This window comes from Variovorax sp. WS11, assembly GCF_010499245.1.
Classification (GTDB): domain Bacteria; phylum Pseudomonadota; class Gammaproteobacteria; order Burkholderiales; family Burkholderiaceae_C; genus Variovorax.
This window is the reverse complement of the sequence record NZ_JAAGOW010000004.1, coordinates 620,584-733,451: the sequence shown is the minus strand read 5'-3', so window position 1 is coordinate 733,451 and position 112,868 is coordinate 620,584. Positions and strand designations below refer to the sequence as shown.

109 protein-coding genes and 5 pseudogenes (2 of these 114 only partly in view) are annotated in these 112,868 nt (G+C 63.9%); 38 read left to right on the top strand and 76 right to left on the bottom strand.

Translation table 11 applies throughout. The features are described from left to right. The 8 genes from GXN78_RS32925 to GXN78_RS32890 all read right to left on the bottom strand — a co-directional run. On the bottom strand, positions 1–648 hold the 5' portion of the coding sequence (locus tag GXN78_RS32925; protein WP_106558283.1) for a branched-chain amino acid ABC transporter permease. It extends 414 nt beyond the left edge of the window; 648 of the gene's 1,062 nt are visible here — the first part of the coding sequence; it begins with the start codon at positions 646–648; the stop codon falls past the left edge of the window. After that, positions 648–1,529, bottom strand: coding sequence for a branched-chain amino acid ABC transporter permease (locus tag GXN78_RS32920; RefSeq protein WP_106558284.1), 882 nt, complete (start codon positions 1,527–1,529; stop codon positions 648–650). The genes GXN78_RS32925 and GXN78_RS32920 overlap by 1 nt, the downstream gene beginning before the upstream one ends. 3 nt (positions 1,530–1,532) lie before the next feature. After that, positions 1,533–2,243 (bottom strand): ABC transporter ATP-binding protein, encoded by a 711-nt coding sequence (locus GXN78_RS32915; RefSeq protein WP_106558285.1) that lies wholly within the window; start codon positions 2,241–2,243, stop codon positions 1,533–1,535. Further along, on the bottom strand, positions 2,240–3,019 hold the full coding sequence (locus GXN78_RS32910; protein ID WP_106558286.1) for an ABC transporter ATP-binding protein: 780 nt from the start codon (positions 3,017–3,019) through the stop codon (positions 2,240–2,242). The genes GXN78_RS32915 and GXN78_RS32910 overlap by 4 nt, the downstream gene beginning before the upstream one ends. A gap of 3 nt (positions 3,020–3,022) precedes the next feature. After that, a complete protein-coding gene (locus GXN78_RS32905) occupies positions 3,023–4,465 on the bottom strand; it encodes an aldehyde dehydrogenase family protein (protein ID WP_106558287.1) in 1,443 nt (480 codons plus the stop codon). 13 nt (positions 4,466–4,478) lie between these two features. Then, positions 4,479–5,237, bottom strand: coding sequence for an SDR family oxidoreductase (locus tag GXN78_RS32900; protein WP_106558288.1), 759 nt, complete (start codon positions 5,235–5,237; stop codon positions 4,479–4,481). 16 nt (positions 5,238–5,253) lie between these two features. Further along, positions 5,254–6,489 carry a thiolase family protein gene (locus GXN78_RS32895; RefSeq protein WP_106558289.1) on the bottom strand — a complete coding sequence of 412 codons (1,236 nt, stop codon included), beginning with the start codon at positions 6,487–6,489 and terminating at the stop codon, positions 5,254–5,256. Between the two features lie 135 nt (positions 6,490–6,624). Then, on the bottom strand, positions 6,625–7,311 hold the full coding sequence (locus GXN78_RS32890; RefSeq protein WP_106558290.1) for a TetR/AcrR family transcriptional regulator: 687 nt from the start codon (positions 7,309–7,311) through the stop codon (positions 6,625–6,627). A gap of 153 nt (positions 7,312–7,464) precedes the next feature. Here GXN78_RS32890 and GXN78_RS32885 point away from each other — a divergent pair, with 153 nt between their 5' ends. Further along, a complete protein-coding gene (locus GXN78_RS32885) occupies positions 7,465–9,018 on the top strand; it encodes an AMP-binding protein (RefSeq protein WP_106558291.1) in 1,554 nt (517 codons plus the stop codon). A gap of 1 nt (position 9,019) precedes the next feature. Next, on the top strand, positions 9,020–9,472 hold the full coding sequence (locus GXN78_RS32880; protein WP_106558292.1) for an SRPBCC family protein: 453 nt from the start codon (positions 9,020–9,022) through the stop codon (positions 9,470–9,472). A gap of 54 nt (positions 9,473–9,526) precedes the next feature. Here GXN78_RS32880 and GXN78_RS32875 read toward each other — a convergent pair whose 3' ends face one another. The 10 genes from GXN78_RS32875 to GXN78_RS32830 all read right to left on the bottom strand — a co-directional run bounded on the left by GXN78_RS32875 (position 9,527) and on the right by GXN78_RS32830 (position 19,749). Beyond that, on the bottom strand, positions 9,527–10,645 hold the full coding sequence (locus tag GXN78_RS32875; RefSeq protein ID WP_258187027.1) for a thiolase family protein: 1,119 nt from the start codon (positions 10,643–10,645) through the stop codon (positions 9,527–9,529). Between the two features lie 29 nt (positions 10,646–10,674). Then, positions 10,675–11,106 (bottom strand): OB-fold domain-containing protein, encoded by a 432-nt coding sequence (locus tag GXN78_RS32870; RefSeq protein WP_106558294.1) that lies wholly within the window; start codon positions 11,104–11,106, stop codon positions 10,675–10,677. Positions 11,107–11,158: 52 nt separating this feature from the next. Continuing rightward, positions 11,159–12,136, bottom strand: a complete 978-nt coding sequence (locus GXN78_RS32865) for a tripartite tricarboxylate transporter substrate binding protein (protein WP_164256081.1) — start codon at positions 12,134–12,136, stop codon at positions 11,159–11,161. Positions 12,137–12,274: 138 nt separating this feature from the next. Next, positions 12,275–13,012: an ABC transporter ATP-binding protein gene (locus GXN78_RS32860; protein ID WP_219910088.1), complete on the bottom strand. Its 738-nt coding sequence runs from the start codon at positions 13,010–13,012 to the stop codon at positions 12,275–12,277. Then, positions 13,009–13,710, bottom strand: a complete 702-nt coding sequence (locus GXN78_RS32855; protein WP_239142985.1) for an ABC transporter ATP-binding protein — start codon at positions 13,708–13,710, stop codon at positions 13,009–13,011. Before GXN78_RS32855 ends, GXN78_RS32860 begins: the two co-directional genes overlap by 4 nt. 29 nt (positions 13,711–13,739) lie before the next feature. Beyond that, positions 13,740–14,591 (bottom strand): branched-chain amino acid ABC transporter permease, encoded by an 852-nt coding sequence (locus GXN78_RS32850; protein WP_239142984.1) that lies wholly within the window; start codon positions 14,589–14,591, stop codon positions 13,740–13,742. A gap of 101 nt (positions 14,592–14,692) precedes the next feature. Further along, complete coding sequence (locus GXN78_RS32845) at positions 14,693–15,577, bottom strand: branched-chain amino acid ABC transporter permease (RefSeq protein WP_106558299.1); 885 nt, start codon at positions 15,575–15,577, stop codon at positions 14,693–14,695. 66 nt (positions 15,578–15,643) lie between these two features. Beyond that, positions 15,644–16,903 carry an amino acid ABC transporter substrate-binding protein gene (locus GXN78_RS32840; RefSeq protein WP_106558300.1) on the bottom strand — a complete coding sequence of 420 codons (1,260 nt, stop codon included), beginning with the start codon at positions 16,901–16,903 and terminating at the stop codon, positions 15,644–15,646. A gap of 57 nt (positions 16,904–16,960) precedes the next feature. Next, positions 16,961–18,157 (bottom strand): CoA transferase, encoded by a 1,197-nt coding sequence (locus tag GXN78_RS32835; RefSeq protein ID WP_106558301.1) that lies wholly within the window; start codon positions 18,155–18,157, stop codon positions 16,961–16,963. Between the two features lie 50 nt (positions 18,158–18,207). Next, positions 18,208–19,749, bottom strand: coding sequence for an aldehyde dehydrogenase family protein (locus GXN78_RS32830; RefSeq protein ID WP_106558302.1), 1,542 nt, complete (start codon positions 19,747–19,749; stop codon positions 18,208–18,210). Positions 19,750–19,978: 229 nt separating this feature from the next. On the opposite strand from GXN78_RS32830, the gene GXN78_RS32825 reads away from it, so the two are divergent. The 3 genes from GXN78_RS32825 to GXN78_RS32815 all read left to right on the top strand — a co-directional run bounded on the left by GXN78_RS32825 (position 19,979) and on the right by GXN78_RS32815 (position 22,711). Beyond that, positions 19,979–21,475, top strand: a complete 1,497-nt coding sequence (locus tag GXN78_RS32825) for an aldehyde dehydrogenase (protein ID WP_106558303.1) — start codon at positions 19,979–19,981, stop codon at positions 21,473–21,475. Positions 21,476–21,620: 145 nt separating this feature from the next. After that, on the top strand, positions 21,621–22,364 hold the full coding sequence (locus GXN78_RS32820) for a GntR family transcriptional regulator (RefSeq protein ID WP_106558304.1): 744 nt from the start codon (positions 21,621–21,623) through the stop codon (positions 22,362–22,364). 65 nt (positions 22,365–22,429) lie between these two features. Continuing rightward, positions 22,430–22,711, top strand: a complete 282-nt coding sequence (locus tag GXN78_RS32815) for a hypothetical protein (RefSeq protein WP_106558305.1) — start codon at positions 22,430–22,432, stop codon at positions 22,709–22,711. An 86-nt stretch (positions 22,712–22,797) separates the two neighbouring features. Here the strand turns inward: GXN78_RS32815 and GXN78_RS32810 are convergent, their stop codons facing one another. Further along, positions 22,798–23,757 (bottom strand): AraC family transcriptional regulator, encoded by a 960-nt coding sequence (locus tag GXN78_RS32810; RefSeq protein ID WP_106558306.1) that lies wholly within the window; start codon positions 23,755–23,757, stop codon positions 22,798–22,800. 183 nt (positions 23,758–23,940) lie between these two features. On the opposite strand from GXN78_RS32810, the gene GXN78_RS32805 reads away from it, so the two are divergent. The 8 genes from GXN78_RS32805 to GXN78_RS32770 all read left to right on the top strand — a co-directional run bounded on the left by GXN78_RS32805 (position 23,941) and on the right by GXN78_RS32770 (position 30,575). Continuing rightward, positions 23,941–24,195, top strand: coding sequence for an Atu4866 domain-containing protein (locus GXN78_RS32805; protein WP_239142983.1), 255 nt, complete (start codon positions 23,941–23,943; stop codon positions 24,193–24,195). Positions 24,196–24,250: 55 nt separating this feature from the next. Then, on the top strand, positions 24,251–25,741 hold the full coding sequence (locus GXN78_RS32800; protein WP_239142982.1) for a cation:proton antiporter: 1,491 nt from the start codon (positions 24,251–24,253) through the stop codon (positions 25,739–25,741). 104 nt (positions 25,742–25,845) lie between these two features. Continuing rightward, the gene (locus tag GXN78_RS32795; protein ID WP_106558308.1) at positions 25,846–26,751 is read left to right on the top strand and encodes an AraC family transcriptional regulator; all 906 of its coding nucleotides are present in this window, start codon (positions 25,846–25,848) and stop codon (positions 26,749–26,751) included. 170 nt (positions 26,752–26,921) lie between these two features. After that, positions 26,922–27,668 (top strand): SDR family oxidoreductase, encoded by a 747-nt coding sequence (locus GXN78_RS32790; RefSeq protein WP_106558309.1) that lies wholly within the window; start codon positions 26,922–26,924, stop codon positions 27,666–27,668. A gap of 111 nt (positions 27,669–27,779) precedes the next feature. Beyond that, complete coding sequence (locus GXN78_RS32785) at positions 27,780–28,157, top strand: hypothetical protein (RefSeq protein ID WP_106558310.1); 378 nt, start codon at positions 27,780–27,782, stop codon at positions 28,155–28,157. 57 nt (positions 28,158–28,214) lie between these two features. Next, complete coding sequence (locus GXN78_RS32780; RefSeq protein WP_106558311.1) at positions 28,215–28,952, top strand: SDR family oxidoreductase; 738 nt, start codon at positions 28,215–28,217, stop codon at positions 28,950–28,952. An 82-nt stretch (positions 28,953–29,034) separates the two neighbouring features. Beyond that, entirely contained in the window at positions 29,035–29,589 is a 555-nt protein-coding gene (locus GXN78_RS32775; protein WP_106558312.1) for a flavin reductase family protein, read from the top strand. An 11-nt stretch (positions 29,590–29,600) separates the two neighbouring features. Further along, complete coding sequence (locus GXN78_RS32770; protein ID WP_106558313.1) at positions 29,601–30,575, top strand: MBL fold metallo-hydrolase; 975 nt, start codon at positions 29,601–29,603, stop codon at positions 30,573–30,575. 40 nt (positions 30,576–30,615) lie between these two features. On the opposite strand, the gene GXN78_RS32765 is transcribed toward GXN78_RS32770, so the two are convergent. Beyond that, entirely contained in the window at positions 30,616–31,806 is a 1,191-nt protein-coding gene (locus tag GXN78_RS32765; protein WP_106558314.1) for an acetyl-CoA C-acyltransferase, read from the bottom strand. 198 nt (positions 31,807–32,004) lie between these two features. On the opposite strand from GXN78_RS32765, the gene lipA reads away from it, so the two are divergent. The 3 genes from lipA to GXN78_RS32750 are packed head-to-tail and all read left to right on the top strand — an operon-like array spanning position 32,005 to position 35,307. Then, entirely contained in the window at positions 32,005–32,973 is a 969-nt protein-coding gene (gene lipA, locus GXN78_RS32760) for a lipoyl synthase (protein WP_106558315.1), read from the top strand. Positions 32,974–33,026: 53 nt separating this feature from the next. Continuing rightward, positions 33,027–34,640 carry an AMP-binding protein gene (locus GXN78_RS32755; RefSeq protein WP_106558316.1) on the top strand — a complete coding sequence of 538 codons (1,614 nt, stop codon included), beginning with the start codon at positions 33,027–33,029 and terminating at the stop codon, positions 34,638–34,640. Between the two features lie 34 nt (positions 34,641–34,674). Continuing rightward, positions 34,675–35,307, top strand: a complete 633-nt coding sequence (locus GXN78_RS32750; protein ID WP_106558317.1) for a TetR/AcrR family transcriptional regulator — start codon at positions 34,675–34,677, stop codon at positions 35,305–35,307. 37 nt (positions 35,308–35,344) lie between these two features. On the opposite strand, the gene GXN78_RS32745 is transcribed toward GXN78_RS32750, so the two are convergent. Genes GXN78_RS32745 through GXN78_RS32720 form a run of 6 tightly spaced genes read right to left on the bottom strand, consistent with a single transcriptional unit; the run spans position 35,345 to position 40,574 of the window. Further along, positions 35,345–36,007 carry an EthD family reductase gene (locus tag GXN78_RS32745; RefSeq protein WP_106558318.1) on the bottom strand — a complete coding sequence of 221 codons (663 nt, stop codon included), beginning with the start codon at positions 36,005–36,007 and terminating at the stop codon, positions 35,345–35,347. Between the two features lie 44 nt (positions 36,008–36,051). Next, positions 36,052–37,221 (bottom strand): NADH:flavin oxidoreductase/NADH oxidase, encoded by a 1,170-nt coding sequence (locus tag GXN78_RS32740; protein WP_106558319.1) that lies wholly within the window; start codon positions 37,219–37,221, stop codon positions 36,052–36,054. Positions 37,222–37,267: 46 nt separating this feature from the next. Beyond that, positions 37,268–37,975: an ABC transporter ATP-binding protein gene (locus tag GXN78_RS32735; RefSeq protein ID WP_106558320.1), complete on the bottom strand. Its 708-nt coding sequence runs from the start codon at positions 37,973–37,975 to the stop codon at positions 37,268–37,270. Continuing rightward, positions 37,959–38,705: an ABC transporter ATP-binding protein gene (locus GXN78_RS32730; protein ID WP_106558332.1), complete on the bottom strand. Its 747-nt coding sequence runs from the start codon at positions 38,703–38,705 to the stop codon at positions 37,959–37,961. The genes GXN78_RS32735 and GXN78_RS32730 overlap by 17 nt, the downstream gene beginning before the upstream one ends. Continuing rightward, entirely contained in the window at positions 38,674–39,705 is a 1,032-nt protein-coding gene (locus tag GXN78_RS32725) for a branched-chain amino acid ABC transporter permease (protein ID WP_164256079.1), read from the bottom strand. Before GXN78_RS32725 ends, GXN78_RS32730 begins: the two co-directional genes overlap by 32 nt. A 2-nt stretch (positions 39,706–39,707) precedes the next feature. Further along, complete coding sequence (locus GXN78_RS32720; protein ID WP_106558322.1) at positions 39,708–40,574, bottom strand: branched-chain amino acid ABC transporter permease; 867 nt, start codon at positions 40,572–40,574, stop codon at positions 39,708–39,710. 207 nt (positions 40,575–40,781) lie between these two features. On the opposite strand from GXN78_RS32720, the gene GXN78_RS32715 reads away from it, so the two are divergent. Continuing rightward, complete coding sequence (locus GXN78_RS32715) at positions 40,782–42,179, top strand: amino acid ABC transporter substrate-binding protein (protein ID WP_106558323.1); 1,398 nt, start codon at positions 40,782–40,784, stop codon at positions 42,177–42,179. A 31-nt stretch (positions 42,180–42,210) separates the two neighbouring features. Here GXN78_RS32715 and GXN78_RS32710 read toward each other — a convergent pair. The 7 genes and pseudogenes from GXN78_RS32710 to GXN78_RS32680 form a co-directional block, all read right to left on the bottom strand. Further along, a pseudogene (locus GXN78_RS32710) lies at positions 42,211–43,001 on the bottom strand (electron transfer flavoprotein subunit alpha/FixB family protein); the annotation flags it as partial. 38 nt (positions 43,002–43,039) lie between these two features. Continuing rightward, positions 43,040–43,439, bottom strand: a pseudogene (locus tag GXN78_RS32705) (electron transfer flavoprotein subunit beta/FixA family protein); the annotation flags it as partial. Positions 43,440–43,482: 43 nt separating this feature from the next. Further along, positions 43,483–43,719 carry a lipoyl domain-containing protein gene (locus GXN78_RS32700; RefSeq protein WP_106558324.1) on the bottom strand — a complete coding sequence of 79 codons (237 nt, stop codon included), beginning with the start codon at positions 43,717–43,719 and terminating at the stop codon, positions 43,483–43,485. A gap of 8 nt (positions 43,720–43,727) precedes the next feature. Further along, positions 43,728–44,519, bottom strand: a complete 792-nt coding sequence (locus GXN78_RS32695; protein WP_106558325.1) for an enoyl-CoA hydratase/isomerase family protein — start codon at positions 44,517–44,519, stop codon at positions 43,728–43,730. Beyond that, positions 44,516–45,499, bottom strand: coding sequence for an alpha-ketoacid dehydrogenase subunit beta (locus tag GXN78_RS32690; protein WP_106558326.1), 984 nt, complete (start codon positions 45,497–45,499; stop codon positions 44,516–44,518). The genes GXN78_RS32695 and GXN78_RS32690 overlap by 4 nt, the downstream gene beginning before the upstream one ends. Before the next feature lie 4 nt (positions 45,500–45,503). Beyond that, complete coding sequence (locus GXN78_RS32685) at positions 45,504–46,463, bottom strand: thiamine pyrophosphate-dependent dehydrogenase E1 component subunit alpha (RefSeq protein ID WP_106558327.1); 960 nt, start codon at positions 46,461–46,463, stop codon at positions 45,504–45,506. A 15-nt stretch (positions 46,464–46,478) separates the two neighbouring features. After that, positions 46,479–47,627: an acyl-CoA dehydrogenase family protein gene (locus GXN78_RS32680; RefSeq protein ID WP_106558328.1), complete on the bottom strand. Its 1,149-nt coding sequence runs from the start codon at positions 47,625–47,627 to the stop codon at positions 46,479–46,481. 139 nt (positions 47,628–47,766) lie between these two features. On the opposite strand from GXN78_RS32680, the gene GXN78_RS32675 reads away from it, so the two are divergent. Continuing rightward, complete coding sequence (locus GXN78_RS32675) at positions 47,767–49,023, top strand: CaiB/BaiF CoA-transferase family protein (protein WP_106558329.1); 1,257 nt, start codon at positions 47,767–47,769, stop codon at positions 49,021–49,023. A 115-nt stretch (positions 49,024–49,138) separates the two neighbouring features. Here the strand turns inward: GXN78_RS32675 and GXN78_RS32670 are convergent, their stop codons facing one another. After that, positions 49,139–50,686 (bottom strand): AMP-binding protein, encoded by a 1,548-nt coding sequence (locus GXN78_RS32670; RefSeq protein WP_164256075.1) that lies wholly within the window; start codon positions 50,684–50,686, stop codon positions 49,139–49,141. A 417-nt stretch (positions 50,687–51,103) separates the two neighbouring features. Continuing rightward, positions 51,104–52,612: a group II intron reverse transcriptase/maturase gene (gene ltrA, locus GXN78_RS32665; RefSeq protein ID WP_164255457.1), complete on the bottom strand. Its 1,509-nt coding sequence runs from the start codon at positions 52,610–52,612 to the stop codon at positions 51,104–51,106. 1,249 nt (positions 52,613–53,861) lie between these two features. Here ltrA and GXN78_RS32660 point away from each other — a divergent pair. Beyond that, entirely contained in the window at positions 53,862–55,421 is a 1,560-nt protein-coding gene (locus tag GXN78_RS32660; protein WP_164256072.1) for a carboxymuconolactone decarboxylase family protein, read from the top strand. Continuing rightward, a pseudogene (locus GXN78_RS41615) lies at positions 55,418–56,251 on the top strand (MFS transporter); the annotation flags it as partial. The gene GXN78_RS32660 and the pseudogene GXN78_RS41615, both read left to right, overlap by 4 nt. 112 nt (positions 56,252–56,363) lie before the next feature. Here GXN78_RS41615 and GXN78_RS32650 read toward each other — a convergent pair. After that, positions 56,364–57,398, bottom strand: a complete 1,035-nt coding sequence (locus GXN78_RS32650) for an IS630 family transposase (RefSeq protein WP_106561527.1) — start codon at positions 57,396–57,398, stop codon at positions 56,364–56,366. Between the two features lie 106 nt (positions 57,399–57,504). Between GXN78_RS32650 and GXN78_RS32645 the strand changes: the two genes are divergently transcribed. Continuing rightward, entirely contained in the window at positions 57,505–57,723 is a 219-nt protein-coding gene (locus GXN78_RS32645; RefSeq protein WP_146162964.1) for an MFS transporter, read from the top strand. Positions 57,724–57,797: 74 nt separating this feature from the next. Here GXN78_RS32645 and GXN78_RS41610 read toward each other — a convergent pair. Continuing rightward, positions 57,798–58,064: pseudogene (locus GXN78_RS41610) on the bottom strand (AraC family transcriptional regulator); the annotation flags it as partial. Positions 58,065–58,068: 4 nt separating this feature from the next. On the opposite strand from GXN78_RS41610, the gene GXN78_RS32635 reads away from it, so the two are divergent. Beyond that, complete coding sequence (locus tag GXN78_RS32635) at positions 58,069–58,236, top strand: hypothetical protein (RefSeq protein ID WP_164255856.1); 168 nt, start codon at positions 58,069–58,071, stop codon at positions 58,234–58,236. Between the two features lie 327 nt (positions 58,237–58,563). On the opposite strand, the gene GXN78_RS32630 is transcribed toward GXN78_RS32635, so the two are convergent. The 13 genes from GXN78_RS32630 to GXN78_RS32570 all read right to left on the bottom strand — a co-directional run bounded on the left by GXN78_RS32630 (position 58,564) and on the right by GXN78_RS32570 (position 69,861). Beyond that, a complete protein-coding gene (locus GXN78_RS32630; RefSeq protein ID WP_106554402.1) occupies positions 58,564–60,087 on the bottom strand; it encodes a CoA-acylating methylmalonate-semialdehyde dehydrogenase in 1,524 nt (507 codons plus the stop codon). Positions 60,088–60,176: 89 nt separating this feature from the next. Continuing rightward, positions 60,177–60,731, bottom strand: coding sequence for an antibiotic biosynthesis monooxygenase (locus GXN78_RS32625; protein WP_106554403.1), 555 nt, complete (start codon positions 60,729–60,731; stop codon positions 60,177–60,179). A 14-nt stretch (positions 60,732–60,745) separates the two neighbouring features. Further along, positions 60,746–61,336: a malonic semialdehyde reductase gene (locus GXN78_RS32620; RefSeq protein WP_106554594.1), complete on the bottom strand. Its 591-nt coding sequence runs from the start codon at positions 61,334–61,336 to the stop codon at positions 60,746–60,748. Further along, a complete protein-coding gene (locus GXN78_RS32615; protein WP_106554404.1) occupies positions 61,336–62,055 on the bottom strand; it encodes an NIPSNAP family protein in 720 nt (239 codons plus the stop codon). Before GXN78_RS32615 ends, GXN78_RS32620 begins: the two co-directional genes overlap by 1 nt. Beyond that, positions 62,045–62,530: a nuclear transport factor 2 family protein gene (locus GXN78_RS32610; protein WP_239142981.1), complete on the bottom strand. Its 486-nt coding sequence runs from the start codon at positions 62,528–62,530 to the stop codon at positions 62,045–62,047. The genes GXN78_RS32615 and GXN78_RS32610 overlap by 11 nt, the downstream gene beginning before the upstream one ends. Further along, positions 62,523–63,242 (bottom strand): ABC transporter ATP-binding protein, encoded by a 720-nt coding sequence (locus GXN78_RS32605; RefSeq protein ID WP_106554405.1) that lies wholly within the window; start codon positions 63,240–63,242, stop codon positions 62,523–62,525. Before GXN78_RS32605 ends, GXN78_RS32610 begins: the two co-directional genes overlap by 8 nt. A gap of 5 nt (positions 63,243–63,247) precedes the next feature. Continuing rightward, complete coding sequence (locus GXN78_RS32600; protein WP_106554406.1) at positions 63,248–64,057, bottom strand: ABC transporter ATP-binding protein; 810 nt, start codon at positions 64,055–64,057, stop codon at positions 63,248–63,250. Further along, entirely contained in the window at positions 64,054–64,992 is a 939-nt protein-coding gene (locus GXN78_RS32595; protein ID WP_106554596.1) for a branched-chain amino acid ABC transporter permease, read from the bottom strand. Before GXN78_RS32595 ends, GXN78_RS32600 begins: the two co-directional genes overlap by 4 nt. Positions 64,993–64,996: 4 nt before the next feature. Then, on the bottom strand, positions 64,997–65,884 hold the full coding sequence (locus GXN78_RS32590; protein ID WP_106554407.1) for a branched-chain amino acid ABC transporter permease: 888 nt from the start codon (positions 65,882–65,884) through the stop codon (positions 64,997–64,999). Between the two features lie 34 nt (positions 65,885–65,918). Then, positions 65,919–67,088, bottom strand: coding sequence for an ABC transporter substrate-binding protein (locus GXN78_RS32585; RefSeq protein WP_181360471.1), 1,170 nt, complete (start codon positions 67,086–67,088; stop codon positions 65,919–65,921). A gap of 13 nt (positions 67,089–67,101) precedes the next feature. Continuing rightward, on the bottom strand, positions 67,102–68,016 hold the full coding sequence (locus GXN78_RS32580; protein WP_239142980.1) for an NAD(P)-dependent oxidoreductase: 915 nt from the start codon (positions 68,014–68,016) through the stop codon (positions 67,102–67,104). Beyond that, entirely contained in the window at positions 68,013–68,933 is a 921-nt protein-coding gene (locus GXN78_RS32575; RefSeq protein ID WP_164256066.1) for a VOC family protein, read from the bottom strand. The genes GXN78_RS32580 and GXN78_RS32575 overlap by 4 nt, the downstream gene beginning before the upstream one ends. Before the next feature lie 70 nt (positions 68,934–69,003). Then, entirely contained in the window at positions 69,004–69,861 is an 858-nt protein-coding gene (locus tag GXN78_RS32570; RefSeq protein ID WP_106554409.1) for a fumarylacetoacetate hydrolase family protein, read from the bottom strand. A gap of 150 nt (positions 69,862–70,011) precedes the next feature. On the opposite strand from GXN78_RS32570, the gene GXN78_RS32565 reads away from it, so the two are divergent. Continuing rightward, positions 70,012–70,728: an FCD domain-containing protein gene (locus GXN78_RS32565; RefSeq protein WP_106554410.1), complete on the top strand. Its 717-nt coding sequence runs from the start codon at positions 70,012–70,014 to the stop codon at positions 70,726–70,728. Positions 70,729–70,815: 87 nt separating this feature from the next. Here the strand turns inward: GXN78_RS32565 and GXN78_RS32560 are convergent, their stop codons facing one another. Continuing rightward, positions 70,816–71,457 carry a hydrolase gene (locus GXN78_RS32560; RefSeq protein ID WP_106554411.1) on the bottom strand — a complete coding sequence of 214 codons (642 nt, stop codon included), beginning with the start codon at positions 71,455–71,457 and terminating at the stop codon, positions 70,816–70,818. Positions 71,458–71,642: 185 nt separating this feature from the next. Between GXN78_RS32560 and GXN78_RS32555 the strand changes: the two genes are divergently transcribed. Continuing rightward, positions 71,643–72,620 (top strand): AraC family transcriptional regulator, encoded by a 978-nt coding sequence (locus GXN78_RS32555; protein ID WP_106554412.1) that lies wholly within the window; start codon positions 71,643–71,645, stop codon positions 72,618–72,620. A gap of 60 nt (positions 72,621–72,680) precedes the next feature. On the opposite strand, the gene GXN78_RS32550 is transcribed toward GXN78_RS32555, so the two are convergent. Continuing rightward, positions 72,681–74,177 (bottom strand): phospholipase D family protein, encoded by a 1,497-nt coding sequence (locus tag GXN78_RS32550; protein WP_239142979.1) that lies wholly within the window; start codon positions 74,175–74,177, stop codon positions 72,681–72,683. Between the two features lie 160 nt (positions 74,178–74,337). Then, positions 74,338–75,003, bottom strand: coding sequence for an FCD domain-containing protein (locus GXN78_RS32545; RefSeq protein WP_181360473.1), 666 nt, complete (start codon positions 75,001–75,003; stop codon positions 74,338–74,340). A gap of 178 nt (positions 75,004–75,181) precedes the next feature. Here GXN78_RS32545 and GXN78_RS32540 point away from each other — a divergent pair, with 178 nt between their 5' ends. From GXN78_RS32540 to ugpC, 4 genes and pseudogenes are all read left to right on the top strand, one after another. Then, complete coding sequence (locus tag GXN78_RS32540; RefSeq protein WP_106554415.1) at positions 75,182–76,066, top strand: fumarylacetoacetate hydrolase family protein; 885 nt, start codon at positions 75,182–75,184, stop codon at positions 76,064–76,066. A 16-nt stretch (positions 76,067–76,082) separates the two neighbouring features. Further along, the gene (locus GXN78_RS32535; RefSeq protein ID WP_106554599.1) at positions 76,083–77,843 is read left to right on the top strand and encodes an FAD-dependent monooxygenase; all 1,761 of its coding nucleotides are present in this window, start codon (positions 76,083–76,085) and stop codon (positions 77,841–77,843) included. Between the two features lie 26 nt (positions 77,844–77,869). After that, positions 77,870–78,811 carry a VOC family protein gene (locus GXN78_RS32530; protein WP_106554416.1) on the top strand — a complete coding sequence of 314 codons (942 nt, stop codon included), beginning with the start codon at positions 77,870–77,872 and terminating at the stop codon, positions 78,809–78,811. 538 nt (positions 78,812–79,349) lie between these two features. Then, positions 79,350–80,294, top strand: a pseudogene (gene ugpC / locus GXN78_RS32525) (sn-glycerol-3-phosphate ABC transporter ATP-binding protein UgpC); the annotation flags it as partial. A gap of 267 nt (positions 80,295–80,561) precedes the next feature. Here the strand turns inward: ugpC and GXN78_RS32520 are convergent. Next, complete coding sequence (locus tag GXN78_RS32520) at positions 80,562–81,425, bottom strand: fumarylacetoacetate hydrolase family protein (RefSeq protein ID WP_219910050.1); 864 nt, start codon at positions 81,423–81,425, stop codon at positions 80,562–80,564. Between the two features lie 163 nt (positions 81,426–81,588). Here GXN78_RS32520 and GXN78_RS32515 point away from each other — a divergent pair, with 163 nt between their 5' ends. Continuing rightward, positions 81,589–82,521, top strand: a complete 933-nt coding sequence (locus GXN78_RS32515; protein ID WP_106554417.1) for a LysR family transcriptional regulator — start codon at positions 81,589–81,591, stop codon at positions 82,519–82,521. Positions 82,522–82,541: 20 nt separating this feature from the next. Here GXN78_RS32515 and GXN78_RS32510 read toward each other — a convergent pair whose 3' ends face one another. From GXN78_RS32510 to GXN78_RS32500, 3 genes are read right to left on the bottom strand one after another with little or no spacing between them, the layout of a single operon-like run. After that, positions 82,542–83,735 carry a CoA transferase gene (locus GXN78_RS32510; protein ID WP_239142978.1) on the bottom strand — a complete coding sequence of 398 codons (1,194 nt, stop codon included), beginning with the start codon at positions 83,733–83,735 and terminating at the stop codon, positions 82,542–82,544. 11 nt (positions 83,736–83,746) lie between these two features. Continuing rightward, positions 83,747–84,520 (bottom strand): enoyl-CoA hydratase/isomerase family protein, encoded by a 774-nt coding sequence (locus tag GXN78_RS32505; protein ID WP_106554419.1) that lies wholly within the window; start codon positions 84,518–84,520, stop codon positions 83,747–83,749. 4 nt (positions 84,521–84,524) lie between these two features. Continuing rightward, complete coding sequence (locus GXN78_RS32500) at positions 84,525–85,952, bottom strand: aldehyde dehydrogenase family protein (RefSeq protein WP_343231036.1); 1,428 nt, start codon at positions 85,950–85,952, stop codon at positions 84,525–84,527. A gap of 301 nt (positions 85,953–86,253) precedes the next feature. Between GXN78_RS32500 and GXN78_RS32495 the strand changes: the two genes are divergently transcribed. Then, positions 86,254–86,829: a malonic semialdehyde reductase gene (locus tag GXN78_RS32495; protein WP_106554421.1), complete on the top strand. Its 576-nt coding sequence runs from the start codon at positions 86,254–86,256 to the stop codon at positions 86,827–86,829. Between the two features lie 85 nt (positions 86,830–86,914). After that, a complete protein-coding gene (locus GXN78_RS32490; RefSeq protein ID WP_164256063.1) occupies positions 86,915–87,862 on the top strand; it encodes a VOC family protein in 948 nt (315 codons plus the stop codon). A gap of 2 nt (positions 87,863–87,864) precedes the next feature. Here GXN78_RS32490 and GXN78_RS32485 read toward each other — a convergent pair whose 3' ends face one another. Both GXN78_RS32485 and GXN78_RS32480 read right to left on the bottom strand, forming a co-directional pair. Continuing rightward, complete coding sequence (locus GXN78_RS32485) at positions 87,865–88,293, bottom strand: DoxX family protein (protein ID WP_106554423.1); 429 nt, start codon at positions 88,291–88,293, stop codon at positions 87,865–87,867. A 63-nt stretch (positions 88,294–88,356) separates the two neighbouring features. Beyond that, positions 88,357–89,244 (bottom strand): pirin family protein, encoded by an 888-nt coding sequence (locus GXN78_RS32480; protein WP_106554424.1) that lies wholly within the window; start codon positions 89,242–89,244, stop codon positions 88,357–88,359. 99 nt (positions 89,245–89,343) lie between these two features. Here GXN78_RS32480 and GXN78_RS32475 point away from each other — a divergent pair, with 99 nt between their 5' ends. Continuing rightward, positions 89,344–90,252 carry a LysR family transcriptional regulator gene (locus GXN78_RS32475; RefSeq protein WP_106554425.1) on the top strand — a complete coding sequence of 303 codons (909 nt, stop codon included), beginning with the start codon at positions 89,344–89,346 and terminating at the stop codon, positions 90,250–90,252. Here the strand turns inward: GXN78_RS32475 and GXN78_RS32470 are convergent. From GXN78_RS32470 to GXN78_RS32445, 6 genes are read right to left on the bottom strand one after another with little or no spacing between them, the layout of a single operon-like run. Then, positions 90,216–90,689: a thioesterase family protein gene (locus tag GXN78_RS32470; protein ID WP_106554426.1), complete on the bottom strand. Its 474-nt coding sequence runs from the start codon at positions 90,687–90,689 to the stop codon at positions 90,216–90,218. The genes GXN78_RS32475 and GXN78_RS32470 overlap by 37 nt on opposite strands. After that, positions 90,686–92,221, bottom strand: coding sequence for an AMP-binding protein (locus GXN78_RS32465; RefSeq protein ID WP_164256060.1), 1,536 nt, complete (start codon positions 92,219–92,221; stop codon positions 90,686–90,688). The genes GXN78_RS32470 and GXN78_RS32465 overlap by 4 nt, the downstream gene beginning before the upstream one ends. A 59-nt stretch (positions 92,222–92,280) precedes the next feature. Then, positions 92,281–93,102, bottom strand: coding sequence for a crotonase/enoyl-CoA hydratase family protein (locus GXN78_RS32460; protein ID WP_106554428.1), 822 nt, complete (start codon positions 93,100–93,102; stop codon positions 92,281–92,283). Further along, positions 93,099–94,106, bottom strand: a complete 1,008-nt coding sequence (locus GXN78_RS32455) for a 3-hydroxyacyl-CoA dehydrogenase NAD-binding domain-containing protein (protein ID WP_164256057.1) — start codon at positions 94,104–94,106, stop codon at positions 93,099–93,101. Before GXN78_RS32455 ends, GXN78_RS32460 begins: the two co-directional genes overlap by 4 nt. Positions 94,107–94,116: 10 nt before the next feature. Beyond that, positions 94,117–95,076 carry a tripartite tricarboxylate transporter substrate binding protein gene (locus tag GXN78_RS32450; RefSeq protein WP_164256055.1) on the bottom strand — a complete coding sequence of 320 codons (960 nt, stop codon included), beginning with the start codon at positions 95,074–95,076 and terminating at the stop codon, positions 94,117–94,119. A 37-nt stretch (positions 95,077–95,113) separates the two neighbouring features. Beyond that, a complete protein-coding gene (locus GXN78_RS32445) occupies positions 95,114–96,013 on the bottom strand; it encodes a 3-keto-5-aminohexanoate cleavage protein (protein WP_106554431.1) in 900 nt (299 codons plus the stop codon). Positions 96,014–96,202: 189 nt separating this feature from the next. On the opposite strand from GXN78_RS32445, the gene GXN78_RS32440 reads away from it, so the two are divergent. Then, positions 96,203–97,138, top strand: coding sequence for a LysR family transcriptional regulator (locus GXN78_RS32440; RefSeq protein WP_106554432.1), 936 nt, complete (start codon positions 96,203–96,205; stop codon positions 97,136–97,138). A gap of 27 nt (positions 97,139–97,165) precedes the next feature. Here GXN78_RS32440 and GXN78_RS32435 read toward each other — a convergent pair whose 3' ends face one another. The 9 genes from GXN78_RS32435 to GXN78_RS32395 are packed head-to-tail and all read right to left on the bottom strand — an operon-like array spanning position 97,166 to position 107,533. Beyond that, positions 97,166–97,969: a xanthine dehydrogenase family protein subunit M gene (locus GXN78_RS32435; RefSeq protein WP_106554433.1), complete on the bottom strand. Its 804-nt coding sequence runs from the start codon at positions 97,967–97,969 to the stop codon at positions 97,166–97,168. A gap of 22 nt (positions 97,970–97,991) precedes the next feature. Continuing rightward, positions 97,992–98,459 carry a (2Fe-2S)-binding protein gene (locus tag GXN78_RS32430; RefSeq protein WP_106554602.1) on the bottom strand — a complete coding sequence of 156 codons (468 nt, stop codon included), beginning with the start codon at positions 98,457–98,459 and terminating at the stop codon, positions 97,992–97,994. A gap of 2 nt (positions 98,460–98,461) precedes the next feature. After that, the gene (locus GXN78_RS32425; protein ID WP_106554434.1) at positions 98,462–99,358 is read right to left on the bottom strand and encodes a fumarylacetoacetate hydrolase family protein; all 897 of its coding nucleotides are present in this window, start codon (positions 99,356–99,358) and stop codon (positions 98,462–98,464) included. Then, on the bottom strand, positions 99,355–101,709 hold the full coding sequence (locus tag GXN78_RS32420) for a xanthine dehydrogenase family protein molybdopterin-binding subunit (RefSeq protein ID WP_106554435.1): 2,355 nt from the start codon (positions 101,707–101,709) through the stop codon (positions 99,355–99,357). Before GXN78_RS32420 ends, GXN78_RS32425 begins: the two co-directional genes overlap by 4 nt. 12 nt (positions 101,710–101,721) lie before the next feature. After that, positions 101,722–102,933 (bottom strand): VOC family protein, encoded by a 1,212-nt coding sequence (locus GXN78_RS32415; protein WP_106554436.1) that lies wholly within the window; start codon positions 102,931–102,933, stop codon positions 101,722–101,724. Continuing rightward, a complete protein-coding gene (locus GXN78_RS32410) occupies positions 102,930–103,670 on the bottom strand; it encodes an ABC transporter ATP-binding protein (RefSeq protein WP_106554603.1) in 741 nt (246 codons plus the stop codon). Before GXN78_RS32410 ends, GXN78_RS32415 begins: the two co-directional genes overlap by 4 nt. Beyond that, positions 103,657–105,447, bottom strand: coding sequence for a branched-chain amino acid ABC transporter ATP-binding protein/permease (locus tag GXN78_RS32405; RefSeq protein ID WP_106554437.1), 1,791 nt, complete (start codon positions 105,445–105,447; stop codon positions 103,657–103,659). The genes GXN78_RS32410 and GXN78_RS32405 overlap by 14 nt, the downstream gene beginning before the upstream one ends. Continuing rightward, positions 105,438–106,289, bottom strand: coding sequence for a branched-chain amino acid ABC transporter permease (locus GXN78_RS32400; RefSeq protein ID WP_106554438.1), 852 nt, complete (start codon positions 106,287–106,289; stop codon positions 105,438–105,440). The genes GXN78_RS32405 and GXN78_RS32400 overlap by 10 nt, the downstream gene beginning before the upstream one ends. Positions 106,290–106,315: 26 nt before the next feature. Next, entirely contained in the window at positions 106,316–107,533 is a 1,218-nt protein-coding gene (locus GXN78_RS32395) for an amino acid ABC transporter substrate-binding protein (RefSeq protein WP_164256051.1), read from the bottom strand. Between the two features lie 167 nt (positions 107,534–107,700). On the opposite strand from GXN78_RS32395, the gene GXN78_RS32390 reads away from it, so the two are divergent. The 5 genes from GXN78_RS32390 (at position 107,701) to GXN78_RS32370 (ending at position 111,855) form a co-directional block, all read left to right on the top strand. Next, positions 107,701–108,396: a GntR family transcriptional regulator gene (locus tag GXN78_RS32390; RefSeq protein WP_106554440.1), complete on the top strand. Its 696-nt coding sequence runs from the start codon at positions 107,701–107,703 to the stop codon at positions 108,394–108,396. Between the two features lie 47 nt (positions 108,397–108,443). After that, positions 108,444–109,223, top strand: coding sequence for an SDR family oxidoreductase (locus GXN78_RS32385; protein WP_106554441.1), 780 nt, complete (start codon positions 108,444–108,446; stop codon positions 109,221–109,223). 21 nt (positions 109,224–109,244) lie between these two features. Next, the gene (locus GXN78_RS32380; protein WP_106554442.1) at positions 109,245–109,820 is read left to right on the top strand and encodes a carbon monoxide dehydrogenase subunit G; all 576 of its coding nucleotides are present in this window, start codon (positions 109,245–109,247) and stop codon (positions 109,818–109,820) included. Between the two features lie 68 nt (positions 109,821–109,888). Further along, positions 109,889–110,743, top strand: a complete 855-nt coding sequence (locus GXN78_RS32375) for a fumarylacetoacetate hydrolase family protein (RefSeq protein ID WP_106554443.1) — start codon at positions 109,889–109,891, stop codon at positions 110,741–110,743. 158 nt (positions 110,744–110,901) lie between these two features. Continuing rightward, the gene (locus GXN78_RS32370; RefSeq protein WP_106554444.1) at positions 110,902–111,855 is read left to right on the top strand and encodes a quinone oxidoreductase; all 954 of its coding nucleotides are present in this window, start codon (positions 110,902–110,904) and stop codon (positions 111,853–111,855) included. 187 nt (positions 111,856–112,042) lie between these two features. Here GXN78_RS32370 and GXN78_RS32365 read toward each other — a convergent pair whose 3' ends face one another. After that, positions 112,043–112,684: a hypothetical protein gene (locus GXN78_RS32365; RefSeq protein ID WP_106554445.1), complete on the bottom strand. Its 642-nt coding sequence runs from the start codon at positions 112,682–112,684 to the stop codon at positions 112,043–112,045. Between the two features lie 26 nt (positions 112,685–112,710). Beyond that, positions 112,711–112,868: the end of an SDR family oxidoreductase gene (locus tag GXN78_RS32360; protein ID WP_106554446.1), read on the bottom strand. 613 nt of this gene lie beyond the right edge of the window; the window shows 158 of its 771 coding nt (coding positions 614–771); its start codon lies off the right edge, out of view; its stop codon occupies positions 112,711–112,713.

The window sequence follows — 112,868 nt, the reverse complement described above, 5'->3', positions numbered from 1 at the left end:
GGTCGCTGCGAGCGGCTGGTCGCGCAGCGCGCGCCACGCACGTCCGGTGCCTCCCTCGAGCAGCCTATGGACAAGCACAAAGGCCACCACGAGATACGAAAGAGTCACCAGGTACAACCAGGCATCATCGCCCAGCGGCACCCCCCGAAAAACCGGAGGCCGCGTGAAGCTGACACCCTGCACGCCGCCGGTCCAGCGGGCGAGAAGGTCGGAACGTAGAAGCTGCGGCATCACGATCGCCAGGCCCAGCGTTGCGAGCGCAAGCGGCATGCCTTCGAGCTTCAGCGCAGCGACGGCGAACAGGCGACCGAACACGAAGCACACCAGTCCGGCAACGAGAGGAACGAGCAGCAGCGGCACGCCCAGGCGCGTGAGTGACAGTGTTGCCGCATAGGCGCCGAGCGCGAAGAGAGCACCGTGTCCCAGCGAGATGATGCCGCAATGGCCGATCAGCACATTCATGCCCAGCAGCGCGATCGCCATTGAGACGATGGAGCAGAGCAGGAAGAGCTCGTAGCCCCCTATGAACACGGGGGCCAGCGCAAGCAGCGCGGCAGCCGCGATCCACCCCCCGTTTCTGCGCAGCGGAGCCGCCCACGAGCGCCCCGCGTCCACCGTGAAGTCGCTGCCAGCCTGTTGGAGCTCCATCACACCCTCCTCACGATTCGGGTTCCAAGCAGCCCCTGCGGCCGAAGAAGCAGCACGGCGACAATGATGCTCAGGGCGCTCGCCATGCGCAGCTCGTTGCCGTGCGGCACGAAGTTGGCGATCAGCACTTCGATGAAGCCGATCACGTAGCCGCCGATGACGGCTCCCAGCGGGCTTGTCATGCCGCCGAGGAGGGCCGCAGCGAAGAAGAAGACGAGGGGTCCCGTCATCATGTGCGGGTCCAGGAAGGTGATCGGAGCCATCATGATCCCGGCCACCGCCCCGACCACACCCGAGATCGCCCACCCCAATCCCAACATGCGGTCCGTGCGGATGCCCAGGAGCCTGCTCGACGCCGGGTTGTCAGCGGCACCACGCATGGAAAGGCCCGTCGCCGTGAAGCGGAAGAACAGGAACATGGCACTGAGCACGCCTGCCGACACCAGCATCGAGCCCAGCAGATGCCACTTCACGCGCAAGCCCCCTGCCAGTTCGACCGCGCCGTCGGGAAACGCCGAAGGAAACGGTCTCGCGGTGTAGCCCCACACGCCGCCGGAAACCGAGTTCAGGAGCACGAACAGCCCGACGAACACGGTGACGACGATGGCCTCGGGCTGGGCCTTGAAAGGCCGGACGACGAGTCTTTCGAGTCCGGCGCCGAAAACGGCAGCAATCACGAGGGTCAGCCCAAAGGCCGGCCAGATGGGCACGCCCGCCTGCAGCAGTGACCAGGCCACGAACGTGGAGATGGTCGCCATCTCGCCCTGGGCCAGGTTCACGTGGCCGGTGGACTTGTAGATCATCACCAACGCGAGCGCCAGGCTCGCGTAGATGCCACCCAGCGAGATGGCGGGCAGCAGTTGTTCCAAGGTATGCAGCATGCTTCAGGCTCCCAGGTATGCGGCGCGCACCGACGGGTGGCTCGCGACTTCCGCGGCGGGTCCGGCGAGCACGACGCGCCCGGTCTCCAGTACATAGGCGTCGTCGGCCAGGTCCAGCGCGCGCGCGGCGTTCTGGTCCACCAGGAGCATGCTGACGCCACGCTCCTTTCGGATCGCCCTCATGATCGAGAAGATCTCCTTGACGAGGATGGGCGCGAGGCCGACCGAGGGCTCGTCGAACATCATCAGCCGCGGGCATGACATGAGAGCGCGGCCTATCGCCAGCATCTGCTGCTCGCCGCCGGAAAGCGTGCCAGCCTGCTGGCGCCGGCGTTGCTTGAGCTTCGGGAAGAAGCCGTAGACCATCTCCAGTTGCTCCTCCATTTCCGCTCGCCGCAGCCGGTGTGCGCCCAGGCGCAGGTTGTCTTCCGCCGTCAATCCGGTGAACGTTCCGCGCCCATCGGGCACGTGGGCCACGCCAAGGCGAGCGACGTCTTCCGTCTTCAGCCCGACGACGGAACGGCCATCGAGCTCGATGTCACCCTCCGTCGGCAGCGCTCGCGAGATGGCGCGCAGCAGCGTCGTCTTGCCGGCACCGTTCGCACCGAGAATGGCGGTCACGCAGCCGCGGCGCACCGTGATGTCGAGGCCATGCAGCACCCTGGCGGAGCCATAGCGCGCAGTCAGGCCGCGCGTGCGCAGATGGGTGGTCATGCGTCCACCCCCATATAGGCGGCAAGCACGGCTTCATGGCGCTGCACTTGCTGCGGGGTGCCTTCCGCGATCTTCTGACCGAAATCCATGGCAACCACCTTGTCGGAAACCTGCATCACCAGGTTCATGTGATGCTCGACCAGCAAGACGGCCGCTCCGTGTCGATCGCGCACGCATTGGATGAAGCCGGCGAGATCCTCCACCTCCTCATGGCTGAGGCCGCCTGCAGGCTCGTCGAGCATCAGCAGCTGCGGCGACGAAGCCAGGGCCCTGGCGATCTCCACCTTCTTTCGTGTGGCGAAGTTCAGTTTGCCGGCGCTCTGCTGCGCGACCGCGCCGAGTTGCAGCACCTCCAGAAGTTCCATGGCTTGCCGACGCGCATTCGCCTCAGCGGTGGTAGCCCTGCCGAAACCCAACGCCTCCTGCAGCATCCCGGCGTAGGCGGTGGCATGCTGGCCGACCATGGCGTTCTCCAGCACCGTCATCGAGTCGAACAGCGCGACGTTCTGGAACGTGCGCCCGAGTCCCAGCGCCACCATCTCATGCGGTTGCGAGCGGAGGATAGACCGCCCTCGGATACGTATGTCGCCTTCTCGCGGTCGATACAAAAGGCTCAGGCAATTGAACAAGGTGCTCTTGCCCGCACCATTGGGCCCGATCAGTCCGACGATCTCGCCTTCCGAGATGGTGAAGCTCACCCCCTGCAGCGCGCGGATGCCGCCAAAGTCGATGGAGACGTTCTCGATCTCCACGAGAGGAGGAGTGGCGGCCTGCATGGACTACGCCGATGGGTTTGGGGCCGACGGCTTCAACTGCACCGCCTTGGTTTCGAGAAACTCCTCGAAGCCTTGCAGCCCCAGCTCGCGGCCGATGCCGGATTGCTTGTAGCCTCCAAAGGGCGCCGCCGGGTTGAACGGGGCACCGTTGACGTCGACCTGGCCGGCGCGGAGCCGGCGAGCGAAGGACAGGGCCCGGTCTTCGTCGGCACTCCACACGGCGGCGCTGAGCCCGTAGACAGTGCCGTTCGCAATCGCAACAGCCTCTTCCTCGTCCTCGTAGGGAATGACTGCAAGAACGGGACCGAAGACTTCCTGCTGTGCCAACTCGCTCTGCGGAGCCACGGGACCGAACACGGTGGGCCGAACGAAGAACCCACGGGACAATCCTTCCGGCGACTCCGCGCCACCCGTCAGCAGCGGCGATTCGGCTTCGGCGCGACGGATGTAGCCGAGCACCCGTTCGCGCTGTGCCGCGCTCGCCAATGGGCCGAGCCGGGTCTTGTCGTCGAACGGATCACCCAGGACGAACGACTGAGCTGTTTGCACTGCAAGGCGTGCCACCTCGTCGAAACGGCGCTTCGGAACGAGCAGGCGAGTCAGGGCTGCGCAGGTCTGTCCGGAATTGAGATAGCAGAAGTTCACCGCGTTTTTCACTGCCACCGGGAAGTCGGCGTCGTCCAGCAGGACTGCCGCGGACTTTCCGCCCAGCTCGAGGGAGACCCGCTTCACCGTGTCAGCTGCCACCTTGGCGACCGCCTTGCCAGCAGCAGTGGATCCCGTGAAGGAAACCATGTCTACATCCGGATGCGCCACCAGTCGCTCGCCGGCAGTCGCACCGCGGCCGGTCACCATGTTGAACACACCCGGTGGAAATCCGCACGCCGCAATCTCTTCTGCCAGCGCGATCGCGACCGAAGGGACCAGCTCCGATGGTTTGAGGACGACCGTGCAGCCCGCGCCCAGCGCCGGTGCCACCTTCGTCATGATCTGGTGCAGCGGATAGTTCCAGGGCGTGATGCAGGCAACAACGCCGATGGGCTCCCGCAACACCAGCGAGTGGCCGATTCTTCCGTTGAACTCGAATTCCCGCACCATCCGGATGACCTGGTCGAGGTCTCCGAGAGGCAGCGGAACCTGCATCCGCTGCGCCATGCGAAACGGCATTCCAAGCTCGCTGCTGACCATTCGCGCCAGTTCATCCGCCCGCTCTTCGAGCCGGCTCCTGAGCTTCGAGAGCAGATCGGCACGTTCCGCCGGCGGCGCGACGCTCCAGGATGCAAACGCAACGCGGGCAGCCTGCACCGCGACTTCCACATCTGCCTCGCTGCAATCCGGCACCGAGCCGACCAACTGCTCGGTCGCCGGATTGACTACGTCGATGCGCGTCGAAGACGTGCTCTTGCACCATTCGCCGTTTGCGAAGAAATGTTCGTAATGCTTCATGGCCGGTCCTGGTTCAATGCATGACCGTGCCGCCATCGACGGACAAGGTTTGGCCGGTGACGAATGCGCTGTCGGCGCTCAGCAGGTAGATCACGGTGCCCGCGAGGTCCGCGGGAACCAGGTTGCGGGGAATGGCCTGGCTGTTCTTGATCGCGTCCAGTGCCTTTTCCATCTTGCCGGCGAAGAACTCTTGCGTCCCTTCCGTGAGGACTGCGGCGGGCGCGACCGCATTGACGCGGATTCCGTCGCGCCCCAGTTCGCGCGCCAGGCCGCGCGTGAGCCCGATCACCGCGGCTTTCGACGTGGTGTAGTGCAAGCGGAACGGCATGCCGAAGGTCGCTGCGAGCGACGTGATGTTCACCACGCTGCCCGCGGCCTGCTCCTTCATGAATGGGACGGCTGCCTTGCAGCAGTTCCAGATCCCCTTCACGTTGACCGCCATCGCGGCATCCCACTCCTGCTCGTCGATGCCGGTGAAGGCGCCTCCCTTGAGCTGTCCGTAGAGCGCTGCGTTGTTCACCAAGCCGTCGATGCGTCCAAACGCCGACATCGCGTGCCGCGCCATGTCGGCGGCGGACGTTGCGCTGGCGACATCCACCTTCACCGCAATGACACGACCGGCGGCGGCCTCGACCAGCGATGCGGTCTGACCGCAGTCGCTCATGTCGGCCGCGACCACTGCAGCGCCTTCCCGGGCCGCCGCGACTGCGTATTCCTGCCCGATGCCACGGGCGGCGCCAGTGACAATGACAACTTTGCCGTTGAGTCTCATGGTGTCTCCTTGTGATCTAGCGGCCGAGGATGTGGATCACCGCCACGGCTTCCTCGCAACGATGAAATCCACCGCCGTTCTCGGCGATCGCCAGGCGTGCGCCATCAACCTGGCGCTTGCCGGCTTCATGGCGCAGTTGGGTGACGAGTTCGTAGATCTGGGCCAGTCCCGTCGCACCGATCGGGTGTCCCTTGCATTCGAGCCCACCTGAAGGGTTGATGGGGATCCGGCCGCCGAGGCGGGTTTCACCTCGCTCGGCGATCCAACCGCCCTGTCCGTAATCGCAGAAACCCAGGTTTTCGGACTGCTGAACTTCGGCGAATGCGCTGGCGTCGTGCACCTCGGCCAGGCTCATATCGTGAGGTCCGAAGCCGGCCTTTTCATAGGCCTTGGTCGCAGCGATGCGGCCGATCTGCTGCTGCAGATCGCGCGGGTCGCGGTTCGTACCACCAGAGACGATCGAGGCATGGACCTTGATCGCACGACTGCGATCGAGACGCTCGAGCCCCTGTCGATTGCACACGATCGCGGCTGCGGCGCCGTCGCTGATCGGCGAACACATCGGCAGCGTCAGCGGCCAGCAGATCATGCGCGCGGCAAGCACCTCGTCGATGCTCATGTCGTTGGTGTACTGCGCCAGCGGATTCATCGTCGAGTGGAAGTGATTCTTGGCTGCCACCGCAGCCAACTGCCGCTCGGTCGTGCCGTAGGTCTTCATGTGGTACTTGGCCAGGTAGGAGTACACGTCCATGAACAGACTGCGTTGATCGGCATTGGCCGGACGGCCTGCCGGGGCGTGCACACCCTCGCCCAACGCGGCCAGGGTTGCAGCCGTCTCGGTGGCCCTTGTCACGTCCCACGCACCGTCGAACACGGCGAAGCCGCGCGACTTGTCCTGGTGGAACATCTTGTCGACGCCAACGGCCAAGGCGATGTCGCTCTGGCCCGCCAGCACGTGCGTGCAAGCCAGGTGCAAGGCGGTGCTGGAGCTGGCGCAGGCGTTCTCCACGTTCGTGACTGCCAGCTCTTCGAAGCCCATGTCGCGCAGCGCGATCTGGCCGGCGACCATGTGCTGGCCCTCGATCGGCGACTGGGTGGCGTTGCCGAAGAACGCCGCTCCGATGTCGTGCTGCGCGATGCTGGCGTCGGCGAGCGCAGCGTTCACCGCTTCGCGGGTCAGTTGCTTGACGCTCTTGTCGAGGAACTTCCCGAATCGGGTCATCCCCACACCCACTACATAGACCTCGCTCATTTACGGGTTCTCCAGATGTTGGTTCACAAAGCTACCGTGTGTTCAGTAGCGTAAACCGTGGTTCACTTCATGTCAAGCGCCGGCCAACAAAAAAGCCGCCCGAGGGCGGCTGAAGCAGTTCAAGAGACGGAGGCGCTAGGGGGCAACAGACTTGCGGCGGCGCGAGGCGCCAGGGACGGCGGCCGACACGGCGATCGCCTGCTGGCTGTCCTGCCGAGGCTGCAGGCCACCGGAGAAGATGTCGGCGATGATCCCCGCGATTTCCTTGGGCCCATGTTGTCCCCCGGGGGAGTACCAACTGGGGATCCAGTTGATGGAGCCCATGATCGTGAAGACGGTCAGCTTCACGTCTCGGCTCACGATACTGCCGTCCTCGACTCCGTGGCTGACGATCGTGCGCAACCCTGCGTCCACCCTATCCCGGCCGGCAATGATCTCGGCACGCTGCTCCGGGAAAAGCGCGCCAATGTCCACCATCGCGCCGCCCGCCGTGTTTTCCTCGATGTACTTCTCGACAAAGAACTCCACGAAGGTTCGCAACTTCTCCAATCCGGTCCCGGAGTGCCACCGAGCCAACTCCAGAGCAGCTTCGCCCAGCTGGTTGGACGACTTGAAGCATTCGAAGAGGATTTCCTGCTTGTTCTCCACATAGCGGTAGAGCGCGCCCTTGGTGACGCCCAATGCCGTGGCGATGTCCTCCATCGACGTCGCATAGAAGCCTTTCGTGCGAAAAGCGTGGGCGGCTTCCCTGATCAGGGCGGACTTCTTTGCGAACCGCTGCTCGCTGCGCGAGGGCAGCTCTGCCTTACTCCATTTGGTCATCTTGTCAACTCTGGTTCATCCGATGTGACCCGCAGTTTACTTCTGCTCCACCCGACACGCGAGCAGCTTGTGCGCCGCACCATGAAAAAGCCCTTGCACACAGAAGTAAACCGTGATTCACTAACGATTCTTTGAGTTCATTTGGAGGTGACAATGTTGCTCATCGACTACTTTGACAAGGGTGCCGAGGTGTTCCCGGGCAGAAGCCTGGTGCATGACGGCGAGCGCGGGTGGTCCTACGCCGAGATGAAACGCCTGACGCACCGCATCGCCAACGGGCTGATCCGCCAGGACTTGCAAGTCGGTGCTCCCGTGGCCACCTACTCGCCCAATCATCCGCTGAGCGTAGCTTGCCAGTACGGAATCATCCGCGCCGGACTGGTGTGGGTGCCGATCAACGCGCGCAACAGCGTGCACGACAACATCGAGGTGATGAAGCTGTTGGGCGTGCAGTGCCTGTTCTTCCACAGCGCCATCAAGGCCGAGATCGACCGGATCAGGGCGGCAGTTCCCACGCTCAGGCACTGCATCTGCATGGACGAAGAGAACCTCCAGGGGCCGGGGCTCGAACAGTGGATGACCGACGGCCCGACCGACGAGCCCTACTTCGCCCGTTCTCCGCAGGACGTCGTCTCGATGCCCACCACCAGTGGCACCACAGGCAAGCCGAAAGGCGTGATGCTGACCAACGAGAACTGGGAAGCGATGGTGGCCACCTACCAGATCGTCATGCGCCACGAGGGTCCGCCGGTGCACATCGTGGCGGCGCCGCTGACACACGCCGCAGGCTACCTGTGCGCGACCCTGCTTTCCGTGGGCGGCACCAACGTCATCCTGCCCCACCCCGACCCCGGCCTGATCCTGGAGGCGATCGACCGCCACAAGGGCTCCGCGCTGTTCCTGCCCCCGACGGTGATCTATTCCATGCTGTCGCATCCCAAGGTGGGCGATTTCGACTATTCCTCGTTGCGATTCTTCCTCTACGGCGGAGCCCCGATGTCGGTCCAGAAACTGCGCGAGGCCATGCAGCGATTCGGGCCGGTCATGGCGCAAACCTACGGCCAAACGGAAGCTCCCATGACCGCGACCCTGTTGACGCCCAGAGACCATGTCGAAGCGCTGGAAAGCCCCGAGCTGAGCAAACGGCTCCAGAGCGCCGGGCGCGAAGGCCCGCTCGTCAGGACCCGCATCATGGACGATGACGGCCGCCTGTTGCCCACGGGCGAACGGGGCGAGGTCGTGTGCCGTGGCAGCGTGGTCATGAAGGGCTACTACAACAACCCGCAGGCGACCGCGGAAGTCTCAACCAATGGCTGGCACCGCACCGGCGACATCGGCATGACAGATAAAGATGGATTCGTCTACATCGTCGACCGGAAGAAGGACATGATCATCAGCGGCGGGTTCAACGTATACCCCACGGAGGTCGAACAGATTCTCTGGACCCACCCGTCCGTGCAGGACTGCGCCGTGATCGGCGCGCCGGATGACAAGTGGGGCGAGGCAGTGACAGCCATCGTGGAACTCAAGGCAGGAGTCACCGCCACGGAGGCAGAACTCATCGCGCTTTGCAAGGAACGCATCGGCAGCGTGAAAGCCCCGAAGCGGGTCGAGTTCTGGGCCGCGCTGCCCCGAAGCGCCGTTGGCAAGGTGCTGAAGCGGGAGATCCGGCGCAAGTTTTGGGAAGGCCGCGAACGCGCGATTTGACATGGAGCTCCAACTGCAGGAAGAGATCGTCTTCGAGGCTTCACCTCGCGCCGTATGGAAAGTCGTCAGCGACTTCGCGGCCCTGGATCGCTGGACGGTCGGGTTGAAGGTGATCTGCGCAACCGGGCACGGCATCGGAGCAGTACGAACCGTGCGGAGCGGGGACCATGAACTGCGTGAACGGCTGGAGAGCCTCGATGACAGCACCATGCATTTGGTGTACTGCCTTCTGAGTGGTCCGCTGCCGGCAGCGAACTACGTCTCTACCCTCTCCGTGCACGCCGCAGGCACGGGACGTTCCAGAGTTTGCTGGTCGGCAAGCTGCACCCCGGCAGGCGTCGAACCGGGAAAGCTCGAGCGCGGATTGCGAAAGGCCTATCGGCGTCATCTTGTCTCCCTAGCGAGCTTGCTCGCCACGCCTGAGGGCACCAGCATCACCGAGGGCTCACGCTGAATCGCGTCATGCAGGCGGTGTCGCGCGGCGCGGTCCCAGCCAGGGGCGCTTGTTTCAAGTCGAAACAACGACGGTAGTCACAGAGCCGCCATCGGTTCCGCTCACGGTGCCACCCTTGCAGTACGCAAGAGCCAGCCGTGCGCCCTCGACCTGGCGCGCGCCGGCCTGGCCCGTCAACTGCCAGTAGACCTCGCAGACCTGCGCCATGCCGGTCGCTCCAACGGGGTGTCCGCGCGAAAGCAAGCCCCCGCTCGGATTGACGGGCAGCGTGCCGCCCACCGACGTGCGACCGCTCGCCGTCCACGCGGCACCTTCGCCGCGCGGAATGAGGCCCAGCCCTTCCATGCGCACGATCTCCGCGATGGTGAAGCAGTCGTGCATCTCCACGAGGTCGATGTCCTGCGGCTCCACACCCGCGAGCTCGAAAGCCTGCTGGCCGGCGCGCCTCGATATGTCCTCTTCGTTGAGATCGTAGAGACCGGTGCGCAGGGTCCCGCTCACGAGGCCGATGCCTCGCACCTCGGGGCGGCTGCCTGCGATGCCCAGGCGCCTGAGGCCCGCCGGACTGCAGACGACAGCTGCCGCAGCACCGTCGCTGATCGGGCTGCAGTCGAGCACGCCGAGCGGGTCGGCCACCGGCCTCGCGGCCAGGACCTCCTCGAGTCCGATCTCGCGCTGATAGTGCGCGTAGGGGTTGTGGACCGAATGGGCATGGTTCTTCACGGCCACCATGGCAATCTGCTCCCGCGTCGCCCCATGGTCTGCCATGTACCTTTGCGCGCTCAGCGCGTGCCCCGCCACCATGACGAAGCCTTGCATCGCGTCGAGGTCGGATGGATCAGGGGCCACGCCGCCCTTGATTCGGTCCGTCATCTTCTCGGCGCCGATCACGAGCACCACGTCGTAGACACCCGCGCGAATGGCCATCCATGCTTCACGCAGCGCGGTGGCGCCACTGGCGCAGTAGTTCTCGTGGTTGCTGACTGGAAGCCCATCGAGACCCAGCTCGGCAGCGACGCGCTGGCCGGCAACCGGACCGCCAAAGACATGCCCGAGGTAGACGGCCTGCACATGCTTGCGCTCAGCGCCTGCGTCCTTCATGGCAGCTCGAGCGGCGCCTGCAGCCAGCTTTTCAAAGCTCACTTCCGGGCCAAACCGCCCAAAACGGACCATGCCGACGCCGGCGACAAAGGTTGAAGCCATCACGAATTCCCTTCTCTGCAATCCTGCGGGACCACCACGTAGCCAACGATCGGCATGCCCTCGTCGGTGCCGACCTGGGTGAACATCAACGAAATGGGCTGACCGATGAAGATGCTCTGAGGCGCTGCGTTCACCTGCGCCATGACACGCACACGATCCTCGAGGTCCACCAACGCGAGCACGTAAGGGGTGGCGCGACCGGCGGGTGCCTGGTGAATGATGGTGAAGGCAAACACCGCCCCCTGGTTGGAAAGAACGCAAGATTCCGGTGCGGTATGGGTATGGCAGTGCGGGCAGAAGTCCCGCGCAGGGAAGACCCTGGTGCTGCAATCCGGACACACGGATCCAAGCAGCGCTGGAGGGTCATGCTGAAAGAGACCGGCTCGTATCGGCCGGTAGGGTGCATCGAAAGCGGTGAAGGCTGAAGTCATGTCAGTGGCCTGCTGTGAGGTGAGCGCAAAACGAAGGAATGCCCGCTGAGGCCTAGTAGCTCTGCAGTTCCACCTTCGAATCCTTCAGGACCTTGGCCCAATAGGCCATCTCGGCGCGGATCTGATCCTTCATGTCCTCGGGTGAGGTCGAGGGAGCCGCCACGATCTTTCTAGCGGACAGCCTCTCCCGGGCCTGGTCGGTCCGAAGCCAGGCATTGGCCTCCGTGTTGAGCGAGTGCACGATCGCAGCCGGCGTTGCAGCCGGCGCCATCAGGCCGACCCAGTAACTGACGTCGTAGTCCTTCAGCTCGGCCAGGCCGGACTCCCCCATGCCGGCAATGCCCGGCGCGAACGGTGAGCGCTGTGCCGAACTCACCGCAAGCCCTTTGAGCCGACCGGCCGCAACCAGCTGAGCCGCTGCTGCAAGGCTGTTGAACATGAGATGGACGTTGCCCGCAAGCAGGTCGCTGTCGGCCTGACTGCCGCCTCGATAGGGAACGTGCTCGATCTCCATTCCCGTGGAATGCTTGAGCAGCTCCATCATGACGTGGGCGTAGCTTCCCAGCCCGTTCGACGCATAGGTCAACTTGCCCGGGTTCTTGCGAACGTAGGCAACGAGTTCGGCAACATTGCGGACGGGGAGCGAAGGCGTCGCAACGAGCAACGCGGGCAGCGACCCGAGCTGGGCGACCGGCGCCAGGTCCCGAGCCACGTCGTAAGGCAGTTTCTTGTACAGCGAAGGATTGATGACCACGGTCGACGACGTGGTGAGCAGCAAGGTGTACCCATCCGCAGGCGCCTTGGCCACGGCATCTGCGCCAATGACTCCACCGGCACCCGACTTGTTCTCCACGACAACGGGCTGCCCGAAGCTCGCATGCAGGCGCTCTGCAAGCAAGCGTGCCACGATGTCCGCGGTCGCCCCGGTCGAGAAGGGAACGATCAGCCGGATCGGGCGGGACGGATAGGCCGCCGCATGGGCCCGGGCACTGCCCAACAGGCCCGCACCCAGCGGAAGAGTCGTCAGCATCCAGCGCGCAAGCAAGCGCCTACGGGATATGAATGGCAGGGGGATGTTGCGCATATCGCGCTCCTTTCTGTATGGCGGTCTCGGCGCTGCCGGTTGCAAGAGGGGATAGATGTGAGCGGGGCCGAGCGGCACTGCGCGTCACTCGGAAAGTCCAAGGTAACGCGCACGGATAAGATCGTTCTGCGTCAGCTCGGCGACATCGCGACCCTCGAAAACAATCTGGCCGTGAACGATGAGGTAGCCGCGATCGGCGATGCGCACCGCTTGCTGGAAGTTCTGTTCGGCCATCAACACGCTGAGCTCGCGTGACTCCTTCAACGCACCGATCGATTGAATGGCCTGACTGACAAGCAATGGGGAGAGACCGACCGACGGCTCGTCGACGAGCAGGATCCTGGGTTCTCCCATCAACGCGCGCGCGATCGCCAGCATCTGCTGCTGCCCGCCCGACATGGTTTCCGCCAGCTGATGCCGCCTATCTTTCAGGACCGGGAACGTTTCGAAGCAGAACTCGAGGCTGCGCGCAATGCAGGGCCGCGCCAGGGGACGGAAGGCACCCAGAAGCAGATTTTCCTCAACGGACATCCTGCCGAACAGGCGGCGCCCTTCGGGCACCATCGCGATGCCGAGGCCGACGATCTCCTGGGTCGGCATGCCGACGAGGTTGTGAACGCAGCCGTCGACTTCCAGCGCGATCTCGCCATGGGTCGGCTTCACCATGCCCATCAGGCATTTCAGAAGCGTGCTCTTGCCGTTGCCGTTAGTGCCCAGCAACGCAACCGTCTCGCCCTGATTCAGGTTCAACGAAACGCCCATCAACGCGCGTACCGCACCGTAGCCGGCATGCAGGTCGCGCACGGTCAACTTGATGCTCACGACGTGCTCCCCAGATAGGCGCGCTGTACGTACGGGTCCTGCATGACCTCGTAGGGCGTGCCCTGGCAGATGATCTGCCCGGCGGCCAGGCATGCCACGCGCTGCGAGAAGCGCATCACCGCCTGCATGATGTGCTCGATCATGATGATCGTGACGCCGCCCTCATTCAACGCCAGGAGGAGGTCGATGATCTCGTCGACCTCCGATCCCGACAACCCGGCCATGGCTTCATCGGAGATGAGCAGCTTCGGCTCCGCGGCCATGGCGCGCGCAAGCTCCATCTTGCGCAGCTCCACCTGCGTCAGCAGTCCGGACACCGTCTGCGCCTTCGAAGCCAGGCCCACCCTTCCCAGCAGGGCGTGCGCGCGCGCCTCCGCTTCGGCCATCCGCTTGCCGCTTCTCTGCGCCACATACTGCAGCGGCACGACGAGGTTCTCCAGCAGCGTCATGCTGCGGAACGGCCGGGGAATCTGGAAAGTGCGCGCGATCCCCAGGTACGAACGACGATGTGCGGGCAGCCTGCAGATCTCCTGGTCGCGCAGTCGAATGGAGCCTGAGTCGTTCCGGAGCGTTCCCGTGATGCAACTCATCAAGGTGGTCTTGCCGGAGCCGTTTGGGCCAATCAGACCGAGGCGCTCGCCCGCCGCCACGCCAAGGGAGACTTCCGACAAGGCCGCGAAGCCGCCGAAGCGTTTCACGACGCCTTCGATGCGCAACAAGGGAACTGTCATGACACCTCCGGTGCAAGCCGGGCGCGGGTCTTGCGCCACAGGCCGAGCAGCCCGTCGGGCGCTGCGACCACGACCACGAGGAGCAGTACGCCGATCGAGAGGACCGCGGCTTCTGCCGACAGTGTCACGGTGACAAGCTGCAGCAGAATGCCAAGCAGGACAGCGCCGATCACCGGTCCGCTCCAGTGCGCCATCCCGCCGACGATGGGCATGGCCATCGCGTAGATCGCGATGTTGAGGCTGAACGCAACGTTGGGCTCGATGAACGAAAGGTACATGCTGAACGGCGCACCGGCCGCACCCATCAGCGCGCCCGACATTGCCGAAGCCAGCAGCTTCAGCTTCATCGACGGAACGCCGGAGCATTCGGCCGCCTCCTCGCTGTCCCTGATCGCGCGCAGGCCGCGCCCGATCCACGAACCCTGTACGTAACGCGCGCAAGCGACCGCGACCACGGCAAGCAAGGCCATCACGAAGAACAGCCACTTCAAGTAGCTGTCGAACAGCAGTGCCGAAGGTGGGCGCTCCAGTGCCAGCCCACGCGCCCCGCCCACATAGCTCCAGTTGATGACGGCCGTCTCGATCACGATCGACATCGCGATGGTGGCAATCGAGAAGTAGATGCCGCGCAGTCGCATTGTCATCAGGCCAACGACCAGCCCCAGAACGCCGGCAGCCATGGCCCCTGCCAGAATCTGAAGCGGCAGCGGCGCGTCCAGCCCCTTGCCGAACGCGACAGCGGTATAGGCACCGACGGCGAAGAACGCGGCCGAGCCGAAGTTCACGTAGCCGACGTAACCGCCCAGGATGTTCCATGCGGTCGCCAACACGACGAACTGCAGCGCCATGTACCCTGCGAAGAAGAGGTATTCGTTCGACACGGTTGCGGTTGCCCCGTACACGGCAGCCAGCAGCAGTCCGGCCCCGGCGGCGAAGCGGAGATTGGCTGTCATGCGCGCGCTCCTCGACCGAACAGACCGGCAGGCCGCAAGGCCAACGCCACGAGGAGAAGCCCGAATGCAACGGCCGGCGTCCACGTGGTGCTGCCGGAACCCAGCACCACCGATTCAGCGATTCCCAGAATCAACCCCGCGACCAAGGTGCCCCACACGCTGCCCATGCCGGCAAGGACGACGACGCAGAACGTGCGGCCGATGTAGAGCCGGCCTAGCTGCGGATCCACCGGGCCGACGACGATCAGCAGCGCACCCGCCATTGCCGCCGCAGCCGTGGCGAGGCCAAAGGCCAGGCGCTTGACCTTGACGGGATCGGCACCTATCAGCTGGAGCGCCACCTCATCCTGGGCAACAGCCTTGATGGCACGGCCAGCGAAACTCCTGGCGAAGAAGACATGCAGTGCACCCACCATGGCCAGCGCGACGACGAGTGCGGCAATCATCCGCCAAGGCAGGCGCAGGTCGTCGCCAATGGCCAGGCTCTTACCGATGTACGGCGCCTGGACGAGGCGCTGATCCACGCCGAACAGCAGGATCAGCAGGACTTCGATGACGAAGGCGAAGCCGAAGAAGAAAGTGATTCCGCGCAGGCCCTGATCGGAACCGCGCCGCTCGAACGTCACATGGTAGAAGCGATAGAGCCCGACGCCCAGGATGAAGAAGAGCGGCATCAGCATCAGCCCGGCCAGCAGGGGATCCATGCCGAACTGGCTGGCCAGATAGGTGCCATAGGCGCCGAGCACGAGGACGGTAGGGTGTGCGACATGCGGCACGTCCAGCATGCCGAACGCGATGGCGAGACCGAGGCTCACCGCTGCATAGAAGCCGCCGAGGAGGATGCCTTGGGCGAAGGCGTCGATCAAGAGTTCAAGCGGCATGGCGTTGGGTCGATTCGCTGTTCATGGTGCAAAGCCGATTCCGATCGCGGCGTTGGTTTCGCCGGGCTACTTGCGCGCATCGGCGAACGGGACCGGGTCGCCCGACCTGAGGCGCCCCGGCGCAAGGATCACCTGACGACCTTCCTGCCGGAACTGATCGATGCTGCGGTCCACCAGCCCTCGAAACTGAATCATCAGCAGTTGCGGATCGGCCCACTCGCCCACCGCGTCGTAACGGAAGTTGCCCACGATCGTCTTCATCTCGTTCGTCCGGATGTAGTCGGCCAGCCTCTTGTGGTCCAGGCTCCTGGTGCTCGTCACGGCTTGTTCGAGCATCTGGCCGATGGCGTAGTTGAACGGTGGTTGATAGAAGCCGAGCGGGTCGACCTTCTCTTCAGCAGCACGCTGGGTGTACCGTTTCAGGAACGCTCGTATATCCGGCGACAGCATCGTCTTCTCGGGTACGAAGGTATGGAAGTTCACAAACCCGTTGAGCTGGGAGCCGAGCGTTTCCATCAGCGGGCCGAACTGCATCCCGCCCATGCCACCGCCGACCAGCTTCGCCTGGCTGCCCAAGCCGACCTCCCTCACCGAGCGCACGATCGCCACCGACTCGGTGGGGTAGGACGAGATGAACACGATGTCGGGCCTGGCGCTGCGGAGCGCGCGCACGACCGAAGAGAAATCGGTCGTGTTGGGGGGATAGCTCTGGTCATAGACCGTCTGCAGCCCCATGGCCTTGGCCAACACACGCGCGCCGTTGACCAGGTTCTGCTGGAACTCGCCATCGGCGGCAACGAAGGCCACCGTCTTGCCGCCCAGCCGGCGTCCCACTTCAAGAAATGGTTGCGCCCAGGCGCGCGCACCCGCGCCCCAGGGCGCGTTGTTGAACCACTTGTCGTGCCGGATCGTGGCGTTTGCGTCGAAGGAGAAGTTGCCCATCACCAGCAGATCGCGTTGCTTCGCGATCGGCATGAGCGGCGCGTTCGGGTTGGTGCCGAGCGGCGCGATGAGCAGATCGACCTTGTCGATATCCAGCAGCTTCGCGTAGATGGCGGGCACGTTCGCTGGACTGGACTGGTCGTCATAGGAAACGATCTCGACCCGGCGCCCCAGCAGGCCGCCGCGTGAGTTGACGTCCTCGGCCCAGATCCGGACCGCCAGCAGTGAGGCCTTGCCCCCGGCACCAAGCCCGCCGGTCTGAGCGATGCTGGTGCCGATCCTGATCGGGGTCTGCTGCGCAAAGGCTGGAACGCCTGCGCCGAGGGCCGCCGCGCCGGTGGCGCCTGCAACGGCGGCGAGCAGCTTGCGTTTGCTCTGGTCCATGGAGTCTCCTTCGTTCTGAACGACCTGCGTGGGTCCTGTCCTTGGTGAGGCGGCGTATCAGCTCGGCAACGTGTCACGCGTCGTGGCGTTGGCGGCCGTGCAGCGAGCCGCCGACAGCAGATCGGCGTTGTGTGCGCCGAGCTGGGGAGCGCTGTGCGCGCCGGGGACCTCGTACTCGTCGATGCGCAGTGGTGTGCGGATCACCCTGTGCCGCCCCGCGATCGGATCATCGACATCGAGAAACATTTCGCGCTGACTCAGGTGCGAGCACGAGAAGACTTCCTCGATCGTCTGGACTTCGCCCACGGGCAGCCCTCTGCTGCTCAAGTGTTCGACGATCTCGCGGCGCGTTTTCTGCCGGGTCCACGCTTCGAGTTCCGGCCTGATGACGGAGCCGAAGTTCACGGACCTCGATCTGACCGTTTCGAGATCCTTTCGCGTCAGGAGATCGAGGCGATCGACGGCACGACAAAGCCGTACCCACATGTCCTGTGTCGGCAGGATGAACGCCACGTGTCCGTCCGAAGCCGCCAAGGTGCCCACGGGCGCATACGCGTCGAGGCCGCGCTCACGGCGGTTGCCGGTGAATTCCCAGAGCATCAACTCGCGCTCCATCAGCGAAGCAACGACGTCGTACATGCTGATGTCGACAAAGGCTCCGTGTCCCGACCGCCCTCTCGCCTGCAAGGCCGTGAGAATGCCGAATCCAGCATGGACGCCGCTGTAGATGTCTGCGAATCCGGTCACGCCAGGAAGCGGCGGACCACTGATCTCGCCGGTCACATCCATCATGCCGCCCATGGCCTGGGCCACGGTGTCGAAGGCGGGCCGATCCGCGTAGGGGCCTTGGCGTACCGGCGAACGGCCATAGCCGCTGATGGCCGCGTAGATGACGCGCGGGTTGACTTCGCGCAGTTCCGCATAGCCGATTCCCAACTTCTCCACGATCCCCGGTCGCAAGTTCTCCACGACCACGTCGGCGCCTGCAACGAGTTCGCGGTAACTCTGCCTCCCCTCCTCGCTGTTCAGATCCAGCGTGACGGATTTCTTGCCTCGGTTGTAGGTGAGGAAGCCCCCGCTGAGACTGCCGATCTCGCTGGTGACCAGGGGGTCGTATTCCCTGCGTGGATCGCCGCGAAATGGCCGTTCCACCTTGATGACTTCGGCGCCCTGATCGGCCAGCATCAGTGCACAGTAGGGCGCGGCAATGTATTGCCCCACCTCGATCACGCGAATGCCTTCAAGTGGCTTCATGAAAGTTTCCAGGTATGCGATGCGTGTGCATCGGGACGAGTCGCACGGCTTCAACCCAGCGGAATGCTGATCGTCTTGGTTTCGAGGTAGTCCTCGAAGCCCTGTCGCCCGCCTTCTCTTCCCAGGCCCGAAGTCTTGTAGCCGCCAAAGGGGGCCGGGGGCGGATAAACGAAGAGGCTGTTGATCCCGACGGTGCCCGTCCTGAGCGCGCGGGCAACGCGAATCGCTCGAGTGGGGTTGCGTGTATAGACCCCGGCAGACAACCCATACTCCGAATCGTTGGCGATGCGGATCGCGTCTTCTTCATCGTCGAATGGAATGACGCTCAGCACTGGTCCGAAAACTTCGGTCCGTGCGATCGTCATGGAGGGACTGACGTCCGCCAGGATTGTCGGAGTGATCCAGTTGCCGCCCGGCAGTTCGGTGACGCGATCGCCACCCGCGACGTGTCGCGCGCCCTCTTGCAGAGCTCCCTGGATCAGCCGTTCGACACGATCGGCTGCTGCGGCGTTGACCAAGGGGGCGGATGTCACGGCAGCATCGAAAGAGTCTCCAATGCGTACATCCGCCAGTTGCTCGGTCGCCGCCGCAATGAATTCGCTGTAGACCGAGCGATGAACGAGCGCCCGAGTCTGGGTCGAGCACAGCTGTCCCGACAGCCCCATTGAAACGAGGCTCATCGCATAGCGCGCTGTCGCCGAAATATCTTCGACGTCATCGAAGACGATGCTCGGACTCTTGCCGCCGAGCTCCAGCTGAACCCGCTTGATCCCCGGCGCTGCAGCGCGAAGGATGATCTCCCCCACCTCGCGACGACCGGTGAAGGCGATTTTGTCGATCAACGGGTGGTTGAACAACGCGGCCGAGGTCGAAGCATCGCCCGGCACCAGGTTGATGACGCCCGGCGGCAGGTCCAGCTGCTCGATCAGCCGCACGAAGAGCGCCGCAACGTTCGAAGCGTACTCCGACGGCTTGAAGACCACCGTGCAGCCGGCCGCGAGCGCCGGCGCCACCTTCTGCGCGAATTGCATGACCGGCGCGTTGAACGGCGTCACCGCGGCCACCACACCCACCGGCTCGCGCAACGTGAGCATCTGGGCATCGGCGTGCGACGAGAAGACCGGCGGCACGCTGCCGTCGAGCTTGTCGATCCAGCCAATGTGGTACTCGAACAGGTCTGCGGCGAAGCTTCCGGAGAAGCGGAAGCCGCTGCCGATCGCGATCGGCAGACCGTTGTCGAGGGACTGGAGTTCTGCCAACTCCTTTTCTGCCGCTCGCACGAGGTCTCCGATAGGCCGCAGGATCAACTTTCTTTCGCGGGCGCGCATTTGCCGCCACGGGCCCTCGTCGAAGGCACGACGCGCCGCCCGCACAGCCCTGTCGACATCCGACGCCGACGATCTCGCGATGGTGAAGTCGGGCTCGCCCGAAGCCGGGTGTCGGTGCTGCCAGACCTCGCCGCCGCCAGGCTCGACCCACTGACCGTCGATATAGGCCTTGTGAACACCGGCGTTCAGTTGCTTGGCCCTTCCCAAGACGGAAAAGCCCTTCTCGGTCGTTGGCGAAACCTGGGTCGTGCGGATGACTGTCATGAAATTTGTCTCCTGCTGCATGCGGCCTGGTCGGCGCCGCTCATTGGCTGTTGTCTGGTATTTTGTACGTACCAATTTGTCGCGTCAACAGAAATTTTCGACAACCCTATCTGACACAATCAGCCCTCAGGCCTAGAGATTCAGCCATTTGCTTGGCAACAGATTCTTGGGAGTTGACATTCATTGGTACGTATCTTTATAGTTTTATATCTTTTCACAAGGAGACAACATGTCCGTTCAATATCGTGAAGTTCCAAAGATCTATCGCATGTGGGTGGACGGGGGACATGCCGACTCGTCGTCGGGTGAGACCTTCGACACGATCAATCCCTACACGGGAAAGGCGTGGGCAAGTGCGCCTTTGGCCAACGAACGCGACGTCGACCTTGCGGTATCGGCCGCACGACGAGCGCTTGATGGGCCGTGGGGCTCCTTGTCGCCTTCAGCCCGGGGCGCACTGCTTCGAAAGCTGGCCGACTCCATTGCCGAGCACGCCGAAGAACTGGCCCGCATCGAGACGATGGACAACGGCAAGGTCATTCGCGAAACGCTGGCGCAGATGAACAGCCTGGCTGCGACCTATCACTACTTTGCCGGCGCCGCCGACAAGATCGAGGGCAGCACACACCAGCCCCCCGGCACCAATTTCTTCGTCTATACCAGGAGGGAGCCCATTGGCGTCGTCGCCGCCATCCTGCCGTGGAACAGCCCGCTCTACCTTCTCGCCAGCAAGCTGGCGCCGGCGCTGGCTGCCGGCTGTACCTTCGTGGCAAAACCAGCCGAGCAGACGCCCATCTCGACGCTGCTCTTTGCCGAACTGGTGCACAAGGCCGGGTTTCCTGCGGGGGTGTTCAATGTCGTGACCGGGGCCGGCGAAACCGGGGCGGCATTGGCGCGCCATCCCGGCGTGGCCAAGATTACCTTCACCGGCTCTACCGCCACCGGCACGGCAGTGATGAAGTCTGCCGCCGACCACATCGCCGACGTGACGCTCGAGCTTGGCGGAAAGTCGCCCAACATCGTGTTCGAAGACGCTGACATTGCCGCGGCAGTCAATGGGGTCATGGCGGGTATCTTTGCTGCGACCGGGCAGACGTGCATTGCGGGCAGTCGCCTTCTGGTGCAGAGATCGGTCAAGGATCGCGTCGTCAGCCTCCTGCGAGATCGCGTCGCCTCGATCAAGCTCGGCGATCCATTGGAAATGGCCACCGAGGTTGGGCCCATCGCGTTCGGCCAGCAGCTCGACAAGGTGATGTCTTACATCGACCTCGGCCTGCAAGAGGGCGCCCAGCTCTTGTGCGGTGGAAACAGGCCCTCCTCCGTCGACCTGAAGGATGGCTTCTTCGTGGAGCCCACCATCCTCGATGGCGTCAACAACCAGATGCGCGTGGCTCGCGAAGAGATCTTCGGGCCGGTTCTTTCCGTCATCACGTTCGACACGGAGCAGGAAGCCGTCGAGATCGCCAACGATACGTCTTACGGTCTTGCTGCCGGCATATGGACCAAGGACGTTCAGCGAGCCCACCGGGTTGCACACCAGGTGAGCGCCGGATCGGTCTGGGTCAACACGTATCGGGTTCTTTCCTACAACGTTCCCTATGGCGGGTTCAAGTCCAGCGGGATCGGCAGGGAGAACGGCATGGAGGGCCTTTCCGCCTACCTGCAAACCAAGGCTGTCTGGTTGGAGTTGACCGGGCAGACGCGTGATCCCTTCAAACTGGGCTAGCGGCGATATGGTCGCCTGCGCCTGCCTCGCCGGTTGGTCAAGACGTCTGTGGTGGAATCGCGTGACGGCGCCGCTGCAACCGCTCTCGTTCGAGCCGCGGCACGCAGAATGGCGACCGTTCACCGGCACACAGAGGATCATTCGTATGGAGCAGACAAGCGCACGGCCGGCCTACCGGCGAGTCGCCGAGGAGATTCGGCAGAAGATCAAGAGCGGGTTCTTTGTGGGCGGATCACGGCTTGCAACCGAAGTCGAACTTGCCGGCCAGTTCAAGGTCAGCCGCCACACCATACGGCTGGCGCTCAAGCAGTTGGTCGATGAGGGACTCATCGACCAGATTCAAGGCAGCGGTACCTATGTCCGAGGACAACCGCAGGTCGAGGGGCGCTACGTCCGCTCCATCGGCTCGCTCGACGACCTGACGATGTGGCCGGGGACCGATATGGAGGTCATCGAGCCCTTCAAGACCCGAATCGATGCCTCGGTGGCTGCTCGTTTGCAACTGGGGTATGTCGAGGTCGACACGGCCGTCGTGCTTAGGAAATTTGAGGGTGAGGCATTCGTCATCACGCGTCACCACGTAGATCCTGCCCTGGGACGGAAATTGAGGGAAAGCGGGATTCCGTCAAATGGGCCGGGTACGGTCATCGGTGCGGCGGAGAAGTTCCTGGTCGATCCGGTTGCCGGCGTCCAACAGAGCATCACGGCGTTCAATGCGGGGGAAGACATCGCTGCGCCGATCGGCGCTTCGGTAGGCGATGCCGTCATTCTCATTGAGCGCCTGTACTACGACACGGCAGGGAAGCTCGTCGAGTTCACGGAGTCCTTCTTCAATCCGAGACGCTACACGTACCGGGTGGACCTGCACCGTCGGGGCAGAGGCGGATAGCAGGCGATCTCGCTGACCCGTCCCCCGGCGATTCAACCAATCTCAATCATGAAAAGGAGTAAAGCATGCAATTCCTGGTACACACTGGCCGGTCCAACGATGCCGGCGCGGACGTCATCGCCAACGGCTTGGCCGCCGAAGTCGCACGCGTGCGTGCGCTGTACGCTTCCGGGGGGATGCGGCAGATATGGCATCGCGGCGATCGACCCGGCGCCGTACTCTTGCTGGAGTGCGACGACATCGACGCGGCAAGCTCGCTCTTGGAAACCTTGCCCCTCGTGGTTGCGGGCGCGGTCATCGTCGAGTCGATTGTCGAATTGAAGCCATACGCCGGCTTCGCCAGTTGAGCGCCCTCCTGGACAGGGCGGCACAAGTGGCAGGATATCGGCGCAGGACACAGGCCAAGCACTGATGGGGCGGACTGTCGATCGGCTCAATAGACGGCAACCGCCCCCGACGTGCGCAGCCGTTGAGCATCCCGAGACGGCGCCAGCCCGAACAGCCTGCTGTACTCGCGGCTGAACTGGGATGGACTCTCGTAGCCCACCCGGTAGCCGGCATCGGCCACGTCCGTCGTCTCGCCCACGAGCAGGCGGCGCGCCTCCTGCAGGCGCAGCAGCTTCTGGTACTGGAGCGGGCTCATCGAGGTCACGTTCCGGAAATGAAAGTGCAAGGACGACGTACTCATGTGCGCCTCGCGCGCCAGCGTCTCGATACTGAGCGGCTTCGCGAAATGCGTCTTCAGCCAGGCGATGGTCCGGGCGATCCTGCAGGCGTGGCTGTCCGCCTGCGCGATGCTCGCGAGCCGCGCGCCCTGTTCGGTGCGCAGCAGGCGATAGTGCAGCTCCTGCACAGCCAGGGGGGCCAGCATGTTCGCGTCATCCGGCGACTCGAGCAGTCTCATCAGGCGAACAGCCGCATCCACCATCGTGTCGGTCACCTGGCTGAGAAAGAGTCCGCGCCCTGAAGGCTGGTGCGCCGCCGCGGCGTATCCGGCCTTCAGCAGCAGCGCGGAGATCGCCGCCGGGTCCAGGTCGAGCCGGAAGCACAGGTACGGCGCATCCGCAGTCGCTTCGGTCACCTGGGCGGAAATCGGCAGGTCGACCGAGAAAACCAGGAAGCGCGAAGCGTCGTAGCTGAAGACCTCATCCCGCAGCATGGCCCGCTTAGCACCCTGGGCGACGATGCAAACCGCCGGCTGATGCAGCGCGTGCGCGATCTCGTCGCTCGGCTTGGAGAACCTGATCACGGAAAGCCCGGGGATCGGCGTGGGCCAGATGCCGTCTTCGCTGGCCCGACGAGCCAGGAGGTCGGCCAGCTCGCCGATGCGACGGCTCGGCGGCGAAGCGGCCAGCGCCTGTTGCCCGGTTGATGCGACTGTTTGCAGCGTCATGGGTGCAAAGCGTACCCAACTTGCCGGCCCGCGTCACGGGGCGAGACGCCGGCGCAGATTCGCGCTCTGGAAGATTGGGCAAACAGCACGGCGAAACGGGCTAACGGCTCCAGCCCTGCCGTTCCTAGACTTCTTGCCACAGCGCCCCCCCCACTTCACCCATCGCCAGAGAAAGGTTTAGCCGTGAGCAAGTCGACCACCCCCTCCCATCCGTACGTCGGCATGTGGGTCACGCGTGACGGGTACATCCGCCACGAACTTCTTCCCCATGACCGCTACGACGAAGCCCGCGGCCAGCGCCACAGCGCCTATCAGGGCCGCTACCGCGTCACCGGCAACCACATCGACTACTGGGACGACACCGGCTTCACGGCCGACGGCGAATTCCGGGACGACGTGCTCTACCACGCCGGAATGATCCTGTATCGCGAGCGCTGATCGCCCTGCCCCCATGACTTTGTTCGAAACGGTACTGCTGCTGAGCGCAGCCGCAGTGATCCTGCTGCAGTTCGCCCGCCACCTTGGAGCGCCCTACCCGACTCTGCTCGCGCTCGCCGGGACGCTGGTCGCGATGCTTCCCGGCGCGCCTGGAGTCGAGATCGAACCGGGGCTGGCGCTCGCGCTGTTCATCGCACCGGCGCTGATGGACGCCGCCTATGACCTTCCGCCGCGCGAGCTCCGTCGCAACTGGCTTCCGGTGTTCTCGTTGGCGGCGCTTGCCGTCATCTTCACGACAGCCGCGGTGGCGGCATTGGCGGTCGGCCTGACGGGGATGCCGCTCTACGCGGGAATCGCCCTCGGCGCGATCGTCGCGCCGCCCGATGCCGCCGCCGCGACCGCGGTGCTCTCGCGCTTCGCGTTGCCTCGCCAGACGCTGAGCGTTCTCAAGGGCGAGAGCCTGCTCAACGATGCGGTTGCGTTGATCATCTTCGGCGCCGCCCTGCAGTTCCATTCCGGACGCAGCGATCTCGCGGTGATTCTTCCCGACCTCGGCCTCGCCATCCCATTGGGGCTTCTGATCGGGTGCGCCTTCGCGAGGCTCTATCTCGCATTCGCGCCCCGCGTCGCTGGAACCCTCGGTGCCACGCTCTTCGAGATCGTCACCACTTTCGGGGCCTGGGTGATGGCTGAGCGCCTCCACGCATCGGCCGTCCTCTCGATGGTGGCCTTCGCCATGATCGTTGCCAGGCAGGCGCCGGACCGGCAGGCCCCGCGCGACCGCGTGCACTCCCACGCTGTCTGGGGCGCCATCGTGTTCATGCTGAACGTGTTCGCCTTCCTGCTGGTGGGCCTGCAGGCACGCACGGTTTTGAGGCAGTTCGAAGGCGACCAGATCGGCTCGGCGCTGCTATTCGCCGCAGCGGTCGTTCTCGTCGTCGTTGGCGTGCGACTCCTCTGGGTGCTTGGGTACAACCGCGCGATCGGGCGCCTCAAGCGCAGGTGCGCGCCCGCACGGGCGCCGACCCTCGCGCAGGGACTGGTCGTCTCATGGAGCGGCATGCGAGGGCTCGTGACGCTGGCTGCAGCGCTCGCCCTTCCCACCTCCTTTCCCGCGCGCGACCTGATTCTTCTGAGTGCGTTCGCCGTCGTGCTCGGCACCCTCGTGATTCAGGGGCTGACGCTGGGCCCACTGATCAGGCGGCTGCAGATCGGCCCGGATGGCTCGTACGACGAAGAGATGCGACTGGCGCGCAGCCAACTGATCGAGGCCGCCGAGATTCACCTGCAGTGCAGCGGCGGTGGTGCCGCCGCGAGACTTCGAGCCGAACTCGACGAGCTTCGGGTAGCGGCGGAGGCGCGGTCGCACGGCAAAGGCGGCGGCGGCGACGCCCTTCGACTGGAGTGCGTGGCCAGACAGCGGGCCGTCCTCAGCGCCATGAGGATGGCGGGCGAGATCGGGGATGACGTGTTCCAGGTGCTCCAGCAGGAACTCGACTGGACCCAGTTGGCGCACTCGCGCCACGAACGGCTCGAGGAAGGCTAACCCGCAGGACCCGCTCATTCGGCGCTCGGAGGTAGGATTCAGCCTATTCCCGGCGCGCCTGGCCGATTCGAAAGGCACCGGAAGCACCCACCCTTCACCGAACGATGCCCCTGGAACGATCCTCCGCCGAAGCGCTCGACGAACGCGTGCCCGGCGAGCTGCTCGCCAGCAGCAAGGGGCGCCCGTGGAAAGACCTGCTGGTGCAGGTCTTCCTTCGCCGTCCCCTCCAGGAGAGCCTGATCATCCCTGCGGTCCCCGAGCCGTTGATCGTGTGGGTGCTGTCGGGAAGCGCGGTCGTCGAAGAGCGCGAACTTGGGGGGCGGTGGATGGCCAGCCGGGTGCGCGCTGGCCACTTCTTCCTGACCCACTCGCCAAGGCCTTGCGAGCTCCGGTGGACGACCGAAGGCCAGGAGCCCTTCCAGGTGATGCACATCTACCTGGGCTTGGACGTCATGAAACGCGCAGTGCGCGACGTCCACGGCGCAGACCCGGTCGAGCTCGTCCTGAGGGAAGTGTCCGGGGCGACTGATCCAGCACTCTCGATGTTTCTCGGCCAGATTCGCAGCGAACTCATGGGCCAGCGTCAGCCGAGCACGCTGATGGTCCAAGGCCTGGCGCAGGGCCTGGCCGTACACCTGGTTCGCGCCTACCCCGACGCCAGCGGGCGCCCGCCTGCCCCGCGCGGCGGGTTGCCCGCATTCAAGCTCCATCGCATCATCGCCATGCTCGAAGAGCGCCTGGACGAGGAATTCCGCCTGCAGCCCCTGGCAAGCGCCGCGGGCCTGAGCGAATTCCACTTCTGCAGAGCGTTCAAGAAGACCACCGGCTTCTCCCCCTCCCGGTACTTCATCCGCCTGCGCATCGACAGGGCGCGCCGCCTGCTGCGCGAGACCGGCAAGCCGGTGATCGAGGTCGGCCTCGACGTGGGCTATGCCAGTCCGAGCCATTTCGCGCAGGTGTTCAAGCGCGAAGTCGGCGTCGCGCCGAGCGAGTACCGCGGGCAAGCCTGAGCGCCGCGGTTCCGGCAGCAAAACCCCGACAGGGTCCGCAAGGCAGCGAGCGCTCGAAAAGCGCATCGCCGCGACCATTCATCCCGTGCCCAGCGAAGTTCAACGCTTCTCAAAAGCTTGATCGTTGAGGCGCGCAAACCTCAACTTTGATGAATGGAAAAGGAACTGTCATGGAACTCAATGGAAAAGTCGCACTCGTGTCCGGCGCCTCGAGCGGCATCGGCGCCGCAACCGCTCGCAAGCTGGCGGCCAATGGCGTGAAGGTCGGCGTCGCCGCCCGCCGCCTGGATCGTCTCGAGCAGCTCGTGAGCGAGATCCGCGCTGCAGGTGGCGAGGCCGTGGCGATCGCCATGGACGTCACCGATCCTGCGGCTGTCGCTGTCGGGGTCAAGAAGCTGGCCGATACCTACGGCGCGATCGACATCGCGTTCAACAACGCCGGCCTGATGCCGATCTCGGACGTCGAGAGCCTGAAGACGGACGAATGGCACCGCATGATGGACGTCAACGTCAAGGGCCTGCTGAACACGACGGCAGAGGTCCTGCCGTACATGAAGAAGCAGGGTGGCGGGCACATCGTCAACACCTCGTCGATCGCCGGACGGAAGGTGTTCCCGGGCCTGGCGGTCTACTGCTCCAGCAAGCACGCGGTGACCGCGTTCTCGGAGGGTCTGCGGCTGGAGGTTGCGCCCAAGCACAACATCCGCGTCACCTGCATCCAGCCGGGCGCGGTCGAGTCCGAGCTGTTCGAGCACATCTCCGACGAGAAGTACCGTGAGCAGATGGAGCAGTTGAAGGACCAGATGACCTTCCTCAAGGCCGAGGACATCGCCGACACGATCCTGTTCGCGCTGAAGGCGCCGAAGCATGTGAACGTGGCGGAGGTCTTCGTGCTGCCCACCACGCAACCCTGGTAAGCCTGCCGGCCAGCCGGCCGCCGCTGGATTCACCGCGGCAGCAGGCAGGCCGACAGCAAGCCACCACTGCGGTGCCCGCCACAGCGGGCATCGCGCCACTGAGGACGAATCGTGAAGATCACCGGCTACATCAACCTCTATCGCAGCGGCTGGTTTCACCGCCAAGGAAAACCAAGCGCATTCGATCTGCATGCGGGAGACGTCTATCCGACGCTCGAATCCGCACAGCGCGACATCGAGCCGCGCACGCACTATCTGGCGACGGTGCCCGTGCGCTGGCAATCCGACCAGGACATGGCCCCCAACCCCGCCGACTCGGTGCCGGTCCCGCTTTCGGTCAGCCGCGCCGCGTTCCAGGGCACGGGGACCACCGCGTCGATGCGCGGCAATGCCGCTGTCACGGGTCTTCGCGGGCGTGACCCGCACTGGCGAGGATTAGGCAAGGATGGGCGGGGATTGGCATACCGCCCTCCCGCCCTCCGTTCCTAGACTTCATGTCATCCCTGCAACAGCGCACGGATTCAACCCACCACCCTAGGAGCACTCATGTCTGGAATCGAAGGAAAAGTCGTCGTCATCACGGGCGCCAGCAGCGGCATCGGCGAGGCCACCGCGCGCTTGCTGTCCGAGCGCGGCGCGCGCGTTGTGATGGGCGCTCGCCGAACCGAGCGGCTGGAATCCATCGCCGCGGCCATCATCCGCGAAGGCGGACAGGCCCGCTTTCGTGCCGTCGACGTGACGAAGCGCGAGGACGTCGCTTCGTTCGTCGATTTCGCCGCGCACGAGTTCGGCCGCGTCGATGTCATCGTGAACAATGCGGGGGTCATGCCGCTCTCGCCCCTGGAAGAGACCAAGGTCAACGAATGGGACCAGATGATCGACGTGAACATCCGCGGGGTTCTGCATGGCATCGCCGCGGGCCTGCCCCGGATGCGAGCGCAAGGCAGCGGGCAGTTCATCAACATGGCTTCGATCGGAGCACACACGGTGTCTCCGACAGCCGCGGTGTACTGCGCGACCAAGTTCGCGGTGCGGGCGATCTCGGAGGGGCTTCGCCAGGAGGTCGGGGGTGACATCCGCGTGACCGTGGTGTCTCCCGGCGTCACCGAGTCCGAGCTCGCCGAAAGTATCTCCGACGCGAGCGCGCGCGAAGTCATGCGTGGCTACAGGCAGATCTCGATCTCGCCCTATGCGATCGCCAGGGCCGTGGCCTTCGCCATCGACCAGCCCGACGACGTCGACACCAGCGAAATCATCATTCGGCCGACGGCAAGTCCCTATTGAACTTGCTCGGCCGCCTGCCAGGCGCGGCGGCGCGATCGCCATAGCGGGATCGCCGGCCGCCTTCAACTTCCGTGAAAGACCCATGCACACACCCAAAGCAGACTATCCACTCTCCGAGATCCGCCGCTTCCTTGAGCCCGGCCCTATCGTCCTGGTAGGGTCCGCGTGGAAGGGACGTCGCAACGTCATGGCGATGGGCTGGCACATGATGCTGGGCTTTTCGCCGGCGCTCTTCGCCTGCTACATATGGGAGGGAAACCACAGCTACGAAATGCTGAGGCGAAGCAGGGAGTGCACCATCAATCTCCCGACTGTGAGCATGATGGATCAGGTCGCCGGAATCGGCAACTGCAGCGGCCGAAGCCTGGACAAGTTCGAGACGTTCGGCTTGTCGACTTCCGCTGGCGGGCATGTCGACGCGCCGCTGATCGACGACTGCCCTGCGAACTTCGAATGCCGCCTCGTCGATGAGCGCCAGATCCCGGAGTACGGCCTGTTCATCTGGGAGGTCGTCAAGGCGCATGTCCGCCCCGATCCCGAGTTGCCCACGACCATGCACTACCTTGGCAGAGGGGAGTTCATGACCTCGGGCGCGATTGTGAGTCGACGCGACGAATTCAGACCCGGCAATCTCTGATTGGACCTCCAATGCTGATCACCAGACATCTCATCGCCCTTGCCTTCGCCGCGCTTGTGGTAGGCACCCTCCCTTATACCGCGCTCGCTGGACCACCACCCTCCGCAACGCAGGCGCCTGCTTTCTATCGAACCGCGCTCGGCTCTTTCGAGATCACGGCCCTGTCGAACGGAACGATCGAGCTGCCCATCGACAAACTGCTTCTCAACGCCACGCCGGCACAAGTACGCAAGGCACTGGACCATCACCATCTCCACACGCCATTGGCGACTTCCGTCAATGGGTACCTGATCAACACGGGCACCAGGCTGATCCTGATTGACGCGGGCGCAGGCTCGCTGTTCGGGCCGACCCTCGGCAGGTTGTCGACCAATCTCAGGGCGGCAGGGTATGAGCCAGAACAGGTCGACGAGATCTACATCACCCATCTGCACCCAGACCACGTCGGGGGCCTGTCCGTTGACGGCCAGCGAGTGTTCACCAATGCCGTTGTGCGTGCGGAGCAGAAGGATGTCGACTACTGGCTGAGTTCGTCGAACAGGGATCGTGCGCCGGCCGACAGCAAGATCTTCTTCGACGGAGCCATGGCGTCGCTGAATCCCTATGTCGACGCCGCGCGACTCAGACCTTTCAGCGGCGACTCGGAGCTTGCGCCGGGCATCCGTGCCAGCGTGACTCGCGGCCATACCATCGGGCACAGCATCTACGAGGTGGAAAGCGACGGGCAGCGCCTGGTGATCTGGGGAGACCTGGTCCACGTGGCCGCGCTCCAGTTCGCGCACCCGGAGATCGCCATCACCTTCGACAGCGACCGCAAGACGGCGGTGCGGCAGAGACGCAGGGCGTTCGAGGCAGCGGCGCGTTCAGGGGACATGGCCGCGGCCGCACACGTCGCCTTCCCCGGTCTGGGTCGCGTCCGCTTCCGCCACGGCGGCTACGAGTGGATACCGGCGAACTACGAGGACATTCAGGCAAGCAAGCGTTAAGGTCAGTGCAGATTGACCCCGTCGGCGTGTCCCCTGCGGGTCAGATCATCTCGAGCGCAATTGCCGTCGCCTCGCCACCGCCGATGCACAGCGAAGCGACTCCGCGCCTTGCCCCGCGCGCACGCAGCGCGCTGATGAGCGTGACGATGATGCGCGCACCAGAGGCGCCAATCGGATGACCCAAAGCGCATGCCCCGCCATTCACGTTGACGCGCTCGTGCGCCAGTTCCAGTTCGCGCATCGCGGCCATCGTCACCACCGCAAATGCCTCGTTGATCTCCCAGAGGTCAACATCCGCGATGCCCCACGCAGCGCGCTCCAAGACCTTGCGCATTGCACCCACCGGTGCCGTCGTGAACCACCGTGGCTGATGGCCATGCGTCGCATGGGCTGCGACCGCGGCGAGCGGTGTCACGCCATGCGCCTCCGCGGTCGAGCGGCGCATCAGGACCAGTGCCGCAGCACCGTCAGATATGGAACTCGAATTGGCTGCTGTCACGGTGCCGTCCTTGCTGAATGCCGGTTTCAGGCCTGCGACTTTTTCCACCTGCGCCTTCACCGGTGGCTCGTCCTGCATGACTGGGACTTCCCCGTGGCGCCCGGCCACCATCACCGACGCAATCTCGAAGTCGAAATGGCCATTCTGCATCGCCCGCCGCGCGCGCGTCGTGGATTCGATGGCGAACGCGTCCTGTTCGTGCCGCGTGAATCCAAAGTGAGCGGCGCAGTCGTCGGCGAAGCCACCCATCAAACGCCCTTTCGTATCTCGGTCATAGCTGTCCTCCAAGCCGTCCTGGAACATGTGGTCAAGAAGCGAGCCATGTCCCAAGCGCAATCCCGCGCGTGCTTTGGGCAGCAGGTAAGGCGCGTTGCTCATCGATTCCATGCCGCCGGCAACGATGACTTCGCTTGATCCCGCCACCAGAAGGTCATGTGCCATCATCACCGCCTTCATCCCGGAGCCGCAGACCTTGCTGATAGTCGTGCACCCCGCCGAGACCGGCAGGCCAGCGCCAAGCGCCGCCTGCCTCGTCGGAGCCTGACCCACGCCCGCAGGCAACACGCAACCCATCAGCACCTCCTGGACAGCATCCGGGCCAATGCCAGCGCGCTGGACTGCGGCGCGAATGGCGAACGCACCGAGTTGCGGCGACGACAGCTCAGCCAGGCAGCCCTGGAAAGCGCCGAGCGGCGTGCGCGCGAGGGATACGATGACGACGGGGTCATTCATGAACAGTCCTTCGGTTCTCAGCTTCGATCACGAAAAAGAAGCCGCGTGCAGTCCCATGGGCCAACAAGATCCGTATCGCTCATCCGAGCGGACATTGATCGCAATGCCTGCCCGGGAGCTATCGCAATCCCTAAGGAGGGCCACTATACATCTGAACGTTTGTTTGGTAAAGTGAGGCTTCATTCGGAGCGTCATCCCATGACTCAGGTCACCTCGACCAACTTGCTGTACGACCCCGCCACAAAGCAGAGATCGCAGGCCAAGATGGCGCGCATCCCCATCAAGGTGGCGCCTGCAGAAGCGCTGGCAAGGCCAGACTGGATTCGCGCCAAGATCGGTTCACCGTCAATTCGCTTCTATCAGATCAAGCGGATCCTGCGCGATCACAGCTTGCACACCGTCTGCGAAGAAGCCTCGTGCCCCAACATCGGCGAATGCTTCGGCAGCGGCACTGCGACCTTCATGATCATGGGCGACAAGTGCACGCGCCGCTGCCCTTTTTGCGATGTCGGCCACGGCCGGCCGGACCCGCTCGATGTGGACGAACCCGCCAACCTCGCCAGGACGATCGCGGCCTTGCGCCTCGCGTATGTCGTGATCACGAGTGTCGACCGCGACGATCTGCGCGACGGCGGGGCCGGCCACTTTGTCGATTGCATCCGTCAAGTGCGCGGGCTGTCGCCAACCACGCGCATCGAAATCCTCACACCTGATTTTCGTGGCCGGTCTGAACGCGCGCTCGAGATCCTGAGGGATGCACCGCCGGACGTGATGAATCACAACCTAGAAACCGCGCCGCGCCTATACAAGCAAGCGCGCCCCGGTTCTGACTACGTTTCCTCGCTGAATCTCCTGAAGCGCTTCAAGGAACTCGCTCCAGGCGTGCCAACCAAGAGCGGCCTGATGGTCGGGCTGGGAGAGACCGACGAAGAGATCGTGCAGGTGATGCGCGACATGCGCGAGCATGGCGTCGACATGCTCACGATTGGCCAGTACCTGGCGCCGAGCAGCCACCACCTGCCGGTGCGCCGCTACGTGAACTCCGACACTTTCAAGATGTTCGAGACCGAGGCGGCCCGGTTGGGCTTCACCCACGCCGCGGTCGGCGCGATGGTGCGCAGCAGCTACCACGCGGACCAGCAGGCGGATGCCGCGGGCATTCTCTAGCAAAGCCGGCTCGACAGCGGCACTTCTCAGTTCTGACATTGCACGAGGCGCGCATGACTCGAAGGCTCCCCAAGCTCCCCCCTGCTCTTCACCGGATGCTCGAGCATCGCGCCGCCGAGGCGCCTGACCGCCGTTTCCTCTTGCACGAGGGTCGCTGGTGGACCCTCGGCGAGTTGGAGCTCTACGCGCGTTCGATCTCCCTTGAGCTTCAAGCGCTGGGCGTCGGCCGGGGCGACCATGTCGTCGTGATGATGCCAAGCTCTGCACGCTACATCGCACTTTGGTTCGCCATCTCGAAAGTCGGTGCCGTCGAGGTTCCGGTGAATGGCGCCTATCGCGGTGAGGTCCTGCGCCACATTCTCCGCACGGCAAAGCCAAAGGTGGCGCTGGTCGGGGCGGAGCACCGCGCGGTCTTTGACGCGGTCTGCGAAGAAGCGATTCCAGTCCGCGACGTGCATGACCCGGCAGATGCTCGCTTCGCGTGGAATCCGTCGCGCGCAGATGAACTCGCCTCGCTGGATCATCCAGGTGTCACGACGCAACCTTCCGATCCTGCCTCGATCATTTTCACTTCCGGAACCACCGGCCTGTCGAAAGGCGTCGTGGTCAGCCACCACCATCAGATCAGCTTCGGTCACTTCTTTGCCGAGATCGTCCACTTCGCCGCGGACGACACTGCGTACAACTTCCTCCCCTTCTTCCATGTCGCCGCCAAGTTCGAGACGATTGGCGCGATGCTCTCCTGCGGCCGCATGATGCTGCGCCCAAGCTTCAGCCTTTCTGGATTCTGGCCCGACGTCCGCGAAGGTGGAGCGACTCTGTGCGTGGCAGTCGGTGGGCTATGCCACATGCTGAACAGTCGTGAGCCGACACCGGACGATGCGAACAACCCGATGCGACTCATCTACGCAGTGCCAATTCCGTGGGAGTTCAAGGACAAGTTCGAGGCACGTTTCGGCTTGAAGCTGGTCGAAGCCTACGGTAGCACCGAGGCTAGCCTGCCTCTCTACACCCGATTGGGAGAGGAGACGCCGCGCGGCTCTTGCGGGCGGGTCAGCGACCATTTCGAGGTTACGGTCCAGGACGACGCCGGCAACGTGCTGGCGGCGGGAGTTCCGGGCGAAATCTGCATACGGCCGAGACATGCCCAGACCATGATGACGGGCTACTTGGGCCTTCCCGAGAAGACTGAGGAAGCCATGAGGGACGGCTGGTTCCATTCGGGTGACCGCGCCACGATGAATTCGGAAGGGTTCGTTTTTTTCCTGGACCGCACCAACGATGCCATCCGCCGGCGTGGCGAGAATATCTCGTCATTCGAGGTCGAGCGGGCGCTTAACGCGCATCCGGAGGTAGCGGAAGTTGCCGTCGTACCGGTGAGGGCGGATGTCGGCGAAGATGAGGTGAAAGCGGTGGTCGTACTGAGGCAAGGCTCCACGCTGACTCCCGAAGCGCTGCTCGAATTCGCGGCTTCGACAATGCCTTATTTCATGGTGCCGCGCTATATCGAATACCGTACGGATTTGCCGCGCACTGAAACAATGAAAGTCAGGAAGATCGACCTGCGGCAAGAGGGCATCACGCCGAACACCTGGGATGCCGAACGTGCCGGCATCCGCATAACGCGCCGTGGCCTCGAACGCATTGTCAAAAGGGCAACCTCATGACTGGTACCATCCATTTGCAACGACGAAGATCCATATGGCAAACGTGAAAAGCAGGGTCCGGGAAAATCCCGCAACCAAGCCAAAGGCCGACGCAAGTGCAAAGCCGCAGGGGCCGATCGGCCGTGAGGCTGTACTCGACGCGGCAATCCACCAGTTCTCCATCGCCGGGTATGACGGCACCACGATGAGAGAAATCGCCTCCGTATCCGGGATGCTGGTAGGCTCCATCTACTACTACTTCAGCTCGAAGGAACAACTGTTCCTTGCGGCGCACGAGCATGCGATCGAGCACATCTGCGCGGCCGTACGCAAGTCGATCGACCCGGCGGCCGACCCGTGGACCCGGCTGACCCAGGCCGCGCAGGGCTACCTGGAAAGCATGCTGAACGACTACGAGTACGCCAGCATCATCATCTCTGAGTTTCCTCGCAGGCGGGCGGACGAGCTTCGCGACGTCCTCATCTCGCACCGGCAGCGATTCGAGGACCTGTTCGCCGACATCATTTCGGAGATCCCGTTGCGCAAGGGCGTGGACCGCAGCTACTTTCGTCTCGCTGTCCTCGGCATGTTGGCGTGGACCTACACCTGGTACAACCCGAAAGGCAGGGATTCGCCGCGAGTGATCGCCAAAAAGATGGTCAGCATGCTGAGGGAGGCGAACAGCTGAGCGCCTTTCCGAGCTCGGCCGCGCCGACCTGCACGCCCTATATCGAGCCGGTGTCGATGACCTCGGTCGTGATGATGATGGGTAAGTGGCCGTCCGGCAGGAAGTTTTTCTCGTCCTCGCGCGTGAGGCGGTAGGGTTCAGTCGCCGCACCCTCTCTCATCTGCCTGGTGGACGCAAACCACGTTATCGCCAGTCCGTCGAAGCGCGGCTCGCCATCGACATACTCGTCGTCGTTGCAGTGGTTCTGTTCGTAGCGCAGGATCGTCGGGATGGTTGAGCCGAGCGGGCCGTGGACCTGGCGCCAGTATTCTCGAAACGGGTTCAGCGCCATCCCCGGGCGACGATTGACGAACTCGATATTCTTGACCGCACCCTCAGGAATCCGCTCGTTCTTCACCACATGGGGGTCGACGATCATAGGCAGCGAAACTTGTGCATCCACGAACGTCAAAGCCGGGCGTCCCAGCTTGAGCGCGTGCAGGTATGCGCGGGCATCCTGGAGATCATCGAACCACGTCTCCTCGACGGCGTCGAACAGGAGCTCCCCCTTCTTGTACCCCTGCGGCAGGGTGTGGGACTGGACGTACCTCGTACACCCTTGAGGAGGCACGGAGCGCTGCATGGCGTCACGCAACTGCGCGTGGAAGTCCGCCAGAGGAATTCCGGACGCCCTTTTGCTGAGCAAGACGACTTTCGGCATGGCAATTTTCGCTGATTGGGTTCGTAAGGAAATGAGCGCGCACACTAGGCTGCTGGCGTTGAACGACGCAGGTGCTCGTAGCGATCGTCTTGCTGCTCGCCACGACGCTCAAGCCACCAGCCATGCTGTTCAGGCCAGCGAGCCCAGGCTTCCCGGCCGTCAAGGCTCAGGAAGGCGTGGACCGCCCAGTTGGGGTTGAAGAGCGCCTCGCGCGCAATCGCGATGAGATCCGCCTTTCCCTCGGCAAGAATCTCTTCGGCGTGCTCGGCATCTCGAATGAGGCCGACTGCAACGGTCGGCATGCCCGTGGCCACGCGAACCGCGTCCGAGTACGGCACGTGAAATCCAGGGGTACGGCTCACGAGCTGCTTCTCCTTGGGCAGCTTCATGCCGCCGGAAGAGCAGTCGATGACGTCGAACCCGCGGGCCTTGAGTTCCCTCGAAAAGGCGATGCTGTCCTCGATCGACCAGCCGATCTCGATGCCATCCACGCTCGACAGCCGGGCGAACAGCGGCTTGTCCGACGGCCAGACCGAGCGGATGGCTTCTGCCACCTGAAGAGGGAACCTCATGCGCCCCTCCAGAGATCCCCCATACTCGTCCTGCCGCGTGTTGGAGATGGGCGACAAGAATTGATGAAGCAGATAGCCGTGAGCACAATGCAACTCGATCACGTCGAATCCCGCGGCATCCGCCCTGCGGGCTGCGTCCGCAAAGTCGCCGACGATTTCCTTGATCTCACTCGCATTGAGTTCACGCGACGGCGGCCATGCTCGACCGGCAGGCTCTGGTGTCGCGCTCACTGTGTCCCATAGTGCCTGGCTGTCTGCGGTTTTCGAGCCGAGCAGCGGACCGCTACCTTCCCAAGGTCGTTCTGACGAGCCCTTGCGTCCGGCATGACTGAGCTGGATACCCGCAGCCGCGCCAAGGCCGTGAAGCAGCGTCGCGATTCTTCCAAGGCCGGCAATCTGTTCGTCGTTCCATAGGCCGACGCATCCGACAGTGATGCGCCCCTGCATGCTGACCGCAGTCGCTTCCACGAACACGAGTCCCGCCCCGCCCAACGCAAAACGGCCCAGGTGGGCCAGATGGAAGTCACTGACAAGTCCGTCGTTGGCGCTGTACATGCACATCGGTGAGATCATCACGCGGTTCTTGAGAACCACCCCCCGTAGCTGGAGCGGCGAGCCAAGCTTGTACTGAGATTGAGTCATATGGGTTTCGTGCAAATTTGACGGGCCAGAGCGACTGCCAGGTCCACTAATTGAGTCCAAGGAATGCCTCCTGAACGCGCGGATCCTCCAGGAGATCTGCGCTGGAGCCTTCCAGCTTGATTCGACCTTTTTCGATCACGATGGCGTGTTGACTCACCTCGAGACCTCGACCCACGTCCTGTTCGACCAACAAGATCTGTGTTCCATCTCGGGCCAGCTTCGGGAAAAGGTCGAAGAGCTGGTCGACGATGATCGGCGCAAGTCCCTGAGACGGCTCATCCAGGATGAGGATCCGCGGGTCGGCCATCATGGCCCGCGCGATTGCCAGCATCTGCTGCTCGCCGCCAGACAGCATCCCGGCCGTTTGAGAGAGCCGTTCGCGCAAGCGCGGAAATCGGACCAGCTCGCGTTCCACTCGCCCCTTGCGGTGCGCCGCGGACAACCTGTAGCCGCCGATATTCAGGTTCTCCAGCACGGAAAGGCCAGAAAACGTCCCTCGGCCTTCCACCACCATGCGCACGCCACGCCGCGCGATCTCATGCGGAGCCAGCCCGTCGATGCGCTCACCGTCGAACTGTACTTCTCCAGCGTGCCACGGAAGCAAGCCGCACACTCCACGCAAGATCGTCGACTTTCCGGCTCCGTTGGAGCCAACGATGCTGGTGATCGCATGGTCGCGCAAGTCGAGCGAAATACAATCGAATATCGACGCCCCCTTGTAGTAGCCGCCTCGGAAATTAGTGATGCTGAGCATATCGACCTCCGAGGTATACCTCAATGACTTCCGGCGCCCTCGCCACCTCTTCCGGCTTGCCTTCAGCCAGCTTCTTGCCTTGCGCAATGACGACAACGCGATCACTGACTCGCATCACCGAGCGTACGTCATGCTCAACGAAGATCACACTGATGCCGTCTCCCTTGAGGCCCAGCACCATCTGCAAGATGCTCTCACTGTCGGCCGCGTTCAAACCCGCCAGGATCTCGTCGGTCATCAGCAGGCGGGGACTGCTCGCCAATGCCCGTGCAATCTCCACGCGCTTTTGCTCGCCCATGGTGAGGGTCTCCGCGACTGAGTGCACTCGGTCTTGAAGCCCGGCGTATGCGATGGCGCGGGCCGTACAGTCCGCTGCCGTTTCGCTGGTCCTGTGCCACTTGCTGCGGAACAAGCTCGCAACATGCACATTGTCCCAAACCGACATTCCTATGAGCAGCGAGGCCGACTGAAACGTGCGCACGGCGCCAAGCTCACTGACTTGGTCAGGGCGCAAACCCGTGAGCGATCTTCCCGATAGAACGATCTCGCCCGATGTGGCCGGCATCAGCCCGGAGATGACGTTGAAGAGTGTGGACTTTCCCGCGCCGTTGGGTCCGATCAGACCGAGCACTTCTCCTTCGTACAGGTGGAATGAGATCCCACTCAAAGCCTTGATTCCGCCGAATGCCTTGGAGACATCACGTACGTCCAACAGTTTCGTCTGTTCCATCGATTGACCTCACGAAGGATTGTCGTTGCGCCTTGGCGACCCGGCGCCTTTCTCGGATTGACTTCACCAAGGAAACCAGGCCGCCTGGGTAAAGAGTGATGACCGCCACGATCAACGCGCCGTTGATCAATCGGTGATAGTCGAGAAAGTTGCCCCAGGCGATCTGGTCGATGATGCTCAGGCCGATCCCGCCGATGACCGGTCCAACGATGGTCCCGGCGCCACCAAAGATGCTGACCAGGATCATGTTCAGCGTGATGTTGACGTCAAAGACACTCTGCACGGCAACAAAGGAAAGGAACGGTGCAAACGCTGCCCCCACAACCCCGGGCCAGGCAGCACTGATGATGAACGCGATAGATTTGTACTTGATGGTTCGGATGCCAATCGAGCTTGCAAGAATCTCGTCCTTTCGGATGGCGTGGAGCGCGTATCCGATCTTCGAGTTGACAACCAGAATGACTGTTGCAAGCACTCCGCCCAGCAGTGCGAGGAAGAGATAGTAGAAGTCGACCACGGCCATTTGCGTCGGAACTGACCATCCCAAGTCATTGGGCCTCAAACCGCGGGTGAACGTCCACCGCTGTAGAAGTGTCTCGAACACCAGCATGACGGCGAGCGTCGAAAGTGCGAAGTAGAGACCTTTCTGCTTGAAGACCGGTACAAAGAGTGCGGCCACCGCGCCCCCTACTACGCCGCCGAGCACCATGACGACGAGAAGCGGAAGCTGGTATCGCACGATTCCGATCGCCGCGACGAATGCGCCGATGCCAAAGAACACACCGTGGCCGAAGCTGGCGTATCCGGTGAATCCACCGATGATGTTCCAGGCGCTTGCTAGGCTGATGTTGATAAATATGAAGATCAACAAGCGAACCCAATAGTCGTTTGCGATGAGCGGAATCAGCGCAGTGGCCGCCAGGCCTGCGACGAGGATTCCGAGCTGACGACCACTGAGCGCTGCGCCAATCAGGGGTCTGGAGGATTGCATGCTGCTCATGTTCATTTCCTGGTCGTCGGCCCCAAACCAAGGATCCCCTGTGGTCTGAGGATGAGAAAGAGAAGTAGGACGCCGAAGGTAATGGCAGGTGCAATCGTGGGAGCGTAGAACGAGGCTCCGAAGCTGAGCACGCCGAAGATCAGCCCTCCGAGCAGTGCACCCACCATGCTGCCCAATCCACCAATCACGATCACCAGAAACGAATCGACGGTCCAGGTGAAGTGCATGTAGGGAGCGACTGGACTGAGCGTGACGAACAATCCGCCTGCCAGGCCAGCCCAAAGTCCTGCAACGAACATTGTCCTCTCGAACGTCTGCGACAAGTTGATCCCGTTCAACTGCGCCGCCTCGCGGTTGTTGCTGGACGCCCTGATCGCCCGACCGAACTCCGTCTTTCCGAGAACGAGGAACAGCGCTCCCGCAGACACAAGGCTCACGACAAAGACCACAAGATCGAATGATGGAATGAAGGTGTTTCCCAGCAGCCATCCCGCCGGAAGACCTGTCTTGATACGAAGCAAGCGCTCTTCGGTTCCCCAAAACATGGAACCGAGTTCTGTAATCACGGCGGCGATACCGAATGTCTGCACCAAAACCATCAGCGGCTCAAGCCGGAAAGTGCGGGCCACGAACACCTTCTGGATCACCACCGCCAGCAATCCCGTGGCCAGGGAAGCCATCGTCAATGAGAGAAGGTAGTTCATTCCAAACTTTACCGATAGATACTGGGTGGCCAGCCCTCCGAAAACGACGAGTGCTCCATGGGCAAAGTTGACGATGCCAATCACACCGAGCACAAGGCTGAAGCCAAAGGCTGCCATGGCGAAGATTCCTCCGCGCAGAAGCCCGTAAACGACCACATCTTCCATACGTCACCTCGTCATCTCGACCAACACTCACCAAACAAACGTTTGGCGTGTTTGAATGATCGCTTGCTCGATTGAAAATGCCATTAGGGTTAACCCCTGAACACTTCAGCTCCAGGCCCGCTGCACGAACCACTCCTGGAGGACGACTCATGCCCCGGTCGCCATGTTCGCGCCGGCCATCGCGTTTACCCTGATGACGGTAGAGCCATGAGCAATGAAGATATCCAACAGGCCAAACGTTTGTTTGGTTACCGCAATCGGTTCAACTGCCGATACTTCCAAACCCCCGGACGCTTTGCCAGCCTTGTGGAGACGAATGTGACCCAACTCAACGAACCCGATTACTCGCCAACTCGGCGAACGATCTTGAAGAACGCGTTGGTCAGCGGAGGCACGCTGGCAGCATCAACAGCGCTCCCTTTGCTTTCCCGATCGGCCCTCGCGCAGGCGCCGGGCAACGATGTGATCCATATCGGGGCGTCCCTCCCCCTTACAGGGTCTTACGAAAAGGTGGCGCGGATCTGCAAGGATGCCTACGACTTCTGGACCAAGACCTACAACGGGAAGATGGTTGTCGCAGGCAAGGAGCGCCAGATCAAGTGGACCTTCTACGATGACGAGAACAACTCGTCGCGAGTGGCGCAACTCACCGAGAAGCTGCTCACATCGGACAAGGTCGACATTCTGGTGGGCAGCTACGGCACCGACACGATCCTCTCCCAGGGTGCCATCGTCAAGAAGCATGGGAAGGTCTTTGTTCAGACCGGGGCCTCGTCGATCCGTGTAGACGAAGAACTTGGCGGGCACACCGCGTTCACAGCAAACGGCCGGGTCGGCACGTATGGTGTCGGGGCAATGAACTACCTCGCTACAAAGACGCCGAAACCGAAGCGCTTGGCCTTGGTGATCATGGATGACCCGGTGTACGTGGAAATTGCCGAGGGTGTACGGCAGAAATGCAAGGAACACGGCATCGAGCTCGCGGCCGAAGTCGTGCTGCCGATGAACGTGCAGGACCTGCGTCCGACTGCGCTGAAACTCCGGACCGCCGGCCCCTTGGATGTCGTCTACAACACGGGCTGGGATGTCATCTGCGTCAAGCTGGTGGAAGAAATGGCTGCGATCGGCGTGAACCCAAAGGCGTTCGTCGGCGGGCACCTCACCGGTAGCCCGGTGGTGAAGAACACCCTCGGGGCGAAAATGCAGGGCATCATCGGCACCGCCGTTTGGTTGCCTCAGTTTGGATATCGGGACGACAAGTTCACCTCCACTCAAGAGTTCGCGGAGAAGTACCGTGCTCAATTCGGCTACACGCCGACCTACCAAGCGGCCTTCTCGTACATCATTCCGTGGATCTACCAGCAGGTGCTGCGAGATGCAAACCCCGCCGATCCCTTCAATGCCGCGGACTTGCGACGACGACTCGCCGCCCTCGATGTCAAGGACAGCATCTGGGGCCCGATCTCGTTCGATGAACGCGGAAGAATCCGTCGCGACGCCGCACCTGCGATTCAGTGGATGGGAAATCCTGCGAGCGAGAAGATCGTGTCGCCGGCTGCGATGGCCGAGTCCCCTGGCATCTATCCGAAACCCACCTGGCAGTAGTGGGGTGGAGACGGCCGATGCAAGCGATGTATCACAGCGCTTTGACGAGCTCCGGCACGGCCGTGAACAGGTCGGCTTCCAGGCCGTAGTCGGCCACCGAGAAGATCGGCGCTTCCGGGTCCTTGTTGATCGCCACGATCACCTTCGAATCCTTCATGCCGGCCAGATGCTGAATGGCGCCCGAGATGCCGCAGGCGATGTACAGCTGGGGCGCCACAATCTTGCCGGTCTGGCCCACTTGCCAGTCGTTGGGGGCGTAGCCCGCATCGACTGCGGCGCGGCTGGCGCCCAGGCCGGCGTTGAGCTTGTCGGCCAGCGGGGCCATCACCTCCTGGAACTTCTCCGCGCTGCCCAGGGCGCGACCGCCGGAGACGATGATCTTGGCGGCCGTGAGTTCGGGGCGCTCGCTCTTGGTGACTTTACGGCCGACGAAGCTGCTCTTGCCGCTGTCGGCCACGCCCTCGGCGTTCTCGACCGTGGCGCTGCCGCCGATGGCGGCCGCCGCGTCGAAGCCGGTGGTGCGCACCGTGACCACCTTGATCGCATCGCTGCTCTGCACGATGGCAATGGCATTGCCGGCGTAGATCGGGCGCTCGAAGGTGTCGGGGCTGTCGACCTTGGTGATGTCGCTGATCTGGGCCACGTCCAGCTTGGCGGCGACGCGCGGGGCGACGTTCTTGCCGTTTGCGGTGGCCGGGAACAGGATGTGGCTGTAGTTCTTGGCCTCACCTCCACACAGGCCAGGACTTGAGCAGCAACGTTCTCGGCCAGGCTCTCGGTGAGGCTCGGGCTTTCGGCAGCGATCATCTTGGCCACGCCAGCGATGCGGCGGCCGCGGCCTCTGCCGCGTTGGCACCAACCAGGTTGGCCAGCATCTGGCCGATCTGGTTGGCATCGTCATCGATGGCCTGCTTGCCGAGAATGACGAGCTGGGGAGCTTCCTTGTCGACCAGCGCCTTCAGCAGCTTGGCCACAGCCAGCGGCTCCAGCTCTTCGGTGGTCTCGACCAGAATGCCGCGGTCGGCGCCGATGGACATGGCGGTGCGCAGGGTCTCCTGGCACTTCGCATCGCCGCAGGACACGGCAATGATCTCGGTGACGACGCCCTTCTCCTTGAGCCTCACCGCTTCTTCGACGGCGATCTCGTCGAAGGGATTCATGCTCATCTTGACGCCGGAGATGGCTACACCCGTGCCGTCGGACTTGACGCACCTTCACGTTGTAGTCTACGACTCGCCGTATACCCACAAGCATCTTCATGGCGGTCTCGGAACAATGCCATAACGCCAAGCGCCCCTCAGCGTCAGGTCTCGATGATTGCCAGTGGGTTGCCGATCGCAAGTTCGGCGCCAGGCTCTGCCAGCAGCTCGATGAGCCTGCCGCCCATTGGCGCCTCCACATCGACAGAGGCCTTGTCTGCCTCAAGCGTCGCGATGGTCTCCCCTTTCACGATCTCATCGCCTACGGCCTTCACGAATTCCGACAGAACGACATTTTCGGTTGTGAGGCCGAGCTTGGGAACTTTAACGGTCACTTTCATGGTAATGCCTATTTGCCTTGATAAATTGCAGTTCGCTTTTCAAGGAAGGCCCGCATGCCTTCCTTCTGGTCTTGCGTGTAGAAGAGGCGCGCGAACTCCTGCAGCTCGTACTCCAAGCCTGCATCGAAGCCCGGATCGGACCCCACGTTGACGCTGGCCTTTGCAGCTGCCAGGGCGAGCGGCGCCTTGGCTCCCAGCTCGTCCGCGAGCGCCTGGGCGGTCGACAACAGGTCTGACCTGCCGACGCACTGATTGGCCAGCTGCAGCGATACTGCCTCGGTGCCGGATATATGTCGTCCAAGCATCAGGATCTCCTTTGCCTTCAGGCGGCCCAGCCATCGCGTCAAACGTATGGCCGCGCCAGCACCCGGGATGACGCCGATGTTGATCTCCGAAAGACCGAATCGCGCGTCATCGGCGCAGACAACAAAATCGCAGGCCAAGGACAGTTCCGTACCGCCCCCGGTGGCCCACCCCTTCACTGCAGCTATCACGGGCTTGCGACAAAGCTCGATGTCGCGAAAGAGGTTGAGCCACTGCCTGTTGTAGCGAAGGACACGTTCCGAAGTCATGTCCTTCAGCTCGGAAATATCGGCACCGGCAGTGAAGGCGCGCTCGCCGGCCCCCGCAAAGACAATCGACCGAATGGAAGAATCTTCGCTTGCGTCAGCAACGGCCGTGCGACACTCACGGATACAAACGCTGTTCATCGCGTTGTGAACCCGCGGTCGGTTCAGCACAATCCATCTGGACGACCGAACTGTCTCGACCGAGATGGTGGAGAATGCATCCTCGCTCATCGGGCCACCAACTGCGACGTCGCCTTGACGATTGCGGCTGCGCTTGGGATGTACTGCTTCTCGAGCGCCGGTGTGAAAGGGCTCGGAGCGAACGGACCCGTCAGGCGCGCGGGTGCGACTTTCAAGGCCGAGTGAGCTTTTTCCGCCACCACAGCAAGGATCTCGGCGCCTATGCCGAAGGCGCCGTACCCTTCGTGGACCACGAGCAGGCGGCCGGTGCGCCGGACGGAGTTCACGATCGCGTCGACATCCAGCGGGCTGATCGACCGCGGGTCCAGGATCTCCGCTTCGATGCCCGCATCGGCAAGAATAGCCGCGGCCTCCAGCGCCTGCAGAACCATTTGGCTGTTTGCGACGATCGTGACATCGCGACCGGGCCGCTTGATCTCCGCCGTTCCGATCGGCAGCAGGAACTCCTCGCCTTCGCCCGCCACGTCACCCGAGGTTCCAATGAGCTTCTTGCTCAGCAAGCACAGCACTGGGTTGTTGTCGCGGATACCGCTCTTGACCAAGCCCAGTACGTCTGCGGGGGTCGACGGTGTGACAACCTTGAGGCCAGGGATGTGCGCGAACCAGGCTGCCAGGTTCTGCGAGTGCTGCGGGCCGGCGTTGACGCCACCTCCTCCGAACGTGTACAGGAAAAGGGGCACGCTGACCTGCCCGCCCAGCATGTATCGCAGCTTTGCGGCCTGGTTGACGAGCGGCTCCGCACAGCAGGTGAGGAAGTCTTCAAATCCGATCTCGACGATGGGTCGCAAGCCGGTCATCGCAGCGCCCACCGCTGCAGAGACAAAGCCGTTCTCGGAGATCGGGGTGTCGCGTACTCTGCCGGGCCCGAATTCCTTGTAGAGCCCTCGCGTTTGCGCGAAGATGCCGCCACTCTCACCCACGTCGATGCCCATGAGCATCACGTTCTCGTCACGGCGCATCTCTTCTCTCAAGGCGCGAGTGAGCGCCTGGTAGTACTTGGTGCGTGCCATGTTCTCAGCTTTCGTAGACGTCTTCGTAGATCGCTTCCGAGGAAGGCTCGCTCAGCGTGGATGCCCACTGCACCGCGTCCACGATGGTTGCCTTCGCACGATCGCGAATTCGCTCCAGTTCCTTCGCGTTCAGGCCGACGACTCCGGCCAGTCGCGTCTCGAAGAAGGCGATGGGATCAAAGGTCGACGGGTTGTCGCGCTCTTCCTTCGTCTTGTAGACCTGGGGGTCTCCTTCGTAGTGCCCATGCCATCGGCTTGCCTTGGCTTCGATAAGCGTCGGGCCCATGCCGCTGCGCGCGCGCTCGGCGGCGCGATGCACCGCATCGTGAACTTCAAACACATCCTCTCCGTTGATCGTGACGCCGGGAAACCCGTAGGAGGCCGCACGCGGAGCGATCGTCTCCAGTGACACATGAGCCGAATACGGCGATAGTTCGGCGTACCTGTTCGACTCGCAAAAGAAGATGATCGGCAGCTTCCATATGGCCGCCATGTTCATGGCTTCGTGCGCAATTCCGGTCGAAGAAGCCCCCTCGCCGAAGAATGCGATGACGCAGTCGCTCTTCTTGCGCACCTGCAGCGACAGGGCCGCTCCAAGTCCCAGTCCCATGGACTGGCCCACAATGCCGTTGGCGCCCAACACGCCTTTGGAGACGTCCGCTATGTGCATGGATCCGCCGCGTCCTTTGCCATAACCCTCTTTCTTTGCGAAGAGCTCAGCCATCATGTGTCTCGGACTCGCTCCTTTGGCCAGGCAGTGACCATGGCCTCGGTGGTTGCTGGCGATGTAGTCCGCATCGGTCAGTGTCGCGCACGCGCCCGCGGCGCACGCCTCCTGGCCAAGCGACAGATGGATAAATCCCGGCAGATCGCCTTCCTTGTAGTGATGGGAGGCGGCAAGCTCGAACTCCCGGATCTCACACATCGTCCGGTACAGCTTCTCGGCAAGTTCTCTGGTGATCATGTCAATCCTCCCGCCCTAGCATCCAAGCGATCGAGCGATGAGCAACTGCTGAATCTCGGTGGTTCCCTCACCGATCTCGAGAATCTGCGCTTCTCGGTAGAGACGGTTCACACGGTATTCGCGCATGAAGCCATAGCCACCATGGATCTGGTACGCGTCGGTCGCCGCTTGCACTGCAAGGCGCGTTCCCATGAGCTTCACCATCGCCGCTTCGGTATGACAGTCCTGACCCTGGGCATGGAGCCACGCCGCGTAGTGCGCGAATCTTCGAATTCCTTCAGCGTGCGTGGCCATGTCTGCAAGCTTCGCCTGAGTCAACTGGAACTCGCTGAGGGCTCTGCCAAACTGCTTGCGCTCCTTGGCGTAGTTCAGCGCCTCTTCCAGGCACGCCCGGGTCAATGCACCACCCAGCGTACCGAAGACGATTCGCCCAAGATTGAGACCGGCAAGCGCCTGCCGCAGCCCAGCCCCCTCCTTGCCGAGCAGGCTATCCGATGGGACGCGACAATCCTCGAGAACGAGTTCGCGGTTATCCATGCCATGCCATGCCATCTTGTCGAAGGATTGACCCAGCGTGTAGCCCGGCGTACCCATGGGAATGATGAAGCAGGAAATCGACTTCCTGCGACCGTCCTGTTCGCCCGTTGCCGCCATCAGCACGGTCCCGTCGCTGATCTTCGTACCGGCATTGCTGATGAAGATCTTGTTGCCATTGATGATCCACTCGCCCTTGGCATCGCGCACCGCCTTTGTCCGCAGGCCCGCAGCGTCAGATCCAGCACCAGGCTCAGTCAGGGCAAACGCTCCCAGCTTCGCGCCGCTGGCAAAATTCGGTAGCCACTTTTCCTTTTGAGCCTGCGTGCCGAGGTGGACGTACATGTTCGCCACCATGACGTGCACCTGCCAGATCAGCGCGAACGTCTGGCTCACGGCACCCATTTCCTCCATTGCAAGGATGTACGTCAGTGAATCCAGTCCGCTTCCTCCGTACTCGGGCGGAATGAGAATTCCCGCCATCCCCAGATCGCTCCATTTCTTCCAAACGTCATAGGGGAACTCGTGATCGCGATCCATCTGCTCCTGGGCCACTGCCACTTCGCGCTGCGCAAAGTCCCGGACCATTCGTTGCAGTTCGACTTGCTCCGATGACAGCTCAAAGTCCATTGCTTACTCCGATGTTAAGAACTACCAAACGCTTGTTTGCTGGAAGTATAGGACACCTCGGACTTTTTGCAAGCCGTCCATATAGCTTTACCAAACAAGCGATTGGTGTTATCTTGCTCGCCTCAACGAGAGGCGCCCGATGGAAATGACCCTTGAAGACCACTCCCGCAAGCAGGTTGCTGCGCCGACGCTCGCTGCGGGTGGCGCGGCGGCGAACAAACCCCAACCTCTTGCGGGGTTCCGCATACTGGACCTCACGCGCTTGCTGCCTGGGGCCTACTGCACGCAGATGCTTGCGGACATGGGCGCGGAGGTCATCAAGGTCGAGCAGCCCGGCGTTGGGGACTACTGGCGCTGGATGGAGCCGAAGGTCAAGCGCCATGGATACCAGTTCCTGGCGCTGAACCGTGGCAAGAAGAGCATCACGCTGGACCTGAAGAGACCCGAAGGCCGCGACGCGTTCATTGCCTTATGCAAGAGCGCCGATGTCGTATTCGATGGCTTTCGACCCGGCGTGATGAAGCGGCTGGGGCTTGACAGCGATTCGCTCCACGCCATCTATCCCACGCTTGTGTACTGCGCCATGTCTGGATTCGGACAGGATGGGCCTGACGCCCTTGTTGCCGCTCACGACCTCAACTACCAGGGGATGACCGGCATCCTTCACTATGTCAATGGCTCGACGAACGCCCCGCACGCGACCGCGCTCCCAGTGGCGGACCTTGGCGGCGGGGCGTTGATGGCGATTGCCGGCATCCTGGCCGCACTGATCGAGAGGGAGCGCACGGGCAAGGGTCGCACAGTCGACGTCTCGGTCGCCGACGGCCTGTTGTCATGGGCAAGCTTCATGACGTCGAAGTGGAACGTGGCAGCGCTGCCGCAAGAGGGCTCGCCCTTCGACGAGCCGTTCGACAAACCTTTCTATTCGGTCTACGAAACCGGGGATGGCCGCCATCTCGTCGTAGGCGCGTACGAGCCGAAGTTCTGGAAGACCCTTTGCGACGTGCTCTCGCTGGACCATTGGGTTGACAGGCAATGGGTCGAAGGGCCGCAAGAGCAGGAGTTGCGCCACTTGCTGGCCAATGCCTTCAAGACGAAAACTCTGGCCGAATGGATGGAAATCTTCTCGACAAGCGAAGCCTGCGTGACGCCGGTGCTGAGCGTGAAGGAAGCACTTGACGGCCCCCAGGCTCGGGCCCGGGGCTCCGTCCTCACGATTCAGGACCCCGTCGAAGGCGAGTTGAAGCACATCGCTTGCCCCATCAGGTTCGACAGCGTCGCGCTGGGCTGCGTGGAGCCTTGTCCTCCGTTGGGCCGCGAGACTGACTCGCTGCTTTCCGACGCCGGCTTTAGTGACCAGGCGATCGCCGCAATGCGAGACGCCGGCGTGATCTGAGCACGATCTTCTCGGCCTCGCACGAGGCGACCTCCTTGAAAGACCAGCGAACCTCACCCGCCCTAGCGCCTCCCGCCGCCACAACGATCATCGTCCGGCAGCATGATGGCGAGGTTCAAACATTCCGCGCAGTCGGCACGGGTCGCTCGTAGAGCTCAGCCCCGGCTTCATTCGGTCGCAGCAGGTGCTTCTGGACCTTGTGGTTCGCGGTTCTCGGCAGTTCGTTTCGGAACTCGATGAATCGGGGAATCCAGAAGCGCGGCATGGATGCGTCGCAGAACTCCCAGAGCATCTGAGAGCTCAGGTCGCTTCCTGGGCGGCGCACGACAACGATCTTCACCTCGTCCTCCGAGACGTCTGATTTGACCGCCACGGCCGCGCATTCGAAGACCTCAGGGTGCCGCAGCACCGCGTTCTCAACCTCGTACGAGGAAATGTTTTCGCCTCGACGGCGAATCGCGTCTTTCTTTCGGTCGGCGAAAAAGATGTTGCCGTCAGCATCCATCCTGGCGAAATCACCAGAGTGAAACCATTGGTTGCGATAGGCGATGACCGTCGCTGCAGGCATTCCGTAGTATTCACTGAACATCGCAAACGGCTGCCTCGGGCGGATCAGGATCTCGCCGACCTCCCCTGTCGGCACCGCATCGTCGTCATCATTGGCGATCATCACCTCGAACGACTCTGCGTTCGGTTTGCCGCTGGATCCTACTGCCGGCTCCTCGCCAGCCGGCGTCATTGTGACGATGCCGGTTTCGGTCGATCCGTAGACCTCCACAGGCTTGCAGTTGAAACGCCGCTCGAAAGCTGCATCCCGACGGCCCGTGTAGAAAACCCGTGCTGGTTGATTGCCGTCGTCTGGGCGTTCGGGCTGCTTCAGGAGGATCGGGACCATCGCGAACACGCCATGTGCCACATCGGCGTTGTAGCCCCGTACATCGTCCCAATAGGAGGAAGCGGAGAAGCGATCAGCCAGCGCAATACGGCCCCCGCTCAGCATGGCAGGCACCACGCCTAGCCACGCGGCGATCGCATGGAACAGGGGCAAGGGCGAGTAGATGGCTCCTCCCTCGGGGAAGCCGACCGCGCGGATCCAGTCACGGGCGAAGGTCACGACATGGCAATGGCTCGCCAGTACGCCTTTTGAGGGTCCCGTTGTGCCTGAAGTGAACGCGATGGCGATCGGATCGACATAGGAAATCGGTGTCTCAGGAGCTCGATCTTCCGTCGAGACCAAGTGGGCGTAGGTGTGCACGGCAGCCCGTCCCCCGAGCATTGAAGGCACCGGGCCATCACCCCTGACAATCACCTTCACAAGCTTGGGTACCTCGCTCATCACCTCTTCCACCCGATTGAGGTATCGAGCATCGATCAGGATGTGGGTGACGTCTGCCGTCTTCAGCTGATGAGCGAGGATCGATCCGCGGTACTCTGTGTTGATCGGGACATACAGGACGCCGATCTTGGCGGCGCCAAGCCAGGCAACGACGAACTCCTCGCAGTTCGGCGTCATGATGGCAAGCTTGCCCCCCTTTCTCAATCCCACCGCGGAAAGCCCGTTCGCGAATCCGCCCGAGAGCAAGTCAAACTCTGTGTAAGTGATGTTTCGCTCACCGAACTGCAAGAAGGTGCGCTCTCCGTAGCGCTTGACCGCAGACTTCAAGATGTCTGTGAGTACCCGATTCTTCGGTGGTAGGCTGAGCATGGTGATCGAGGTTTGAAGACCTGAGAAGGAGGAGAGCCTGAGTGTCTTCACTCCGCCTACCAAACATACGTGTGCCTTGCGGAGTATCGATCTCAATGCGAGCAATACCGTAGGTGCTGGCTGAGAAGTCAGTCAGCAAGGTCCGGGTTTGCAACGTGTCTCGCGCTCCCTTTGCAAAGCAAACGAGCTGATCTATACTACCAACAAACAATCGTTTGGTCGATTGTTGTCGGGTAAGTGATAACCCTTGAGGTTGTCACAAACTTGGAGCCCCGAACTGCAACGAACGGTCCGGGAATGCTTCACTGGAAACCAATAGTAGGAGTAGGAATGCCAGTCACCCAGCACCCCCTCCGCAGATCCGTACGTGCGGAGCTACCGCATACGGCTCCTGCCTTGGGTCGTGACGATCAGACGCTGGTTCGGGTAAGGGTGGCAGATGGTCGGAACAGGCAGCCAGTGCGCCATCAAGCGATACATGCGTCGCCAAGGCAGGTCGTGGCTCTGGCTGCGGCGGCACAACGTGCGGTGCCACAACCCGACGACCTGGAAGCGGAATGCCCTCAGCCGCGCGCCGTTGCACGGCACGCCGAAGTAGCGCGCATGCCCAGTCACCACCGCCCGCAGGTACTGGCCCTGCTCCGGGATGGGTTGGTGCATGCGCCTTCTGAGTTCGAGCTTGACCACCTGCAGTTTGGCTCGCAGGCGTTTGGCACTGGTGAGTCGCAGGACCATGAAGTGGCCCTTCCTCGTCGTCCCGCAGCAATGCGTGAACCCCAGGAAGTCGAAGGTCTGCGGCTTGCCTTGTCCCTTGCGGCGTCGGTTCTCGCGGGCGAAGCGCCCGAACTCGATCAGCCGCGTCTTCTCGGGGTGCAGCTTCAGCCCGAACTGGCCCAGCCGCTCGGCCACCGCGCGCTGGAAGCGCTCGGCATCGTCGCGGAACTGGAACCCGGCAACCCAATCGTCGGCGTAGCGCACGACGATCACGTCGCCTCGGGCATGGCGCCCCCTCCACTGCTTGACCCACAGGTCGAACGCATAGTGCAGGTAGATGTTGGCCAGCAGCGGGCTGATGCTCCCACCCTGAACCGTACCCAACTCACTTTGCGTCAGCCTGCCGTCTTCCAGCACGCCCGCGTGCAGCCATTTCTTGATCAGCCGCACCACGCGCGCGTCAGCCACGCGGTGTTCGATGAACTTCACCAGCCAGTCCCTTTCGATCGTGTCGAAGAACTTGGCTATGTCCGCATCGAGTATCCAGTTCACTCGTCTGCTGCTCACACCTACCGCCACGGCATCCAGCGCGTTGTGCGCGCTCTTGCCGGGCCTGAAGCCGTAGCTGAACCCGAGGAAGTCCTGCTCGTAGATGGCGTTCAACACTTCGACCGTGGCGCGCTGCACGAGCTTGTCCTCCAGCGCCGGCACGCCCAGCGGGCGCTTGCTGCCGTCGGCCTTGTCGATGTACACCCTCTTGACAGGCTGGGGCCGGTAGCCCCCTCGGGCCAGCCGCTCGGACAGTTCCAGGAGGTTGCCCTCCAGGTCCTGCCCGTACGTCTGCCAGGTCTGGCCGTCCACCCCGGCGGCCGCATCGCGCTTGAGCGCAAGGTAGGCCGCCCGCAGGCGCTCGACCGCGTAGATGTGATGCAGCAGTCCAGTGAACCTCGCACCACGACGGCCCTTTGCCGTCTGTCGTATGCCATCGAGCGCGGTTCCCATGTCATAGACCCGCACCGATCTGCGGGACATGCGCGCCGCGATGGCATTGCCCTTGGCCTGCCGCCTTCCCTCCACCGCCTCCGCCGCCGCAGGGGCTTCCCCCGCGGCCTTGTTCGGCAGCTTCTTCGGTACTACGCAGCAGTCCGACTTCCCGCGCCCGTGGCTCATCGTCGTACGCCCTTGGGCTTCACGATGCGCTCTGCAGCCAGCGCTTCCCAGCGCTGCGCAGAAGGACGCGGGATCTCCCGGTTCCCGTGCGAGGTGTTTCCGCGCGTGCGCGGGGTCTCTGACCGCGCGGGGTCCGATGCCGCCTCGCCAAAGCGGCAGCATCGGTGTGGCCTTCGGCTTTCTCCGACAACCTCGGCACCCCGGACCACCCGCAGCTCTCGCCGCGGGGCATGTATTACGCGGCTCGATACCCGGCCCGCGCGTACCCCTGTCAACGCTTCGCCCACACCCTCACGAATGTGTACGCATGACTCGGGGCCGCCGTAGCTGGCTAAGCCTTCAACGTATGACTCTTTCATTCACAACACCTCGCCGGTTTTGACCGGCGCACCGGAGACAGCGATGCCAATGACTTTGCTTCACAAATCGACTGGGAGCGAGCTGTTCACCGCGCCCACTCAAGATCGCCAACCAGTTGGTCGGGAGTCTGACTGGGTCCTGGCGTTTCGTCATCGATGGAGTTCCCTCACAGGGCTTTCGGCCAGGATCACTTCCTTGGAGGACTGGTCGTCAAATCTATTCCCTTTTTATGGGACGCGCGACCCTTTGATGGTTGCTGACGAGTTGCACGCTGCGAACCTGAGTCCACCGCCACCTGATCGGGAAAGAATTCGAGGCGCGGCAGAAGACCCGGACACGGCCCCAACAGTCGACACGGCAATCCCTCGTGATCCTCGTGCAGCATTCACTCTTCTCGCAACGGGCGCGGGGCTGATAGAACCTGGTGACAAGCTCGATCAAAATGTAGTTGACTTCGCGACCTCTGTTGTCGTCCTCTGCACCGTGATGGTTGATCGCTGCGGGTACTCGGGGCAGAGAATCAGAGAGACTTTGCTAAGGTAGTTCCGCTTGCTCTAACGTGGCGTGAGGCGAAGTCAACGTCGCATCTGATCCCAGGATTCTTGGGACACGCTCAGGAGTGATGCCATTGCATAAGCAACCGACCGGGTCACGCAGCACCTGACCAGGCAGCCTGAGACCGCCGCGTCCGATAGCCCTCTGAGGACAGGGCAGCGCGAGCCCGTGCTGCGCTCGCCGTTCCGGGGACGACGACCGGAGAGCAAAAGCGCGACAGCCGGCGCAATCCCGCGAGCGCACCTTTCGCAGCGGCGATGCACGATGACTCCCATGCACGCATGAGCTCCTCCATCACTGACATGACCGCACTTTCAACGAAAGGAATCTCAGGATGACACTCCACATCGCCGCCTTCTTCAAGGCAAAGCCAGGCCAGAGGGAATCGCTCGGCGAACAACTCCTCGCCCTCGTCTCACCAACAAAGAGCGAGCCGGGCTCGATTCGCTACGACATTCTGCAATCCAATGACGACCCCGACACCTGGTTCGTGCGCGAAGAGTGGCGGTCGCGAAACGACTTCGACCTGCACATGGCCACGCCCTACGTCGCGCGTCTTCTCGCGCTGGTGCCGCAGCTCTGCCTCGGCGAGGTCCAGATCGCCGGCTATGCACTGCGTTCGCCGTCGCACGCCACAGCATGCGATTCGGCGGAGCCTGGCAGCGCCCAGCAGCGCCATGCCCAAGGTCTGGAAATCCTTCGCCGGATCGGCGGTCCTGACTTCGACGGTCCGGTCCGCCGTCTCGGCCGCGTCTCGGAAGACATGGCGCGCTTGACCGTCGATTTCCCCTATGGCGACGTACTTTCGCGACCAGGGCTCGACCTTCGCATTCGGCAGATCTGCAACGTCGCCTCCCTGATCGCCCACGGATCCGTTCAGCCCCAGCTTCGGTTTCACATGGAGGGCCTGCTCAACGCGGGCGGAAGCGTTCAGGACCTCGTGGAGATCATATTCATCGCCACGGCCGTGCTCGGCTTTCCCGCGACGATAGACAGCATCGGCATCGTTCGCCAACTTGCGAAGGATCGATCGATCGGGACCTTGCCCGCGCCGGCGCAGCGGGCAGCGCACGACGGCAGATACAACCAGGGACTGCGGGCCTTCACCCGAGTCATGCCGGTCGAAGCCTCGACGTATCTGGCGCCTTTCGAGGCCGTCAGCCCTGAACTCGCCAAGTGGGCCATCGAGTTCGGCTTCGGCGATATCCTGGCTCGTGAGCATCTCGAAGCCTGGCTCCGGCACATGGTCGTTGCAGTGATGCTGGCGACGCTGGGCAACCGCGAGGATGTGTTGAGCCTGCACCTTCGCGCGGCGATGATCGCCGGTGCCACCCGGGGTCAGATCATCGAAGCGCTGATGCAGATCAGCGTTTATGCCGGTTTTCCCGCGGCGCTCAACGCCTTCGGCGTCGCCTCGACGGCCTTCGAACTCGCGGAGCAGGCCACCCCCGCCGCACCGGCGGTTGTGGCGAAGACGTCGGTCTCCGAGAGCGACGCGCTACGGAGAGAGCGCGGATTGGCCGCGCTGGCCGCGACGTCTGCAGGCTCGGGCGAGGCAGTCGTCCGCAGCTTCGACGACGTGGCGCCCGAGATCGGTCAGATGATTGTCGATCACTCCTATGGCGACGTCTTCCACCGGGAAGGCCTCGACCGCAAGACGCGCGAGCTCACGGCATGTGCCGCACTGGCCGGCTGTGGAAGCAAGGCGTGCGAGACCCCCTTGCGTGTGCATATCAATGCGGCGCTCAATGTGGGTGCGACGCGGGAGGAAGTGGTAGAGACGCTTCTGAACATGGTCTGCTACTTCGGCTTCCCTGTGGTGCAAGGTGCCATGCGTATCGCCGGCGAAGAGTTCAAGAAGCGCGGTCTCACAGCATCGGCGAGCAGATCATGAGGACGGCCGTGGAAGACGGATCTGACCTGACGCGCACCAAGATGCTCCTGTTCGCCTTTGCCGCGGGGGCGATGATCGCGAACATCTACTACATCCAGCCCCTGCTGCCCGTCATTGCAGCCGAGTTCGGCCAGGATCCCTCGCGCATCGGCTACCTGGTCACATGCACGCAGCTCGGCTACGCGTTCGGCGTGCTGTTGATCGTTCCACTCGGCGACAAGGTGGATCCGAGAAGACTCCTGACCGGGCTTCTGGCCTTCAACGCGGCAGCTTCGTTCCTCGCCGCGCTGAGCCAGGACTTCGCGAGCTTCGCGGCAGCCAGCATGTTGATCGGCCTTTCATCGGCCGCGACCATGGTGCTGGTCCCCTATGTCGCGTCTTTGGCCCCTGCTGACACGAGGGGCGAAAAGGTCGGCCAGATGATGACCGGGGCCCTGCTGGGGATCCTGCTCGCGTGGACCATCGCGGGGCTGGTGGCAGAACTGGCCGGATGGCGCGTGATGTACTGGATGGCCTCGGCCGTGGGGACGTTGCTGCTTGTCGCCATTCGCCATGCCGTCTCCGCCGGGTCCACCCCGTCCTCCGCCGGCCGCTACCGCGTTCTGATCGCATCCTTGCTCGAAATTGCCAGGCGCCACGAGGAACTGCGCTGGCGCAGCTTCTTCAGCGCCCTCGGGATGGCGAGCTTCAGCGCGATGTGGACGGCGCTCCCGATGCTGCTAAGCAGTTCTCCGTATCACATGTCCAGCGCGACCATCGGGTTCTTCGGACTCACGGGAACGGCGGGTGCGCTCGCCAGCACCTGGATCGGCCGGTTGGGAGATCGCGGACTCGCCCAGCGGATGACTGTGGTCCTGAGCCTCGTGGTCTTCGCCGCATGGCTCGTCGCTGGCCGCGAGGAACACGGCCTGCCGGCGGTGATCCTGGCCAGCGTCCTTCTACTCAGCAGTCGGAAATATAGGCGACAGATGGCGCTTCGAAGAATGATCGAACAAGCCGGCGATTCTTCTGCATGCTGCGCAGTTGCTGGTCGATGCGGATTTCGAGTTTCTCGCCAGCTCGCAATGGGTTGCGAGCCACGCCGGTACGTTTGACGTGACTCCAGACCAGTTCGTCCGGGTTCAGGTCCGGTGCGTAGCCCGGCAGAATGTGCATGCTCAGCTTGCCCTGAGTGGATTCGATGTACTCGCGCACGTTGGCTTTCTTGTGGGCCGGCAATCCGTCGACCACCAAGTGCACCGGCTTGCTTCGACCCTTCATCATCTTCTTGAGCAATTCGATGAACAGTTCGGCATTGAGCGCACCCTGGTAAGTCGCAAACCAGAATCCACCCCTGGCGTTGACGGCCGATGCCGCGGAGATCGACTGGCGTTGGCCGGGCCGCTCGATGACCGGGGTCTTGCCCATGGGCGCCCAGGTCTTGCCGTGCACGGTGTCGGCACGAAAGCCCGATTCGTCCCAGATGTAGACGTCGGCACCACTTTGCCTCGCAGCCGTGGCGATGCCGGGGTAGATTTCACGCTGCCAGCGCTCGATGGCTTGTGGATCGCGTTGATAGGCGCGTTGCAGCGGCTTTTGCGGGGTCAGTCCGAGCTTGGCCAGCAACGCACCGACTGCGGTCACCCCCATATTCACGCCAAACTTCTGCTCGATCAGCGCCACGACAATGGCGCGTGTCCACAGCCCGAAGTCCAGTCCGTACTGTCGCGGGTCGCGCCCATTGATCCAACGAAATATTTGGCGCTCTTGCGCGGCACTCAGCGTCCGGGGTCGCCCGGTGCCGCGCGTGCCGCGCAATGCCTTGAGTCCCTTGCCTCGACCCGACGAGGCCTTCAGCCATTTGTAGATGGTGGTGCGGCTGAAACCGTAGGCGGCAATCACTGCAGAGGGCTTCTCCCCGTCGCGAACTCGCTCCACCGCCATCAGGCGAATCTCTTCAAGCGTCTTGTGATCCAGCGTGCGGCCATCTCGCTTCATGCACTATTGGATCATCAAACCGATCGCCGCGGTGAATTTTGTAGCCTAAATTATCGACTACTGAGTAAATGTCGGGGTCATGGGCTTGCAGGTGACTCATCAGTCCGTGATCTACGGCCTGGACCCAAATGCGCGCTCGCGGATCACTGCGGTGTTCATCACCTCCGGCTTTCTCGGCGCATCCCTTGGCTCAGCCACGGCCAGCGCCGCCTACAAGATCGCGGGATGGAAAGGCGTGTGCCTCGTCGGCGGTGCCCTTCCTTTGCTGCTTCTGCTGAGCTGGGCATACCGCCGACTTCGTGCATCCGCTCAACTGCCGATCTGACCAGGCGCGAAGATCGCGCAGCATGCGCCGCCTGCGGACCGGCCCGGTCGGTAGATGGCGGCCGAGCCCGACGCGCGCAGCCGTTGCACGTCCCGCGACGGCGGCAGCCCAAAAAGCCTGCTGTACTCGCGACTGAATTGAGAGGGACTCTCGTAGCCGACGCGGTAGTCGGCATCGGCCACGTCCGTTGTTTCCCCTGCGAGCAGGCGACGTGCCTCCTGCAGGCGCAGGAACTCATGGTACTACAGCGGACTCATCAAGGTCAGGTTCCGGAGATGGAAAGGCAGGGACGAAGTGCTCATGTGGGCGTCGCGCGCCTCATCCTCGACGCCCAACGGCTCCGCGATGAGCGCCTTGAACAAGGTCATGCCCGATCCGGAGGTCATCGCCCGCCTGCTGGAGCTCACCATCTTCCCGGCCTACGCACCCGGCCCGCACTATGCGGAGATCATTCGCCGCAAACAGGCGGCCTGGTCGCAGGTGGCGAAGGCCACGGGCATGAAGCCCCAGTAGCGCTGAGCGAGATCGCCCAGCGCCGTTTGTCCAAAGTTCATACGTATCGAGCCCGGTGTCGTACGCCATGACGTTCAGTACGCACGCTCCACGAGGAGGATGAGTGCGCCGAGCAGCGCCAAATTCTTCAGGAATGACGCGCATTCCTCGCTGAGCTGGCTGCCGATTCCAAGAGTCGTGGAAGAGAACTGCTGTCCAGATCGGTGGGAAGCGCGATTGATCACCCGCGGCGAAGTGTGCGCCAGAGATCATCGTGCGCACCTCGCTCCCCAGTCAGCGGCTGGCTCGTCGGAGGAACTCAACGAGTTGGGACGGCACGCACGAGCTTTACTTGAGACTGATGGTCGTGTTCACGCCCTGCGAAACTGTGCTGTCGTCGAACCAGCGCGCCGTCACGGTCTTGGTCTGGGTGTAGAACATGATGACCTGCTTGCCATAGGGGCCGAGGTCGCCGAGCTTCGATGCGCGCGAACCGGTGAAGGAGAACATCGGCACCGGCACCGGGATCGGCACGTTGATGCCGACCTGACCAACGTCGATATCCTCCTGGAAGCGGCGCGCCGCGGCACCTGACTGCGTGAAGATCGTCGTACCGTTGCCGTTCGGGTTGGCGTTGATGAGCGCGATCGCCTCGTCGATGGTCGCGGCATTGGCCAGGCACAGCACCGGCCCGAAGATCTCCTGATCGTAGATGGTCATCCCGGGCTTGACATCGGCGAACACCGTCGGGCCGACGAAGTTGCCTTTCTCGTAGCCGGGAACGCTTGGCTTGCGGCCGTCCAGCGCCAACGCGGCGCCGTCGGCCACGCCGCGCTCGATCAGTCCGTTGACACGCTCGTAGGCTGCGCACGAGACCAACGGGCCGACGTCCACGCCCTTCCCATGCCCCGCGCCGATCTTCAGCGTCTTGGCCTTCTCGACCAGGTCAGGCACCCACTTCTGCGCATCGCCGACAAGCACCGCGACCGACACGGCCATGCAGCGCTGCCCCGCCGCGCCGAAGCTCGCGCCGGCCAATGCATTGAGCGTCTGCTCCTTGTTGGCGTCGGGCATCACGATGGCGTGGTTCTTCGCACCCATCATGCATTGCGCTCGCTTGCCCGCCAGCGTGGCGCGGTTGTAGACGTGGGTGCCGACCTTGGTCGAACCCACGAAGGAGATCGCCCTGATGTCCTTGTGGTCGCAGATCGCGTTGACCACCGCTTCGCCGCCGTGCACGACGTTGAGCACTCCGGGGGGGATGCCGGCTTCGAGCGCGAGCTCGCACAAGCGCATGGTCACCATCGGGTCCTGCTCGGAGGGCTTCAGCACAAAAGTGTTGCCGGTGACGATGGCCATCGGGAACATCCACAGCGGGATCATGGCCGGGAAGTTGAAGGGCGTGATGCCCGCGCACACGCCCAGCGGCTGCAGCAGCGTGTAGGTGTCCACGCCGTTGGCCACGTTGTTGGCCAGCTCCCCGAGCTGCAGGTTGCCGATGGCCGCTGCATGCTCGACCACTTCGAGGCCGCGGAACACATCGCCTTCTGCATCGGGCAAAGTCTTGCCCTGCTCGGCCGTGAGGATGGCGGCCAGCTCGCCCATGTGCTCGCGGATCAGCTGCTGGTACTTGAGGAAGATGCGCGCTCGCGCGCCGATCGGCGTCTTGCGCCAGGTCTTGAAGGCGCCCTGGGCCGAGGCCACGGCGGCATCGACCTCGGCCTGCGTGGCGAAGGGCACCTTGGCGAGCACTTCCTGCGTCGCCGGATTGACGACGTCGCGCCATTCGGTCGTCTTCGATTCAACGAGTTTGCCGCCGATGAGCAGCTTGACGGTGACGACCTGAGTCGCGGGGGTAAGGGTGGCATCCATGAAAATATCCTGTGAATCTGTGTTGAGGGGCGATGCGTTGGAGAAAGATATGAAGCCGGTGCTCAAGGCACCTGGTGGGAGGGGTGACCTCATCGAAACAACCACCTCGCCATCAGGCGCGTGTAACGCGGCATGACGACGTAGACCATCAGGGCCACCACGATGGAAGCGACGATGAAGTTGCTGAGCACTGGCCATCCCAGCGGGGGCAGCCAACGCACGATCGGCGCCAGCGCCCATGGAACGATCACCGTCAATGGAAAGATCGCAGAGAGCGTGATCAGGAACTGCTTGAAAGGCTTCGCATGAACGGGCTTGCCCGAAGGCGGTGTGAACCAATACTCCAGCCCGCTCTGGATCTCAAGCTCTTCCGCGCTGAGAAATAAGGGATCTGCCCGAGCCAAGAGCTCTTTTCTGGCATCGGATTCAATCCAGCCCATGAGATGGTCGTGGGAATCGAAGCGCAAGACGATCACGTAGGCGTGCGTGGTTCCGTGCGGACGAATGATGTTCACGCCAAGGTGGCCCCGGAAGCGCTGGCAAGCCTGCGCGATCTTCTTCAGCCAGGCCTCATAGGCCGCCCGCGAGGCTGGCTTTACCTCGTGCTGGATGACCAGGGTCACGAAATCAGTCGGATCGTGCATGGAATTCGTTCCGATCAAATCAATGAGCAAGCTTCATCAAAACTCAGCCGCGGGCTTCGCTCGAAGAGGCGCTCGCCACTTCCGTAACCCAGGTTGCAGAGGAAGTTCGACCGGATGGCCGTTCCTGCAAAGAACTCGGCATCGACGACAGCGTTGTCGAATCCTGACATCGGGCCGCAGTCAAGCCCCAGGGCGCGAGCGGCGACGATCAGATAGGCACCCTGCATGCTTCCGTTGCGGAAGGCGGTGGTTTCCGCAAAATGTCGCTTGTCCTCGCCAACGAACATCTCGCGCATGGCGGGGTTGTGCGGAAACAGCCTGGGGAGCTTCTCGTCGAAACGAAGGTCGTATCCAACGATCACCGTCACGGGAGCACTCAGTGTCTTTTCGACGTTTCCGGCCGACAGCGCAGGCAACAGTCGCTCACGCGATGCGCGTGTGCGAAGGAATATCAGCCGCCCCGGCGAGCTGTTGACGCTCGTCGGCCCCCACTTCATCAAATCGTACAAGGCACGCAGCTGGCTTTCGCTCACAGGCATGTCTCGCCACGCGTTGTGACTTCGGGCAGCACGAAAAATCAGATCAAAGCCGTCGCTGTCGAGCATCATCGTACCTGCATGAAAAGTGGAGAAAGCGGTGCCATGGGGGCCGGCTGCAGCAGCTTTCTCTCACTGCGCACACACAGCGGCGCGATTGCGTGAATGAATTCCTTCCAACGCGGGTCGCTCGTCAACGCGGCGTTATCCGCCTGGCGTGCCTCGAAGCTCGCATGAACGCGGTAGTGCCTGACCTCATGCTGCTGGCCAACCACACCCACGAAGCTGCCGAGTTGCGATGCGGCGTCGGCTTGCATTGCGCTCACGCCGGCATTGGCCCACGCCGCCCAGTAAGCGGGCAAGGTGCCGGGCATCAGGAGATGCGTGCTCTCCTCCACGAGAACCAGGCTCGCGTGCTCGCCCTCGAACAGCGGACCGTTCAGTGGCAGCCAATCGCGCTCGCTGTTCCAGATCGGACTGAGCGCGTCCAATGGCGCAGGACTCAGGAAGGCGTTCTCCTGAAATGTCATCAGCGCGCGGACCGTCTTGAAGTAGGGCTCCAGGCTCGCGACCGCGTAAAGGCCGTGCAACCGCGTTTGCCAATCGTCAAAGGTGTCGTAGCGATAGAGGTGCACGACCTGATCAGCCGGGCCACTGACAGCCGAGAAGTAGCCGATCAGTCGCTCCAGTATCGGACGCACCGACTCGTATCCGCGGTCTTCCTGTGCACGCCAGAAGGCCCCGAGACCACCGGGCTTCAACGTGTAGCAGCGTCGCTCAATCAGCATCCTTGGCTCCCTCTTTGGGCACGTCGGGCAAGGGCGTCGAGGCCCAGGCAAGCATCTGCCAGGAGTGGTCTCGACGCAGCCACACGCTCAGGAATCTGTTGTCCAGCCGCCGCGGCACTCCATCGACGGTCGCCAAGAGGACCACGTGCCCCTCCAGAATGGCAGCCTCGCCCCGAATCCGCACCGAGACCTCGTCGCGCTGCGTCGCCTGATAGCGAACACGTCCGCCAGACAATGAGGCCATGTACTCCTTCTTGCTTTCGCAGTGCGCCGACGAATGCGTGTAGGTCAACTCCGGCGACAAGAGCAGATCGAGCGCGGCGAGATCACCATTCACCATTGCCTCGTAGCGGGCATCGTCCGCACGCAGCACCTCGTCGGCCAGGACCTCCTCGGAAGCCTTCGGCGCCGATTCATCCTCCTGGTATGTCATGTTCATCTGCCTCGCTTCAATTTGAGCCACCGCTTTAGCCATGGAGGTACGCCTTGACGAGAGTCTTATCGGCGAGCATTGCGGGCCACTCTCCCCGGCGGACCTCATGTATGACCCGTCCCACTGACAACACGTACGCACGCTCAGTCATTTCGGCAGCGATCGCAATGCTTTGCTCGACCAGAAGAATGCTCAGCCCTCGCTCGCGCAGTTGGTTCAGCACAACAAGGATCTCCTTCACGATCTTGGGCGCAAGGCCAGTCGTGAGTTCATCCATGATCAGCAGGTCCGGCTGCAGCAGCAGCGCCCTCGCGATGGCGACCATCTGCTGTTGACCGCCAGAAAGCAGTTCGACCCGGGCATTGCGGCGCTCGCCCACCAACGGAAACAGCGCGCAAACCTCGTCGAGAGTGAATCGAGCCTTGTCGTGTCGAGCCCGGCGGCCGGCACTCTGCGCGAGGCGCAGGTTGTCCATCACCGAAAGCTCGGTAAACAGGTTGCGGTTCTCCAGCACCACCGCGATGCCATGCTCGAGCCGCCGATGACCTGGAACGCCAGTGATGTCCTGGCCATCCTTGAGTACGCGCCCATCGATCGCTTTCATCAGACCCGAGATCGATCGGACGAGCGCCGTCTTACCCGCCCCATTGGCGCCCACGACGGCCACGGCCTCCCCGGCTGCGATCTCCAGATCCACGCCGTGAAGCACGGGGATGCCGCCGTAACCTGCTTTCAAACCCTTCACTTGCAGCATGGCTCTCAGACTCCCAGGTAGGCTTCGCAGACTCGCGGATCACCTTGCACGGACGCCATCGTCCCGCTAGAAATGATCTCTCCGAAGTACAGAACATGAACGCGATCGCAACAGGTCATCAACCCCATGTCGTGCGACACCAGGAGGATGGTCAGTCCTTCACGATTGAGCGTGACAATCCACTCGCGCAAGAGTTCGATCTCTTCACTGTTGAGCCCCGAAGATGGCTCGTCCAGGAGCAGCATGCGCGGTGCCCCGATGCAGGCGCGCGCGAGTTCGAGCACTCGCCGCTGCCCTGCAGGAAGGCTGCCGGCTCGCTTGTTCTTCAGTCCTTCGAGCCCGAATCGGACGCATGCAGCCTCGGCAGAAGCGCGCATGGCATCGAACTCCACGCGAGCGGCAGGCGTACGAAAGGTCGCCTGGAGCACACCGGCTTCGGTCGCTTTGTAACGCCCGACCATCAGGTTCTCGAGTACCGTCATTTGCTGGAACACCTGCGGGGTTTGAAAGGTGCGTACCAAGCCGGCGCGGCTTCGCTGCTGCACGGTGTGCGCCGTGATGTCTTGCCCCTCGAAAATCACTCGCCCGCTCCGAGGGCGAAGGAAGCCGGAGACGATGTTGAAGCAGGTAGTCTTTCCGCTTCCGTTGGGCCCGATCAATCCTGTGATCCGACCTGCCGGCGCGACCAGATTGACATCACGAAGCACTTGTAGGCCCCCGAAGCTGTGCGCCACGCCATGCAGTCCGAGCAGAGGAGCAGCGGCATCGGTCGCCTTCGCCTGGTGTTCGGCGCGATCCATTACCTGAGCGTTCATGGACGGCCTCCGGCCACGGGCAGTCGATTCCAGAGACTCGTCAATCCGCCGGGCAGGAGCGTCACCACCAGGACGAGCGACAAGCCAAACAAGACTTGATGGAAGTCGCCAAGCCCACTGAGCAACTCGGGCATGAGCGCAACGAACAGGGCACCGATGACAACCCCACCAACCGAGTGCGCGCCCGCAATCACGGGAACCAGCAAGAAGACGATAGAGCGCTCGACGGTGAAGCTCTGCACGCTGACAAACGAGACATAGTGCGCGAAGAGCGACCCTGCCAGGGATCCAAGCATCGCGCAGATCACAAACATGACTGTCTTGAGGCGGCTCATGTCAACGGCAAGGACTTCAGCAGCCGCTGGAGCGTCGCGCATGGCGCGCATCGCCAGACCCGGGCGGCCCGCGACCAGGTTGCGCGCCAAGACCAGCAGCGACAAGAGCAACGGCCCAATGAAGTAGTAGTAACGTGCCGGGGTGTCGAGCGCAAATCCGAAGGCCGCCAGCTTGGGGATGCCACCGATGCCCAGCGTGCCGCCGGTAAGCCAATCCCACTCGAAGAACAGCACGCTCGCCACGCTGCCGACGGCCAGCGTTGCCAGGGCAAGAAAAAAACCCCCCAGTCTCAGGATCGGCAAGCCGATCGCAGCTGCAATGGCAGCGCTGATTGCGAGGCCGGCGAGAAATCCGGTGAAGGAAGGCCACCCCAGGGTCACGGTGCAGTAGGCCGATGAATAGGCGCCGATCCCATAGAACGCGGCCTGCGCCAGGTTGACGATGCCACACTGGCCGAGCAGAAGGCCGACGCCCAATCCGCCTACCGCGAGAATGGCGGCGAAGTTGAGCATGTCGATATGGTGGCGCGACAGCAGGTGGGGTATGGCGAGCCATGCCACAGCGACGACGATCCCAAGCGCGAGTTGACGTGCCTTCATGGCCTCAGCCCCCCTTTCGCCCGGTTCGGCCAAGCAGGCCATTGGGCATGACGATCATGATGACGATCAAGAGCGAGAGAGCGATCGCGTCCTTGTAGCCCGAAGGGAAGCTCAGCACCGCGAGGGACTCCAGCAAGCCGAGTGCCAGCCCGCCGACGACCGCCCCGAGGGGGTTGCTCAACCCTCCGAGGATGGCCGCCGCAAAGCCCTTGAGCGTGAGTCCAATGCCCATCTGATAGTTGACTGCGATCAGAGGCGTCACAAGCAAGCCGGCGATCGCGCCGAGCGCGCCGCCGAGCACAAAGGTCATTCGCCTCATTCGAGTGACGTTGATGCCTGTTGTGGTTGCGCCGTCGGGGTCCAAGGACGCAGCACTCATCGCCAACCCGACAAGGCTTTTCGTATAGAACAAGCGCAAGCCGATCACGACGGCGGTCGCAAGGGCTGCGAGCCAAACCGCATGTATCGGCAGAAAGGCGCCAAGAAGCTCGACGACTCCCTCGCCTCCGAACCCCGGCAGCAGGTGCGAGTCGCGGCCAGCGAAGAACAGTGCGGCCGCCGACAGCGTGAAAGCCAGCCCGATGGTGAGCAAGAGAAAGCCCTCCTCGCCGGCCCCGCGCTTCGTCATGGGCCCCACGAACAGCCAGTCCACGAGCAGCCCGGTCAGTGCGCCTGAAACGATACCGGCGACCAAAGTCACTGCGTAGGGCAATCCGAGCGCTTGCAGCCCGAACACGGCCACCAGCGCGCCGATGACCGCAAACTCCCCCTGCATCGCGTTGATGATGCGGGTACCTTTGAAAATGACGGCCATGCCCATCCCGACAAGGGCATAGACAAAGCCGTTGACAATCCCCGAGAGGATGGCTTGCATGACGAGACTGCTGTTCATGATGATGGTCCAATAGTTCCTAACGGACCAGCATCTACTTCGCGGCCTTGTAGTCGAGCCGAGTGAACTGGCCCTTCACAAGCTTCGAGTACGTGAATCCCGCGAGCGCGATGCCGCCCATGTCAGGTGCCGCAAAGTCGTAGCGCGTCGTCACCCCGGCGTAGGTCCGGCGCATGGCGGTACAAAGCTTCTCGTTGCTCGCGTCGGCGCCGTTGGCCTTGATCGACTCACTCAATGCCATGACCGCGTCCCATGCCGCTGCAGAGAAGTGTTTCGGTAGCTTCCCATATTCCTTTTTGTATGCGTCGACGAACTCCTTCTGGGCGGGCAAGGGATCCTCCGCGACCAGGAACTCGGAATGAACAACGTTGTCTGCTGCCTCGCCCATCGCCTTCACGAGTTCGTAGCTTGCTGTGCCGTGGACTGCGATGATCGGGGCGGCAATCTTGACCTGCCGGATGTTCCGAAAGGGGATGGCCGACGTGGAGACAACGATGATTGCATCGGGGCTCGCGGCGCGGAGCTTCGCCGCCTGCGTCGTAACGTCGGTCGCGGCGATCTCGAACTTTTCGACCAGCACGAAGTTGACGCCGTACTCTGGCCCAAGGTTCTTCATGGCATTCCAGATCACCTGGCCATAGCCGGAGTCATGAAGAACGCCGACCTGCTTCGCTCCCGTGTCGCGGGCATAAGACAAGACCGCCCTCGCGTTCAGCTCCTGCGACGGAGTCAAATGAAACACGCAAGTGCGTTCGCGTTCCACGGCCGGCCCAATCCCGCTGAACGCCATGAGCGGAAGCTTCTGGGCTTGGGTGATACCGCCCACGGCGACCGTCTGCGCGATGCCCGACGGCCCGACGATGGCGCGCACCTTGTGGGTGTGGATCAGGGCGTTGACTTTTGCGACCGCCGAATCGGGGCTGGAGCCGTCGTCCTCGAGCACGACCTCGAGCGGCCGGCCGTTGATGCCGCCGCGAGCATTGACCATTTTCTGCGCGAGGAGCACCCCTTCGCGCTCAGGAATTCCGACAGAGGCAAGGCCACCGGTGGTCGACAGCAGTGCCCCGACTCGAATGGGCTCGCCGCTGAGCGCGGGTTGCGCGGCAACATGGGGCATTGCCGCGACCAGGGCGCAACCGAGAAGCGCTGCGGGCAGGATTGCGGTCGGCGTCGTGGCCACGCCACGTTGTTTACGACGAATCATTGATGTCTCCTAGTTAGTTGGAAGAGGCGGGCTTCAGAAGGACAAGTTCGTCCAGGTCAGCCAGCGCGGACACGTCCAGGCCGGACAGCCCCCGGCTTTGCATCAGCGCGAGCGATTGCCGCACCAACGCCGCGATCGGGAGTGCTGCGGCGTTTTCGCGAGCCACTCCCAGCGCAAGGTCCATGTCCTTGATGACAAGAGAGATGGGTCCGACCGGCTGATGGTCCCGCTGCGCGATCTTGTCGGCCTTGCCCCGGTAGTGGGCCGAGCCGACGATGCTGTCGTTGATCGCATCGAGCATCAAGCGGCGGTCAAGTCCGCCGCGCGCGCCAAAGGCCAGAGCCTCGCCGAGTACGGCGGTGTTCATGAACACCATCAGATTGATCAACAGCTTGATCACGCGAGCCTCTTCGCCCTCACCGACGTGACTCTGTCGCGCAGTCAGTACACCGAGCAAGGGCAGTAGCCTCTCGAACTCGGTCCTCGGGCCGGACACGAACGTGCTGAGCTGCCCAGTGGTGGCCAGCGTGACGGTCCCGGAAACTGGCGCACGCAGATAGGCGATCCCGCATGCGGCCAAGCCCTCCGCCACGACGGCGGATGCAGCTGGCGACACCGTGCTCATGTCGACATAGGTGGTCCCCTTCCCAGCCGAAGCGGCGATACCGTTCGATCCCAGAACGATGTCGCGCAGTCCAGCGTCGTCGAATATCGTCGAGAAGACCACGTCGGACGCCGCAGCAAGGGCGCCTGGTGAACTTGCAGCAGTCGCCCCGGCAGCGACCAGAGCTTCGAGGCGCGAGCGATCCTGGTCGTACGCGGTGAGCCGATGTCCGGCTCGCAGCAGGTTGTCGCACATCGGCCGGCCCATGGCGCCAACGCCGATCCAGCCGATGGAGGTTGCCGATGCAGTCATCTCGGTACTCACGCTTCGTGCTTCCAGGGCTCGAGGAAGGTCTTCGGCACAGGGGGGCCCCATTGCGAGAGCGAGTCATCGCAGACTTGGTGCATCCCGGCTTCGGTGCCGGGCTGGACCAGATCGCCATCCGTAAAGTGCTCAACCAGGTTGCCTTCGGGGTCGAACCAGTAGTCGTAGATCTGACTTCCGAGCACGTGGCGCCCGATTCCCCACAGCCCGGTCCAGCCGCGGGACTGCATCCACTTGTTGCCCAGGAACTCTGCGTCGATGTCCTGCAACTCGAAGGAGCAGTGGTGCATTCGAGTTTCCGAAGAGGCGAACAGCGCGATGCTGTGGTGATCGACCCAGCGTGAGGCCCCTGTGCAATGCAAGAAGGCACCGATGCGGTTTTCCGGTTTTCCGTCGAACAGAATGTCGGAGGGACGCATTCCGAGACGGCTCTGCAGCCATGCGAAATCGCGCTCGAAGTCCGTCGTCGCCAGAGCGACATGGCCCAGGCGCAACACCTCTGCGGCACCGTCCTTGGCGCGCTGCCACTCGCCAAAGCGGCTCTTAACCTGGCCGTGATTGATTTTCAGTGGAGCGCGGGTGGGAAGCGGCACCTGAGCCTCGATCCCGAAGGTCAGGTCGAAGGACAGCCCGCTGGGACTCGCAAGACGCACGCGCCACCCGCCGCCGGGCGCGTCCATCGCCTCGATGCCGCTTGCCTCCGGGAACTGCGCCGCTTCCTCGAGAACCTTCATGCTGACGGCCTTCATCCCAACCGCCTGCAGCCCGTTCGAATCAGACTTGCGGCCAATGAAGCAGTAGCGTTGCTCGCACGCGGCACGCATCAGCAGGGTGGAGTCCGTGCGCTCCTCGAGCACGAGGCCAAAGTCGGAGTAGAAGGCCTCCGCCCGCTCCAGGTCCTTGAAGCCGAACTCCACGTACGCAATATCAGTCACAGAGGTCATTTGTTGGTCTCCATCGGTTGTCGGTCGCAGAATGACGGGCCGTTCAGGCGGCCTCCTCCTCCACCTTGTTGCGCAGCAGGCCGATGCCTTCGATCTCGACCTCGCAGACATCGCCGGCCTTGAGATAGACGGGCGGCTTCTTTCCGAATCCGACGCCGGCCGGCGTGCCGGTGACCAGCATGTCTCCCGGAAGCAGCGTCATCACTTCGCTGGCTAGCGAGACCAGCGTCGCGACATCGAAGAGCATGTCGTCCGTGCTCGCGCGCTGCTCGACGGCACCGTTCACCCGGGTCACAAGCTGCAGCCCTTTGGCCCCCTGGGGCAGCTCGTCTGCGCTGACGAACCACGGACCGCACGCACCGGTTCCATCGAAGTTCTTGCCCATGGTCCATTGCGGAGCCTTGAACTGGTAGTCCCGAACCGACCCCTCATTGAAGATCGTGTACCCGGCGACGTGGTCCAGCGCGTGTTCCGGCTTCACGTGGCGAGCGGTCTTTCCAATCACCGCCACGAGTTCGCCTTCGTAGTCGAAGTCTTCGCTGGCCCGAGGCTTGATGAGAGGCTGCTCGTGTGCGATCAGCGACGAAGCCGCTCGCAGGAAGAATGTGGGATACGTCGGCTGCTTGTACGGGCTCTCGGCGACGTGATCGAGGTAGTTGAGCCCCACGCAAAGGATCTTCTGGCCGGTGCGTACGGGTGGCAGCAGCATCACGTTCGAGAGATCGCGCTCCGGTGCGCCCTGAACTGCCTGCTCCATCTTTCGGCGCCAGTTGGGCAGCGCCACAAGCCCGGCGACATCGGTCGGCAGCCAAGGATCGGCGGCGCCGACGTCCAGCCAACGCCCGTTTGCCTCCACAGCCAAGCCTTGTTGCCCGTTCGAGGAGTAAGATAGGATTCTCATGATTTCGTCCGATGTGGTGAATTTTATAAAATCATAATGATCGTCGAGCATTCCTATATTCGTATAAACCCTAGCCTTGCTCCCGTTGCATCTGTGCTCGACTCCGCAACGTCACTGGTACACGGTTCGTAACCCAAGGCAACTCATCCCATGCCCGTCCTCACGCCCGCCTCCCCTTCCGCTCGCGGCCCGGCACCGACGCTGATCAAACGTACGCAAGCGACCCAGCTTCTCGAGCGGCTGCGCAACGACATCGTGGCCGGCCATATGCCGCCAGGAGAGCGTCTCATCATTTCTGCTCTCGCTGAGAGCGTCGGGGCCGGTCAGACGCCGATACGCGAGGCTTTGATGCGGCTGGTGAGCGAAGGCCTTGTGACGCTGGAGGATCAGCGAGGGTTCTCCGTGGCTCCAGTGAGCCGGCGGGAACTTGTCGATCTCACCGATACCCGCGCTGAAATCGAAGCACTAGCCATGCGCTCCTCGATCGAGAACGGCGATGACGTTTGGGAAGGGAATCTCCTCGGCGCGTACCACCGCCTCAGCAAGGCCCACAAGCGGGCCGAGGATGGACACTCGATCAATCCGGATTGGGAAGAGCGCCACAATCATTTCCACGCCATGCTGGTTGGCGCCTGTACCAACGGCGTTCTTCTCCAGCTTCGCGCTCAGCTGTACGACCGAGCAGATCGTTACCGCAAGCTTTCGACGCGCTATCTCAAGGCGCCACGAGACGATCTCGGCGAACATGAGGCACTCATGAACGCAGCGCTTGCGCGCGACTGCGCCAAGGCCGAGGAACTGCTCAAGGCCCATATTCGCCTCACGGCCCAGATCATCCTGGCCGAGGGCACAGTCCAAGCGCCCTGAAGCGACGGCACTGGCTGGCCCTGGCCCTCCGAACCTCAACGAAATGGGCTGCGACCTTCCTGGGCGTGCAAGATGGGCCGTCTAACTTCACTCCTGCACGTCGTAGTGCAGCTGAATGCCGAAGGTCCCGCCTGTTTGCATCGCGACGTCGATAAAGCCAGGCACGGTTTCCTTGCGGGCCCAGTCCCTTTGCAGTTCGCACGCCAGCTGGATCCAGCTGATGGCCTTACCCCCCGCCTGTTCGATCCGACGCAGGGCTGCCTCGTGCGCCTGGACGGAAGTCCCACCGACTGCGTCCACGACAACATAGACCTCGTAGCCTGCCTTCAAGGCGTCGAGAGCCGGGAAGGTCAGGCATGCCTCGGTCCACAGCGCCGTCATGATCAGCTTCTTGCGTCCCGCGGCCTTGACCGCGGCTACGAATTCGACGTCCTCCCACGAGTTGATCGAGGTGCGGTCGTAGGTCGGCAAGTCCATGAGAACTCTGTTGAGCTGCGGAATCGGCGGCTTGTTAAGACCTGTCTTGACATTGACTGTGGAGTGCACGATCGGAAGACCATAGGTCAGTCCAAGCTTCGCGACGCCGATGATGTTGTTGATCAGGAGTTGCCGATCCATCGAAGCGATGGAGTTCACCTGCACCGGCTGGTAGTCGATGATGATGAGAGTCGAATTCTTCGGCGTCAGAAGGTGATCTGCTGCCGGATCACGGATGGGTTCACTGGCCATCGTTTTGCTCCGAGGGGTGTATCGATTGAGAGGCTCCGCAGGCCGCGGACACCAGAGCTTAAGCACACCAGGAGAGCAGAACCTGTCTGTGCGCGCCAGCCCTCTGGCTGTATGCGCCATCGTCAGGACGCGATAGAGTCGCCGCGCAGAACCTTCCACTTTTTGGCCGCAAGGAAGGAGCCACGATGCACGACAGTCAAATCTCAGACGTCTTCCGGTGGTCGACTGAAAGCCTGCCTCGCTCGCAGAGGCTCGACGCCTACGCGGAGACATTGGCGAAAAGCCTGATCACCGTCACCACTCGAAGCCCGGACAAGAACAGCTTCCAGTGCGAGATGAGCAGTGCCGATCTCGGAACGCTCAAGGTCACGACGATCACAGGCTCGACGAAGGACTCATTTCGCACCCGTCGGGACATTGCCCAGAGCGGCGGACGTGTCTACCACTTGGCCGTCGGTGTCGGAAGCTGGAAGTTCGTCCACAAGGCCGGTGTAGCCGACCTCGCGCCCGGAGACCTCGTGCTCATAGATACGCGCTTCGAGTATTCATCGCATCTTCCAGAAGGCTTCTCCACGCGCACGATCACTCTGCCTGTGGACTGGCTTCATACCTGGATTCCCGATCCCGCAGCGCTGATCGGGCAGTGCATCTCCGGGCAGTCGGTCTGGGGAAGCGTACTGTCCAGCTACATCGCAAGCCTGGCCCCCGAGACCGCCGTCAACCCCCCCTTGCCGGCAAGCTTGATGATCGATCAGGTAGGAGCGCTCCTTGCAATGGCCGCCAGTGAAATCCCCGCCTGCGCCCCTAAAGCCATCACAGGCCAAGCGGAGATGCGACGCCGCATCGTCGACTGCATTCGCCAGCGCTCTACGGACTTGCCGTTGACCGCTGCAGATGTCGCGGCATCGCTCGACTTGTCCGCTCGCACACTGCATCGCATCCTGGCACTGGGGGGAGAAAGCTTCGGCGCAATTCTGCTCGATGCGCGGCTCGAGGTCGCCGCTCGAATGCTTCGGGCGATGCAGTTCAATCACTTGACCGTGGCCGAAATCGGACGGCGTGCAGGCTTCCTGGATTCGTCGCATTTCAGCAGGACCTGCCTCGCACGATACGGCCGTACGCCTGGAAAATTGCGTCAGGAGCAAGGATTGCACCAGAAGTGAAAGGCATGTCCTTCGAAGCGCTCTTGTGATTTCGGAGCCGGCGGCACATTCCGCCGGCCGTCAGAGGATGCTCTCTGGTATCAGCGGTGCAAGAAGCTCGAGCTTCATGCGCTCCCAGAGTGTGGTTTCCGGCTCGTTGTGGAACACCTGCCGCCTGACTCCGGTCGAGTCTTCGGGACTGAGCCACTCGATTCGCGAGTCGCTCGGGTCCAGCCGAAGCAGATAGGCGCCGGTGCGCTGGAGGCCCAGGATCAGCCCATGTATCTGCTGCGCGATCTCCGTGCTGTAGATGAACAGCCCCAGTTCCGTGTTTTGCGAGTCCGAGCGTGGATCGAAATTCATGGATCCGACAAATGCAATCTTTCGATCGATCACGACCAGCTTGCCGTGCAGCCGCCCACCCGCCGCCCCGAACGTTCCAAAGCGCGAGGCATTGGCCGTATCGCGAGGACTTAGCTCGTAGAGGTCGACACCGAGCCGGAGAAGCCGGGAGCGATACCGCCGATAGCCTGCATGAACAAGCGGCTCATCGGCTGCCGCGAGGGAGTTCGTCACGATGCTGAACTTGACGTCGCGCGCACGCACGCCGCGAATCGACTCCATCCCCTCTGGCCCGGGAACCAGGTAGGGCATGGTCTCTACAACTTCGCTCTGCGCCGCCCGCACCAATCGGCGTACGTTGTAGAGCACCGTGTGTCGGTCAGCTTCGGTCAGGAGCCGGCCCGGATAGGAGGGTGCAAGAACCTTGCTTGGCATGTCCGAGAAGGCCTCGGCTTGAGCCCAGGTGAGCCTGAGCGCAGCAGCGCCGGCGTCAAGATCAAGGCCCAATGGCCGATGGCCCAGGAGGTCGGTCGCGTCCAACTGATCGGCCACGCCGGCAGTTGTCCGAGTCATTGCGTCGAACCGGTCTCGCAGTTCAGCCGGGGGGCCGGCAGCCGGTACCAGGCTTTCGATCGGATAGACCTGCTCGCTATTCCAGAACAAGTCGAAGTACGAGGATAGTTTCGGCACGATCGGGCCTACTGCGAAGACGTCCATGTCGATGAACGAGGACGTGGCGTCATGCTGAAAGTAGCCGTTGGCAATATTGCGTCCACCGGCGATCGCGGCGACGTTGTCGGCCAGCAAGAGCTTGTTGTGCATCCGCCGATTGACGCGCTCAAGATCGAAAATCGAAGTCGCGAAGCGAGAAAACAACGAACCGCGGCCTGCCGGAAAAGGGTTGAACAAGCGCACTTCTATGTTTGGATATGCGGACAGCGCCAGCAAAAGGTCGTCCGAGGACGCCGTGTAGAAGTCGTCGACCAGGATGCGTACCCGCACTCCCCGCCTGCTCGCATCACGCAGGGCCCGCAGCAGAAAGCGTCCCGTCGCATCGTCCTCGATCAAGTAGTACTGAACGTCGATCGAACGCTGAGCCCGCCGCACCATCTCCTCACGCGCATGGAGAGCGAAGCGCGGCAGCGGAAGCAGGCGAAACCCGCTCGTCGTTGCATCGGGCGCCCCCTCGAGCACGGTTCGGCCAAGCAGCGTGTCGGCACCGCCTTCAATCGCCACTGAAATCGGTCTCGCGCTCGGACTGGGCAACTGCGCACACCCACACAAGAGTGAAAGCGCGAAGACCAGACAAGCCAGGAACAAGCCCAGGTGCAGCGTCGGGAGTTGCTCGACTTTCTCGCCGGCGAGTTCGCTGCGCTGTGGCGGTCGAGGAGCGCGCTCATGCGGTCTGTTGCAATACCAGTTCCGCAGTGGCCTGAAAGTGCTGCCGCAAGAGCTCGCAGGCGCGCACATCGTCACGCGCCAGCGCCGCGTCGACGATCGCGCGATGCTCGGCGGCCACATCGCGATTCGCTTCAGACGCCGGGCCACCGGCAGGCCGGTTGTGCGGCACCACCGAGAGATGCCGATAGCGCGCGGTCTGGTCGCGCAGCAGGTCCGATAGCGTTTCCAGCCATTTCGAGCCAGAGGCCGAGAGCAGCGCCGCATGGAGTGCCACATGCGCGCGCTCCCATTCGGCATCGACCCCCGATCCGTTGGCCGCGTACATCACCAGACGACTGAGCCGGAAGTGCGTGGCCGTCACGCGTTCCTCCCAGTCGAGCCCGCCCCGCTCGATCGAACGGCGCAGTGTCTCGCATTCGACGTGACAGCGCGTCTCCGTGATATCGGCCAGTTCTGCGGCTGTCACTGATGACACCCGGAAACCGCGTTGGTCCTCGGCGACCACAAAGCCGCTGGTCGCCAGGCGCGACAAGGCCTCGCGCATCGGGATGTGGCCTGCCGAATAGCGCTCGCACATCTCCTTGATGCGCAGCTTCGACCCGGGCGCGAGCACGCCCTTGATCACGTCCGCGCGAATGCTGGCCGCCAGGGCGGAGGCCATCGTCCGACTGCTCGTGGCGTCTTGTTCCATGTCGCGTTGGTCCAGATTTCGTAGCGATTTTATCGTTTCACATCAGTTGCACCAGAATATCTAGGGAATCTACTAAGATATATTTTTTCTCTCTTTAGCTACATTTCAACCTATCGCGGCAGCGCCGCCCTCAGGACAAGGACATCCAGTGAGACTTGCAACATTTCTGATCGACGGGCACCCGCGCGTCGGTGCCGTGACCGAACGCGGTCTGATTCCGTTCCGGCGTGAACTTGGCCCCGATGTGGGTGCGCTGCTGCGCAACGGTGCCTCTCTGCAGACGCTGGGCGATCTGCCGGATACCAGCCTCTCGCCCGTCGACCCCTCGTCGGTGCGCTACCTGCCGCCGGTGGTGTCGCCGCCAAAGATCATTTGCGTCGGCTTGAACTACGCCGATCACACGAAGGAGAGCCCGTACGAGCAGCCCGACTACCCGACCCTGTTCGGTCGCTTCACATCGAGCCTCACCGGGCATGGCAGCCCGATCGTGCGCCCTTCGTGCAGCGACTCGCTCGACTATGAAGGCGAACTGGCGGTGGTACTCGGACGCGGCGGTCGCCACATCAGCAAGGCCCGCGCGCTCGATTGCGTATTCGGCTATTCGGTCTTCAACGACGGATCGGTCCGGGAATACCAATTCAAGTCACCGCAGTGGACCGTCGGGAAGAACTTCGACGACACCGGCGCGTTCGGCCCCTACGTGGTCACGGCAGACGAGTTGCCGCCGGGCGCCAAGGGACTGCAACTCGAGACCCGCCTGAACGGACAGGTGGTGCAGTCCGCCAACACCGACGACATGCTCTACGACGTGGCCACCTTGATCTCGATCATCAGCGAGGCCATCACGCTGGAGGTCGGCGACGTCATCGTGGCCGGCACGCCATCGGGCATCGGGTGGGCACGCGAGCCGAAGCTCTTGATGCGACAGGGCGACGTCGTCGAGGTTTCCATCGAAAGGATCGGCCTGCTGAGGAACCCGATTCGCGACGAGGAATCGGCAGCGAATCAGTCCATCGCCGCCAGTGCCCGCTGAAGACAAGGAGCATTTCATGCGCAAGATCGAAGTCCCGGTGCTTGTCGTCGGCGCCGGACCCGCCGGGCTGTCCGCGACCTGCCACCTCGCCACGCTCGGCATCGAGACACTGACCATCACCCGCTTCCCCGGCACGGCCAACTCGCCGCGCGCGCACATCACCAACCAGCGCACGATGGAGGTGTTCCGCGATCTCGGCATCGAAGAGCGCGTGATGCACGTCGCCACGCCGAACCACCTGATGAGCAACAACGTCTGGGCAACCAGCTTCGCCGGCACGGAGATCGCACGCCTTCAGACATGGGGCTCGGGCCCGGAGCGGCGCGCCGACTACGACCTGTCCAGTCCATCGGCGATGTGCAACATCCCGCAGCACCTGATGGAGCCCATCCTCCTCGACGTGGCGCGCGAGCGCGGCGCGCAGTTCCTCTTCAATACCGAGCTCGTCACGATGCGGCAGGAGGCCGGCACCGTGCATTCGCTGTGCCGCGACCGCATCACCGGCGAAGAGTTCGAGGTGGTCTCGCAATACGCGATCGGCTGCGACGGCGACAACAGCGTGGTCTGCAGGGAAATCGGCTTCGAAACCGAGGGGCAGATGGGCCTGGGAGCCGCCGTCAACTGCTGGCTCGAGGTGGATCTCGCCAAGTACACCGCCCACCGGCCGGGCGTCCTGTACTGGATGGCCCAGCCAGGCAACGACTACTGGGTCGGCAGCGGAACCTACATCTGCGTGCGCCCATGGAGCGAGTGGGTGCTTCTGTTCATGTACGACCCGGCCACCGGCGAACCCGATCTCAGCGAGGAGGCGGTCATGGCGCGCGCCCGCGCGACGATCGGCGACCCGGACATCCCGATCCGCGTGAAGGCGGTATCGAAGTGGACCATCAACCAGGTCGTGGCGCGCACGATGAACAAGGGCCGCGTGATGATTGCCGGCAATGCAGCGCACCGCCATCCGCCAGCGAACGGCCTGGGCACCAACACCTGCGTGCAGGATGGCTTCAACCTTGCCTGGAAGCTCGCCCTGGTGCTGAAGGGACAGGCCGGCACGGGGCTGCTGGACAGCTACACGCAGGAGCGACTCCCGGTCGGACAGCAGGTGGTGGAGCGGGCGATGAAGTCGGTGCGCGACATGCTGCCGATCTCCAAGGCCCTGGGCTTCGAGCCTGGTCAGGACGAAGCGGCGGGCTGGGCCAACGTCGACGACCTCTTCGAGGACACGCCCCATGGGCGGGAGCGTCGGCAAATCCTGCGCGACGCGGTTGAGCTGCAGAACTACCAGTTCAACTGCCACGGCGTCGAGATGGGACAGGTGTACGCGTCGTGCGCTGTGGTGTCCGATGGCACGAGCCGGCCCCTGCCAACGCGAGACCCCGAGCTGTACTACCACCCGACCAGCTTCCCCGGCGCCTACCTGCCGCACGCATGGCTGCAGCGCGACCAGGGGGCGCTGTCAACGCTCGACCTCGTGGGCCGCGGCCGCTTCACGCTGCTCACCGGCGTAGGCGGCAGCTCCTGGCGCGCTGTCGCCGAGCGAGTCGCCGCGTCGCTCGGCGTCCCGATCGACGTCGTGTCGATCGGCGGCCCGAATTGCGACGCCCAGGACGTGTACGGACGCTGGGCGGGCCTCGCCGGCATCTCGGAGTCGGGCTGCCTGCTGGTGCGCCCCGACCGACACATCGCCTGGCGCCAGCAGGACAGCACTGCAGCAGCGAATCCGCAGGCGCTGGAGGAGATCATGCGCCGCGTGCTGGACCAGCCGCTTCAGTCCTGACTCGACCAGCCATCGAGGAGCCTGTCATGTCACGCAACCTGTCCGGTGAATCGCGCTACGGCGTGCATTCGATCGACCACTTCGCGCTGGAAGTTCCAGCGCTCGCCAAGGCCGAAGAGTTCTTCACGCTGTTCGGCCTTGAGGTTTCCCCGGAGGCTCATCGCCTGGCGCTCCGTACTGTCGGGGATGCGCTACCGTGGAGCTACATCTACCAGGGACCGGCAAAGCGCCTGGCCTACCTGAGCTTCAACTGCTTTCCCGAGGAGTACGAAGGGCTGGTGGCACAGATCAAAGGCGCCAATGGCGTGACGCCGGCCGAAGGTGGTCTTCCCTACGTCTCGCCGGAAGGTTTCTGGTTCCACGACCCGGACGGCAATCTCATGCAACTGAAGATGGGTCCCAAGCGGACGCCTTCCGGCGTCCCGCCGCAGCGCGAGGTGGCACGTCGCCCGGGCGAGCGCGGGTCCGTTCCTCGAAGCCAGGTCAGGCAGGTGCACCCGACACGGCTTTCGCATGTCCTGCTGTTCACGCCGGATGTCGAGCGAGCCATCGGGTTCTGCCGCGAGGCGCTCGGCCTGAGACTGTCGGACCGCTCAGGAGACCTCGTCGCGTTCAATCATGCGCGCCACGGCTGTGACCACCATCTCGTGGCGTATGCGAAGAGTTCCGCGCGGGGCTGGCATCACAGTTCGTGGGACGTGCCGAGCGTCAACGAGGTGGGTCTCGGCGCCGAACAGATGCGCAATGGCGGCTATGGGGAGGGATGGGGTACTGCTCGCCACGTGCTCGGCTCCAACTATTTTCACTACGTGCGCGACCCCTGGGGCTCCTTCGCCGAGTTCTCCGCCGACATCGACTTCGTCCCCGCAGGGACGACGTGGCCGGCAGGCAACTTCCCGCCGGAAGACTCGCTCCATGCCTGGGGCCCGGCAGTTCCCGACTACTTCATCCACAACAGCGAGGCCTGATTGCCAGGGGCAGTCGTTCAGGCGGCCGTGGGCCGAACGCGAGTCGATCGAACCGGACCTCATGGAGGGAAATCCCTGCCTCGCCCCTTGATTGCCAAACCGATCTCTTGATAATGCGCATGACCTGTCCAGTAATAAGTATTAGCAAACGCTCTTGACCACCATGGCCGCTATCCGCCGCCTGACCCAGCAAGATATCGCCAAGCTCGCCGGCGTCAGCCAGGCGACGGTGTCCTCGGGCCCATCGGCCCGGCGGAATCGACCTCGGATCGCTGGCAGGGTTTTACAGCCGCCTTGGGAAGCGACCTGCGCTTGGTCTTGCAACTGCAGGAGACGACGGCCGCGGACGACCACCAGCTCGACACATTGCTGGCCAGCGGTGTCACCGCGGCTTTCTGCGTCGAGCTGGCCGACGCGGTACGCCTCGAGCGCGCGGCCAAGGCACGCGGGCTGGCGCTGCCGGCCGATCTTTTCCCTGGTGGCACTGGGTTCGCACATCCGGACCGAGGGCAGCGGCACGCGCTTCACCTCGTTCACCATTCCGCGCGAGGAGATACTGGACCTGCACATCCACGACGGGGAATTCGTGGCGCTGGTGGGGCCCTCAGGCTGCGGAAAGTCGACCTTGCTGCGCATGATCGCCGGGCTGGAAGCCGTCACGCTCGGGCGCATCCACATCGGCGAGCGCGACGTGACCGACCTGGATCCTAAGGACCGCGACATCGCGATGGTGTTCCAGAACTACGCGCTCTATCCGCACATGACGGTGGCGGCCAACATGGGCTTCTCGCTGGAGCACCGCGGCCGGCCGCGCCCGGAGATCGCCGAGCGCGTGCGCTGGGCGGCCGACATCCTGGGCCTGGCGCAACTGCTCGAGCGCTATCCGCGTCAGCTCTCCGGAGGCCAACGCCAGCGCGTCGCCATGGGCCGCGCCATCGTGCGCGATCCGCAGGTGTTCCTGTTCGACGAGCCCCTGTCCAACCTGGATGCGAAGCTGCGCATCGTCATGCGCGGCGAGATCAAGGGCCTGCACCAGAGGCTCAAGACCACCACGGTCTATGTCACGCACGACCAGGTCGAGGCCATGACCATGGCCGACCGCATCGTGGTGCTCAACGCGGGCCGGGTCGAGCAGGTCGGATCCCCGCTGGAGCTCTTCGATCGCCCCGCCAACGAGTTCGTGGCCGGCTTCATCGGCTCGCCCACGATGAATTTCATTCCCGGCCGCTGCACGCCCGAAGGCTTCGCGGCCGCCGGCGTCATGCTGCCCATTCCCGCGGGTGCGGGCAACGCGCATGCAGGACGCGAGGCCAACTACGGCATTCGGCCCGAGCACTTCGAGCCCTGCGCTGCCGGCCAAGGCGTGGCCGCGTGGGTGATGCTCGTGGAGCCCCTGGACTCCGAAACGCAGCTCGTCCTGCGCCTGGGCGATGCGCAAGTGATCGCACTGTTCCATGAGCGCCTGGCCGCGGCGCCGGGCGAGTGCTGCACCTGCGACCGAAGGCGGAAGCGTCCCTTCTCTTCGACGCGGCAAGCGGGGTGCGCATGGTGGCGTCTTCCGCCGCAAGCGAGCATGAGCAGGGTCGGGGTTCGAAGGGGGTCAGGATTGAGATGCAAAACGCACCCCGCGCCATCAGTGCGGCCTGACCCGTGTGTCGCATCGACCGGTTGAATCCGCGGACGTGTCTGTAGATGGGTGCGAAACGGTAGAAGGCGCGCTCGGATGAGGCTGCGCTTCGAGTCCCGCCTTCTACACGCGAAAAGCGTTGCCAACGACCGGTGACGTCGCCGCGCAAACACCATGCACGGTCACCTCCACGACCGAGCCGGGCTTGGCATACCGTCGCGGCTTTCGACCGAATCCCACGCCGGCCGGCGTGCCGCTGGCGATCACATCGCCGGGGCGCAAGGTGATCGTCTTGCTGATGTGCTCGATCAGCGGCCCGAACGAGAACACCATGTCCGCGGTCGTCCCATCCTGCATCATCTCGCCGTCCAGCGTGGTGGTGAGCCGCAGGTTGCCGGCGTCCACCGCATCGCTCGTGGCGATGAACGAGCCAATCACGCCACTGTTGTCGAGGTTCTTGCCCAGCCCCCATTGACCGGTACTCAGCGTCATCGCCTCCAGCTGCGACGCACGGCCGCTGAGATCATTGAAGACGGTGTAGCCCAGGAGCCCCCGGACCCCGCGCTCCTGGGTGGCATCCGCCATCGTCTCGCCGACGATCGCGGCAAGTTCGACCTCCCAGTCGATTCCTTCCGGTTCGGAAGCCGGCACGGGAACCGGGGTGCCGGAGGGAACGAGCGTCGAGTACCAGCGAGCGAACAAGTTGGGAAAACCGGGCGTCGGCAGCCCACCCTCCTTGCCGTGCTCCACATAGTTGATCGCGACGCAGATAACCTTGGATGTCTGAGGAACGGGCACCGCCAGGCTCAAGCCGGCGAGCGGCAGAGACCCTTCCCGAATGCGCGAAGCCTTGTCACGCCAGGTAGGAATGTCGGCATAGAAGGATTCCAGCGAGGTCAATGGTGCGACGGTCTCGCCGAACACCACACCCATCTGGGTCGGATTCTTGTCGCCCTCGGCGGCCGATCGGTATGCAATCAGTTTCATAGGTCAGTCTCAAGTTGGTTGGGGTTGGGGAATGCAGCTTCGAGCTTGAAGCTGCGGAACTGGAGGACGAGCAAGCCGCGGCGTTTGCCCGTGCCGGTCCGATGCCGTAGAGTCGCCGGTCACCTGCGGCTTTCGGAGCCACGATCTCGGGAGTAGGCGAGCGATGATTGATCTGAGGAGCGTCGACCTTCACCTCTTGGCCTGCCTCGATGCATTGATGGCCGAGGGGTCCGTCACGCACGCTGCGGCGCGCATGAACCTGAGCCAGCCCGCAATGTCGAATGCCCTCGGCCGGCTGCGCGACATCTTTCGCGATCAGTTGCTGGTGAGAACGGCACGCGGGATGGTTCCCACGCCGCGGGCTATCGAGTTGCACGCCCTGGTCCGCAGCACCCTGCAGGCCTTTACCAGCCTGATGTCGGAAGGAAACGACTTCGATGCCTCGGCATCCACGTCCCGCATCACCGTGGCCGTCAGCGACTACACCAGCGCGCTGCTCGTGCCGCACCTGTTGCCGTTGGTGCGGCGGGAGGCGCCCGGCATGGAGCTGACCCTCGTCGCGCCCGATCAAAGCCGGGTGCGCGAAGGACTCGAGAGCGGTGAGGTGGACCTGATGATCGGCTACTTGGTCGATCTGTCGGAAGGGCTCCGGGCCGTGGAGCTGTACCAGGACGCCTTCGCCTGCATCGTGGCTGCCGACCATCCCGTCATCCACGGCTCCCTCGACGTGGCGGCATACGGCGCAGCGGCACACGTGCGGCGCGGCACCGCGACGACGAATCCGTTCACCCTCGAGGTAATGGTGGATCGCGCCCTCGAAGAGCAAGGCCTGCGGCGTCGCGTGGCGCTGCGCACCCAGACGGCGTTCGGGCTGGCGCAGGCAGTCGCCTGCAGCGAGCTGGTGGGCAGCATGGCAAGAACCGGCGCGCGGCACTACGCAGGCATCTTCAGCATTCAGGTGTTCGACCTGCCCTTCCCCGCCGCGACCCCGACCATCTCCATGGTGTGGCATGAGCGCACCCATCGCCAGGCCGCCGCGCGCTGGTTCCGGGAGGCGGTTCGGCGTTGCGGTGCCTGGGAGGCCAGCAGCGCCTGAGACGAAGCGAAGCGCCGCCATCATGGCGTGAGCGGAGACCGGTCCATGCCGAGTTCCTGCAGCAGCGCCGAGCGGTGCTGGTCGAGGCGCGGCGCCGGCGTGTGTCGCGCCGGCGGCGCATCGGCGAACTGAATGGGATTGGCCGCGACGCTGAGCCGGCGGCTCTGGCCGATCGGAAGCTCGACCAGCATGCCCCGCGCCCTCACCTGGGGATCGCCCATCACATCTTCCACGTTGTTGAGGGATCCGCAAGGAATGCCGAGCACGCGAAGACGCTCGAGCCAGTACGCCACCGGCCTTGACGCGAGCGCCGCATCGATCAAGACCTTCAAGTCGGCGTGATATTCACACCGGCCGGCGTTGGTCACGAATCGCGGGTCGTCGCACAGGTGGGCGGCACCGAGCGCGTCGCACAGTCGAACGAACATCCCGTCGTTGCCCGCCGCCACGACCATCTGGTCGTCCAAGGCCTTGAAGAGCCCGAAGGGCGTGATCGAAGGATGACGCGAACCGATCGGCGCCGGCGTCCTGCCGTCGACCTGCTGTCGCGCGAGTGCGTTCTCCAGCAGGGCGACCTGGCAGTCGAGCATCCCGACGTCCACGTGCCTGCCAACACCCGTGCGCATGCGCTCGACGACCGCCGCCTGTACGCCGATGGCAGCGAACATGCCTGCTGCCAGGTCACCGATCGACACGCCGACCCGGGTCGGGACGCCGCCCTCTTCGCCCGTCAAGCTGAGTATTCCACCCATCGCCTGGACGACCATGTCGTATGCCGGCAGGTCCCGATACGGGCCTGTCTGCCCGAATCCGGAGATCGACGCCAGCACCAGCCGCGGGTGCCTGCGATGGAGTTGCTCCCAGGAGTAGCCGAGCCTGGAGATCGTGCCCGGCCTGAAGTTCTCCACCAGGATGTCCGCTCCTTCCAGCAAGCGATCGAAAACCGCACGATCTTCGGGGCACTTCAGGTCGAGCGCGATCGACTCCTTGTTGCGATTGACCGAGAAGAAGTACGCCGAGACGGACTCCCAGCCGTCCTCGACGAAGGGGCCGATGTGGCGCGCGTCGTCGCCCTTGTCCGGCATCTCCACCTTGATCACGCGCGCGCCCAGATCGGCGAGGATCATGGTGCAGTAGGGTCCGGCGAGAACGCGCGTGAGGTCGACGACGACAAGGCCACCCAGCGGTCCGGAGCTTCGAGCCTGGAGTTTCAAGATCGCCATCCTCAGGAGTTGCGTTGAGCGACCGCGTCGGCGATGCGCTTTGCGATCAGATCGCCATCGACCGCGTCGACCAGCGTGCGATGCGCCCGCTGCGCGGCGCTGTCGTCCCATCCCGGACTGGCGGCGTTCAGCGCCCGCTTCATGGCGGACAGCGTCCCGCCGGGCATCGAAGCCAGCCTTCCGGTAAGCGCCGAGACCCGCTCTTCAAAGCGGTCGGCCGCAACGACCTCGCTCAAGAAGCCGGCGGTCAGCATCGCGTTGGCATCGAGTGGCGCCGCTGTCAGAACCAGCCACTTCGCCTGCGTCAGCCCCAATCGCGTCGCGAAGCGGCGCAGGGCGCTTGCGTACAGGGGCAGCCCGAAGCTTGCTGCAGGCATGGTCATCGCAGTGTGCTCCGAGCCGATGCGCAGGTCGCACGCCAGAGCGAGATCCGTCGCACCGCCGATGGCCGGCCCATTGATGGCGGCCAGCGTGATCAGCCGCGTGGCCTCGATCCGGTTGGCCAGCCGCTCGAAGTCCGACTGGAGCTGTTCCGCGGCCACCGCGCCGCGCGTTCGCTCCACCAGTGACGCAAGGTCGAAGCCGGCGCTGAAGTACCGGCCCGCGCCCGTGATCACCAGGACATGGACCTCCGGGCGCGCCTCGGCGACGTCGAGGCAACGGTGCAACGCCTCGAGCTCGGAGGGCCGCAGGCTGTTGGCTCGATCGGGCCGGGCGAATTCGATTCGCGCCACCTGCGGCAAGGGGAAGCTCAGACGCACGGTTTCAGCAGCCACTCGATCACTCCAGGTTCACGATCACGGTCTTCTTGTGCATGAAGTGATCCACCATCGATTCGAGCGACAGTTCCTTGCCGAGTCCGGACTGCTTGATCCCCCCGTACGAAATGTTGGGACCCGCGACTTGGTTCTGGTTCACCTGCACGAGACCGGCTTCCAGGCGTTGCGCGGCGGTGAACGCCACCTTGATATCCCGGGTCCAGACCGTGGCTGCCAGGCCGTAGTCGCTGTCATTGGCGATGTCGATGGCCTCGTCCAGCGTATCGAAGCGGATGACGCAGGTGACAGGGCCGAAGATCTCCTCGCGCGCGAGGCGACTCTCGTTGGTCAATCCGGTGAAGATGACCGGCTGGAGGAACAGGCCCTTCCTCAATGCCGGATCCTCGGGGAGCCTTGAACAGCGGATCGCGACGGCGCCTGCCTGCGCCTCGCCCAGTTCGACGTACTGCCTGACCTTCTCGTACTGCAGGCGCGAAACGATGGTCCCGATGTCGGTGGCTTCGTCCAGCGGGTCTCCCATGACCAAGCCATCGACACGTTCCGCCAGACGCCTCACGAACTCGTCGTGCACCCGGCTGTGCACCAGCATGCGGCTGGCCGCGGTGCAACTCTGGCCCTGCCGCGTGAAGCGCATGCCCGCCACCGCGCCTTCGACAACCTGCGCCAGGTCGGCGTCGGGCATGACGATCATCGGACTCTTGCCGCCAAGCTCCAGCGTCACGGGAATCAGCTTCTCGGCAGCCGCGTGCGCAATGATCCGGCCGGTCTCGACCGAGCCCGTGAACGTGACCTTGCGCACCGCCGGATGGTTGACCAGTGGACCGCCGCAGCCCGGCCCGTCGCCAGACAGGATGTTGAGCACGCCCGGCGGCAGGACCGTGTTCAGGATCTGGATCACGCGCAGCACGCCCAGGGGGGCCTCTTCGGCGGACTTCACGACCACCGCGTTGCCGGCCACGAGCGCCGGGGCGATCTTGAAGGCCATGATCAGCGCCGGCACGTTCCAGGGAATGATGACCCCGACCACGCCGAGCGGCTCCCGGGTGGTGTAGGTGAGCGCGGTCGGTTTCAGGGGAACCGTCTCGCCCTTCAGTTCCGGCGCCAGCCCGGCAAAGAAGTTCAACGCATCGGCGGTGGCGTTGATCTCGGGCCGGCACTCCGTGCGCAGCGCCTTCCCGGTCTCGAGGGCAACGAGGCGCGCGAGCTCCTCGGTGTGCGCCGAAAGCCTGCGCGCCGCTTCCGCCAGCAATCGGCCACGCTCGCGCGCCGCGAGCCTTGACCAACCGATCTGGGCGCGGGCTGCGACGGCGACGGCGTTCTCGACGTCCTGTGCGTCCGCGTCCGCGGCATCTGCAATGTGCTGACCCGTCGCCGGATTCACGACCGGGAACGTCCGCTTCGAAAGGGGTCGGGTGAGCTTGCCGTCCACGAGGTTGAGGCCGGACAGCTGGCGAGCGAGCGAGAACGGATCGTCTAGGACGTCGAGGTGGCCATGGGTCAAGGTGGTCTCCGTCAGATGTGGGTAGCTTCGAAGCCGCAATGGTCGGGACGATCGACGATCCCTGCAATCCACTCCGGCGAATGTTCCGATTGCCCGGGCGTGATACTGGTCAGCGCCGCTCTACGGCAAAGCTGATGCAGGTATTGACGTCGCTTTATTGCGCCGGCGATTCCACGCAGGTGCAATTGCGGCATCCAAACCCCCTTGACCCCGCCGACATGGAGTGCAGATGACGCTGACCGTTGAGCAGATATTCACCGATGCGCGATCGCAGAACGGCTATCTCGACGAGCCCGTGAGCGACGACACGCTTCGCCGGCTCTACGCCACGTTGAAGTGGGGCCCGACCTCGGCCAACTCCTCCCCCGCGCGCTTCGCGTTCGTCCGCAGCGCCGAAGCCCGCCGACGCCTCATCGAGTGCGTGAGCCCGGGCAATTCGGAGAAGGTCCGGCAGGCGCCGGTCACCGTCATCATCGGCATGGATATGCGCTTTCACGACGAACTGCCGGCGCTGTTTCCGCACGCGGACGCCAGGAGCTGGTTTGTCAATCAACCCGCACTGATAGAAAGCACCGCGTTTCGAAACTCCAGTCTCCAGGGCGCCTATCTGATCATCGCGGCCCGGGCGCTCGGACTCGACTGCGGCCCCATGAGCGGATTCGATGGCAACAAGGTGAACGAAGCGTTCTGGGCCGGCTCGACGGTCCGGACGAACTTCATCTGCACGCTCGGCAGGGGCGATCGGTCGAAGATCTTTCCCCGCAACCCGCGGTTTTCTTTCGAGAAGGCCTGCTCGCTGCTCTAGCGTCACGCGCCGGGCAGCGCTTGCAGCACACACTTTTTTTAGCGAGTGCCGAAGACGGCGCGCTTGAATGATTGAAGGAGACACGATGATCAAGGTCCGCGGCGCCAAGTACGTGGTCTACGGGGTGAGCGACCCTGCCAAGACAAGCCGGTTCATGGAGGACTTCGGCCTCGCGCCGGTAGCCTGGCAGGGCGAGTCGGCCTATCTCAGGGGAGCGCTCCCAGCGCCCTATGTCTATGTCGCCGAGAAATCCGATGCCCCGTCGCTGAAGGCCTTCGGCCTGGAAGTCGAGAGCGCCGAGGACCTCGCGCGCGCGACACAGATCGACGGAGCGTCAACGATCCACGATCTGGACCGCCCGGGCGGCGGCCAGGTCGTCGAAGTCTTCTTGCCTGGTGGGATCAAGCTCGAGCTCGTCCATGGCATTGCCGACGCCGCGCCCCTGCCCATCGAGGCGCCGCTGGTGATCAATGAGGGGCTGCGCAAGGCGCGCTTCAACGCTGCGCAAAGACCAGCACGCGTTCCCGCACAAGTGCTGCGGCTTGGCCACGTCGTCTTGGGCGTGCCGGACCCCGTCGCTGCCAAGGACTGGGCTGTTCGAAATCTGGGGATGATCGTTTCGGACGCCATGCTCGTGCCCGGATCGAAAGACGACTTCGTCGGGTTCTTCATGCGCTGCGATCGCGGCAGGACGCCCTGCGATCACCATACCTTGCTGATCACACAGGCTGCCTCGCCGAGCGTTCACCATATTGCCTTCGAGGTCCAGGACATCGACACGGTGTTCATGGGACACGAATGGATGAAAGGGGCGGAGCACAGGCCGCATTGGGGCGTCGGCCGCCACGTCCTGGGCAGCCAGGTGTTCGGCTATTGGTGGGACCCCGACGGCTTCCGGGTCGAGCACTATGCCGATGGCGATGTGTATGACAGCAGCGTCCCGGCCACGACTGTGGAAGGGACGCACGATCAGTTGTGGGCATGGGGCCCCGAAGTGCCCCATACATTCTTCCAGCAGACGCGCGAAACTTGAGCTTACTGTGCGACCGGGCCGCGAACGGACTTCCGGCTCCTGTTGTCCAGGCTGTAAGCACCGGCGCCGTATGCAACGACCTGGATCAATCCGCCGGCCATCGCAAGATTCTTGAGGAAGTGGAAGAGCTGGTTCTGATCGGCCAGTGCGTGATGGAAGATGAGAGCGGACGCAATCGAGAACAGCGCGAGGCCGGCTGCGACAAGTCGCGTGCGGTAGCCCACCAGCAACAGGACACCGCCGCCCAGTTCAATGACGACGGCAGCGATGTAGCTCAGCACAGGAGCCGGCAGTCCGACGGATGCGATATAGCCCTGCGTACCTTCAGGCGCCGCGATCTTGCCCAGGCTGCTGATGACGAAGATGGCGGCCAGGAGGATTCGCCCGACGAGCGGGAGTGCGGTCGTGTTGTTTGAAGAAGTCGTGTTCATGGTGTGGTCCTAAGGGTTGGTGAACGAAAAACTGCCAGGGGAAAGAGGGGTCGAGCGCCGCGATCAACGGATGCGGCCGTCGACACGAAGCTGTCTGCCGATTCGAGCGATCTCCGCCTCTCCACGCCCGAGGGCTTCGGTGGATGTGTGCACGGAGTAGTAGCCCATCACAAGGTCGTGCGGATGCTCCACTGCCGACCCGACGATGAAATCGGTGTCGCCTTCCGCAGTGAATTCAAGCGCGTCCTCCGACCGCTCGAATACGACGAGTTCATCCTGCAGACGCTCGGCCGAGACGAGCAGGGCGCCTTCGTTGACATGGGTCCACGCCACCGTGTGCCCAGCCGGCGGCTCGTAGCGCCAGCGCTCGCCCGAGGACAAGCGGACGTGAAGAAGGTTCATGCCGGCCGGCGCCGCCACGCGGCTATGGACGCCTTCGAAGCCCCCCAGCACGACACGCGCCGGGCCCTTGTGCGGCACGCTTCGAGCCGGAAGGTACTGGCTTTGCGGCTCACCGTTTTCCAGTTCCCTCGGCAGCGCGACCCAGACCTGATAGCCGCGAAACCGGCTGCGGCCGGTTGGACTTGCGTCATGCCAGACGCCGTTGCCGGCCCGCATCCATTCGACACTGCCGCCCGACAGCACGCCCGAGGCGCCGGTGGTGTCTTCATAGCGCAGGTCGCCGGAGAGCAGGACGGTGATCGTGGCAATGCCGGAATGGGGATGCATCGGGAACAATGCGTCGCCGGTCGGCATGAAGTCGAAGTAGTCGAGGAAGACGAAGGGCTTGATGAACTCGCCGATGTCCGAAGGGCTCAGGACCCTGGTGACCGGTCCGTGGCCACGGCCCCGGGTGCGCGCCACGATGGCCCGGTGATCGAGAACCGGGAGGTCGGGCGCTTGCGCCGAGCGAACCGGCGCTTGCCGGCCTCCAATTGCCGTGTGCTCCATGCACATTCCTTCGAGTGATGAGATGCCCGAAGGTTAAAAGTTGGACTTCTCCAGCGGAAGCCTATATCTTTCGATCTGATCCATCTACAGGAGCGATAGATGCTTGACGGCGTATCCATGGACCAGCTGCGGACCTTCATTGCAGCGGCCGATGAAGGAAGCTTTTCGGCCGCGGGCCGCAAGCTGCGCCGGGCTCAGTCCGTCGTGAGCCAGACCCTCGCCAACCTGGAAGCGCAGATCGACGTCCAGTTGTTCGACAGGGCTGCGCGATACCCGGTGCTGACCGAGCAAGGCACCGCCCTGCTCGCCGAAGCCCGGTTGGTGGTCAGCGGCATGGACGGCTTCAAGGCAAAGGCGCGGACCATCGCCGAAGGCCTGGAGCCCGAGCTGTCGGTCGTCGTGGACGTGATGTATCCCATGGAGTCCCTGACGATCGCGGTCGGGTTGTTCCGCGCGGCATTCCCCCATACGCCATTGCGCCTCTACGTCGAAGCGCTGGGCGCCGTGGTGCAGCCCGTGCTCCAAGGCGCCTGCCGAATCGGCATCATCGGATCGATGCCTGTCGTGCCTGATGCCGTCGACGCCGAAAAGCTGCTCGACGTGGCGATGGTCACGGTGACGGGCCCCGCGCATCCGCTTGCGCGACGCAAAGGCCTGATTCGGCAGCGTGAACTCGAGCAGCATGTGCAGCTGGTCCTGACCGATCGCAGCTCGCTGAGCGATGGCAAGAGCTATGGCGTTTTCTCGCCGTTGACCTGGCGACTGGCCGATCTTGGCGCGAAGCATGCGTTCCTGCGGGCCGGTTTCGGATGGGGACACATGCCCCTTGCGATGGTTCACAACGATCTGGATTCCGGTGCGCTGGTGGCGATCCAGGTCGAGAACTTTCAGCCGAGCACGCCACCGATCGCGATGCTTGCCGTCTATCGCAAGGACTTGCCGCCGGGACCGGCGGGGCGCTGGTTCTTGGATCAGCTCAAGCAGACGGAATCGGCAGCTCGGCCTTGACGGGCTTGGGGGCTGCCGGCTACGCCGAAGCGCTCCACCGCAGCACGCAGGTCGTCTGGTATGTCGATCGCGCGCTCGGTGGCAAGCGAAGTCGTCACGAGTACTTGCTCCGCCCGCAACTTGAGTCGACCGCCCACCTCGCCCTCGATCGAAACAGTGAATGAACGCCGGCCCAGCCGCAGTACCGACAGCCGCAAGCAGAGCGCGTCGCCCTGGCGAGCCGGCTCCACGAAGTCGTAGCGCAGTGTGGCAACCGGAAGGCCAAGACTGCGCCGGCCAATGAAGTCGGCGAACCCGATGCCCAAAGCTTCATTGAACCAGTCCTCGACCAGCCATTGCGTCAGCACCAGGTAGCGCGGGTAGTAGACGATGCCGGCCGGATCGCAATGCGAGAAGCGGATGGGCGCGGTTTTTTCGAAGATGCCCCGGCTGCTCATCGCGGTTCTCCTTCGTAGCGCTCGCGCAGCGCCTTGCGCAGCACCTTGCCGACCGGATTCTTCGGCAACGCATCGGTGAGGAAAATCGTCTTCGGGCACTTGTATGGCGCGAGCCGCGTGCGCAGCCGCTGCAGCAGTGCCTGCGGATCGCACGCGGCGCCCGGGCGCAGCACGATGGCGGCCGCCACCTTTTCGACCCAGTGCGGGTCGGGCAGCCCGAAGACCGAAGCCTCCTGCACGTCCGGGTCGGCGAATAGCGCTGCCTCGACCTCGTTCGGGTACACGTTCTCGCCGCCGGTGACGATCATGTCGTTGCGCCGATCGACGATGTAGTAGTAGCCATCGTCGTCGCGCCGCCCCAGGTCGCCGGTGCGAAGCCAGCCGTCGTGTAGTACGCGGTCCGTGGCCTGGGCGTCCTGCCAATAGCCGCGCATCCGACCGGCGCTGCGGACCTGGATCTCACCCACCGCACCGATGGGCAGCGGCCGGCCCTCATCGTCCACAACGCGCATCTCGCGCTGCGAAAACGGTCGCCCGCATGACGCCAGCAAGGACTCGTTCGCCGAGTCGCGAGCGCGGCGGTGGTCCTCGGGCCCGAGCACGGTCAGCACCCCGGTTTCGGTGGCTCCGTAGCCCTGCGCAAAGCCGCAGGAAGGAAAGCGCTCCATGGCGCGGCGCAACAGCTGCGGCGGCATGGATGAGGCAGCGTAGAAAAGCATCCGCACGGCACCGAGATCAGCGTGCGCGGCGTCGGGATGATCGAGCAGCGCCGCGATCATGGTCGGTACCAGATGCACGTTCGTGATGCGCCGATCCTGCAGTTCGCGCAACACGACGCCGGCGTCGAAGTCGCTGAGCAGCAGGATGCTGCAGCCTGCGGCGAAGCAGGGGAACAGGTGGTACCACATGCCACCGACGTGGAACAAGGGCATCACGGCCATGACTTGATCCGTGGGGTCGAGACCGAGCATGTCCGCGGCGGCGGTGCGCGCGTTGTCGAGCAGGCCATCATGCGTGAGTGCCGCGCCCTTTGGCGTTCCGGTGGTGCCGCTGGTGTAGACGATGCAGGCTATTTCTTGCGTCGCGGCCTGCCACGAAGGATCCTCGTCCTCCGGCGCCGAATCCATGAGGTCTGCAAGTAGCCGCCACCCGGATTGGGCGGCATCGAAACTCAGCAGTTGGAGCCCCTCCGGCAGTTGCCCGCGCAGTGGCTCCACCAGCTTTTGCCCGTGCGCGTCGACGATCAGTGCGTCGGGCGCGCAGTGCCGCAGGATTTTGACGACCTCCGCCGGTGCGATCCGCCAGTTCAGCGGCACCACCACCAGACCTGACTTGGTAAGACCGAAGGCCTGCACCACCTCGACCCTGTTGCGCGACAGGACGGCAACCCGTGCGCCGGGGCGCAGGCCCAGCGCCTGCATCACATGGTTGCACTGATTCACGCGGCGATCGAAAGTGCCGAAGCCGAGCGTCCGGCCATCGAGGGTGGAGAACGCCGTTTTCTCGGGCCACTGCGCTGCGTTCCGTCTCATCACATCGCCCAGCGTGCGAGCGTCGGCCAGGGCCGGCAGCGAAGGGGTTGCGCTCGGCGTCATTGCGGCCGTGCGACCTTGTCGGCCTTGCGTTCGATGAAGTTGCGCAGCCGCTCCTTGGCTTCTTCCTCGTTCTGCGCCACCGTGGCCATCAGAAGCTCGGAGAAAAGGCCGGTTGTGGCGTCCTGATCGGCGATGCGCGGCAAGCCCTGGATGATCGCGAAATTGGCCATGGGCGCATTGGCAGCGATCTTCTGTGCGATCGCCAGGCCCTGGGCCACGCCCTCCCCCTCGCCCACCAGATACTGCGTGAGACGAAGCCGGTCGTGCGCCTCTTGCGCCTCGTAGACACGGCCGGACAACATCATGTCCATGACCGCGGCCGTCCCGATGAGCCGCGGTAGCCGCACCGATCCGCCAGAGCCCAGAAAGATGCCGCGCGTGCCCTCCGGCAGTGCATAGAACGCACTCGGTTCGGCGATGCGCACATGTGCAGCAGCCGCCAGTTCGAGCCCGCCGCCGATGACGGCGCCGTGCAGCACGGCGACGACAGGTACCCTGCAGAACTGGACCGTGTCATTGAGGCGCTGGCCGATGATCGAGGTCTGCATGCCTTCCTGCGTGCCTGTCTCCTTCAGCTCGTTGAGGTCGAGCCCCGAGCAGAAGCAATCGCCTGCGCCGTGTATCACCACACCTTTGACGTCCCGCGGCATCACGCTGAAGAATGCCTGCAGCCCGATCACCAGTTCGTCGCTCAGGCAGTTGCGCTTGGCGGGACGGTTGAGCGTGAGCTGCACGATCGACCCGTGGCGGCGGGCCTGCAGACAATCAGGCAGGGGCGAGGGCCAGTCGATGGCCGAAGTGTCGGTGGACGAAATCATGTCTCGATCTCCTTGTGTTCGCCGACCGCAGGTGCGGTCTCTTCCATCGCCTGCTGGAGTTGCAGGACCTGTACGAGGCCGGCGTCGCGCCAGCGAATCCAGTCGGCCGCCGCATGCCCGCGAGCGACCTCGTCGCCGGCGGCGGACAGGCGGTCGATCACCTCCGGCGTGAGCACCGGCGTCTCGCCGGGTTCCCACCACTTCTCGATCGCCCCGCCCGCATGCGCGAGGATTGCGCGCGTGCCGCCCCCGCCTCCCGCGAGATGGAATGTCAGCAGGCCGCCCATGAGAGCCCAGCGCGGCGCGAGGCCATGACGCACAGCAGCGTCGATGTCGCTGGCGCTTGCCACGCCCTGCAGCAAACAGGCGACCGCCTCGCGCAGCAGCGCGAACTGCAGGCGGTTGGTCAGATGCCCCGCCGCCTCTCCCGCGAGCCGGATCGGGTGCTTGCCCAGGCGAAGCGCGAACGCCATGGCCCAGTCGACGACAGCACCGTCGGTCGCTTCGCCACCCACCACTTCCACCAGCGGCACCAGGTGCGCCGGATTGAAGGGGTGCATCACGACCAGGCGACCTGGATGCCGGCAGTTGCGTTGCATCTCGGAGGGTGTCATGCCTCCGGTGCTGGACAGGATGATCTTCTCCGGGCCAGCAGCGCCATCGATCTCCGCGAGCACCGCCGCCTTGAGCGCGGGGCGCTCGGAGACGTTCTCCTGCACCACATCGGCGGCCTGGGCAGCTTCCGCCGCACTGCGCGCAAAGCGCATGGAGTGCAGCGGCGCGGTTTCACGATCGGTACGACCGAGCGCACGCAGCGACGGCCAGGCCTCGACGACCATCTCGCGTGCGCGCTTCTCGGCGCCCGGAGCCGGATCGAAGGCGACGACCTCCAAACCGTGCGCCAGGAACAAGGCCGCCCAGCCGGCGCCCACCGAGCCCGTGCCGATGACCGCCACGCTGCGAGTCTCGCCGGGCGCCTTGCGGATCACTGGGTGCTCGCTCATTCCCATCTGCTCAGTCCACCGAAATCTGGTACGTCTTGATCACCTTGGCCCAGCGCGCGCTCTCCTTCTTCATGAACGCGGCGAACTGAGCTGGCGACATGATCATCGTGTCGTAGCCGAGTTCCTGAAAGCGCGTGGCGATCTTCGGAGTCTGGAAGGCGCGGGCCACGTGCTCATGCAGCTTCTGCACCAAGGCCGGTGGCGCTTCGGCGCGTGTCGCGGCGGCGAACCAGGCCGTCATCTGAACGTCCGGCAGCCCGAGTTCGACGCTCGCGGGTACACCTGGCAGCAGCGCTGCGCGGTCGGGACCGGCCACCATGAGCGCCTTGAGCCGTCCGGCCTTGACATGCTGCGCTCCGGCGGCGACGCCGTCGAACAGCATGTCTACCTGCGCGGCCATCGCATCCTGCGCTGCCGGCGCCGAGCCCCGATAGGGCACGTGGCTGAGATCGGCGCCGGTGGCACCGCGAAACATCTCACCCACCAGATGGCCGCCGCTGCCGTTGCCCTGCGACGCATACGTTTGCGGCTTGGCCCTGGAAAGAGTCACGAGTTCCTTGACCGAATTGGCCGGATGACTCTTCGGTACGTAGAGGACCATCGGAAATGCGACAGTGGTGGTCAGCGCCTGCAGGTCCGTCAACGGATCGTGGTTGAATTTCTTGTAGAGAAAGGCGTTGCTGCCGAAGGTCCCATAGTCGCCGACCAGCACGACCGGCACGTCGGCGGCGACTTGGCGCATCGCGCCGTAGGCGATCTGGCCACCGCCGCCTGGCCGGTTGTCGACGACCACTGGCAAGCCTGTGCGCTCGGTGATCGATTCGCCGATGGCGCGCGCGGTCATGTCGGTCGTGCCTCCGGGCGGGTAAGGCACGAAGATGGTCATTGGCCGTGGCTGCGCAAAGGCCGGCGCACCGGCAATGGCTGACGCCGCGATGGCGGTACTCGTGAGAAAGGTCCGTCTTTGCATTCGTTGTCTCCTCGGTGTCGGCGGTGCGGGACCCAAGTCAGCGCATCGCGGCAAGACCCATGATCTCGCGCGCTTCCTGCGGCGTGGCGGGTTCGAATCCAAGCTCGCGCACGATGCGCACCATGCGTTCGACCAGAGCCACATTGGTGGCCGGCTCACCCTGGGCATAGCTCAGGTTGTCCTCAAGACCCACTCGCACATGGCCACCCAGCAGGATGGCGTGCGTCGTCGCAGGTAGCTGTGCCGCACCGATCGCGCTCACGTTGAAGATCGACTTCGCCGGAAGGTGTTCGACCAGCATCTGCAGAATCTTCGGCGTATAGGGCAGGCCGCCTTGAAAGGCACGATGGCCGCCCAGCACCATATTGATGAAGTAAGGCGCCTCGTCGAGGCCCTCTTCGATGAGGGTGCTCACGTCCTGAAGGATGTGAGCAAGACTGAATACCTCCCACTCGGGCTTGATGCCACGCGCCTTCATCATCTCGGCAAGCTGGCGTGAACGGCGCGGCGTGGTGGTCACCAGGATTTCCTTGCCACCGAAGCTCGCGCAAACCGTATGCGCATCCAGCGTGCACATCTCCGGCTTGACGGGCTGGGCCTCCATGCCCTTGAGCCGCTGCTCGAAATCCAGCTCCCACAGGCCATTGTCGAGCTGGCGCAGCATGTCGCCATGCACGCCTCCTCCGGTGGAGTTGTTGAGCACCACGTTGCACTTTTCGCGAATCAGCGCGTTGATGCGCGCATAGGTCTGCGCATCGCAAGTGGCCTCTCCGTCAGGGCGCCGTGCATGCAGCGCCGCGACGCTCGCGCCGGCGTTGTAGCAATGGTAGACATCCTCGGCGATCTCGTCGGGCTGGGTGGGCAGATGTGGGTTCTGCGCCTTCAGCGCCATGCCGCCGGTCGGCGCCACCGTCACGATGACTTTTGGTTTGTTCAAGGTTGTGTCTCCATCCATGCGCATGCGAATCGCGTTGCTTCCATGGGTTGAATGTAGGCACGCGAGCCGCGGTCGGGAATCGCTACGCGACGGATGCCTGTCATCCGCAATCTGGATAACGTGGTCCGATTGAGGCAATATTGCTCCCCCACTACAGTTGCCCGTCTGGCCCACGCGCGCTCTTCAACGATGGAATCACAACTGCTCGAATACCTGCTTCGCGTGGCCGAGTTGGGCAGCATCAACAAGGCCGCGCTGGACCTGCAGCTGTCGCAGCCCGCACTGTCTCGCCACATCGCCCGCCTGGAAGAGGAGATGGGCGCAAAGCTCTTCGTTCGCGCCCAAAGCGGCGTGCGGCCGACTGATGCAGGCCTGCTGCTGTGCGAGCGGGCACGGCCGCTCTTGCGCCAGTTCGCCCTGATCAAGGAAGAAGTCGGCGACAAGGCGGCCGGCGTCCTGTCAGTGGGCATCGCCGCCTCATGGCAACGCGTGTTCACTTCGAAATTCGTCGCTACGCTCGTGCAGCAGTGCCCCGCGATCTCGCTGCGCGTGGTCGAAGGCCTCAGCGATCGCCTGCGGGACGACATGCTCGACGGTCTGCTCGATCTCTGCATCCTTCCATTCGATGCCGCGTCCGCCCAAGGCTATCGCCAGACGCCCTTGATTCGAGAGCCTTTGGTGCTTGTCGGCCCCCTCAGCGCAGCGCTGCGGGCGGACCAGCCAATAGCGCTGTCCGAGCTCGAGAGCCTGCGCCTGGTACTCCCCGGCCGCCCGAATGCCGTGCGCCGCTTCGTCGAACACGGTCTGGCGCGGCGCGGCCTCGTGCTGCGCGTCGCCGTGGAAACCGATACCCTGAACCTGTGCATCGAGAGCGCGCGTCAGAGCATCGGCTTCACGGTCGTCCCCGCCTGCGCGCTGGTGGAACACCCGTTGGCACACGCCATCAGCTGGTGCGCGCTGCAGAACAGCTACATCACCTGGGCGCTGTTCGAGAATCGGGCACGTCATCACTCGCAGGCCGTGCGCGAAGGTCGGCGCATCGTCATGAAGACGATCGAAGGCGCGTTGGCCGCGGGCGATTGGTTCGGCGCCGAAGCGGCAAACAAGCGAGCGCTCAAGGCGTAGCTCGCAGCTTCTCGGCGGCCCGGAGGTCTACGGTCGATCCTGCGGCAGCGCCTGCTCGACGGCACGCGAAGCCATCACGCTCACGAGCGCGGCCCGATACTCGGCGCCTGCGAACATGTCCGAGAACATGTCTTCCGACCCGAGCTCCACCGAGGCGGCCGCCTGCGGAGTGAAGTCCTTGGCCAGCGCACGCTCGATCTCGGTCGCCCGAAACACGCAGGCCTTGGCGCCGTTGATGGCGACCCGAATTCCGCCCCTGCCCTTCGATACGAACGCACCGACGACCGCAAAGCGCGACGCGGGATGCTTGAACTTCACATAGCCGGCCCGCTCGACCCGCGGAAAGCTCACGGAGACGATCAACTCCCCGGGCTCCAGCAGCGTCTGGTAGAGCCCGACGAAGAAGTCGTCCGCGGGGATGCTCCGGCGGTCGGTTCGGATCGTTGCGCCGAGCCCCAGAGCGGCCGCCGGATAGCAGGCTGCCGGATCCGCATTGGCCAGCGAGCCGCCCAGCGTTCCCATGTTTCGCACCATCGGGTCTGCGATGCCACCGGCCAGCCCGGCCAGCGCGGGAATCGCGGCCTGCACTTCGGCGGAATGCGCCACCTCCGCATGCCGGGTCATGGCGCCGATCGCCACCGCGTCAGCCGTCACCGAGATCGCGCGCAGTTCGGGAATGCCGCCCAGATCGATCAGCAGCGGCACATTGGCCATCCGCAGCTTCATCGCCTGCACGAGACTCTGGCCGCCGGCCAGAAAGTTGGCATCCCCGCTGAAAGCAGCGAGTGCCTCCCCGGTCGTGCCGGGGCGCTGATAGTCGAAGGCGTACATGAGGTCTCCTTCTCCGATGCGGCTAGTCGGGCAGTTGCCCGGCCGCGCGCTGCACCGAGCGCACGATGTTTTCATAGCCGGTGCAACGGCAGATGTTGCCCTCCAGCCCCTCGCGCACCTGCTCTTCGGTCGGCTTCGGATGGTGTTTCAGAAGCTGAATGGCCGACATCACCATGCCGGGCGTGCAGTAGCCGCATTGCAAGCCATGGCACTCGCGAAAGGCCTGCTGCATGGGGTGCAGCGCTTCGCCGCTCGAGATGCCCTCGATGGTGGTGACTTCTCCGCCCTGCGCCTGAAGCGCCAGCATGGAGCAGGATTTCACCGCGCGTCCATCGAGGTGCACGGTGCAGCATCCGCATTGGGCGGTGTCGCAGCCGACATGGGTCCCGGTCAATCCGAGGTGGTCGCGAATCACCTGGACCAGGAGCGTACGTGGGTCGACGGTCACGGCCTTGTCGTGGCCATTGACCTTGAGCGCGATGGTGGTCATGTTCATGGAGAAACTCTCGTGGATGGTGCAAGGCTCGCCGCCCTGATGGCCTCGGGCAGCCGCTCGTCGTTTCCGAGTGCCACGCGACGTGCCTCGTCGCTGTCCGTGGGCTGGTGCCCGACGCCAGCGCGCGGGGCCGGAGCGGCGACGACGCGGTTGGCGAGTCGGCCGAGCCCCGTCACCTCGACCTCGATCAGGTCGCCGATGTCCAGCGGCCTGGAATTCGCCGGCGTGCCGGTCAGCACGATGTCGCCCGGCATCAGGGTGATGTGGCGGGCGAGATCAGCGACCAGTTCATCGATGCCGAAGATCATCTCCGCCACCGCGCCCTCCTGGACGAGCACGCCGTTGCGGAAAGAGCGGATCACGGACTGCCGGATGTCGATGCCACTGACCAGGCCTGGCCCAAGGGGGCAGAAGCCGTCCTGGCCCTTGACGCGCAGCATCGAACCGCCGTCCGTGTCGCGCATGTCCTGCAGCCCCACGTCGTTGGAGACCGCAAAGCCGGCAAGGTGATCCCACACCTCCTCCGGGAGGACGTTGCGGGTCGGCCGGCCGATCACCGCCGCGATCTCGCCTTCGTAGTTGAGATACCGGCTGCCCTCGGGGCGCACCAGTTCGCCGCCGTGCGCATTGAGCGCAGTCACCGGCTTCTGAAAGTAGGTCGGCGCCGGCGGTGCGGTGGACTGGCCCGAGAACTCGTAGATTCGGCTGCGGAAGTTGGTATGGACGCAAAGAATCTTAGAAGGCGCGCAAGGTGGCAGGTAGCGCACGTTGCCCTCCTCGACCACCCGGCCATCTGCCAGCCTCAGCCCACCCTCCACCGGCTCCGCCCAGTAGGCGCTGCCTGCGATTGTCACCCTGCGGATCTCGCGGCGCGGACCGTCCAGTACGCTCATGGCTTGCCTCCTGTCGTGGCGCTTCCTCTGGCTGCACGAATCGCTGCCCACACTTTCTGGCTCGTGGCGGGCATCTCCAAGGTGGTGACGCCCAGCGGCGCCAAGGCGTCGATGACCGCATTCATGACGGCCGGTATCGACCCCACCGTGCCGGCCTCGCCGGCGCCCTTGGCCCCCAGGGGATTCAGCGCCGTCGGGACCGCATTGCTCTCGACGCGAATGGGTGGCATGTCGCCGGCGCGCGGCATGGCGTAGTCCATGAAGCTGCCGGAAAGCAATTGGCCCGACTCGGGGTCATAGGCCACCTGCTCCATGAGCGCCTGCCCCAGTCCTTGCGCCACCCCGCCATGGATCTGGCCCTTCACGCCGGTCGGGTTGACCATCGTGCCGACATCGTCGACCACCAGGTAGTCCAGCACCTGGACCTGGCCCGTCAACGGATCGACCTCGACCTCGCAGACGTGCGTTCCATTGGGCCAGGTGTCGGCAGAAGGAACAAAGGTCGCGGTCTCGTACAAGCCCCCTTCCATGCCCTGCGGCAGGCGCGGCACGACGAAGGCCGCCTTCGCCACTTCCTTGAGCGAGATCTTGCGGTCCGTCCCTGCAACCACGAACTCGCCAGCGGTGAACTCGAGATCCTCCGCGGCAGCCTCGAGCAGGTGCGAAGCGATCTTCCTGCCCTTCTCGACGATGCGGCCGGCTGCGCGCCACAGCGCGGTGCCGCCGATCGCCGTGGAGCGCGAGCCATTGGTGCCCATGCCGAAGGCGACCCGGTCGGTGTCGCCGTCGATGAACTGCACGTCGAACGGCGCGAGGCCCAATCGTTCGTGGACGATCTGCTTGTACATCGTTTCATGGCCCTGCCCCATGTTCTTGGTGCCGACGAGGACAAGCGCGCTACCACTGGGCATGAAACGGATCTCGGCAAACTCGAGCTGGTTGGGCGAGGCCGCCCGCTCGATCGCGTTGGCGATCCCGATGCCGCGCAGCATGCCGCGCCGGCGCGCTTCGGCCCGTCGTTCTTCGAAACGCGCGTAGCCCGAAGCCTCCAGCGCCTGCTCCATGCCACGCCCGAACTCTCCGCAGTCGTAGACCGCGCCGAAAGGGTTTCGATAGGGCATGGCCGTCGGCGGGATGATGTTGCGGCGGCGCAGTTCGACACGGTCCATGCCGATCTCGCGCGCGGCATCGTCGAGCAGCCGTTCCATCACATAGATCGATTCCGGACGGCCCGCCCCGCGATAGGGCGCAGTGGCGTTGGAGTTCGACATGGCGCAGGTCACCTCGACGTGCGCTGCCGGGATGGCGTAGACGCTCGACAGCGTATGCACGTTCACGAAGGTCGCGAGCAGGTTCCGATCGGACGAAATGTAGGCACCGACGTTGGCAAGCGTGCTCACCCTGAGCGCCAGGATGCGGCCCTCGCCGTCCAGCGCCAGCTCTGCATTGCTGATGTTGTCGCGCGCATGCTCGTCGGCGAGGATGGCCTCGCTTCGCTCGCAGGTCCACTTGACGGGCCGTCCGAGCTTGCGGGCGGCCCAGGGAATCAGGCGATGCTCCGGGTACTGCCAGCCCTTGGTTCCGAAGCCGCCCCCGATGTCGTTGGCGATCACCCGGATCCGGTGCTCCGGGATCTTGAAGATGCTCTCCGCCAGCGCGTTGCGCACCCTGTGCGGATACTGCACGTCCGCCCAGATGGTGTAGCGCTCGTCTCCTTCGTCGTAGCTGGCGAGCACGCCGCGCGGCTGCATGTAGTGGGCGTAGACGCGGCTGATGGTATAGCGTCGCTTGACGACCCTTGCCGCCTTGGCGAACGCCGCGTCCGTCTCGGCCGCATTGCCGGCCTGGAAGACGTTCGAGATGTTGTCGGGGCACTCGTCCCACACCCGCGGCGCGCCGGGCGCCACCGTCTGCGCGGTGTCGGTCACCGAAGGAAGCGGGTCGTAGTGGATCTCGACCAGCTCCGCCGCATCGCGCGCCTGGAGAAGGGTCTCGGCGACGATCAGCACGACAGGGTCTCCGACGTGCTTCACATGCCCGGTACTCAGGCCGAGGTGGGGCTTCGCGAAAACGGGTGACCCGTCCGGCCGCTTCCTGGGAAGCGTGACCTTCATCGTTCCCATGCCGTCGCGCGCCAGGTCCTCGCCGGTGTAGACGCCGACAACGCCCGGCGCGGCCCTGGCCGTGGTGCAGTCCATGGAGCGGATGACGGCGTGCGCGTAGGGCGAGCGAAGCAGGAACGCGTGCGCCTGCCCCGGCAGGTTCTCGTCGTCGACGAATCGCCCTTTGCCGCGCAGCAGGCGCGGGTCTTCGAAGCGGGATACCGGTTGTCCGATGCCGTAGTTATCCATTTGTCACCTCGCTTATCCGAGCGGTCCTTGAAACACCTGATCCACATAGGTGTCGGCCAGGGGCTCCAGCGCCTCGGGCCATGGCGTCGTGGGCACCCTGCGCTGTCCGGCCGTGCGGACCCGGCCTTCCCACCCCACCTGCTCCATGTAGTAGTAGAGCTGCAGGCAGTGGCCCTCCGGATCGAGAAAGTGCGCGCAGTAGTCGATGCCCGGACTGAGTTCCGGCGGAATCTCGACAAAACGCACGCCCTGCTGCCCGAGCCAGTCCACGGCGTCGCGAAGCTGGCGATAGGTGCCGACTTGCAAACCCATCGACATGCAGCTCGTGTGTTCCGACAACCCCAGCTCGGGCCGTGCTGCGCGCGGAAAGAGCTTCAGGCTGTGATGCTCGTTGCCGTGACGCATGAAGACGCAGCGGTGCCCGCGCCATTCGACGACTTCGGTGACGGTGAATCCCATGGTGTCGCGGTAGAAGGCCGTCGACGCCTCGACGTCGGCCACGAAGAGCGCTGCCGGTCCGATCTTGGTGATCTTGAAGGGGCGCGGCAGCAGCACCCCACCGACGTTGAAGTCCTTGCCTGCCGCGAGATCGCGGATCTGGTAGCCGGACAGCAGGTCGATGCCGCGTTCCTGTGCATCGGCCGCCTCGGCGATGTCGGACATCTGGGGCAGTGGCGGCGTCTCGAGAAAGCGGCGGTAGTACATCTGCGAGGGCTTGCTTCGACCGTTCAGGCCCACCTGCTCCATGCCGTAGTAGAGCTCGACCGTGTGGCCGTCGGGGTCGCGCACGTACACGTGCCAGTTGCTGCCGGGCATGTCGCGCCCGCTGCGCCGGATGTCGACGCCGCCCTGGTCGAAGAAGTCGACCGCGTGCACGACTTCCTCCAGCGTACCGACCTGCCAGGTGATCTGGGATAGCGTGATGTCCCTCGATGCCGCGTCGTCTCCGAACAGCGCGCCCAGCGAGCGGTGCGCAAGAAGAAAGGCGTGGTGGTCGGTGTTGTGCGTCATGAAGAACAGCCGGTCGTCCTCCACGTTCGCCGGTGTATCCGGGAGCAGGCGGCTCAGCCTGGCCTCGTCGGTCAGCCGGAAGCCGAGCAGGCGCCCGTAGAAATCCAGGCCGGCGTCCAGCGAGCTCAGGTTGAAGCCGAAATGTCCCAGCCTGCGCACGCGGAAGGGCCGTGGATAAAGAATGCCGCCGACGTCATAGCGTTGCGCCTTCATGCGTGACTCCTGTCGCTTGCGTTGTTGTCGATGCCCAGGTAAGCCTGCTGGATGTGCGTCTCGCGCAGCAGGTCTTGCGGCAGGCCGGACGAGACGACGTGGCCGTGCTCCAGCACATAGGCCGAATCGGCGATATCCATCGACTGTTGCACGTTCTGCTCGACCAGCAGAACCGCGACGCCCTCGCGCCGGATGTCGCGTATGACCGCGAACATCTCCTTCACGATGGAGGGCGCGAGGCCGAGCGAAGGCTCGTCGAACAGCATCAGGCGGGGGCAGGCCATCAGCGCTCGCCCTATCGCGACCATCTGCTGCTGGCCGCCGGACAGTTGACCGGCGGGCTGATGGCGCTTCTGCCTGAGCACGGGGAAGCGGCTGTAGACGGCTTCGAGCGAACGCGTGCGCCGTTCGCGTGCGAACGGGCGGTAGCAGCCGATATCGAGGTTCTCTTCAACCGTCATCGTGGTGAAAAGACGCCTGCCCTCAGGAATGAGGGCGATGCCTCGCTCGCAGAAGGCGTGCGGCGGCGCGCCGGCCATGTCGCTGCCGCCGAAGCGCAGCGTTCCAGCCTTGTACGGCAGCATGCCGGAAATCGCGTTGATCAGGGTGCTCTTGCCCGCGCCGTTCGGCCCGATGACGGTCACGATCGACGCTTCCGCCACGTCGATCGACACATCCCAGACAGCGGTCGCATCTCCGTAGCCGACGTGGAGGTTGCGCGCTTCAAGCAGCTGCATGGTCGTGCCCAAAATAGATGCCGACAACCCGCTCGTCGCGCATGACTTCCTCGGGCCGCCCGGCGGTGAGCAGCGTTCCCTCGTTCATGACCGCCACCCGGTCCGACAGCTGCACGACCGCGCGCATCAGGTGCTCCACGAAGACGATGCTGGTTCCCTGGGCACGGATCTGCCGCACGAGCCGTATGGCGGTGTCCACCTCCGAAGGGTTCAGTCCGGACATCACCTCGTCGAGCAGCAGCACCCGGGGCCGCGCGGCCAGGGCACGTGCGAGCTCGAGCACCTTTCTTTCGCGCAGGTTGAGGTCGGCCGGCAGCGCATGCGCGCGATGCGTGAGATCGCAGAACGCCAGCCAATGCAGCGCGTCCTGCCGATACGAATCGGCTTCCCGTCCGCCGAACTGGGCGCACAGTTCCACGTTCTCCAACGTGGTCAGGTGGGCGAAGGGACGCGGGATCTGGTAGGTACGCGCGATGCCGCGACGGGCGATCAGGTGCGCCGGCAAGCCGCTGATCGTTTCACCATCGATCTTGACCGAGCCGCTCGTGAGGCTCAGATGGCCGGTGATCATGTTGATCAGCGTGGTCTTGCCGCAGCCGTTCGGTCCGATCAGGCCGAGGATCTCTCCCTCGTAGACCTCCAGGTTCACTCCGCGCAGGGCTTGCAAGCCGCCGAAGGACTTGTGCACATCCTCCACGCTGAGCACCACGCGCGCGGAGGCCGCGGGCCTGGCAGGTGCCACGTCGGCAGTTGCAGGCATTGCGTACGGCCGCTCGGCGCTTGCCCCCTTCGGCGTGGCTGTGCCGATCGCACCCTGGCCGGCGCCGGGGCGCAGGCGCCGCAACAGGCTCGGCACGATCCCTTCCCGCAGGCAGAGCATCGCGACGATGAGCATGATCGCGACGACAGCCCGCCCGACGATGCTCAACCCGGTGCTCGCGAAGCCAAACAGCGCCACCGTGATGAGCGTTGCGCCCACGGCCGGCCCCAGCCAATGCCGCGCGCCGCCCAGCACGCTCATCAGGACCACGCTGAGCGGCACGGCGATGCCGAAGGTTTCGCCGACCGTCACGAAGCCCACGTAGATCGCGTGGATGCCGCCGACCGCGCCCGCGATCCCTGCCGACAGGGCGAACGCGCTCATCTTGTAGCGAAAGGTGGGCACGCCCTTGACCTCGGCCACGTCCTCGTCGTCGCTGATGGCATAGAGCCCCAGGCCGAATCGCGAGCGCGAGATCCGCCACGCGATGAGCAGGGTCGCCACGCACATGGCCAGCCCCATCAGGTAGACGGACCCGCTTTCGGATTCGACGATTCTCGGGACCGGGACCCCCGAGAGATAGACGCCCGGCCCGCCATCGATCGGCGTGTTCAGGATCACGGTCGCCAGGACGAAGGTCACCGCCAGTGTCATCAGCGCGAAGAGCTCGCCGCGTAGCCGCGGCAGGCGGAACACCAGCGCGCCGATGCCGCAACCCAGCAGCGCGGCGACGACTCCCGCCGCCGGGATGGTCGTCAGGAACGGCCAGCCGAACTTGGTGGCCAGCGTCGCGCTGGTGTACATGCCAGCCCCCAGGAAGGCCGCATGGCCCAGGCTGAAGTAGCCCGCAAAGCCGCTGAGGATCGCCCAGCTCGTCGCCAGCGAGATCCAGAAGAACAGCACGTAGAAGAAGGAGTCGTAGAACGCCGGCAGGCCCACCGACGGCAGCGTTGCCAGCGCGGCGAAAGCAAGGACGATTCCGCCGAGGGCGCGAGGGTGCAGCGCGTTCACAGCCATTTGGGTTGCCATAGAAGAATGACGATGAGGATCGAGAACGCCACCACGGGCGCCCACGCCGGACTGAGGACCGCCATGGCCAGGCCCTCGCAGGCGCCGATGAGGACGCCGGCAATGAAGGCGCCGAGCGGGTTCCCCAGACGCCCGATGATCACGACGGCGAACACCACGCCCAGCCAGGCCCAGATCTGGGATGGCGCCAGCGTGGAGATCAACGCGATGAAGACGCCGGCGATGCCGGCGCAGGCCGAGCAGAGTCCCGAGAGAACGTAGGAGAGCCTGCGGTGATCGATGCCGAAGGCGGCCGCGACCTGGTGGTCCTCTGCGCTGGCGCGCAAGGCTTTTCCGACGTAGGTCTTGTTCAGCCACAGCCAGGCGGTGGTCGCCAGAACCGCCGCGGCCGCAAAGGCGGCAAGCTCCAGCGAGGGCACGAAGATCGCGCCCAAGCGAAACGAGGCACTGCCGTACGGCGTCTCGAAGCGACGAAAGTCCGCAGTCCAGAACCACTGGATCAGGGTCTCGATCAGCACGGCCACCCCGAAAGTCACGAGCAGGGAGCCGAACTCGCCGACGTCGAAACGCTTGAAGAGCCAGTGCAGCCCCACGCCGAAGCCGAAGAAGCAGGGCAGGATGACCAGCAGGGACACGGCAAGGTTCAGGTGCAGCACGCTGCCGAACTGGTAGGTGACGTAGGCGCCCAGGAACGCGAGCGCGAAGTGCGCGATGTTGACGAGCCGAAGCAGGCCCCAACTGAGGCTCAGGCCAAGGCCGAGCAAACCGTAGAGACCGCCTGCCAGAAGCCCCGAGAGCAGGGCCTGGCCGACCAAGGTGAGACTGGGCATTGCCGCGTCCGATCGTTGCGGCTTGCTCAGGAAGCAACGAGGGGGGCGCCCGCCACCTCGCGCGGCCACACCACCACCCACTTGCCGTTCTGCACCTGCTTTGTCAGCATGCGGCCGGGGCCGTGATTGAAGGGCCCGTCGAAGCTCTGGGGCCCGAAGACGCCGTCGACCGTGTTCTTCTTGAGCCACTGGGCCAGCGTCTTGTCATCGAGACTCTTGGTTGCTTCGACCGCGTGCCCGAGCAGCGAGAACACGTTGTACGTGCCCGTCGCCTGGGCATCGAGCTGCGTGTACTGCACGCCCGCCTTGCTGGCCCGGGCGCGGTACATGGGCGAAAGCTTCGGCACGCCATCACGGTTGGAGAAGGGCGGATGATCCTCGAAGAAGGTATGCGCCAGCGCATTCTTCGCCTCGGGCAGCGCGAGCAAGGGGCCGGGCGACGGGTAGAGGTAGTAGTGCAGCTTGGGCGCGTAGTCGAGCTTCTTGAGCGCCTCGAGCAGCTGGTTGCCCTCCACGCCGAGTGCGCCGACCCACAGGAAATCCGCGTTGGCGTCCTTGACGCGTGCAGCGATCGACGCGAAGTCGCGCGTGCCGAACTCGTACTCGAGGTAGAGCGGCACCTGCAGCTTGCGCTGCCTGGCGGCCTCGCGCATGCCCTCCGCCATGAACTGCGCCGACGGAAACTTGCTGGTGATGACCGTCACGCTCTTGGGCGGAGATGGGAGGGACTGCACGCAATCGAGGATCGCGAGCGGGTAATCCTTTTCCGGATTGGGGCCGAAAGGCGCCGCCGGAAACTGCATGTCGTAGGTGCCGAGTTTGGGAATACCCAGGCTGCCCTGAATGAAGATCTTTCCATGGCGCTGGGCGACGCCCATGGCCGCGAGGATCGAGTTGGTGCCGTAGGGGCCGACCACCAGGTCGACCTTGTCCGAAGTGATCAGCTTCTCGTAGAGGCTGCGAGTGACCTCGGGCTTCGATTGATCGTCGAGCAGCACCCATTCGACCGGGCGGCCAAGAAGGCCATTGCCCGCGTTGGCGATGTCGATGTAGGACTCGCCGGCAATCCGGTGAAGCAGCGCGGTCTGCGCCAAGGGGCCGGTCAAGGACAGCGTGCTGCCGATGCGGATCGGCTTGCCGGCAGGCGCCGCACGAGTGTTGGCCGCGTGCAGGCCCAGGACGAGTCCGCCGGCGATGCCGCCTAGGACTTTGCGGCGCTGCGTATCGGGCGCGGGGTGGGTCATCTTGTCTCCTTTGGAAAGGGGGGTCTTCGATCTCGAAGGCGCGCTCCAGCATGCAGCGCTCTTGGATCGGGAGTATCTGGACATCGGATCGGGCTGTAAAGAACTTTTTGAAAATCCTTTGTATCTTTGAAATTCATATCTCTTTTTGAACGTGTATACTTCGCCGCATGGCAAGGACCGGCAGCTCCAAGACGATGGCGGATGACATCTATCAGCGTGTCCGCTCCGACATCCTCGGCGGACGGCTGGAGGTCGGCCAACGCCTCAAGCTCGCGGCCATGGCAGCGGACTACGACGTCAGCCTGAACATCGTGCGCGAGGCTTTGTCACGCCTCGCAGGCGACAAGCTGGTCAAGACCCAGCCGCAACTCGGATTCGCCGTCGCCTCGATGACTGCCGCCGAGCTGAAGGACCTGACCTTCGTGCGGGTGTCCATCGAGTCCCTGGCGCTCAAGCGCTCGATCGAGCTCGGCGGCGTCGAGTGGGAGGCAGCGCTGCTGGCAGCGCACCACCGCCTGGCCAACACGCCGATCCAGATGCCCGAAGTGCCCGAGCTGCGCAACGAGGCCTATGCCGAGGCGCATGCGGCCTTTCACGCCGCGCTGGTGAGCGCGTGCGACAGCCCCCTGCTGCTGGAAATGTGCCAATCGCTTCACGATGCCGCCGAACTGTATCGGCGTCTCGCCTATCTCAAGCGGCGTGTCCACAAGGACCCGGACCGCGAGCACAAGCGCCTGGTGGATGCCGCCTTGTCGCGCGACGTCGAGCGGGCCACGGCCCTCCTGTCCAAGCACTACGAAGAGACCACGCGCGTTTGTCTGGAGGCGGGCTTCTGTCTTCCGGAACCGCCGCCGAAGCCCTAGCGCGGCAACGCCTGCGCGCAGGCGACATCAACCGATCGGAGGATCCCATGGATCTTGGTATTGCGGGACGCAAGGCCATCGTTTGCGCATCGACGCAGGGCCTGGGCCTGGCCTGCGCCACCGCGCTGGCGCGCGAGGGTTGCGACGTCTGGATCAACGGGCGCGACGAGAACAAGGCGCGACGGGCGGCCGCAGCCATCGCGCGCGACACCGGCGGACGCGTCCATTTCGTCGGCGCCGATATCAAGACCGACGCAGGCCGCGAAGCCCTCGTGGCCGCCTGCCCAGAGGCCGACATCCTGGTCAACAACAATGCCGGGCCTCCGCCGGGCAGGCTCGAGGACTGGCATCACGCGCAATGGCTCGATGCCCTGGAGGCGAACATGCTGGCGCCCGCCCTGCTCATCCGCGCGCTGATTCCGGGCATGCGCGCCCGCAGGTTCGGCCGCATCGTCAACATCACCTCCGCGATGGTGAAATCGCCCCGCCCTTCGATGGCGCTTTCCACCGGCGCGCGCGCCGGCCTCACCGCCTTCAGCAAGTCGCTGTCGATCGAAGTGGCCGTGGACAACGTCACGATCAACAACCTGCTCCCCGAGCGGATCGACACCGACCGCCAACGCTTCATGGCCGAGCAGATGATGCGCGCACAAGGCATCACCCTGGCCGAGGCACGCGCCCAGATCGCGGACTCGATTGCGGCCAAGCGATTCGGGACACCGCAGGAGTTCGGTGATGCCTGCGCCTACCTGTGCAGCGCGCAGGCGAGTTTCATCTCGGGGCAAAACCTTCAGATCGATGGCGGCTCGTACCACGGACTCCTCTGACCACCCCAACCCAAACCGATCATGGAACTCCAAGGCGAACGACTCATCCCCTCCCCGCTCGGCACCACCTGGGCCGCGTTGAACGACCCGGAAACGCTGAAGTCCTGCATCGCCGGCTGCGAATCGCTGGTACGCACCGGCGACGATGCGTTCGCCGCCGTGCTGGCGCTGAAGATCGGCCCCGTCAGCGCACGCTTCAAGGGCAACCTGCAGATGACGAACATCCGCGCGCCGAACGGCTACACCATCAACTTCGATGGGCAAGGTGGCGTCGCGGGCTTCGGCAAGGGTTCCGCAGACGTCGCGCTCGTCGCCGAAGGCGAGCAGACACGACTCAAGTACAGCGCACGGGCCACGGTCGGCGGCAAGATGGCGCAGGTCGGCTCGCGCCTGATCGACGCCACGGCGGCCAAGATCACCGAGGACTTCTTCAAGGCGTTCGCGACACGGCTGCGGGGACCGCAAGTTCCCGCCACTACCGCCGAGGCCACCACTGGCGACAGTCCATCCGTGCCGGCAGGCAGAAGCTTCGGGCCCGCGTGGTGGACGATCGGCGCGCTCCTGGTGCTCGCCGCCATCTACGTCATGACTCGATAGAACACTTGTTCGGCAAGCACCGGACAGCAAGCGTCTCACCCCTTTTTCCCCTTCACAGGCAACACACCATGCGACTCTTAGCTTTCAGCAGCAACGGCCAGCCGGCGCTCGGCCTGCGCCTCGACCAGGACGTCGTCAACCTCACGGCGGAGGGCTTGCCGCCCACGCTGGATGCGTTGCTGCGCCTGGGCCCCACGGGCATGGAGGCCGCCAGGCTCGCCGGGGCCAAGGCCCGCACGCGCACGCACATTTCTGACATCGCGTGGCTCCCGCCCGTTCACGCGCCGGCCAAGGCCATCGCTGTCGGCCTCAACTATGTCGACCACGCGGCCGAGAGCAGCTTCGAGCCGCCGAAGTATCCCGTGCTGTTCCACCGGTTCCCCAGTTCCTGGGTGGCCCACGGCGAGGCGCTCGTGCGACCGCACGTGTCGACGCAGTTCGACTACGAAGGCGAACTGGTCGTCGTGATCGGCAAGGCCGGCCGCTACATCGACAAGGCGGGCGCGCTGGAGCACGTGGCCGGCTATTCGGTGTTCAACGATGGCTCCATCCGCGACTACCAGACCAAGTCGGCTCAATGGATGATGGGCAAGAACTTCGATCGCTCGGGCTCCTTCGGGCCCGAGTTCGTGACGGCCGACGAACTGCCGCAAGGTGCGGCGGGCCTCAGGCTGCAGACACGTCTCAATGGCCAGGTGCTGCAGGACGCCAATACGCGCGACATGATCTTCGACGTCGCAACGCTGGTCTCCGTCTGCTCCGAGCCGTTCGCGCTCCAGCCCGGCGACATCATCATCAGCGGCACGCCTGCCGGCGTCGGCCTTGCCCGCAAGCCGCCGATCTTCATGAAGGCCGGCGACGTGTGCGAGGTGGAAGTCGAAGGCGTGGGCCTGCTTTCCAACCCGGTCGTGGATGGTAACTGAGGCCGCGACGACTGGCTGTTCTATCGTCTTGTTCGATATGAACCATCTAGACAAAGAGGCTTGTCCGATAGATTGAGGAACCCTAATCTTCGGGTATGCAGCTCGCCAACGATGGCGGCCTGCTGGCAGTGATCTGAAACCCAACCAGAGAGTCAGCAATGAGCACAGTCATTCGTTTTCACGCGCACGGCGGACCCGAGGTCCTCCGGGTGGAGCGTCAGTCCGTCGGCGAGCCGGGCCCCGGCCAGGTACGTCTGCGTCACGACGCCATCGGCGTCAACTTCATCGATACGATCTTCCGCCAAGGGATCTATCCGGTGGCATTGCCTTCGGTCCCGGGCGTCGAAGGCGCCGGTGTCGTCGAAGCCGTCGGTCCTGGCGTCGAGAAGTTTGCAGCGGGCGACCGTGTGGCCTATTTCCTGTCGCCGGGCAGCTATGCGGCCCATCGGTTGATCGAGGCCGAGGCGCTGGTGAGGCTGCCCGAGGACGTCTCGACGGAACAGGCGGCCACCGTGCTGACCAAGGGCCTGACCGCCTGGGCCGCCCTCAACGGCTTCCATCGGCTGCAGGCCGGCGAGACGATCCTGGTGCAAGGCGCATCCAGCAGCGTCGGCCTGTTGCTCGCGCGATGGGCCAAGGCCAGAGGTGCCACGGTCATCGGTACTGCCGGCTCGAACAAGCGCGACGCCCTGCGGGCCGACGTGGACCACGCACTGGTCTCGAGCGACAAGGACCTTTCGGCGCAGATTCTCAGGATCGCGCCGCAAGGCGTCGACGTCGTCTACGAATTCGTCGGAAAGGCGACCTTTGCGGCATCGAAGGAGTCCGTTCGCGACGGGGGCACGATCGTCAACATCGGTGCGGCCTCGGGCGCCCCCGACATCGATGCGCCCTCGCTCGCAGCCCGGGGCGTCAAGGTGCTCGGCGGCCCGATGGCGCAGCATCTGAAGGGTGACGCACTCGTCGAGGCGACGACCGCGGTGTTCCAGGCGCTTCGAGCCGGCACCTTCGGGCAGATCGACATCACGCGCTATCCACTGTCGGAGGCGGCGCGTGCGCATGAAGACATTGCCGCTCGTCGTCGCTCGGGCTCGGCCGTCCTGGTGCCCTGAGAGGCCGCTCTATCCGGACTGCAGGAGCACCAGGCGCAGATCCGCCAGGAAGGTCTGTCGCGCGGCCTTCGTGCAACACGAACGCGCCAACGATCATGGTGGCGGAGAAGGCCGCCGACCACATCCTCGGGCGCATCGCCAACGGCTTGCCGCAGACGACGACAACCGCCGGGTGCTCCTGAGCGGCCTAGTCGAGCGTAGCCCGCGCCAGGAACGGTGCCAACTGTTCCCGCGCCATTTCCGGCGTCACGACATCCGACGGATCCAGCTTCTCGTAGCTGTAGCTCTCCGGATCGTCGTAGATCCGCTCCGCGATCAGCTTCGGCTCGACGTCGTTGGTATAGGTGAAGATCTGGAACAGATGGTGGCTCATGAGGTAGTGCGCGCCCGGATTCGCGTCGATGTCGTGGTCCTTGAGGCAGGCACCCGGCACTACGTGCGTCCAGACTGCCTCGGTGGTGACGCCATAGTCTTCCACGCCCATGTTCATCGTTCGCGCACCCATCACGTTCTGCCGGGTCTCGAAGGCCTCTCTGTAGAAGCCTTGTACGGCGGCCTTGCCCGAGAGGACGCGCATCTCTCGACGGTCTCCCACGCGGTACATGGGCTCGTCGATCGTCAGCGCCGGAACGATGATCTGATCCCAGTAGCCGGAGACCTCCAGCAAGAGGTGCCTGAAATAGTTCTTGAGGATGGCCCTGTGCAAGGGCTTCTGCGTCTTCTGGAGAAAGCGTTCGACCTGCCTCGGCCACTCCGTCACATCGAACGTTGGCGGAATGTGCATGCGTGTCAGGGCGTCGGCAGTGTTCAGTGTGAAAGTGCTGTTCATCGTAGTAGTCCTGGTCGGCACGGTTGTCAGATCACCGAGAGCAAGCCGCCATCGACGAGAAGGGCGATGCCGGTGACGTAGCTCGACATGTCCGAGCCGAGCCACGCCACGGCATCCGCGATCTCGGACGGCTTGCCCAGCCGGCGCAGCGGCGTACGTTGGCGAAAGCGTTCGGAAGCCGCAG

Bases quoted from the DNA above. Each gene is read 5' to 3' on its own strand.
- GXN78_RS32920 (WP_106558284.1), bottom strand. From the start codon at position 1,529: ATGCTGCATACCTTGGAACAACTGCTGCCCGCCATCTCGCTGGGTGGC.
- GXN78_RS32915 (WP_106558285.1), bottom strand. From the start codon at position 2,243: ATGACCACCCATCTGCGCACGCGCGGCCTGACTGCGCGCTATGGCTCC.
- GXN78_RS32910 (WP_106558286.1), bottom strand. From the start codon at position 3,019: ATGCAGGCCGCCACTCCTCCTCTCGTGGAGATCGAGAACGTCTCCATC.
- GXN78_RS32905 (WP_106558287.1), bottom strand. From the start codon at position 4,465: ATGAAGCATTACGAACATTTCTTCGCAAACGGCGAATGGTGCAAGAGC.
- GXN78_RS32900 (WP_106558288.1), bottom strand. From the start codon at position 5,237: ATGAGACTCAACGGCAAAGTTGTCATTGTCACTGGCGCCGCCCGTGGC.
- GXN78_RS32895 (WP_106558289.1), bottom strand. From the start codon at position 6,489: ATGAGCGAGGTCTATGTAGTGGGTGTGGGGATGACCCGATTCGGGAAG.
- GXN78_RS32890 (WP_106558290.1), bottom strand. From the start codon at position 7,311: ATGACCAAATGGAGTAAGGCAGAGCTGCCCTCGCGCAGCGAGCAGCGG.
- GXN78_RS32885 (WP_106558291.1), top strand. From the start codon at position 7,465: ATGTTGCTCATCGACTACTTTGACAAGGGTGCCGAGGTGTTCCCGGGC.
- GXN78_RS32880 (WP_106558292.1), top strand. From the start codon at position 9,020: ATGGAGCTCCAACTGCAGGAAGAGATCGTCTTCGAGGCTTCACCTCGC.
- GXN78_RS32875 (WP_258187027.1), bottom strand. From the start codon at position 10,645: ATGGTCCGTTTTGGGCGGTTTGGCCCGGAAGTGAGCTTTGAAAAGCTG.
- GXN78_RS32870 (WP_106558294.1), bottom strand. From the start codon at position 11,106: ATGACTTCAGCCTTCACCGCTTTCGATGCACCCTACCGGCCGATACGA.
- GXN78_RS32865 (WP_164256081.1), bottom strand. From the start codon at position 12,136: ATGCTGACGACTCTTCCGCTGGGTGCGGGCCTGTTGGGCAGTGCCCGG.
- GXN78_RS32850 (WP_239142984.1), bottom strand. From the start codon at position 14,591: ATGGCGCTGCAGTTCGTCGTGTTGGCGACCGCATGGAACATCCTGGGC.
- GXN78_RS32845 (WP_106558299.1), bottom strand. From the start codon at position 15,577: ATGCCGCTTGAACTCTTGATCGACGCCTTCGCCCAAGGCATCCTCCTC.
- GXN78_RS32840 (WP_106558300.1), bottom strand. From the start codon at position 16,903: ATGGACCAGAGCAAACGCAAGCTGCTCGCCGCCGTTGCAGGCGCCACC.
- GXN78_RS32835 (WP_106558301.1), bottom strand. From the start codon at position 18,157: ATGAAGCCACTTGAAGGCATTCGCGTGATCGAGGTGGGGCAATACATT.
- GXN78_RS32830 (WP_106558302.1), bottom strand. From the start codon at position 19,749: ATGACAGTCATCCGCACGACCCAGGTTTCGCCAACGACCGAGAAGGGC.
- GXN78_RS32825 (WP_106558303.1), top strand. From the start codon at position 19,979: ATGTCCGTTCAATATCGTGAAGTTCCAAAGATCTATCGCATGTGGGTG.
- GXN78_RS32820 (WP_106558304.1), top strand. From the start codon at position 21,621: ATGGAGCAGACAAGCGCACGGCCGGCCTACCGGCGAGTCGCCGAGGAG.
- GXN78_RS32815 (WP_106558305.1), top strand. From the start codon at position 22,430: ATGCAATTCCTGGTACACACTGGCCGGTCCAACGATGCCGGCGCGGAC.
- GXN78_RS32810 (WP_106558306.1), bottom strand. From the start codon at position 23,757: ATGACGCTGCAAACAGTCGCATCAACCGGGCAACAGGCGCTGGCCGCT.
- GXN78_RS32795 (WP_106558308.1), top strand. From the start codon at position 25,846: ATGCCCCTGGAACGATCCTCCGCCGAAGCGCTCGACGAACGCGTGCCC.
- GXN78_RS32790 (WP_106558309.1), top strand. From the start codon at position 26,922: ATGGAACTCAATGGAAAAGTCGCACTCGTGTCCGGCGCCTCGAGCGGC.
- GXN78_RS32780 (WP_106558311.1), top strand. From the start codon at position 28,215: ATGTCTGGAATCGAAGGAAAAGTCGTCGTCATCACGGGCGCCAGCAGC.
- GXN78_RS32775 (WP_106558312.1), top strand. From the start codon at position 29,035: ATGCACACACCCAAAGCAGACTATCCACTCTCCGAGATCCGCCGCTTC.
- GXN78_RS32770 (WP_106558313.1), top strand. From the start codon at position 29,601: ATGCTGATCACCAGACATCTCATCGCCCTTGCCTTCGCCGCGCTTGTG.
- GXN78_RS32765 (WP_106558314.1), bottom strand. From the start codon at position 31,806: ATGAATGACCCCGTCGTCATCGTATCCCTCGCGCGCACGCCGCTCGGC.
- lipA (WP_106558315.1), top strand. From the start codon at position 32,005: ATGACTCAGGTCACCTCGACCAACTTGCTGTACGACCCCGCCACAAAG.
- GXN78_RS32755 (WP_106558316.1), top strand. From the start codon at position 33,027: ATGACTCGAAGGCTCCCCAAGCTCCCCCCTGCTCTTCACCGGATGCTC.
- GXN78_RS32750 (WP_106558317.1), top strand. From the start codon at position 34,675: ATGGCAAACGTGAAAAGCAGGGTCCGGGAAAATCCCGCAACCAAGCCA.
- GXN78_RS32745 (WP_106558318.1), bottom strand. From the start codon at position 36,007: ATGCCGAAAGTCGTCTTGCTCAGCAAAAGGGCGTCCGGAATTCCTCTG.
- GXN78_RS32740 (WP_106558319.1), bottom strand. From the start codon at position 37,221: ATGACTCAATCTCAGTACAAGCTTGGCTCGCCGCTCCAGCTACGGGGG.
- GXN78_RS32735 (WP_106558320.1), bottom strand. From the start codon at position 37,975: ATGCTCAGCATCACTAATTTCCGAGGCGGCTACTACAAGGGGGCGTCG.
- GXN78_RS32730 (WP_106558332.1), bottom strand. From the start codon at position 38,705: ATGGAACAGACGAAACTGTTGGACGTACGTGATGTCTCCAAGGCATTC.
- GXN78_RS32725 (WP_164256079.1), bottom strand. From the start codon at position 39,705: ATGAGCAGCATGCAATCCTCCAGACCCCTGATTGGCGCAGCGCTCAGT.
- GXN78_RS32720 (WP_106558322.1), bottom strand. From the start codon at position 40,574: ATGGAAGATGTGGTCGTTTACGGGCTTCTGCGCGGAGGAATCTTCGCC.
- GXN78_RS32715 (WP_106558323.1), top strand. From the start codon at position 40,782: ATGAGCAATGAAGATATCCAACAGGCCAAACGTTTGTTTGGTTACCGC.
- GXN78_RS32700 (WP_106558324.1), bottom strand. From the start codon at position 43,719: ATGAAAGTGACCGTTAAAGTTCCCAAGCTCGGCCTCACAACCGAAAAT.
- GXN78_RS32695 (WP_106558325.1), bottom strand. From the start codon at position 44,519: ATGAGCGAGGATGCATTCTCCACCATCTCGGTCGAGACAGTTCGGTCG.
- GXN78_RS32690 (WP_106558326.1), bottom strand. From the start codon at position 45,499: ATGGCACGCACCAAGTACTACCAGGCGCTCACTCGCGCCTTGAGAGAA.
- GXN78_RS32685 (WP_106558327.1), bottom strand. From the start codon at position 46,463: ATGATCACCAGAGAACTTGCCGAGAAGCTGTACCGGACGATGTGTGAG.
- GXN78_RS32680 (WP_106558328.1), bottom strand. From the start codon at position 47,627: ATGGACTTTGAGCTGTCATCGGAGCAAGTCGAACTGCAACGAATGGTC.
- GXN78_RS32675 (WP_106558329.1), top strand. From the start codon at position 47,767: ATGGAAATGACCCTTGAAGACCACTCCCGCAAGCAGGTTGCTGCGCCG.
- ltrA (WP_164255457.1), bottom strand. From the start codon at position 52,612: ATGAGCCACGGGCGCGGGAAGTCGGACTGCTGCGTAGTACCGAAGAAG.
- GXN78_RS32660 (WP_164256072.1), top strand. From the start codon at position 53,862: ATGACACTCCACATCGCCGCCTTCTTCAAGGCAAAGCCAGGCCAGAGG.
- GXN78_RS32650 (WP_106561527.1), bottom strand. From the start codon at position 57,398: ATGAAGCGAGATGGCCGCACGCTGGATCACAAGACGCTTGAAGAGATT.
- GXN78_RS32635 (WP_164255856.1), top strand. From the start codon at position 58,069: ATGAGCGCCTTGAACAAGGTCATGCCCGATCCGGAGGTCATCGCCCGC.
- GXN78_RS32630 (WP_106554402.1), bottom strand. From the start codon at position 60,087: ATGGATGCCACCCTTACCCCCGCGACTCAGGTCGTCACCGTCAAGCTG.
- GXN78_RS32625 (WP_106554403.1), bottom strand. From the start codon at position 60,731: ATGCACGATCCGACTGATTTCGTGACCCTGGTCATCCAGCACGAGGTA.
- GXN78_RS32620 (WP_106554594.1), bottom strand. From the start codon at position 61,336: ATGCTCGACAGCGACGGCTTTGATCTGATTTTTCGTGCTGCCCGAAGT.
- GXN78_RS32615 (WP_106554404.1), bottom strand. From the start codon at position 62,055: ATGCTGATTGAGCGACGCTGCTACACGTTGAAGCCCGGTGGTCTCGGG.
- GXN78_RS32610 (WP_239142981.1), bottom strand. From the start codon at position 62,530: ATGGCTAAAGCGGTGGCTCAAATTGAAGCGAGGCAGATGAACATGACA.
- GXN78_RS32605 (WP_106554405.1), bottom strand. From the start codon at position 63,242: ATGCTGCAAGTGAAGGGTTTGAAAGCAGGTTACGGCGGCATCCCCGTG.
- GXN78_RS32600 (WP_106554406.1), bottom strand. From the start codon at position 64,057: ATGAACGCTCAGGTAATGGATCGCGCCGAACACCAGGCGAAGGCGACC.
- GXN78_RS32595 (WP_106554596.1), bottom strand. From the start codon at position 64,992: ATGAAGGCACGTCAACTCGCGCTTGGGATCGTCGTCGCTGTGGCATGG.
- GXN78_RS32590 (WP_106554407.1), bottom strand. From the start codon at position 65,884: ATGAACAGCAGTCTCGTCATGCAAGCCATCCTCTCGGGGATTGTCAAC.
- GXN78_RS32585 (WP_181360471.1), bottom strand. From the start codon at position 67,088: ATGATTCGTCGTAAACAACGTGGCGTGGCCACGACGCCGACCGCAATC.
- GXN78_RS32570 (WP_106554409.1), bottom strand. From the start codon at position 69,861: ATGAGAATCCTATCTTACTCCTCGAACGGGCAACAAGGCTTGGCTGTG.
- GXN78_RS32565 (WP_106554410.1), top strand. From the start codon at position 70,012: ATGCCCGTCCTCACGCCCGCCTCCCCTTCCGCTCGCGGCCCGGCACCG.
- GXN78_RS32560 (WP_106554411.1), bottom strand. From the start codon at position 71,457: ATGGCCAGTGAACCCATCCGTGATCCGGCAGCAGATCACCTTCTGACG.
- GXN78_RS32555 (WP_106554412.1), top strand. From the start codon at position 71,643: ATGCACGACAGTCAAATCTCAGACGTCTTCCGGTGGTCGACTGAAAGC.
- GXN78_RS32545 (WP_181360473.1), bottom strand. From the start codon at position 75,003: ATGGCCTCCGCCCTGGCGGCCAGCATTCGCGCGGACGTGATCAAGGGC.
- GXN78_RS32535 (WP_106554599.1), top strand. From the start codon at position 76,083: ATGCGCAAGATCGAAGTCCCGGTGCTTGTCGTCGGCGCCGGACCCGCC.
- GXN78_RS32530 (WP_106554416.1), top strand. From the start codon at position 77,870: ATGTCACGCAACCTGTCCGGTGAATCGCGCTACGGCGTGCATTCGATC.
- GXN78_RS32520 (WP_219910050.1), bottom strand. From the start codon at position 81,425: ATGAAACTGATTGCATACCGATCGGCCGCCGAGGGCGACAAGAATCCG.
- GXN78_RS32515 (WP_106554417.1), top strand. From the start codon at position 81,589: ATGATTGATCTGAGGAGCGTCGACCTTCACCTCTTGGCCTGCCTCGAT.
- GXN78_RS32495 (WP_106554421.1), top strand. From the start codon at position 86,254: ATGACGCTGACCGTTGAGCAGATATTCACCGATGCGCGATCGCAGAAC.
- GXN78_RS32490 (WP_164256063.1), top strand. From the start codon at position 86,915: ATGATCAAGGTCCGCGGCGCCAAGTACGTGGTCTACGGGGTGAGCGAC.
- GXN78_RS32485 (WP_106554423.1), bottom strand. From the start codon at position 88,293: ATGAACACGACTTCTTCAAACAACACGACCGCACTCCCGCTCGTCGGG.
- GXN78_RS32480 (WP_106554424.1), bottom strand. From the start codon at position 89,244: ATGGAGCACACGGCAATTGGAGGCCGGCAAGCGCCGGTTCGCTCGGCG.
- GXN78_RS32475 (WP_106554425.1), top strand. From the start codon at position 89,344: ATGCTTGACGGCGTATCCATGGACCAGCTGCGGACCTTCATTGCAGCG.
- GXN78_RS32470 (WP_106554426.1), bottom strand. From the start codon at position 90,689: ATGAGCAGCCGGGGCATCTTCGAAAAAACCGCGCCCATCCGCTTCTCG.
- GXN78_RS32465 (WP_164256060.1), bottom strand. From the start codon at position 92,221: ATGAGACGGAACGCAGCGCAGTGGCCCGAGAAAACGGCGTTCTCCACC.
- GXN78_RS32460 (WP_106554428.1), bottom strand. From the start codon at position 93,102: ATGATTTCGTCCACCGACACTTCGGCCATCGACTGGCCCTCGCCCCTG.
- GXN78_RS32455 (WP_164256057.1), bottom strand. From the start codon at position 94,106: ATGAGCGAGCACCCAGTGATCCGCAAGGCGCCCGGCGAGACTCGCAGC.
- GXN78_RS32450 (WP_164256055.1), bottom strand. From the start codon at position 95,076: ATGCAAAGACGGACCTTTCTCACGAGTACCGCCATCGCGGCGTCAGCC.
- GXN78_RS32440 (WP_106554432.1), top strand. From the start codon at position 96,203: ATGGAATCACAACTGCTCGAATACCTGCTTCGCGTGGCCGAGTTGGGC.
- GXN78_RS32435 (WP_106554433.1), bottom strand. From the start codon at position 97,969: ATGTACGCCTTCGACTATCAGCGCCCCGGCACGACCGGGGAGGCACTC.
- GXN78_RS32430 (WP_106554602.1), bottom strand. From the start codon at position 98,459: ATGACCACCATCGCGCTCAAGGTCAATGGCCACGACAAGGCCGTGACC.
- GXN78_RS32425 (WP_106554434.1), bottom strand. From the start codon at position 99,358: ATGAGCGTACTGGACGGTCCGCGCCGCGAGATCCGCAGGGTGACAATC.
- GXN78_RS32420 (WP_106554435.1), bottom strand. From the start codon at position 101,709: ATGGATAACTACGGCATCGGACAACCGGTATCCCGCTTCGAAGACCCG.
- GXN78_RS32415 (WP_106554436.1), bottom strand. From the start codon at position 102,933: ATGAAGGCGCAACGCTATGACGTCGGCGGCATTCTTTATCCACGGCCC.
- GXN78_RS32410 (WP_106554603.1), bottom strand. From the start codon at position 103,670: ATGCAGCTGCTTGAAGCGCGCAACCTCCACGTCGGCTACGGAGATGCG.
- GXN78_RS32405 (WP_106554437.1), bottom strand. From the start codon at position 105,447: ATGGCTGTGAACGCGCTGCACCCTCGCGCCCTCGGCGGAATCGTCCTT.
- GXN78_RS32400 (WP_106554438.1), bottom strand. From the start codon at position 106,289: ATGCCCAGTCTCACCTTGGTCGGCCAGGCCCTGCTCTCGGGGCTTCTG.
- GXN78_RS32395 (WP_164256051.1), bottom strand. From the start codon at position 107,533: ATGACCCACCCCGCGCCCGATACGCAGCGCCGCAAAGTCCTAGGCGGC.
- GXN78_RS32390 (WP_106554440.1), top strand. From the start codon at position 107,701: ATGGCAAGGACCGGCAGCTCCAAGACGATGGCGGATGACATCTATCAG.
- GXN78_RS32385 (WP_106554441.1), top strand. From the start codon at position 108,444: ATGGATCTTGGTATTGCGGGACGCAAGGCCATCGTTTGCGCATCGACG.
- GXN78_RS32380 (WP_106554442.1), top strand. From the start codon at position 109,245: ATGGAACTCCAAGGCGAACGACTCATCCCCTCCCCGCTCGGCACCACC.
- GXN78_RS32375 (WP_106554443.1), top strand. From the start codon at position 109,889: ATGCGACTCTTAGCTTTCAGCAGCAACGGCCAGCCGGCGCTCGGCCTG.
- GXN78_RS32370 (WP_106554444.1), top strand. From the start codon at position 110,902: ATGAGCACAGTCATTCGTTTTCACGCGCACGGCGGACCCGAGGTCCTC.
- GXN78_RS32365 (WP_106554445.1), bottom strand. From the start codon at position 112,684: ATGAACAGCACTTTCACACTGAACACTGCCGACGCCCTGACACGCATG.